Origin of the sequence: Amphibiibacter pelophylacis (genome assembly GCF_037688875.1) — a bacterium.
GTDB classification, from domain to species: Bacteria; Pseudomonadota; Gammaproteobacteria; order Burkholderiales; family Burkholderiaceae_C; genus Amphibiibacter; species Amphibiibacter pelophylacis.
On record NZ_JAWDIE010000005.1, the window covers coordinates 1 to 108,814 of the forward strand.

Annotated in this window: 111 protein-coding genes, 1 tRNA gene, 1 pseudogene and 2 riboswitches; of the genes and pseudogenes, 68 read left to right on the forward strand and 45 right to left on the reverse strand. The window is 67.9% G+C overall.

Annotated features, from left to right (window positions below; genetic code table 11):
- The coding region (gene lepB / locus RV045_RS04045; RefSeq protein ID WP_423234491.1) for a signal peptidase I at positions 1–703 on the reverse strand (703 nt) is incomplete at its 3' end.
- Positions 700–2,517 carry a translation elongation factor 4 gene (lepA, locus tag RV045_RS04050; RefSeq protein WP_423234636.1) on the reverse strand — a complete coding sequence of 606 codons (1,818 nt, stop codon included), beginning with the start codon at positions 2,515–2,517 and terminating at the stop codon, positions 700–702. The genes lepB and lepA, both read right to left, overlap by 4 nt.
- Before the next feature lie 117 nt (positions 2,518–2,634).
- On the opposite strand from lepA, the gene RV045_RS04055 reads away from it, so the two are divergent.
- From RV045_RS04055 to hemW, 4 genes are read left to right on the forward strand one after another with little or no spacing between them, the layout of a single operon-like run.
- Positions 2,635–4,071: an FAD-binding oxidoreductase gene (locus RV045_RS04055; RefSeq protein ID WP_423234492.1), complete on the forward strand. Its 1,437-nt coding sequence runs from the start codon at positions 2,635–2,637 to the stop codon at positions 4,069–4,071.
- Positions 4,072–4,129: 58 nt separating this feature from the next.
- Positions 4,130–4,885 carry a ribonuclease PH gene (gene rph / locus RV045_RS04060; RefSeq protein ID WP_423234493.1) on the forward strand — a complete coding sequence of 252 codons (756 nt, stop codon included), beginning with the start codon at positions 4,130–4,132 and terminating at the stop codon, positions 4,883–4,885.
- 1 nt (position 4,886) lies between these two features.
- A complete protein-coding gene (locus RV045_RS04065; protein ID WP_423234494.1) occupies positions 4,887–5,564 on the forward strand; it encodes a non-canonical purine NTP pyrophosphatase in 678 nt (225 codons plus the stop codon).
- On the forward strand, positions 5,561–6,931 hold the full coding sequence (gene hemW / locus RV045_RS04070; protein ID WP_423234495.1) for a radical SAM family heme chaperone HemW: 1,371 nt from the start codon (positions 5,561–5,563) through the stop codon (positions 6,929–6,931). The genes RV045_RS04065 and hemW overlap by 4 nt, the downstream gene beginning before the upstream one ends.
- Before the next feature lie 8 nt (positions 6,932–6,939).
- On the opposite strand, the gene ppa is transcribed toward hemW, so the two are convergent.
- Positions 6,940–7,467, reverse strand: a complete 528-nt coding sequence (gene ppa, locus RV045_RS04075) for an inorganic diphosphatase (RefSeq protein WP_423234496.1) — start codon at positions 7,465–7,467, stop codon at positions 6,940–6,942.
- Positions 7,468–7,607: 140 nt separating this feature from the next.
- On the opposite strand from ppa, the gene serB reads away from it, so the two are divergent.
- The 6 genes from serB (at position 7,608) to RV045_RS04105 (ending at position 15,401) form a co-directional block, all read left to right on the forward strand.
- Complete coding sequence (gene serB, locus RV045_RS04080; RefSeq protein WP_423234637.1) at positions 7,608–8,345, forward strand: phosphoserine phosphatase SerB; 738 nt, start codon at positions 7,608–7,610, stop codon at positions 8,343–8,345.
- Positions 8,346–8,408: 63 nt separating this feature from the next.
- A riboswitch (glycine riboswitch) is annotated at positions 8,409–8,515 on the forward strand.
- Between the two features lie 15 nt (positions 8,516–8,530).
- Positions 8,531–8,657: riboswitch (glycine riboswitch) on the forward strand.
- 83 nt (positions 8,658–8,740) lie between these two features.
- The gene (gene gcvT / locus RV045_RS04085) at positions 8,741–9,859 is read left to right on the forward strand and encodes a glycine cleavage system aminomethyltransferase GcvT (RefSeq protein ID WP_423234497.1); all 1,119 of its coding nucleotides are present in this window, start codon (positions 8,741–8,743) and stop codon (positions 9,857–9,859) included.
- Between the two features lie 57 nt (positions 9,860–9,916).
- The gene (gene gcvH / locus RV045_RS04090; RefSeq protein ID WP_423234498.1) at positions 9,917–10,291 is read left to right on the forward strand and encodes a glycine cleavage system protein GcvH; all 375 of its coding nucleotides are present in this window, start codon (positions 9,917–9,919) and stop codon (positions 10,289–10,291) included.
- A 5-nt stretch (positions 10,292–10,296) separates the two neighbouring features.
- Positions 10,297–13,197: an aminomethyl-transferring glycine dehydrogenase gene (gene gcvP, locus RV045_RS04095; protein ID WP_423234499.1), complete on the forward strand. Its 2,901-nt coding sequence runs from the start codon at positions 10,297–10,299 to the stop codon at positions 13,195–13,197.
- A gap of 7 nt (positions 13,198–13,204) precedes the next feature.
- Positions 13,205–13,939, forward strand: a complete 735-nt coding sequence (locus RV045_RS04100) for a response regulator transcription factor (protein WP_423234500.1) — start codon at positions 13,205–13,207, stop codon at positions 13,937–13,939.
- A gap of 1 nt (position 13,940) precedes the next feature.
- The gene (locus RV045_RS04105) at positions 13,941–15,401 is read left to right on the forward strand and encodes a sensor histidine kinase (RefSeq protein WP_423234501.1); all 1,461 of its coding nucleotides are present in this window, start codon (positions 13,941–13,943) and stop codon (positions 15,399–15,401) included.
- Positions 15,402–15,411: 10 nt separating this feature from the next.
- On the opposite strand, the gene RV045_RS04110 is transcribed toward RV045_RS04105, so the two are convergent.
- Positions 15,412–15,954 (reverse strand): outer membrane beta-barrel protein, encoded by a 543-nt coding sequence (locus tag RV045_RS04110; protein WP_423234502.1) that lies wholly within the window; start codon positions 15,952–15,954, stop codon positions 15,412–15,414.
- A gap of 178 nt (positions 15,955–16,132) precedes the next feature.
- Here RV045_RS04110 and RV045_RS04115 point away from each other — a divergent pair, with 178 nt between their 5' ends.
- From RV045_RS04115 to RV045_RS04160, 10 genes are all read left to right on the forward strand, one after another.
- A complete protein-coding gene (locus RV045_RS04115; RefSeq protein WP_423234503.1) occupies positions 16,133–17,812 on the forward strand; it encodes a hypothetical protein in 1,680 nt (559 codons plus the stop codon).
- Positions 17,813–17,865: 53 nt separating this feature from the next.
- Positions 17,866–19,428: a Ppx/GppA phosphatase family protein gene (locus RV045_RS04120; protein ID WP_423234504.1), complete on the forward strand. Its 1,563-nt coding sequence runs from the start codon at positions 17,866–17,868 to the stop codon at positions 19,426–19,428.
- A 10-nt stretch (positions 19,429–19,438) separates the two neighbouring features.
- A complete protein-coding gene (locus tag RV045_RS04125; RefSeq protein ID WP_423234505.1) occupies positions 19,439–20,965 on the forward strand; it encodes a DNA recombination protein RmuC in 1,527 nt (508 codons plus the stop codon).
- A gap of 97 nt (positions 20,966–21,062) precedes the next feature.
- On the forward strand, positions 21,063–21,845 hold the full coding sequence (locus RV045_RS04130; protein WP_423234506.1) for an ABC transporter substrate-binding protein: 783 nt from the start codon (positions 21,063–21,065) through the stop codon (positions 21,843–21,845).
- 24 nt (positions 21,846–21,869) lie between these two features.
- Positions 21,870–22,580: an ABC transporter permease gene (locus tag RV045_RS04135; RefSeq protein ID WP_423234507.1), complete on the forward strand. Its 711-nt coding sequence runs from the start codon at positions 21,870–21,872 to the stop codon at positions 22,578–22,580.
- Positions 22,570–23,283, forward strand: coding sequence for an ABC transporter permease (locus tag RV045_RS04140; protein WP_423234508.1), 714 nt, complete (start codon positions 22,570–22,572; stop codon positions 23,281–23,283). The genes RV045_RS04135 and RV045_RS04140 overlap by 11 nt, the downstream gene beginning before the upstream one ends.
- Positions 23,284–23,297: 14 nt before the next feature.
- Positions 23,298–24,452, forward strand: coding sequence for a succinylglutamate desuccinylase/aspartoacylase family protein (locus RV045_RS04145; protein WP_423234509.1), 1,155 nt, complete (start codon positions 23,298–23,300; stop codon positions 24,450–24,452).
- Between the two features lie 32 nt (positions 24,453–24,484).
- Positions 24,485–25,252, forward strand: a complete 768-nt coding sequence (locus tag RV045_RS04150) for an ABC transporter ATP-binding protein (protein WP_423234510.1) — start codon at positions 24,485–24,487, stop codon at positions 25,250–25,252.
- Positions 25,253–25,258: 6 nt separating this feature from the next.
- Positions 25,259–26,050, forward strand: a complete 792-nt coding sequence (locus RV045_RS04155; protein ID WP_423234511.1) for an enoyl-CoA hydratase-related protein — start codon at positions 25,259–25,261, stop codon at positions 26,048–26,050.
- Between the two features lie 132 nt (positions 26,051–26,182).
- The gene (locus RV045_RS04160; protein WP_423234512.1) at positions 26,183–27,133 is read left to right on the forward strand and encodes a ferritin-like domain-containing protein; all 951 of its coding nucleotides are present in this window, start codon (positions 26,183–26,185) and stop codon (positions 27,131–27,133) included.
- Between the two features lie 29 nt (positions 27,134–27,162).
- Here the strand turns inward: RV045_RS04160 and RV045_RS04165 are convergent, their stop codons facing one another.
- The 5 genes from RV045_RS04165 to RV045_RS04185 all read right to left on the reverse strand — a co-directional run bounded on the left by RV045_RS04165 (position 27,163) and on the right by RV045_RS04185 (position 30,688).
- Positions 27,163–28,155 carry a quinone oxidoreductase family protein gene (locus tag RV045_RS04165; protein ID WP_423234513.1) on the reverse strand — a complete coding sequence of 331 codons (993 nt, stop codon included), beginning with the start codon at positions 28,153–28,155 and terminating at the stop codon, positions 27,163–27,165.
- Positions 28,156–28,197: 42 nt separating this feature from the next.
- A complete protein-coding gene (locus RV045_RS04170; protein ID WP_423234514.1) occupies positions 28,198–28,515 on the reverse strand; it encodes a CcdB family protein in 318 nt (105 codons plus the stop codon).
- A complete protein-coding gene (locus tag RV045_RS04175; protein ID WP_423234515.1) occupies positions 28,515–28,778 on the reverse strand; it encodes a type II toxin-antitoxin system CcdA family antitoxin in 264 nt (87 codons plus the stop codon). Before RV045_RS04175 ends, RV045_RS04170 begins: the two co-directional genes overlap by 1 nt.
- Before the next feature lie 99 nt (positions 28,779–28,877).
- Positions 28,878–29,786, reverse strand: a complete 909-nt coding sequence (locus RV045_RS04180) for a pirin family protein (protein WP_423234516.1) — start codon at positions 29,784–29,786, stop codon at positions 28,878–28,880.
- Entirely contained in the window at positions 29,783–30,688 is a 906-nt protein-coding gene (locus RV045_RS04185) for a pirin family protein (RefSeq protein ID WP_423234517.1), read from the reverse strand. Before RV045_RS04185 ends, RV045_RS04180 begins: the two co-directional genes overlap by 4 nt.
- A gap of 168 nt (positions 30,689–30,856) precedes the next feature.
- Between RV045_RS04185 and maiA the strand changes: the two genes are divergently transcribed.
- A complete protein-coding gene (gene maiA / locus RV045_RS04190; protein ID WP_423234518.1) occupies positions 30,857–31,507 on the forward strand; it encodes a maleylacetoacetate isomerase in 651 nt (216 codons plus the stop codon).
- Here the strand turns inward: maiA and RV045_RS04195 are convergent.
- Positions 31,483–34,476, reverse strand: a complete 2,994-nt coding sequence (locus RV045_RS04195; protein WP_423234519.1) for a fibronectin type III domain-containing protein — start codon at positions 34,474–34,476, stop codon at positions 31,483–31,485. The genes maiA and RV045_RS04195 overlap by 25 nt on opposite strands.
- Before the next feature lie 237 nt (positions 34,477–34,713).
- Here RV045_RS04195 and RV045_RS04200 point away from each other — a divergent pair, with 237 nt between their 5' ends.
- From RV045_RS04200 to metH, 4 genes are all read left to right on the forward strand, one after another.
- Positions 34,714–35,739 carry a LacI family DNA-binding transcriptional regulator gene (locus RV045_RS04200; protein WP_423234520.1) on the forward strand — a complete coding sequence of 342 codons (1,026 nt, stop codon included), beginning with the start codon at positions 34,714–34,716 and terminating at the stop codon, positions 35,737–35,739.
- 78 nt (positions 35,740–35,817) lie between these two features.
- Positions 35,818–37,023: a YbiU family protein gene (locus tag RV045_RS04205; protein WP_423234638.1), complete on the forward strand. Its 1,206-nt coding sequence runs from the start codon at positions 35,818–35,820 to the stop codon at positions 37,021–37,023.
- A 92-nt stretch (positions 37,024–37,115) separates the two neighbouring features.
- Positions 37,116–38,210, forward strand: a complete 1,095-nt coding sequence (locus tag RV045_RS04210; RefSeq protein ID WP_423234521.1) for a homocysteine S-methyltransferase family protein — start codon at positions 37,116–37,118, stop codon at positions 38,208–38,210.
- Positions 38,207–41,011 (forward strand): methionine synthase, encoded by a 2,805-nt coding sequence (gene metH / locus RV045_RS04215; protein WP_423234522.1) that lies wholly within the window; start codon positions 38,207–38,209, stop codon positions 41,009–41,011. The genes RV045_RS04210 and metH overlap by 4 nt, the downstream gene beginning before the upstream one ends.
- Before the next feature lie 30 nt (positions 41,012–41,041).
- Here the strand turns inward: metH and RV045_RS04220 are convergent, their stop codons facing one another.
- Positions 41,042–41,746 (reverse strand): helix-turn-helix transcriptional regulator, encoded by a 705-nt coding sequence (locus RV045_RS04220; protein WP_423234523.1) that lies wholly within the window; start codon positions 41,744–41,746, stop codon positions 41,042–41,044.
- 322 nt (positions 41,747–42,068) lie between these two features.
- Between RV045_RS04220 and eno the strand changes: the two genes are divergently transcribed.
- The 4 genes from eno (at position 42,069) to RV045_RS04240 (ending at position 45,088) form a co-directional block, all read left to right on the forward strand.
- Positions 42,069–43,355: a phosphopyruvate hydratase gene (eno, locus tag RV045_RS04225; protein WP_423234524.1), complete on the forward strand. Its 1,287-nt coding sequence runs from the start codon at positions 42,069–42,071 to the stop codon at positions 43,353–43,355.
- A gap of 30 nt (positions 43,356–43,385) precedes the next feature.
- Positions 43,386–43,679: an FtsB family cell division protein gene (locus RV045_RS04230; RefSeq protein ID WP_423234525.1), complete on the forward strand. Its 294-nt coding sequence runs from the start codon at positions 43,386–43,388 to the stop codon at positions 43,677–43,679.
- A gap of 11 nt (positions 43,680–43,690) precedes the next feature.
- Entirely contained in the window at positions 43,691–44,257 is a 567-nt protein-coding gene (locus RV045_RS04235) for an AAA family ATPase (protein ID WP_423234526.1), read from the forward strand.
- Between the two features lie 141 nt (positions 44,258–44,398).
- The gene (locus RV045_RS04240; protein WP_423234527.1) at positions 44,399–45,088 is read left to right on the forward strand and encodes a Bax inhibitor-1 family protein; all 690 of its coding nucleotides are present in this window, start codon (positions 44,399–44,401) and stop codon (positions 45,086–45,088) included.
- Between the two features lie 143 nt (positions 45,089–45,231).
- On the opposite strand, the gene RV045_RS04245 is transcribed toward RV045_RS04240, so the two are convergent.
- The 5 genes from RV045_RS04245 to RV045_RS04265 form a co-directional block, all read right to left on the reverse strand.
- Positions 45,232–45,307 (reverse strand) — tRNA-His (locus RV045_RS04245).
- A gap of 42 nt (positions 45,308–45,349) precedes the next feature.
- Positions 45,350–46,072, reverse strand: coding sequence for a glycerol-3-phosphate 1-O-acyltransferase PlsY (plsY, locus tag RV045_RS04250; RefSeq protein ID WP_423234528.1), 723 nt, complete (start codon positions 46,070–46,072; stop codon positions 45,350–45,352).
- A 32-nt stretch (positions 46,073–46,104) separates the two neighbouring features.
- Positions 46,105–47,586 (reverse strand): hydroxysqualene dehydroxylase, encoded by a 1,482-nt coding sequence (locus tag RV045_RS04255; protein ID WP_423234529.1) that lies wholly within the window; start codon positions 47,584–47,586, stop codon positions 46,105–46,107.
- A 2-nt stretch (positions 47,587–47,588) separates the two neighbouring features.
- Positions 47,589–48,446, reverse strand: coding sequence for a presqualene diphosphate synthase HpnD (gene hpnD, locus RV045_RS04260; RefSeq protein ID WP_423234639.1), 858 nt, complete (start codon positions 48,444–48,446; stop codon positions 47,589–47,591).
- A 19-nt stretch (positions 48,447–48,465) separates the two neighbouring features.
- Complete coding sequence (locus RV045_RS04265) at positions 48,466–49,410, reverse strand: squalene/phytoene synthase family protein (protein WP_423234530.1); 945 nt, start codon at positions 49,408–49,410, stop codon at positions 48,466–48,468.
- Here RV045_RS04265 and RV045_RS04270 point away from each other — a divergent pair.
- The 3 genes from RV045_RS04270 to RV045_RS04280 are packed head-to-tail and all read left to right on the forward strand — an operon-like array spanning position 49,409 to position 51,451.
- The gene (locus tag RV045_RS04270) at positions 49,409–50,419 is read left to right on the forward strand and encodes a homoserine kinase (protein ID WP_423234531.1); all 1,011 of its coding nucleotides are present in this window, start codon (positions 49,409–49,411) and stop codon (positions 50,417–50,419) included. The two genes, RV045_RS04265 and RV045_RS04270, sit on opposite strands and share 2 nt — an antisense overlap.
- A gap of 1 nt (position 50,420) precedes the next feature.
- Complete coding sequence (locus tag RV045_RS04275; RefSeq protein WP_423234532.1) at positions 50,421–51,251, forward strand: BPSS1780 family membrane protein; 831 nt, start codon at positions 50,421–50,423, stop codon at positions 51,249–51,251.
- Positions 51,248–51,451 (forward strand): hypothetical protein, encoded by a 204-nt coding sequence (locus RV045_RS04280; RefSeq protein WP_423234533.1) that lies wholly within the window; start codon positions 51,248–51,250, stop codon positions 51,449–51,451. The genes RV045_RS04275 and RV045_RS04280 overlap by 4 nt, the downstream gene beginning before the upstream one ends.
- Before the next feature lie 33 nt (positions 51,452–51,484).
- On the opposite strand, the gene RV045_RS04285 is transcribed toward RV045_RS04280, so the two are convergent.
- The gene (locus tag RV045_RS04285; RefSeq protein WP_423234534.1) at positions 51,485–52,312 is read right to left on the reverse strand and encodes a ComF family protein; all 828 of its coding nucleotides are present in this window, start codon (positions 52,310–52,312) and stop codon (positions 51,485–51,487) included.
- A 57-nt stretch (positions 52,313–52,369) separates the two neighbouring features.
- Between RV045_RS04285 and RV045_RS04290 the strand changes: the two genes are divergently transcribed.
- Positions 52,370–53,293: a methyltransferase domain-containing protein gene (locus RV045_RS04290; protein ID WP_423234535.1), complete on the forward strand. Its 924-nt coding sequence runs from the start codon at positions 52,370–52,372 to the stop codon at positions 53,291–53,293.
- A gap of 6 nt (positions 53,294–53,299) precedes the next feature.
- On the opposite strand, the gene RV045_RS04295 is transcribed toward RV045_RS04290, so the two are convergent.
- The 6 genes from RV045_RS04295 to ileS all read right to left on the reverse strand — a co-directional run bounded on the left by RV045_RS04295 (position 53,300) and on the right by ileS (position 60,412).
- Complete coding sequence (locus RV045_RS04295) at positions 53,300–53,791, reverse strand: Lrp/AsnC family transcriptional regulator (RefSeq protein WP_423234536.1); 492 nt, start codon at positions 53,789–53,791, stop codon at positions 53,300–53,302.
- Positions 53,792–53,909: 118 nt separating this feature from the next.
- Positions 53,910–55,055, reverse strand: coding sequence for an aminotransferase class V-fold PLP-dependent enzyme (locus RV045_RS04300; protein ID WP_423234537.1), 1,146 nt, complete (start codon positions 55,053–55,055; stop codon positions 53,910–53,912).
- Between the two features lie 3 nt (positions 55,056–55,058).
- Positions 55,059–56,219, reverse strand: coding sequence for an enoyl-CoA hydratase/isomerase family protein (locus tag RV045_RS04305; RefSeq protein WP_423234538.1), 1,161 nt, complete (start codon positions 56,217–56,219; stop codon positions 55,059–55,061).
- Positions 56,220–56,247: 28 nt separating this feature from the next.
- Complete coding sequence (locus RV045_RS04310) at positions 56,248–56,853, reverse strand: UbiX family flavin prenyltransferase (protein WP_423234539.1); 606 nt, start codon at positions 56,851–56,853, stop codon at positions 56,248–56,250.
- On the reverse strand, positions 56,850–57,368 hold the full coding sequence (gene lspA / locus RV045_RS04315) for a signal peptidase II (RefSeq protein ID WP_423234540.1): 519 nt from the start codon (positions 57,366–57,368) through the stop codon (positions 56,850–56,852). The genes RV045_RS04310 and lspA overlap by 4 nt, the downstream gene beginning before the upstream one ends.
- On the reverse strand, positions 57,365–60,412 hold the full coding sequence (ileS, locus tag RV045_RS04320) for an isoleucine--tRNA ligase (RefSeq protein WP_423234541.1): 3,048 nt from the start codon (positions 60,410–60,412) through the stop codon (positions 57,365–57,367). The genes lspA and ileS overlap by 4 nt, the downstream gene beginning before the upstream one ends.
- An 80-nt stretch (positions 60,413–60,492) precedes the next feature.
- Here ileS and RV045_RS04325 point away from each other — a divergent pair, with 80 nt between their 5' ends.
- The gene (locus RV045_RS04325) at positions 60,493–61,092 is read left to right on the forward strand and encodes a YitT family protein (protein ID WP_423234542.1); all 600 of its coding nucleotides are present in this window, start codon (positions 60,493–60,495) and stop codon (positions 61,090–61,092) included.
- Here the strand turns inward: RV045_RS04325 and RV045_RS04330 are convergent.
- Together RV045_RS04330 and rpoH are read right to left on the reverse strand one after the other, a co-directional pair.
- Positions 61,074–62,177, reverse strand: a complete 1,104-nt coding sequence (locus tag RV045_RS04330; RefSeq protein WP_423234543.1) for a Gfo/Idh/MocA family protein — start codon at positions 62,175–62,177, stop codon at positions 61,074–61,076. The two genes, RV045_RS04325 and RV045_RS04330, sit on opposite strands and share 19 nt — an antisense overlap.
- A 14-nt stretch (positions 62,178–62,191) precedes the next feature.
- Complete coding sequence (rpoH, locus tag RV045_RS04335) at positions 62,192–63,163, reverse strand: RNA polymerase sigma factor RpoH (RefSeq protein WP_423234544.1); 972 nt, start codon at positions 63,161–63,163, stop codon at positions 62,192–62,194.
- 232 nt (positions 63,164–63,395) lie between these two features.
- Here rpoH and RV045_RS04340 point away from each other — a divergent pair, with 232 nt between their 5' ends.
- Positions 63,396–64,247, forward strand: coding sequence for an HDOD domain-containing protein (locus RV045_RS04340; protein WP_423234545.1), 852 nt, complete (start codon positions 63,396–63,398; stop codon positions 64,245–64,247).
- A 103-nt stretch (positions 64,248–64,350) separates the two neighbouring features.
- A complete protein-coding gene (locus RV045_RS04345) occupies positions 64,351–65,022 on the forward strand; it encodes a response regulator (RefSeq protein ID WP_423234546.1) in 672 nt (223 codons plus the stop codon).
- On the opposite strand, the gene RV045_RS04350 is transcribed toward RV045_RS04345, so the two are convergent.
- Positions 64,958–66,175: a sensor histidine kinase gene (locus RV045_RS04350; RefSeq protein WP_423234547.1), complete on the reverse strand. Its 1,218-nt coding sequence runs from the start codon at positions 66,173–66,175 to the stop codon at positions 64,958–64,960. The two genes, RV045_RS04345 and RV045_RS04350, sit on opposite strands and share 65 nt — an antisense overlap.
- A gap of 30 nt (positions 66,176–66,205) precedes the next feature.
- Positions 66,206–66,679, reverse strand: a pseudogene (gene smpB, locus RV045_RS04355) (SsrA-binding protein SmpB); the annotation flags it as partial.
- 82 nt (positions 66,680–66,761) lie between these two features.
- Between smpB and RV045_RS04360 the strand changes: the two are divergent.
- The 4 genes from RV045_RS04360 to RV045_RS04375 all read left to right on the forward strand — a co-directional run bounded on the left by RV045_RS04360 (position 66,762) and on the right by RV045_RS04375 (position 69,550).
- Complete coding sequence (locus RV045_RS04360; RefSeq protein WP_423234548.1) at positions 66,762–67,220, forward strand: type II toxin-antitoxin system RatA family toxin; 459 nt, start codon at positions 66,762–66,764, stop codon at positions 67,218–67,220.
- A complete protein-coding gene (locus RV045_RS04365) occupies positions 67,220–67,624 on the forward strand; it encodes an RnfH family protein (protein ID WP_423234549.1) in 405 nt (134 codons plus the stop codon). Before RV045_RS04360 ends, RV045_RS04365 begins: the two co-directional genes overlap by 1 nt.
- A gap of 109 nt (positions 67,625–67,733) precedes the next feature.
- Positions 67,734–69,233 carry a hypothetical protein gene (locus tag RV045_RS04370; protein ID WP_423234550.1) on the forward strand — a complete coding sequence of 500 codons (1,500 nt, stop codon included), beginning with the start codon at positions 67,734–67,736 and terminating at the stop codon, positions 69,231–69,233.
- A 23-nt stretch (positions 69,234–69,256) separates the two neighbouring features.
- Positions 69,257–69,550: a hypothetical protein gene (locus tag RV045_RS04375; RefSeq protein WP_423234551.1), complete on the forward strand. Its 294-nt coding sequence runs from the start codon at positions 69,257–69,259 to the stop codon at positions 69,548–69,550.
- Positions 69,551–69,581: 31 nt separating this feature from the next.
- Here the strand turns inward: RV045_RS04375 and RV045_RS04380 are convergent, their stop codons facing one another.
- Genes RV045_RS04380 through gpmA form a run of 3 tightly spaced genes read right to left on the reverse strand, consistent with a single transcriptional unit; the run spans position 69,582 to position 71,370 of the window.
- A complete protein-coding gene (locus tag RV045_RS04380) occupies positions 69,582–70,280 on the reverse strand; it encodes a histidine phosphatase family protein (RefSeq protein WP_423234552.1) in 699 nt (232 codons plus the stop codon).
- Positions 70,277–70,672 (reverse strand): gamma-butyrobetaine hydroxylase family protein, encoded by a 396-nt coding sequence (locus tag RV045_RS04385; protein WP_423234553.1) that lies wholly within the window; start codon positions 70,670–70,672, stop codon positions 70,277–70,279. Before RV045_RS04385 ends, RV045_RS04380 begins: the two co-directional genes overlap by 4 nt.
- Positions 70,669–71,370 (reverse strand): 2,3-diphosphoglycerate-dependent phosphoglycerate mutase, encoded by a 702-nt coding sequence (gene gpmA, locus RV045_RS04390; protein ID WP_423234554.1) that lies wholly within the window; start codon positions 71,368–71,370, stop codon positions 70,669–70,671. Before gpmA ends, RV045_RS04385 begins: the two co-directional genes overlap by 4 nt.
- 128 nt (positions 71,371–71,498) lie before the next feature.
- Here gpmA and RV045_RS04395 point away from each other — a divergent pair, with 128 nt between their 5' ends.
- From RV045_RS04395 to RV045_RS04410, 4 genes are all read left to right on the forward strand, one after another.
- Positions 71,499–71,951, forward strand: a complete 453-nt coding sequence (locus RV045_RS04395) for a rhodanese-like domain-containing protein (protein ID WP_423234555.1) — start codon at positions 71,499–71,501, stop codon at positions 71,949–71,951.
- Positions 71,952–72,093: 142 nt separating this feature from the next.
- Entirely contained in the window at positions 72,094–72,351 is a 258-nt protein-coding gene (grxC, locus tag RV045_RS04400; protein ID WP_423234556.1) for a glutaredoxin 3, read from the forward strand.
- Between the two features lie 58 nt (positions 72,352–72,409).
- Positions 72,410–72,865: a protein-export chaperone SecB gene (gene secB, locus RV045_RS04405; RefSeq protein WP_423234557.1), complete on the forward strand. Its 456-nt coding sequence runs from the start codon at positions 72,410–72,412 to the stop codon at positions 72,863–72,865.
- Between the two features lie 83 nt (positions 72,866–72,948).
- Positions 72,949–74,007 (forward strand): NAD(P)H-dependent glycerol-3-phosphate dehydrogenase, encoded by a 1,059-nt coding sequence (locus tag RV045_RS04410; protein WP_423234640.1) that lies wholly within the window; start codon positions 72,949–72,951, stop codon positions 74,005–74,007.
- A gap of 10 nt (positions 74,008–74,017) precedes the next feature.
- On the opposite strand, the gene cyaY is transcribed toward RV045_RS04410, so the two are convergent.
- Positions 74,018–74,407, reverse strand: a complete 390-nt coding sequence (cyaY, locus tag RV045_RS04415) for an iron donor protein CyaY (RefSeq protein WP_423234558.1) — start codon at positions 74,405–74,407, stop codon at positions 74,018–74,020.
- Positions 74,408–74,446: 39 nt separating this feature from the next.
- Between cyaY and lptM the strand changes: the two genes are divergently transcribed.
- Genes lptM through RV045_RS04430 form a run of 3 tightly spaced genes read left to right on the forward strand, consistent with a single transcriptional unit; the run spans position 74,447 to position 76,937 of the window.
- Positions 74,447–74,653 (forward strand): LPS translocon maturation chaperone LptM, encoded by a 207-nt coding sequence (lptM, locus tag RV045_RS04420; RefSeq protein WP_423234559.1) that lies wholly within the window; start codon positions 74,447–74,449, stop codon positions 74,651–74,653.
- A 5-nt stretch (positions 74,654–74,658) separates the two neighbouring features.
- Positions 74,659–75,954 (forward strand): diaminopimelate decarboxylase, encoded by a 1,296-nt coding sequence (gene lysA, locus RV045_RS04425; protein WP_423234641.1) that lies wholly within the window; start codon positions 74,659–74,661, stop codon positions 75,952–75,954.
- A gap of 8 nt (positions 75,955–75,962) precedes the next feature.
- Positions 75,963–76,937 (forward strand): alpha/beta hydrolase, encoded by a 975-nt coding sequence (locus RV045_RS04430; protein WP_423234560.1) that lies wholly within the window; start codon positions 75,963–75,965, stop codon positions 76,935–76,937.
- Between the two features lie 21 nt (positions 76,938–76,958).
- Here the strand turns inward: RV045_RS04430 and RV045_RS04435 are convergent, their stop codons facing one another.
- The 3 genes from RV045_RS04435 to mltB all read right to left on the reverse strand — a co-directional run bounded on the left by RV045_RS04435 (position 76,959) and on the right by mltB (position 81,614).
- Positions 76,959–78,131 (reverse strand): GGDEF domain-containing protein, encoded by a 1,173-nt coding sequence (locus tag RV045_RS04435; protein WP_423234561.1) that lies wholly within the window; start codon positions 78,129–78,131, stop codon positions 76,959–76,961.
- A gap of 93 nt (positions 78,132–78,224) precedes the next feature.
- Positions 78,225–80,153, reverse strand: coding sequence for a propionate--CoA ligase (locus tag RV045_RS04440; protein ID WP_423234562.1), 1,929 nt, complete (start codon positions 80,151–80,153; stop codon positions 78,225–78,227).
- Positions 80,154–80,285: 132 nt separating this feature from the next.
- A complete protein-coding gene (mltB, locus tag RV045_RS04445; protein ID WP_423234563.1) occupies positions 80,286–81,614 on the reverse strand; it encodes a lytic murein transglycosylase B in 1,329 nt (442 codons plus the stop codon).
- Between the two features lie 145 nt (positions 81,615–81,759).
- On the opposite strand from mltB, the gene RV045_RS04450 reads away from it, so the two are divergent.
- From RV045_RS04450 to RV045_RS04480, 7 genes are all read left to right on the forward strand, one after another.
- The gene (locus tag RV045_RS04450; RefSeq protein WP_423234564.1) at positions 81,760–84,621 is read left to right on the forward strand and encodes a monovalent cation/H+ antiporter subunit A; all 2,862 of its coding nucleotides are present in this window, start codon (positions 81,760–81,762) and stop codon (positions 84,619–84,621) included.
- A gap of 5 nt (positions 84,622–84,626) precedes the next feature.
- Entirely contained in the window at positions 84,627–85,004 is a 378-nt protein-coding gene (locus tag RV045_RS04455) for a Na+/H+ antiporter subunit C (protein WP_423234642.1), read from the forward strand.
- Entirely contained in the window at positions 85,001–86,599 is a 1,599-nt protein-coding gene (locus RV045_RS04460) for a monovalent cation/H+ antiporter subunit D (RefSeq protein WP_423234565.1), read from the forward strand. Before RV045_RS04455 ends, RV045_RS04460 begins: the two co-directional genes overlap by 4 nt.
- Entirely contained in the window at positions 86,596–87,108 is a 513-nt protein-coding gene (locus RV045_RS04465) for a Na+/H+ antiporter subunit E (protein WP_423234566.1), read from the forward strand. Before RV045_RS04460 ends, RV045_RS04465 begins: the two co-directional genes overlap by 4 nt.
- Positions 87,105–87,392, forward strand: coding sequence for a K+/H+ antiporter subunit F (locus RV045_RS04470; RefSeq protein ID WP_423234567.1), 288 nt, complete (start codon positions 87,105–87,107; stop codon positions 87,390–87,392). Before RV045_RS04465 ends, RV045_RS04470 begins: the two co-directional genes overlap by 4 nt.
- 15 nt (positions 87,393–87,407) lie before the next feature.
- The gene (gene mnhG / locus RV045_RS04475; protein ID WP_423234568.1) at positions 87,408–87,749 is read left to right on the forward strand and encodes a monovalent cation/H(+) antiporter subunit G; all 342 of its coding nucleotides are present in this window, start codon (positions 87,408–87,410) and stop codon (positions 87,747–87,749) included.
- A gap of 186 nt (positions 87,750–87,935) precedes the next feature.
- Positions 87,936–88,868, forward strand: a complete 933-nt coding sequence (locus RV045_RS04480) for a DUF4394 domain-containing protein (RefSeq protein ID WP_423234569.1) — start codon at positions 87,936–87,938, stop codon at positions 88,866–88,868.
- A 102-nt stretch (positions 88,869–88,970) separates the two neighbouring features.
- Here RV045_RS04480 and RV045_RS04485 read toward each other — a convergent pair whose 3' ends face one another.
- The 3 genes from RV045_RS04485 to RV045_RS04495 are packed head-to-tail and all read right to left on the reverse strand — an operon-like array spanning position 88,971 to position 90,374.
- Positions 88,971–89,645 carry a hypothetical protein gene (locus tag RV045_RS04485; RefSeq protein ID WP_423234570.1) on the reverse strand — a complete coding sequence of 225 codons (675 nt, stop codon included), beginning with the start codon at positions 89,643–89,645 and terminating at the stop codon, positions 88,971–88,973.
- Positions 89,642–89,896, reverse strand: a complete 255-nt coding sequence (locus tag RV045_RS04490; protein WP_423234571.1) for a DUF1272 domain-containing protein — start codon at positions 89,894–89,896, stop codon at positions 89,642–89,644. The genes RV045_RS04485 and RV045_RS04490 overlap by 4 nt, the downstream gene beginning before the upstream one ends.
- A complete protein-coding gene (locus tag RV045_RS04495; protein ID WP_479722903.1) occupies positions 89,889–90,374 on the reverse strand; it encodes a GFA family protein in 486 nt (161 codons plus the stop codon). The genes RV045_RS04490 and RV045_RS04495 overlap by 8 nt, the downstream gene beginning before the upstream one ends.
- A 111-nt stretch (positions 90,375–90,485) precedes the next feature.
- Between RV045_RS04495 and RV045_RS04500 the strand changes: the two genes are divergently transcribed.
- On the forward strand, positions 90,486–90,995 hold the full coding sequence (locus tag RV045_RS04500) for a hypothetical protein (RefSeq protein ID WP_423234573.1): 510 nt from the start codon (positions 90,486–90,488) through the stop codon (positions 90,993–90,995).
- Positions 90,979–91,386, forward strand: coding sequence for an SRPBCC family protein (locus tag RV045_RS04505; RefSeq protein ID WP_423234574.1), 408 nt, complete (start codon positions 90,979–90,981; stop codon positions 91,384–91,386). The genes RV045_RS04500 and RV045_RS04505 overlap by 17 nt, the downstream gene beginning before the upstream one ends.
- A 5-nt stretch (positions 91,387–91,391) precedes the next feature.
- Here the strand turns inward: RV045_RS04505 and RV045_RS04510 are convergent, their stop codons facing one another.
- Genes RV045_RS04510 through RV045_RS04530 form a run of 5 tightly spaced genes read right to left on the reverse strand, consistent with a single transcriptional unit; the run spans position 91,392 to position 95,103 of the window.
- Positions 91,392–91,706: a BrnA antitoxin family protein gene (locus RV045_RS04510; protein ID WP_423234575.1), complete on the reverse strand. Its 315-nt coding sequence runs from the start codon at positions 91,704–91,706 to the stop codon at positions 91,392–91,394.
- Positions 91,703–92,947, reverse strand: coding sequence for a DNA (cytosine-5-)-methyltransferase (dcm, locus tag RV045_RS04515; protein WP_423234576.1), 1,245 nt, complete (start codon positions 92,945–92,947; stop codon positions 91,703–91,705). The genes RV045_RS04510 and dcm overlap by 4 nt, the downstream gene beginning before the upstream one ends.
- A 54-nt stretch (positions 92,948–93,001) precedes the next feature.
- Positions 93,002–93,964 carry a bile acid:sodium symporter family protein gene (locus RV045_RS04520; RefSeq protein WP_423234577.1) on the reverse strand — a complete coding sequence of 321 codons (963 nt, stop codon included), beginning with the start codon at positions 93,962–93,964 and terminating at the stop codon, positions 93,002–93,004.
- Positions 93,965–93,994: 30 nt separating this feature from the next.
- Positions 93,995–94,729, reverse strand: coding sequence for an LrgB family protein (locus RV045_RS04525; RefSeq protein WP_423234578.1), 735 nt, complete (start codon positions 94,727–94,729; stop codon positions 93,995–93,997).
- Positions 94,726–95,103 carry a CidA/LrgA family protein gene (locus RV045_RS04530; protein WP_423234579.1) on the reverse strand — a complete coding sequence of 126 codons (378 nt, stop codon included), beginning with the start codon at positions 95,101–95,103 and terminating at the stop codon, positions 94,726–94,728. The genes RV045_RS04525 and RV045_RS04530 overlap by 4 nt, the downstream gene beginning before the upstream one ends.
- Before the next feature lie 163 nt (positions 95,104–95,266).
- Here RV045_RS04530 and RV045_RS04535 point away from each other — a divergent pair, with 163 nt between their 5' ends.
- The 10 genes from RV045_RS04535 to RV045_RS04580 all read left to right on the forward strand — a co-directional run bounded on the left by RV045_RS04535 (position 95,267) and on the right by RV045_RS04580 (position 105,330).
- Positions 95,267–96,964 (forward strand): electron transfer flavoprotein-ubiquinone oxidoreductase, encoded by a 1,698-nt coding sequence (locus RV045_RS04535; RefSeq protein WP_423234580.1) that lies wholly within the window; start codon positions 95,267–95,269, stop codon positions 96,962–96,964.
- 147 nt (positions 96,965–97,111) lie between these two features.
- Complete coding sequence (gene rplS / locus RV045_RS04540) at positions 97,112–97,465, forward strand: 50S ribosomal protein L19 (RefSeq protein WP_423234581.1); 354 nt, start codon at positions 97,112–97,114, stop codon at positions 97,463–97,465.
- 122 nt (positions 97,466–97,587) lie between these two features.
- Positions 97,588–98,409, forward strand: coding sequence for an NUDIX hydrolase (locus tag RV045_RS04545; protein ID WP_423234582.1), 822 nt, complete (start codon positions 97,588–97,590; stop codon positions 98,407–98,409).
- Positions 98,410–98,546: 137 nt separating this feature from the next.
- Positions 98,547–99,587, forward strand: coding sequence for a phosphate ABC transporter substrate-binding protein PstS (gene pstS, locus RV045_RS04550; RefSeq protein ID WP_423234583.1), 1,041 nt, complete (start codon positions 98,547–98,549; stop codon positions 99,585–99,587).
- Positions 99,588–99,606: 19 nt separating this feature from the next.
- Positions 99,607–100,593: a phosphate ABC transporter permease subunit PstC gene (gene pstC, locus RV045_RS04555; RefSeq protein ID WP_423234584.1), complete on the forward strand. Its 987-nt coding sequence runs from the start codon at positions 99,607–99,609 to the stop codon at positions 100,591–100,593.
- A gap of 133 nt (positions 100,594–100,726) precedes the next feature.
- Positions 100,727–101,581: a phosphate ABC transporter permease PstA gene (gene pstA, locus RV045_RS04560; protein WP_423234643.1), complete on the forward strand. Its 855-nt coding sequence runs from the start codon at positions 100,727–100,729 to the stop codon at positions 101,579–101,581.
- A complete protein-coding gene (pstB, locus tag RV045_RS04565; protein WP_423234585.1) occupies positions 101,578–102,375 on the forward strand; it encodes a phosphate ABC transporter ATP-binding protein PstB in 798 nt (265 codons plus the stop codon). Before pstA ends, pstB begins: the two co-directional genes overlap by 4 nt.
- A 38-nt stretch (positions 102,376–102,413) precedes the next feature.
- A complete protein-coding gene (gene phoU / locus RV045_RS04570; protein WP_423234586.1) occupies positions 102,414–103,133 on the forward strand; it encodes a phosphate signaling complex protein PhoU in 720 nt (239 codons plus the stop codon).
- A 24-nt stretch (positions 103,134–103,157) separates the two neighbouring features.
- Positions 103,158–103,955, forward strand: a complete 798-nt coding sequence (locus tag RV045_RS04575; RefSeq protein WP_423234587.1) for a response regulator — start codon at positions 103,158–103,160, stop codon at positions 103,953–103,955.
- Entirely contained in the window at positions 103,945–105,330 is a 1,386-nt protein-coding gene (locus tag RV045_RS04580; RefSeq protein WP_423234588.1) for an ATP-binding protein, read from the forward strand. The genes RV045_RS04575 and RV045_RS04580 overlap by 11 nt, the downstream gene beginning before the upstream one ends.
- On the opposite strand, the gene RV045_RS04585 is transcribed toward RV045_RS04580, so the two are convergent.
- On the reverse strand, positions 105,331–106,311 hold the full coding sequence (locus RV045_RS04585) for a virulence RhuM family protein/type II toxin-antitoxin system death-on-curing family toxin (RefSeq protein WP_423234589.1): 981 nt from the start codon (positions 106,309–106,311) through the stop codon (positions 105,331–105,333).
- 107 nt (positions 106,312–106,418) lie between these two features.
- On the opposite strand from RV045_RS04585, the gene guaD reads away from it, so the two are divergent.
- Positions 106,419–107,732 carry a guanine deaminase gene (guaD, locus tag RV045_RS04590; RefSeq protein WP_423234590.1) on the forward strand — a complete coding sequence of 438 codons (1,314 nt, stop codon included), beginning with the start codon at positions 106,419–106,421 and terminating at the stop codon, positions 107,730–107,732.
- A 74-nt stretch (positions 107,733–107,806) separates the two neighbouring features.
- Positions 107,807–108,205, forward strand: coding sequence for a 6-pyruvoyl trahydropterin synthase family protein (locus RV045_RS04595; protein ID WP_423234591.1), 399 nt, complete (start codon positions 107,807–107,809; stop codon positions 108,203–108,205).
- Positions 108,206–108,300: 95 nt separating this feature from the next.
- On the opposite strand, the gene rpmG is transcribed toward RV045_RS04595, so the two are convergent.
- Together rpmG and rpmB are read right to left on the reverse strand one after the other, a co-directional pair.
- Positions 108,301–108,468 carry a 50S ribosomal protein L33 gene (gene rpmG, locus RV045_RS04600; RefSeq protein ID WP_423234592.1) on the reverse strand — a complete coding sequence of 56 codons (168 nt, stop codon included), beginning with the start codon at positions 108,466–108,468 and terminating at the stop codon, positions 108,301–108,303.
- A 68-nt stretch (positions 108,469–108,536) separates the two neighbouring features.
- Entirely contained in the window at positions 108,537–108,770 is a 234-nt protein-coding gene (rpmB, locus tag RV045_RS04605; protein WP_423234593.1) for a 50S ribosomal protein L28, read from the reverse strand.
- Positions 108,771–108,814: the final 44 nt, after the last annotated feature.

Below are 108,814 nucleotides of genomic sequence, written 5' to 3' on the forward strand. Positions count from 1 at the left end.
CGCCGGGCAGGTCTTCCTCGAAAACCGGCATGTCGCTGAGCGTTTCGGGGTTGAGGTACTGACCCAGCGAAGTCACTGGCACGAGCTGGCCGTTCAGGGTCAGGCGCTGGCTGGTGTAATCGACCGTGTCGCCCGGCAGGCCGATGACGCGCTTGATGTAATCGACGCTGGGGTCTTCCGGGTAGCGGAACACGATGACGTCGCCGCGCGCGGGCTCTTTGTTGGCCCACAGCTTGGTGTTGAACACCGGCAGGCGCAGGCCGTACTCGTATTTGTTGACCAGGATCAGATCGCCAATGGCCAGCGTGGGAATCATCGAGCCCGACGGAATCTTGAAGGGCTCGAACAGGAAAGAGCGCAGGATGAAGACCGCCAGAATCACCGGGAACAGCCCCGCCGTCCAGTCCAGCCACCAGGGTTGCATGAGCAGTTTCTGGCGCGCCGCGCCGTGGCTGTCGGCGGCGTCGTGAACAATGCCGCGTGCTTCCAGCGACTGCTGACGCTCCTGCATTTCGCGGTCCAGCTGGGCGACGGCGGCCACGCGCTGCGGGCGAAAGCGCAGCTTTTCCAGGCCCCAGAACACGCCGGTGACGACAGTCAGCAGCATGAGCAGGGCGGCGAAATTGCCCAGCCAGAGCCCGGCGTACCAGCCGCCGAGGTAAAGGGCCAGCGCGCCCATCAGCGCTGCGGTCAGGATGCTCATGCGTCTTCCACCTGCAAGATGGCGAGGAAAGCCTCCTGGGGCACCTCGACCGAACCAATCTGTTTCATGCGCTTTTTGCCGGCTTTCTGCTTTTCCAGCAGCTTGCGCTTGCGCGAAATGTCACCGCCATAACACTTGGCCAGCACGTTTTTGCGCAGGGCCTTGATGTTCTCGCGGGCGATGATGTTGCCTCCAATGGCCGCCTGAATGGCCACATCGTACTGCTGGCGCGGGATGATCTCGCGCATTTTGGACGCCACCTGGCGGGCGCGGTACTGGCTTTGCGTGCGGTGAACGATCAGGCTGAGCGCGTCGATGCGGTCGCCGTTGATCAGCATGTCCACCTTGACCACGTCCGAGCCGCGGTATTCCAGGAACTCGTAATCCATGCTGGCGTAGCCGCGCGACACGCTCTTGAGCTTGTCGAAGAAATCCAGCACGATCTCGGCCAGCGGCATTTCGTAGGTCAGCATGACCTGGCGGCCGTGGTAGGCCATGTTCATCTGCACGCCGCGCTTCTGGTTGGCCAGCGTCATGACCGAGCCGACGTAATCCTGCGGCATATACAGGTGCACGGTGACGATGGGCTCGCGGATTTCCTGGATGCGGCTGGCCTCGGGCATCTTGCTGGGGTTTTCGACCTCCAGCACCGTGCCGTCGCCCATTTCCACCTCGTAGACCACGCTGGGCGCGGTGGTGATCAGGTCCTGGTCGAACTCGCGCTCCAGGCGCTCCTGGACGATTTCCATGTGCAGCAGGCCCAGGAAACCGCAGCGGAAGCCAAAACCCAGCGCCTGGCTGACTTCGGGCTCGAAGCGCAGCGCCGCGTCGTTGAGTTTGAGCTTTTCCAGCGCGTCGCGCAGCTGGTCGTACTCGCTGGCCTCGGTCGGGTACAGCCCCGCGAACACCTGCGGCTGGATTTCCTTGAAGCCCGGCAGCGCCTCGGTGGCGGGGCCCGCGTTGTTGGGCAGCTTCTTGTCCAGCGTGATGGTGTCGCCCACCTTGGCCGCGTGCAGCTCCTTGATGCCGGCGATGATGAAGCCGACCTCGCCGGCCTTCAGCTCCGGCCGGTCCACCGATTTGGGCGTGAACACGCCCAGGTGCTCGGCGACGTGCACCGAGGCGCTGGCCATCATGCGGATGCGGTCGCCCTTGCGCAGCACGCCATCGACCACGCGCACCAGCATGACCACGCCGACGTAGGTGTCGAACCACGAATCGATGATCATGGCGCGCGGCGGCGTGTCGGGGCTGGGATCGCCCTTGGGAGGCGGCATGCGCGTGACGACCAGCTCCAGGATCTCGTCGATGCCCATGCCGGTCTTGGCCGAGCAGGGGATGGCGTCGCTGGCGTCGATGCCGATCACGTCCTCGATTTCCAGCTTGGCGTTGTCCGGATCGGCCTGAGGCAGATCCATTTTGTTCAGCACGGGCAGCACTTCCACGCCCAGTTCGAGCGCGGTGTAGCAGTTGGCCACGGTCTGCGCCTCAACGCCTTGGCTGGCGTCCACCACCAGCAGCGCGCCTTCGCAGGCCGACAGGCTGCGGCTGACTTCGTAGCTGAAGTCGACGTGTCCAGGCGTGTCGATCAGGTTGAGGTTGTAGACCTGGCCGTCGCGCGCGGTGTAGGACAGCGCGGCCGTCTGGGCCTTGATGGTGATGCCGCGCTCGCGCTCGATGTCCATGGAATCGAGCACCTGCGCTTCCATTTCGCGGTCGGACAGGCCGCCGCAGCGCTGAATGAGGCGGTCGGCCAGCGTCGACTTGCCGTGGTCGATGTGGGCGATGATGGAAAAGTTGCGGATGTTTTTCATGGGCGCCAGTAAAAGCGCGATTGTACTGGTGCGCTGGCGCCTGTTGGCACGGCTTTGCGGGGGCTTGACGCCGTTGTCGGCAATCTCCACCATCGGGTTTTCGCTGCCTAGTCCCAGATGACCATGCGCCCTCACGAAACGCTTCTTTCTGTCCCGCCTTGCAGCCCCTCCACTTTGCCCGAAACCTGGCCCGAAGGCGCCGCGCAGGAACTGGCCCGGCGTCTGGGTGAGCGCTGTGTCTGGTCGCAGGCGGTGCGCGAGCAGCACGGCCGCGACGAATCGCCGTTTGTCGATGTCCCGCCGCCCGACGCGGTGGTGATGGCGCAGTCGGTCGAAGATGTCAGCGCCGTGCTGGCCTGGGCGCAGGAGTTCGGCGTGCCGGTGATTCCCTTCGCGGCCGGTTCGTCGCTGGAAGGCCACGTGCTGGCGGTGCAGGGCGGTGTCAGCCTGGATGTGAACGCGCTCAACGCCGTCCACGCCATCCACACCGAGGACATGACCGCCACCGTGGGCCCGGGCCTGACGCGCAAGCAGCTTAACGCTGCGCTGGGCGGCACGGGGCTGTTCTTCCCGATTGATCCGGGTGCGGACGCGTCCATCGGCGGCATGGCGGCGACCCGCGCCAGCGGCACCAACGCCGTGCGCTACGGCACCCTGCGCGAGAACGTGCTGGCGCTGCAGGTGGTGCTGCCCGGCGGCGAGGTCATCCGCACCGGCACGCGGGCGCGCAAAAGCAGTGCGGGCTACGACCTGACGCGGCTGATGGTGGGCAGCGAAGGCACACTGGGCGTCATCACCGAAGTGACCGTGCGCCTGCACCCGCTGCCCGAGGCGGTCAGTGCGGCAGTCTGCGCCTTCCCCAGCGTGCTGCAGGCCGTGCAGTGCACCACGGCCATCATCCAGGCCGGGATTCCGATTGCGCGCGTTGAACTGCTGGACGCGGCCACCGTTGGGCGGGTCAACCGCCACGCCGGGCTGACGCTGCCGCAGAAAGACCTGCTGCTGATGGAATTCCACGGCTCGCCCGCCAGCGTGGCCGAGCAGGCGCAGGCGGTGCAGGGCATCGCCGAAGACCTGGGCGGGCTGGGATTTGACTGGGCCACGCGCCCCGAAGAGCGCTCCCGTTTGTGGGCGGCGCGGCACAACGCCTACTTTGCGGGCGTGCAGTCACGCCCGGGCTGCCGTGTCATCACCACCGATGTCTGCGTGCCCATCAGCCGCCTGGCCGAAGCGGTGCAGGCGGCGGTGGACGAAGCCGACGCGGCGGGTCAGCCCTATTTCCTGGTGGGACACGTGGGCGACGGCAACTTCCACATGGGCTACCTGGTCGATCCGCACGACGCGGATGAAATCGCCCGCGCCGAAGCGCTTAACCGGGGCGTGGTCGAGCGCGCCATCGCGGCTTCAGGCACCTGCACCGGCGAGCACGGCATCGGGCTGCACAAGCGCGATTTCCTGCGCCAGGAAGCCGGTGAGGCGGGCGTGGCGCTGATGCGCGCCATCAAAGCCGCCATCGACCCGAAGAACATCATGAATCCGGGGAAGGTGGTTTGAGGGATGGCCGGTGCAAGCGGTGTAAGCTCAGCGCCCTGAACTTTTCAAGGACTCCGCCATGACCCGACTGCACCAGCGCCCCGCCGACCAGCTTCGCCCCATCCGCATCCAGCGCGGGGTCACGCGCCACGCCGAAGGCTCGGTGCTGTGCGCTTTTGGCGACACCCAGGTGCTGTGTACGGCGTCGGTGCTCGATAAGGTGCCGCCGCACCAGAAAGGCAAGGGCGAGGGCTGGGTCACCGCCGAATACGGCATGCTGCCGCGCTCGACGCACACGCGCTCGGACCGCGAGGCCGCGCGCGGCAAACAGAGTGGCCGCACCCAGGAGATCCAGCGCCTGATCGGCCGCTCGCTGCGCGCGGTGGTTGATTTGACGGCCCTGGGCGAGCGCACGATACACATCGACTGCGACGTCCTGCAGGCCGACGGTGGCACGCGCACCGCCAGCATCACCGGCGCCTGGGTGGCGCTGGCCGACGCGGTGCGTGGCCTGAAAGAGCGCGGCCTGATCGCGGGCGAACCGCTCCGCGCGCAGGTCGCAGCGGTGTCGGTCGGCGTCTTTCAGGGCGAGCCGCTGCTCGATCTGGACTATCCCGAAGATTCGGGCTGCGACTGCGACCTGAACGTGGTCATGACCAGCGCAGGCGGCTTTGTCGAGGTGCAGGGCACGGCCGAAGGCGCGCCCTTCAGCCGCGCCGAGCTGGACCGCCTGCTGCAGCTGGCCAGCGACGGCATCGCCCGCCTGCACGCCGAGCAGCGCCAGGCCCTGGAGCAGCCCGCGCAGCGCCTGCTCGATCTCGGCGCCGGGGCCTGACATGGCCATGGACAACGCCTTGCGCGATCTGGTCCTGGCGTCCAACAACGCCAAAAAGCTGGCGGAGCTGGGCGATCTCTTCGCGCCGCTGGGCCTGCGCCTGCTGCCCCAGGGCGCGCTGGCCGTGCCCGAGCCCGACGAGCCCTACGCCACCTTCATCGAAAACGCCCTGCACAAGGCGCGCCACGCCAGCCGCCTGGCTGGGCTGCCCGCGCTGGCTGACGATTCCGGCCTGTGCGTGGACGCTCTGGGCGGCGCGCCCGGCGTGTGGTCGGCGCGGTATGCGCCGCTGGCCGACACCGATGCGGACGGCGCCCGCGAATCACGCCGCGCCCGCCAGGACGCCGCCAACAACGCCCATCTGCTGGCTGCGCTGGCCGGGCAGACGGCGCCGCAACAGCGCCGCGCCCGCTTCGTCTGCACCCTGGTCGCCGTTCGCCACCCGGACGACCCTGAACCGCTGGTCGCGACCGGCGACTGGCCGGGCCGCATCGCGCTGCAGCCTGCGGGGGACGGCGGTTTCGGCTACGACCCGCTGATGTGGCTGGACGAGCCCGGCTGCAGCGTCGCGCAGCTGTCGGCGGTAGACAAGCAGCGCCTGGGCCACCGGGGCGTGGCTGGCCGCGCCCTGCTGGCGCTGATGCGCGCGCGCTGGGCCCTGGGTGACGCAGGCGCATGAGACCCAGCGACGCCGACGGCCTGCCCGATCCGGCTGCCCGGCGCCGGGTGATTCCGCTGGTGCCCGAGGTGGGCCGCTTTTCTGGTTCTCCGGGCGCTCCTGGCACTGCACCAGCCAGCCGCTACGCCGCCACGGCCGTGCCGCCCGATCATCCTCTGGCCGACTTTCTGGGTGACGGCCCCCTGAGCCTGCCCGGGCCGCCCCCGCTGTCCCTTTATATTCACCTGCCGTGGTGCCTGCGCAAGTGCCCCTACTGCGATTTCAACTCGCACGAGCGCGCTGGCTTGGGCGACGACGGCCACCTGCCGCCTGGGCTGGAGGCCGATTACGTCCGCGCCCTGATCGCCGATCTGGACGCCGCACTGCCGCTGGTCTGGGGTCGCCCGGTGATCAGCGTGTTTCTGGGCGGCGGCACACCCAGCCTGTTCCAGCCGCAGACGCTGGCCGACCTGCTCTCCGCCGTGCGCGCCCGCCTGCCGCTGGCGCCCGAGGCCGAGATCACGCTGGAGGCCAATCCCGGCACCTTCGAATCCGGACGCTACGCCGCCTACGCGCAGGCGGGCATCAACCGGCTCTCCATCGGCGTGCAGTCGCTCAATGACACGCACCTGCGCGCCCTGGGCCGCGTGCACGACGCCGCGCAGGCCCGCGCCGCAGTGGCCGAGGCGCAGCGCCACTTCGAGCGCTTCAATATTGATCTGATGTACGCCCTGCCCGGTCAGGAGCTGGCGGACCTGGCCCGCGATGTGGACGCCGTGCTGGCGCTGCAGCCGCCGCACCTGTCGCTCTACCACCTGACGCTCGAGCGCAACACCCGCTTTTTCAGCCAGCCGCCCGAAGGCCTGCCAGACGCGGACCTCGCCAGCGACATGCTCGACCTGATCCTGGCGCGCACCGCCCGCGCCGGGCTGGGCCGCTACGAGGTTTCGGCCTTCGCCCGCAGCGAGGCCCTGCGCTGCACGCACAACCTGAACTACTGGGCCTTTGGTGACTATCTGGGCTTGGGCGCAGGCGCGCACAGCAAGCTCAGTTTTGCCCACCGCATCTGGCGCCAGACGCGCTGGCGCGAGCCCCAGCAGTACATGACGCAGGCGCTGGCCGGGCGCGCGGTGTCCAGCCAGGACGAGGTCGCGCCGCAGCATCTGCCTTTCGAGTTCATGCTCAACGCCCTGCGCCTGAAAGACGGCGTGCCGCATGCGCTCTGGGCCGAGCGCACGGGCCTGCCGCCCGCCCACCTGGCCACCGCCTGGCGCAAGGCCGCCGCGCGCGGCTGGGTGCCCGACAGCCCCTTCCCGCCGCGCCAGTGGGTGACCACGCCGCGCGGCTTTGATTTCCTGAGCGACGCGCAGGAGCTGTTTCTGCCCTGAGGGCTGGCTTACTTCTTCGCGTTCGCCAGGCCGCTGACGACTTCCTGCTTGGCCTCGTCCACGCCGCCCCAGCCCTTGACCTTGACCCACTTGCCTTTTTCCAGATCCTTGTAGTGCTCAAAGAAGTGAACGATCTGGTTCTTGATCACGTCGCTGACATCGTCCAGCGTTTCGAGATCGGCGTAGAGCGGCAGGATTTTTTTCGTGGGCACGGCCAGCAGTTTGGCGTCGCCACCGGCTTCGTCGTCCATGTGCAGGATGCCCAGCGGACGGCAGGTCACGGCCACGCCCGGCGGCAGGGGGATGGGCGTCATCACCAGAACATCGACCGGATCGCCGTCGTCGGACAGGGTGTTCGGGATGTAGCCGTAGTTGACCGGGTAGTGCATGGGCGTGGCCATGAAGCGGTCCACGAACAGCGCGCCGCTGTCCTTGTCCACTTCGAACTTGATGGGCGCGCCGTTCATCGAAATTTCGATGACCACGTTGAATTCGTCGGGGGTTTTGCTGCCGGGGGTGACCTGGTTGAGGCTCATGGACGGTCCTTGTGTCGGTAAAGAAAGTGCGGAATCGCAATAATTCTAAGCGCTGCCACTGTGACACCCCGGCCTGACGGCAGCCTGTAACATCGCGCCCTGATCCTTGACCCATGATTCCTCCCGATTGCGAGTCCACCATGAGCCAGCACGCCCCCGATCCCAGCGCCTACGACGACTTCACCCCCGGCCTGCGCGTGCGGCGCGGCCTGGCGCGCTGGCCGCTGTCGCGCGTGCGCCTGGCGGCGTTCGACATGGATTCGACGCTGATCAACATCGAGTGCATCGACGAGATCGCCGACGCCGCCGGGCGCAAGGCCGAGGTCGCGGCCATCACCGAGGCCTCGATGCGCGGCGAGATCACCGATTTCCGCGAGAGCCTGCGCCGCCGGGTGGCGCTTTTGCGCGGCGTGCCCGAAAGCGCACTGGCCGATGTGCTGGCGCAGCGCCTGCAGATCAACCCGGGGGTGGAGATGTTCCTGGCCGCACTGCACGCGCACGGCGTGGCGACACTGCTGGTGTCGGGCGGCTTCACCTTTTTCAGCCGGGCGGTGCGCGAGCGCCTGGGCATGGGCTACGCCCGCGCCAACCAGCTGGAAGTGTCGGACGGCGTGCTCACCGGCGGCCTGGTGCCGCAGGCCTGGGGCGACATCTGCGACGGGGCCGAAAAGCGCCGCACCCTGCTGGAGCTGTGCAGCCTGCTGGACATTGATCCCGCCGACACCCTGGCCGTGGGCGATGGCGCGAACGATCTGCCCATGATGGGGGCGGCGGGGCTGTCGCTGGCCTTTCACGCCAAACCGCTGGTCGCCGCGCAGGCCGATCTCAGCCTGGTCGTTGGTCCCATGGACGACGTGCTGGACTGGTTCCAGCTGTGAGGCCTGGGGCGCACGGCCCTCAAACTCGGGCCTGAAAATTCTTCCCACCCCTGCGCTACACTGGCGCTTCGGCCAGGAGAGCACGGACGCGCACGCCGCATCCGTCACCGAAGGCGCAGGGGGCTTGCGGGCCACCGCAACGCTCAGGTATCCGGGACTGGCCAAGTCCTGCTTCGCAAGGGGTGGGGCTCCTCACTGGAGAGTGGCGCGCTGCGCGGACCTGTCCGTCGCAGCACGCCCACCGAAGGGGCAAACCGGCTGGCCGTGGGGCTGGCGGGCCAATCTCTCAGGTCCAGGGACGGTGGGGACAGGATGGAGCCGATCGGCCGCGCGCACCGCAGTGCGGGGCCGATGTTTCGTTTCTACACTGTCCCGTCTGCTGCCGGAGCCTGTCCATGAGTCCTGATCTTCTTCATACGCCCCTTTACGCCCTGCACCAGGAGCTGGGGGCCCGCCTTGTGCCTTTCGCCGGTTACGCCATGCCGGTGCAGTACCCGGCCGGGCTGATGGCCGAACACCAGCACACGCGCAGCGCGGCCAGCCTGTTTGATGTCTCGCACATGGGCCAGCTGCGCCTGGTGGGCGAAGGCGCTGACCGCGCTCTCGAAACCCTGATCCCCATGGACGTGCTGGGGCTGGGCGTTGATAAACAGCGCTACGGCCTGCTGCTGAACGACGCGGGCGGCATCCGGGATGACCTGATGTTTGTGCGCCGTGCGGACGACCTGTTCATCATCGTCAACGGCGCCTGCAAGGTGGCGGACATCGCCCACATCCAGGCGGGCATTGGCGATCAGTGCACCGTCGAGCCCTTGCCCGATCGCGGCCTGCTGGCGCTGCAGGGTCCGCAAGCGGTGACGGCGCTGGCGCGCGTGCTGCCCGGCGTCGAAAAGCTGGTGTTCATGAGCGGCCTGGCCTGCACCTGGCAGGGCGCTGATCTGTATGTGACGCGCAGCGGCTACACCGGCGAGGACGGCTTCGAGATTTCCGTGCCCGCCGCGCAGACCGAAGCGCTGGCCCGCGCGCTGCTGGCCCAGCCCGAAGTCAAACCGGCGGGCCTGGGCGCACGCAACTCGCTGCGCCTGGAGGCGGGTCTGTGCCTGTATGGCAACGATCTGGACGAATCCACCACGCCCATCGAGGCCGCGCTGAACTGGTCGATCCAGAAAGTGCGCCGCAGCGGCGGAGAGCGTGCAGGCGGATTCCCCGGCGCCGACGTTGTGCTGGGCCAGCTGGATGGCCGCCGCCCGCTCACGCGCAAACGCGTCGGCCTGATCGCGCAGGAGCGCATCCCTGTGCGCGAGCACACCGCGCTGCAGGCGCCGGATGGCACGCCGCTGGGCGAAGTCTGCAGCGGCCTGCTCTCGCCGGATCTGGATCGTCCCATCGCCATGGCCTATCTGCCGCCCGAACACGCCGCCATCGGCAGCACCGTCCACGCGCTGGTGCGCGGCAAGGCCGTACCCATGCAGGTTGTGGCCATGCCCTTCGTGCCGCAGCGTTACGTGCGCTGAGCGCCGCTGTCATCCTTTCACACTCATTCTTTCCTGCTGACCACCCGGAGCCCCACCATGAGCAAAATTCTCTACACCGAAGACCACGAATGGGTCCAGATCAACGATGACGGCAGCGTCACCGTGGGCATCACCGAACACGCGCAGGACACGCTGGGCGACGTGGTGTTTGTCGAGCTGCCCGAAGTCGGCCGCCACTACGCGCAGAAAGACGCCGCAGGCGTGGTCGAATCGGTCAAGGCCGCAGCCGATGTCTACATGCCGCTGGACGGCACCGTCACTGCCGTCAACGACACGCTGACCGCCGAACCCTCGACCGTCAACAGCTCGCCGCTGGGCGAGGGCTGGTTCTTTCGCGTGCAGCCCTCCGACGCCAGCCAGCTCGATGGCCTGATGACGGCCGAAGCCTACGCCGCGCTGATCGAGGGGTGATGTCCATGAGCCCTGCCGCCAACAGCCTGCTGGCCGAACTGGAAGACGCGGGCGCGTTTGCGCACCGCCACCTCGGGCCGGACGCCGCCGAAGAAGCCCGCCTGCTGGACGCCGTCGGCGTGCCCAGCCGCGCCGACCTGGTCGCGCGCATCGTCCCGGGCGCCATCCGTCGCAGCCAGCCCATGCAGCTGCCCGCCGCCTGCAGCGAAACCGCCGCGCTGGACGAGCTGCGCCACATCGCCAGCCACAACCAGGTGATGGACAGCCACATCGGCATGGGCTACTACGGCGCGCACATGCCGGGTGTGATCCAGCGCAATGTGCTGGAAAACCCCGCCTGGTACACGGCCTACACGCCGTATCAGGCCGAGATTTCGCAGGGGCGGCTGGAAGCGCTGCTCAATTTCCAGACCATGGTCTGCGACCTGACCGGCATGGCCATCGCCAACGCCTCGATGCTGGACGAAGCCACCGCCGCTGCCGAAGCCATGACGCTGGCGCTGCGCGTGGGCAAATCCAAATCCACCGTCTTCCAGGTGGCCGACGACGTGCTGCCCCAGACGCTGGCCGTGCTGCACACACGCGCCGCGCCGCTGGGCATCACCGTCAGCACCTTTGACGCCGATGGCGCGCCGCCTGCCGAGGGCTTTGGCCTGCTGCTGCAATACCCGGGCGTGAACGGCGCGGTGCGCGACCTGGCCCCGGCCATCGCCGCCTTCCGCGCCCAGGGCGGGCTGGTGGTGGTGGCCGCCGACCTGCTGGCGCTGGCGCTGCTGAAATCGCCTGGCGAGATGGGCGCCGACATTGCCGTGGGCAGCACCCAGCGCTTTGGCCTGCCCATGGCCAATGGCGGCCCGCACGCCGCCTATCTGGCCTGCCAGGATGCGCACAAGCGCTCCATGCCCGGGCGCCTGGTGGGCGTCAGCGTGGATGCCAGCGGCCAGCCCGCGCTGCGCCTGGCGCTGCAGACGCGCGAACAGCACATCCGCCGCGAAAAAGCCACGTCCAACATCTGCACCGCGCAGGTGCTGCCCGCCGTGCTGGCCAGCCTGTACGCCTGCTACCACGGCCCGGTCGGCCTGACCCGCATCGCGCGCCGGGTGGCGGCCTACACTGCGGCGCTGGCCGACGCCCTGGCGGCGGCCGGGCTGGCACTGCGCCACACCGACTTTTTCGACACGCTGACCCTCACGGTGCCGGATGCCGACGCCGTGCACGCTGCCGCACGCGCCGCACGCATCAACCTGCGCGCCATTGACGCCACGACCGTGGGCCTGTCGCTGGACGAGACCTGCACGCGCGAGCGCGTGGACGCGCTGCTGGCTGTGTTCCGCGCGGCGGGGGCCATCTCCAGCGACGCGCTGGGCATCCACTGGGGCACGCTCACGCCGCAGACGCGCTGGCCGCAGGCGCTGTCGCGCACCACGGCGCCGCTGCAGCATCCGGTCTTCAGCCAGTACCACAGCGAAACCGCCATGCTGCGCTACCTGCGCCGTCTGTCCGACAAGGATCTGGCGCTGGACCGCAGCATGATCCCGCTGGGCAGCTGCACCATGAAGCTCAACGCCACCAGCGAAATGGTGCCCATCACCTGGCCGGAGTTCGCACAGATCCACCCCTACGCGCCTGCCGACCAGCGCCAGGGCTACGCCGTGCTGGCCGAGCAGCTGGGCGAATGGCTGTGCCAGGCCACGGGCTACGCGGGCGTCAGCCTGCAGCCCAATGCAGGTTCGCAGGGCGAGTACGCGGGTCTGCTGGTGATTGCCGCCTGGCACGCTTCGCGCGGCGACAGCCAGCGCACCATCTGCCTGATCCCGGCTTCGGCGCACGGCACCAATCCGGCTTCGGCGCAGATGGCCGGGATGACGGTGGTGGTGACGCGCTGCGACGAGCAGGGCAACGTCGATCTGGCCGACCTGGAGGCCAAATGCCAGCAGTACGCCGACCGCCTGGCCTGCGTGATGGTGACGTATCCGTCCACCCACGGCGTGTTCGAGCATGGCATCACCGGCCTGTGCGACATGGTCCACCGCTACGGCGGCCGCGTTTACGTGGACGGCGCCAACATGAACGCGCTGGTCGGCCTGGCCGCGCCGGGCGCTTTTGGCGGCGATGTCAGCCACCTCAACCTGCACAAGACCTTCTGCATCCCGCACGGTGGCGGCGGTCCGGGCGTGGGGCCGGTGGCGGTGGTTGAGGACCTGGTCCCCTTCCTGCCGCGCGACATCACCGACACGCCCGCAGACAGCCCCCGCGTGGGCGCAGTCAGCGCGGCGCCGCTGGGCAATGCGGGCGTGCTGCCGATTTCGTGGATGTATATGCGCATGATGGGCGCCGACGGCCTGCAGGCCGCGACCGAAACGGCCATCCTGAACGCCAACTACGTCGCGGCGCGGCTGGCACCGCACTACCCGGTGCTTTACAACGGCCAACTGCCGGGCGTGAACGGCGGCGGCGTGGCGCACGAGTGCATCATCGACGTGCGTCCGCTCAAGGAGCGCAGCGGCATTTCGGCCGAGGACATCGCCAAGCGCCTGATCGATTACGGTTTCCACGCGCCCACGCTCAGCTTTCCGGTGCCCGGCACCCTGATGATCGAGCCCACAGAAAGCGAGGATCTGGCCGAACTGGACCGCTTCTGCGCCGCCATGATCGCCATCCGGGCCGAGATCGAACAGGTGCTGGCCGGCGCCTGGCCGCGCGACGACAACCCGCTGGTTCACGCGCCGCACACGGCGCAGGTGCTGCTGGGCGAGTGGTCGCGCGCCTACCCGCGTGAGGTCGCGGCCTATCCGCTGGACAGCCTGCGACAGACGCGCTACTGGCCGCCGGTCGGTCGCGTGGACAATGTTTACGGCGACCGCAATCTGCAGTGCAGCTGTCCGCCGCTCTCCGACTACGTCTGAGGCGGCGGTGACCCCGGCCGTCCTGCTGGTCGAAGACGACGCCCTGCTGGCCGACGCGCTGTCGGCCCAGCTGGAGCGGGCGGGCTACCGCGTGCGCGCCTGCGGCGATGGCGCCCAGGCGCTGGAGCTGTTGCTGGCCGACGGACGCGGCGGCGGGGCGCTGTCGCTGGTGGTACTCGACCAGGGCCTGCCGGGCCTTGGGGGCCTGGACGTTCTGCGCCAGGCCCGAGCCCAGGGCGTGACGCTGCCCATCCTGATCCTGACCGCGCGCGACGGGCTGGACGACCGTGTCGCCGGGCTCAACGCCGGGGCCGACGATTACCTGTGCAAGCCCTTTGACTTCCCCGAACTGCACGCCCGCCTGCAGGCGCTGCTGCGCCGCCAGGCGCCGCGTCTGGAGCGCCTGCAGCTGGCCGATCTGCTCATCGACGTGCCCGGGCGGCGCGCCACGCTGGCGGGGATCATGCTGGATCTCAGCCCGCGCGAGTGGACGCTGCTGCTGCTGCTGATGCGCCACGCGCAGCAGGTGGTGCGCAAGGACAGCATCCACGAGGCCTGGGAGGGCGATGAACGCCCCGACGATCGCTCTGACGAGCGCGAAGACACCGCCGCCGCCAGCGGGGTGCAGACCAACGTGATCGAGGTCTACATCCACCGCCTGCGGCGCAAGCTGGAGGGCTCGCGGCTCAGCATCCGCACCGTGCGCGGTCTGGGCTACCTGCTGGATCAGGCGGGCGCCTGACATGCGCCACCTGCTGCAGCGGCTGTGGCCGGGTCGCGGCTCGCTGCGCCTGCAGCTGCTGCTGTGGCTGGTTCTGCCGCAGCTGGTGCTGTGGTCGGTCGCGGCGGTCTTCACCTACCAGCTCGCCACGCGCTACGCCAACGCCGCCACCGACGCCGGGCTGATCCAGTCGGCGCGGGCGCTGGCGCGCCAGGTCAAGCCCAGCGGATCGGGTTTCCTGGTCGATTTTCCCCGTGCGGCGCAGGACATCCTGGAGGCCGATCCCGGCGATCGGCTGTACTACATGGTCAGCTCGCCGCCCGGCAGCTTCCTGCTGGGCAACGACCGCCTGCCGCCGCCCCCGGCGGTGCTGCCGCTGGCGCCCGGACACCCGCTGCTGTACAGCGGCAGTCTGGCGGTGCGCGAAGGGCGTCAGGCTCACCCGGTGCGCGTGGTGGCGCTGCTGCTGCGCTCGCAGGACGGGGGCAGTGCGCCGCAGTCGCTGCTGGTGCAGGTGGCGCGGCGCAGCGCGGGCCGCCAGGCCATGGCCAGCCAGATCCTGCTGGACACAGCACTGCCGCTGTCGGGCGTGATGCTGCTCATGACGCTGGGCGTGGGCTGGGGCATCCGGCGCGGTCTGCGTCCGCTGGACCGCCTGCAGGCTGCGCTGGCGCGGCGCCACCCGGGCGACATGCGCCCGCTGGATATCCGCGAGGCGCCGCACGAGGTCCAGGGCCTGGTCCAGGCGGTGAACGATCTGCTGGACCAGGTCCAGCGCCAGGTGCAACACCAGAAGCGCTTCATCAGCGACGCCGCGCACCAGCTGCGCACGCCGCTGGCTGGGCTGAAAAGCCAGACCGAGCTGGCTTGGGCGCACGCCAGCGATCCACCGCTCAAGGCGCGGCTGGAGCGCGTCATGCAGAGCGCCCGGCGCAGCGCCCACCTGGTCACCCAGCTGCTCAGCCTGGCGCGCGCCGACCCCACGCAGCCGCTGGAGCTGACCGAGCGCGTGACCGCATCGGCACTCATGGCCGACATCACCGCGCAGTGGGTGCCGCGCGCCATGGCGCTGGGCGTAGATTTGGGTTTTGACGAGGCCGCCTCACCGCCAGACGCCGAAGTCTGGAGCCAGCGCTGGCTGCTGGGCGAGGCCGTGGCCAACCTGATCGACAACGCCCTGCAGTACGCGGGCCCGGGCAGCACGGTGACGACGCGGGTCAGCCCGGGCGAAGACCCCGGCTGGCTGCTGCTACAGGTGGAAGACGACGGACCCGGCATCCCGCCGGATCAGCACGGTGCGGTGCTGCAGCGCTTCACGCGGCTGCAGGATGGCGGCGAGGGCTGCGGCCTGGGCCTGCCCATCGCCAGCGAGATCGCCGGACAGCATGGCGGCGGTTTGCATCTGCGCAGTCTGGTGCCGCGCGGCCTGTCGGTGGCGCTGCGCCTGCCCCGCATCGGGGCAGGGCAGACGCCGCCGGTTTAAAGCCGCAGGTTCAGAACTTCATGCCCAGGCCGCCGGAGAAGCCCTGCAGGTCTTTGGCGTAGCGCATGTAGTCGGCGTTGACGTAAAGCTGCGGGTTGATGCTGTAGCCCAGCCCCAGGCCGTAGGAGAAGCTGCCGCTGGTGCCGCGCGCCTGCGTGCCGTCGCTCGCCTTGGCGGTGATGTCCACCTTGGTGTAGCCCAGGCGGGCGTAGCCTTCCAGGCCCTCGGTCAGCAGGATGCGGGGCTTGAGGTAAATCCCGTACATCTTGTTGACCTTGGCATCGACCGAGGTGGTGCCTGTGGTGTCGGTGTAGCTGACCGAGCCGTTTTTCACGCCAAAGCCCAGCATGCCTTCAGCGGCCCAGGTGGGATCGAATTCGTAGCCCAGCGTGGCGCGCAGCAGCGTCGCCGAGCCGGTGCCCGAGAAGCCGGCGCCTTCGGGCTTGAGGCGGGCGATGGTGGTGTTGATTTCGGCGTAGGGCTGCGGCTGGGCCTGCGCGTGGGCGGCTGCGGCAGTGACGGTCAGAGCGGCGGTGAGGATGAATTTTTTCATGGCGTTTCCTGGGTGGACTCGGTGAAGGGCAAAGGCAAACAGGTCAGATTGTGGGCTGACCGTTTTTTGGGTGGGGCGATTTTCTGCACACAGACTCCGGCTAACGCTCTGGCTGTTGCCGCGCTGCAACGTCGCTGCCCGCCGGTCGCCCGCTGCGGCACGGGCATAATCACCCGCCATGTCTTCGAACAACAGTCCTGCCCTTGCGCTGCAGCGCGATGTCCTGCCCCTGCCGCGCTGGGCGCTGTGGCTGCTGTGCGCGCTTTACGTGGTCAGCGGCTTCTGGGGACGCGACCCCTGGCGCGCCGCCGACATCGACGCTTACGCCGCGATGCTCGACATGGTCCGCAGTGGCCACTGGCAGCCGCAGTTGCTGGGCGCGCCCATCGAGGGCGGCTGGCTGCCCTATGCGCTGGGTGCCGCTTTCATCCATGTCGGCGAGTGGCTGGCGCCTGCGCTATCGCCCTGGATCTGGGTGCGCCTGCCCTTTATCGCGGTGATGGGCGCCATGATGGCGCTGCTGTGGTACTCCGCCTACCATCTGGCGCGCGAGGACGCGGCCCAGCCCCAGCGCTTTGCCTTGGGCGGCGAGGCGGGGCGCATTGACTACGCCCGCGCCATGGCCGACAGCGCGCTGCTGGCGCTGGTCGCTACACTGGGCCTGCTGCAGCTCGGCCACGAGGTGACACCGCAGCTGCTGCAGCTGCTGGCCGTCACGCTGTGGATGTACGGCCTGGCGCGGGCACCCACGCAGCGCGGCCTGGCGCTGGGGGCACTGGGGGGATCTGGCCTGATCCTGGCCGCCAGCGGCGCGCCGGTCAGTGCGGTGGCGCTGATGCTGGGCGCGCTGGCCATCGCGGCGCGCTCCAGCCATGCGGCGGTGCGCCGTCTGCTGCTTCCTGTTGCACTGCTGCTGGTGCCGGTGCTGGCGGTGGCGGGGCTCACCGGGGCCTGGGCCTGGCGCGTGCGCTGGTCGTCCAGCGGGACGGATCTGCTCAAGCTGCTGATCTGGTTCACCTGGCCGACGCTGCCGATGGCGCTGGTCACGCTGTGGCGCTGGCGCGCTTTTGTGCTGCACCGCCACGTCAGCGTGCCGCTGGTGCTGTCGGCCTGGGCGCTGGCGCAGTGCCTGGCCATGGCGGGCGACCAGCATGCGCTGCTGCTGGCCCTGCCGGGTCTGGCGCTGCTGGCCGCCTGGTCGCTGCCTGCCGTGCCGCGCGGCCTGACGGCGCTGGTGGACTGGTTCTCGGTCTGCTTTTTCAGCGTGGCGGCGCTGGCCATCTGGGTGATTTACAGCGCCATGCACCTGGGCTGGCCCGCGCCCATCGCGGCCAACATCGACCGCCTCTCCAGCGATTACGACGTGCCGTTTCAGGCCTGGGCGCTGGTTCTGGGCGGGGCGGTGACGCTGGTCTGGGGCGCGCTGGTCGTCTGGCGCACGGGGCGTCACCGCCCGGCACTGTGGAAAAGCATGGTTCTGCCGGCGGGTGGCGTGGGCGCCTGCTGGCTGATGCTGATGAGCTTGTGGCTGCCCGTGCTCGATTACGGCCGCAGCCCGCGCCCCTGGGCCGAGCTGGTCCGCGCGCAGATCACCGGGCCAGCGTGCCTGGAAGTGGGGCTGCTGTCCAGCGACGCACAGGCGGCATTGCAGGTCTATGGCCGCCCGGGCTGGCAGTTGCGGCGCAACCCGCTGCACACCTGTGATTCGGGCGTCAGTGGCCAGCCGGTCTGGCGCCTGGTGCCCAACCCCAGCCGGGGCGCCGCGCCTGCTTTGCCCGGCTGGGCCGCGACGGGCCAGATCACCCGCCCGACCAGCCGCGCTGACACCATGATCCTGTACCGGCGGCTGAGTTTTTGAGACGCCGCCCTACAATCCTGCCCACTGCCTCATCCACCCATTGCGAGCCCGATATGGTCCAGCTGCTCCCCCCCCACCAGATGCCGCTTGTGGCGGTGGACATGGGCTCCAACAGTTTCCGCTACGAAATCGGCCGCATCCAGGACGGGCAGTACGAGCGCATCGCCTACGAAAAAGAGAGCGTCCGCTTGGGCGCCGGGCTGGACGAGCGCGGCCTGCTGACGGGTGAAGCGGCCCAGCGCGGGCTGGATTGCCTGGCGCGCTTTGGCGCCAAAATCCGCAAGTTTCGTCCCGAGCGCGTGCGCGCTGTGGCCACGCAGACGCTGCGCGAGGCGCGCAACCGAGACGACTTCCTGCGCGAAGGGCAGAAGGCGCTGGGCTTTCCCATCGAGGTCATTCCGGGGCGCGAAGAAGCGCGGCTGATCTACTGCGGCGTGTCCTTCCTGCAGCCGTCCGAGAGCGCACGGCTGGTGATCGACATTGGCGGACGTTCCACCGAAATGGTGCTGGGTCAGGGCCGCGAGCAGCTCGCCGCCGAATCCTTCCAGCTGGGCAGCGTCAGCCTGTCCATGGCTTATTTTGGGCGTGGCGAGCTGACCGAATCGGCGTTTGAAAAGGCCGGGGTCGCCGCAGGGGCCGCGCTGCAGGAGGCGCTGGTGCCTTTTGATCCCAGCCGCTGGACCGAGGTGCTGGGCTCGTCGGGCACGGCGGGCGCGGTGGCGCAGTTCCTGGCCACGCGCGGCGTCAGCGACGGGGTCATCACCGCCGAAGGCCTGCGCTGGTGCATCCGCCAGTGCGTCAAGGCTGGGCACGTCGATGCGCTGCCCGCGCTGGGCATCAAGCCCGACCGTGCGCCGGTGATCGCCGGGGGCCTGTCGATTCTTCAGACCCTGATGACGCTGTTCCGCATCGAGCGCATCGTGCCCGCGCGCGGCGCGCTGCGCCAGGGCGTGATTGTTGATCTGCACGACCGTCTGCAAAGCCAGGCGCTGTACGCCGCCCGCCAGAAAACCCGCGAAGGCGCCACCGACGCCGCACCGCTGCCGGTGCTGGACGTGCGCGACCAGACGGTGACCGCGCTGCAGGCGCGCTACCACGTCGATCTGGCGCAGGCCCGGCGCGTGGGCGAGCAGGCGCTGGCGCTGCAGCTTCAGGTGGCGCGTCTGCCGCACGAAGAGCACCGCGAACTGGGCTGGGCCGCCGCGCTGCACGAGGTGGGGATGACGGTGTCGCACCACGATCATCACCGCCACACCGCTTACGTTCTGGCGCACAGCGACGCGCCGGGTTTTTCGCAAAGCCAGCAGCGGCGCCTGGCGCAGCTCACGCTGGGGCAGCGCGGGCGCTTGCGCAAGATCAGCGACGATCTGGCTCACCCGGGCTTTCGCATCCAGTGCCTGTGCCTGCGCCTGGCGGTCATCCTGTGCAACGCCCGCCTGGACGCGCCCGACGGCAGCCGCCCCGGCGTCAAGCTGGCGCAGGATGGCCAGAATTTCTCCCTGAAAGTCGCGAAGAAATGGGCGCTGCACCACCCGCAGACCCTGCACCTGCTGCGCCAGGAAAGCCAGGAGTGGGACAGGCTGGCGGGCGGCTGGAAGCTGCAGATCGTCGATTGATGAGGGCGCTGTGAACGCCATCTGGAGCGGCCCGCTGGGGGTGTTGCTGCTGGGCGGCATCGGGCTTGTACTGCTGGGCGCGGTGCTGGGGGCGGTTTTGGTTGCGCTGCTGCTGGCGCCGCGCTGGCGCGCCCAGGAGGCCGCGCGCCTGGCGCAGGCCGTGGCGCCGCTGCAGGCCGAACTGGCGCAGTGGCGCGAGCGGGCTTCCGGGCTGCAACAGGCGCAGGACGCGCTGCAGCGGCGCTGGGACGAACTGGCCGCGCAGGCCGACGCCTGGCGTGACGGCCTGGATACCGCCCGCGACGAGCTGGCCGCCGCCCGCGAGCGCGCCGCCCGGGTTGCACCGCTGGAAACCACGCTGGACGACACCGAAGCCGCGCTGGCCGCCACCAACAGCGAGGTCGCCGTGCTGCGCCGCACGCTGGAGCTGGAGCGCAGCGGCCACGCCGAAAAACTGGCCCAGCTGCAGCAGGCGCGCCAGGAGCTGGGGGACCAGTTCCGCGTGCTGGCCAACCAGATCCTCGAAGAAAAATCGCAGCGCTTTTCCGAGCAGAACCGCGAAGGTCTGGGCCAGCTGCTGGACCCGCTGCGCCAGCAGCTCGCCGACTTCAAAGGCAAGGTCGAAGAGGTCTACGAGAAAGAAGGGCGCGACCGCTTTGCCCTGACCGAGCAGGTGAAGCAGCTCGCGGCGCTCAACCAGACGCTGAGCAGCGACGCGCAAAACCTGACCCGCGCGCTGAAGGGTTCGAGCAAAACCCAGGGCAACTGGGGCGAGCTGCTGCTGGAGCGCGTGCTGGAATCGGCCGGTCTGCGCAAAGGCTTCGAGTACACCGTGCAGGAGAGCCACACCCGCGAAGACGGCAGCCGTGTCCAGCCCGACGTGGTCATCCACCTGCCGGGCGACCGTCACTTGGTCGTGGATGCCAAAGTGTCGCTGCTGGGCTACGAGGCCTGCACCAGCGCCGAAACCGACACCGCCCGCGCCAACGCCCTGCGTGCTCACCTGGATTCGGTGCGCAGCCACATCCGGGGGCTGTCGGACAAGAAGTATCAGACGCTGTACGGCCTGGCTTCGCTGGATTGCGTGCTGATGTTCGTGCCCATCGAGCCCGCTTTCATGATGGCGGTAACGCAGGATGAGGCCCTGTTCATGGACGCCTGGGAGCGCAATGTGCTGCTGGTCAGCCCCTCCACGCTGCTGTTTGTCGTGCGCACCGTGGCCCACCTGTGGCGCCAGGAGGCGCAGAGCCGCAACGCGCAGGAGGTCGCCCGGCGCGGCGCCGAGTTCTACGACAAGCTGGCCGGTTTCGTGGACGACCTGGCCCGCGTGGGCGAGCGTCTGGATCAGGCGCAAGTGGCCTGGACGGCGGCGCGCAGCAAGCTGGAGCAGGGGCGCGGCAACGTGCTGCGTCAGGCCGAACTTTTGAAAAACCTGGGGGTGCGCCCGAGCAAAACCCTGGCCTGGACGGGCGATACCGAGCCGGGCGAGGGCTTGCCAGAGCTGCCTTTGGACTCGCCCGCGCCGCCACCCGCATGAGGGGTTTTCGGGTTTTCCCTGATCGCTGCTGCGGGCGACGCCGGATCGGACGCCTTACACTGGCCGACTTGTGATTGACTCCCCCTTGGAGAGAACCATGCTGAACATCAAATCCTGGATGCTGGCTTCGGCCCTGGTCGCCGTTTCGGGCGCCGCCATGGCGCAGGACGCGGGCACGCTGCGCGTCGCCATCGACCCGACCTACAAGCCCTTCACCTTCAAGACGCCCGACGGCAAGCCGACCGGCTTTGACGTGGACATCGCCAGCGCCCTGTGCGAACAGATCAAGCGCAAGTGCGTCTTCGTCGAACAGGCCTGGGACAGCATGATCCCTGGCCTGCAGGCGCGCAAGTACGACGCCATCATCTCCTCGATGAGCATCACGCCCGAGCGCGAAAAAGTCGTCGCCTTCACCAGCAAGTACTACAACACGCCGTCCAGCATCGTCGTCAAGCTGGACAGCGGCATCAAGAACATCCCGGCGGATCTGAAAGGCAAGCGCCTTGGCGTGCTCAAGGGCTCGACCCAGGAAAAATACGCCATGGGCGAGCTCAAGCCCGCCGGCGTGGTCGTGGTGCCCTACGAGGCGCAGGACCAGGTCTATCTGGACATCAAATCGGGCCGTCTGGACGGCACCGTGGCGGACAAGGTGGAAGTCACGGGCGGTTTCCTGTCCACGCCGGACGGCAAGGGCTGGGGCTTTGTCGGCCCCGATCTGGATGCGGGCAAGTACTTTGGCAAGGGCGTGGGTGTGGCACTGCGCAAGCAGGACACCGCGCTGCGCGACCAGCTGAACAAAGCCATCACCACCATCCGCGCCAACGGCACCTGGAAGAAGATTGCTGACAAGTACGTCAACATCGACATCTGGGGCGCCTGAGCGTTCATGTCGTGAGCTGATCCGGTGGGCGCCTATCTGATCTCCATCCTGCACGGCGCCTGGCTGACGCTGGAGCTGGCTGTGGCTTCGACGGTGGTTGCCGTGCTGCTGGGGCTGGTCGCGGCGACGGCCAAGCTCTCCAGCCGGGCGCTGCCGCGCACGCTGGCGGGCGTGTATTCCACGGTGATCCGGGGCATCCCGGATCTCGTGCTGATGCTGCTGATTTTTTACGGCGGCCAGATCGGCCTGAACGCGGCTTTGACTGCCGTCGGCTACACCGATTACGTCGAAATCGACCCCTTCTGGGCCGGCGTACTGACGCTGGGCTTCATCTACGGCGCCTACATGTGCGAGACCTTCCGGGGCGGCATCCTGGCGATTCCGCGCGGGCAGATCGAGGCCGGGATGGCCTACGGCCTGAGCGCCTGGCAGGTGTTTGTGCGCATCACCTTCCCGCAGCTGGTTCGGCTGGCGCTGGCCAGCTTCACCAACAACTGGCTGGTGCTGCTGAAATCGACGGCGCTGGTCTCGCTGCTGGGCCTGCAGGACATGACGCTGCTGGCCAAGCAGGCCGCTGCGGCGGCGCGCGACCAGATTCCGGCCGCGCCCATGCTGTTCTTCCTGTTCACCGCCCTGATTTACCTGGTCATCACCAGCGTGTCGCTGCTGGGTCTGCGCGTGCTGGAGCGTCGCTACGATCTGGGCGTCAAACGGAGCCACTTCGATGGAGTTTGACGTCATCCTCCAGCCCGACGTGCGCGCCCTCTTCCTGGAAGGGCTGGGGAACACGCTTTTCCTGCTGTTTCTGTCGCTGCTGTTTGGCGGCGTTCTGGCGGTGCCGCTGGCGGTGCTGCGTGTGTCGCGCAAGCGCTGGGTGTCGGGGCCGATCTGGCTCTACACCTACGTGTTCCGTGGCACGCCCATGCTGATCCAGCTCTACCTGATCTACTACGGCATCGCCCAGCTCCAGTTTGTGCAGGACCACTGGGACACCGTGGCAGTGCTGGCGCCTTTCAAAAACGCCGTGTTCTGCACGGTGCTGGCATTTGCGCTCAACACCTGCGCCTACACCATCGAGATGCTGGCCAGCGCCATCCGCGAAACGCCCTCGGGCGAGGTCGAGGCCGCGCGCGCCATGGGCATGAGCCGGGGCCAGATCATGCGCCGCATCGTGCTGCCGTCCGCCATGCGGCGCTGCCTGCCCGCCTATTCCAACGAAGTCATCATGATGCTGCAGGGCACATCGGTGGCCAGCACCGTCCCGGCGGTGATGGATCTGACCGGCGCGGCGCGCAGTGTGTACTCCGATTTCTACCTGCCCTTTGAGGCCTTCATCACGGCCGGGCTGTTTTATCTGCTGCTGACCTTTGCTTTTGTGGGCGTGTTCAAATGGCTGGAGAACCGCTTTCTGGCCCATCTGCGGGCCCGAACCCACTGAAGACGACCGCGCCCATGCATATTCAGCAGCACCCCCTGATCCCCGCCACGCCCGGCCAGAGCAGCACGCTGACCAGCCTGCACTATGGCCCGGATGACGCAGCCACCACCGTCTACATCCAGGCCAGTCTGCACGCCGACGAGCTGCCCGGCATGCTGGTCGCGCACCACCTGCGTGGTCTGCTGGACGCCGCCGAAGCCGCCGGGCGACTGCGCGGCCGTGTGGTGCTGGTGCCCATGGCCAACCCGTTGGGCCTGGCGCAGACATTGCTGCACAGCCAGCTGGGCCGCTTTGATCTGGCCAGCGGTGAGAACTTCAACCGCCGCTACCCGCAGTTCGCGCCCGATCTGGCGCAGGACGAGGCTCTGCTGGCCGCGCTGGGCGCCGATGCAGCCGCCAACCGCACGGCCGTGCGCGCCGCTGTGGCGCGCTGGCTGGACGCGCACCCGCCCGTGACCCAGCTGCAAAGCCTGCGCCACACGCTGATGCGCCTGTCTCACGCGGCCGATGTGGTGCTGGATCTGCACTGCGATTTCCAGGCGGCCATGCACCTGTACACCGAACCCGCCTGCACGGACACGTTGCTGCCGCTGGCTGCGCTGCTGGGTGCGCGCGCCGTGCTGGTCGCCGAAGGCTCGGGCGGGCTGTGTTTTGACGAAGTCCTCAGCGGCCTGTGGTGGCAGCTGGCGCGCGAACTGTCCGGGCGCTACGGCGCTGACTGGCTGGCGCAGCGACCGATCCCCCAGGGCTGCGCCAGCACCACTGTCGAGCTGCGCGGCCAGTGCGATGTCAGCCACGCGCTGGCGCAGCCGGACGCCGCCGCCATTTTCCGCTACCTGGTCCACCTGGGCGTGGTGCAGGCTGTGGGCGATGAAGCGCCGCTGCCCGAACTGCCCTGCACGCCCACGCCGCTGACGGGCAGCGAAGACCTGAGCGCCCCCCATGGCGGCGTCGTGGCCTACCTGAAAGAGCCCGGCGACGAGATCTTCCCCGGCGACGTTGTGGCCGAAGTCATCGACCCGGTCAGCGGCCGGACCAGCCCGGTCGTCAGCCAGAACCGGGGTGTGCTCTACGCCCGCCACGGCCTGCGCTGGGCCACCACCGGCATGGACCTGGGCAAGGTCTCGGGCGCCATTCCCCGCCGCAGCGGCTACCTGCTCACGGCCTGACCGGGCCGCGCGCACCACCCCATCAGCATCCCATGAGCATCAAACTAGAGGCCCTGGACATCCACAAAAGCTACGGCGACAAGCCGGTGCTGCGTGGCGTCAGCCTGACGGCCCAGGCCGGAGACGTCATCAGCCTGATCGGCTCCAGCGGCTCGGGCAAATCGACCCTGCTGCGCTGCATCAACCTGCTGGAGCGTCCGCAGAAAGGCCAGATCCGCGTCGCGGGCGAGGCGCTGCGCCTGGCCCCGGCCCGTGACGGCATGCTGCAGGCGCAGGACAGCGCCCAGCTGCAGCGCCTGCGCACGCGCCTGGCCATGGTGTTCCAGCACTTCAACCTGTGGTCGCACATGACGGTGCTGGAGAACATCATCGAAGCGCCGGTGCAGGTGCTGCGCCAGCCCAAGGCGCAGGCCGTGGAGCGCGCGCGGCATTACCTCAACAAGGTCGGCCTGTCGGGCGTCGAGAAAAGTTTTCCCGCCCACATGTCGGGCGGCCAGCAGCAGCGCGTGGCCATCGCCCGCGCGCTGGCCATGGAGCCTGAGGTCATGCTCTTTGACGAGCCCACTTCGGCGCTCGACCCCGAGCTGGTCGGCGAGGTGCTGCGCGTCATGCAGACGCTGGCGCAGGAGGGCCGCACCATGATCGTCGTCACCCACGAGATGGCCTTCGCGCGCGAAGTCTCCAACCACGTGGTGTTCCTGCACCAGGGCCTGATCGAAGAGCAGGGCGATCCGCGTCAGGTGCTCAACCAGCCCAGCAGCGAGCGGCTGCAGCAGTTCCTGTCGGGCAAGCTCAAGTAGGCCAGCATGAAGCACCTTCACCTCAGCACCGATGCCCGGGGCGTGGCCACCGTCACGATCCAGCGGCCCGAGGTCCACAACGCTTTCAGCGAGGACACCATCCGCGAACTGCACGAGGCCTTTGCGCATCTTGACGCCGATGCGGGCGTGCGCGTGGTGGTGCTGGCGTCGCAGGGGAAAAGCTTCTGCGCAGGCGCCGACATCGGCTGGATGCAGCGAGCCGCAGCCAACAGCCAGGACGCCAATCTGGAGGATGCGCGCCGTTTCGCCGCAATGATGCAGTCGCTGGCCACCTGCCGCAAGCCGGTGGTGGCGCGGGTGCAGGGCGCGGCCATGGGCGGCGGATTTGGCCTGGTCTGCGCCGCCGACATCGCCATTGCCAGCACGCGCGCGCGCTTTGCGGTCAGCGAGGCGCGCTTTGGCATCCTGCCCGCCGTGATCGGGCCTTATGTGGTCAACGCCATTGGCCGCCGCCAGGCGCAGCGCCTGGCGCTGACCTGTGACAGCCTGGACGCCGCTGGCGCCCTGGGTCTGGGCCTGCTGCACGAGGTGGTGGACGAGGCCGATCTGGACGCCGCCGTGGCCCGCACGGTCGAGCGTCTGCTGGCCCAAAGCCCCAACGCCCAGGCCGAAATCAAGCGCTATCTGGCCCAGCTGCCCGATGGCCCGGTGGCTCCGGACATTCTGGACCTGGCCGCGCAGACTATTGCCCGCGTACGCACCACAGACGAGGCCCGCGAGGGCTTTGCAGCCTTTGTTGAAAAGCGGCCTGCGGCCTGGCAGCGTGTGGTGTCCTGAGGGCGGTTTCACCGATTTAACCCAGGATTAACCCTGGGTTTGACTGAAATCTGGTGCCGGGCTGCATCCAGCCGCCACCGAGCTCCGTATAGGGAGATGTCTGACCAGACATCACCCTAACCGGAGACCCCCATGAAAGACCTTTTTGACCTCTCGGCCCGTCGCGACATGAGCCGCGAAGACCGCCGCAACTTTTTCCGCCGCAGCGCGGGCGTGACGGCGGGTCTTGTCGGAGGCGCTGTGCTCAGCGCCTGTGGCGGCAGCGTCAGCGAAGCCATCGCCCAGGCCAATGCGCCCAGCGAAAGCGATGTGCTGAACTTCGCGCTCAACCTCGAATACCTGGAAGCCCAGTTCTACTTGCGCGCCGTGGGCCGCGATCTGGAAGCCGATCTGAAGGCCTCTGGCGACACCATGGGCCTGGACGGCGTGGGCACGCGCGGCGCCGTGACGGGGGGCCGTGCGGTGAACTTCACCAGCAAGCGCCTGCGCGAATACGCCCAGGAAATCGCCGAAGACGAGTTCAACCACGTCCGCTTCCTGCGCAAGGCGCTGGGCGCTGCAGCGGTGTCACAGCCCGCGATTGATCTGCAGAACTCGTTCAATGCCGCGGCCAAAGCGGCCGGTGTGGGCGACAGTTTTGACCCCTATGCCGACGAAACCAGCTTCATGATTGGCGCCTTCGTGTTCGAAGACGTGGGCGTCACCGCCTACAAGGGCGCGGCCGGTTTCCTGGCCAAGAATGCCGCTGTACTGGACGCCGCTGCGGGCATCATGGCCGTCGAGGCCTACCACGCAGGGCTGGTGCGCGGCTTCCTGGTGAATCAGGCCGATGGCGTCATTGATGCGGCCAACAAGATCTCGGCCATCCGGGGCGCGGTCAGCAGCGATGCCATCGCTGCTGGCATGAGCAACGGCGCCGACCAAGGGATCACCGTGGCCGGTGTGGCCAATGTGGTCCCGACCGACGCCAACGGCATTGCCTACAGCCGCACGCCCAATGACGTGCTGCGCATCGTCTACCTCAACGCCGACAAGACCGCCGGGGGCTTTTTCCCGGCGGGCGTTAACGGCGCTGTGGCCTGACCGCTGCAGAGGCCTGACTCCGTCTGACCTCAGGGCAGCAGCACTGTGCTGCCCGTGGTCGCGCGGGCTTCCAGGTGGCGGTGGGCTTCCTGCACCTGCTCCAGCGGGTAACGCTGGTCGATGCGGATGTTCACCGCGCCGCTGCTCACCACCTCAAACAGTGCATCGGCCATGGCCTGGCAGCGCTCCCGCGTGCGGATGTGGCTGAACAGGGTCTGGCGCGTGACGTAGATCGAACCCTTCGCCGCCAGGATGGCGGGCGAAAAAGGCGGCACCGGTCCGGATGCATTGCCAAAACTGACCATCAGCCCCAGCGGCTGCAGGCAATCAAGCGAGCCTTCCCAGGTGTCTTTGCCAACCGAGTCATAAACCACTTTCACGCCCGCACCGCCCGTGATTTCGCGCACGCGCTGGGCGAAGTTCTCCGTGCGGTAATTGATGGCGTGCACCGCGCCGTGCTCCAGAGCCAGCGCGCATTTCTCGTCGCTGCCCGCCGTGGCGATCAGCTTCAGGCCCAGATGCCGCGCCCACTGGCAGGCGATCAGGCCGACACCGCCCGCAGCCGCGTGAAAGAGCACGTGATCGCCCGAATTCAGCCCCTCGACCGGGCGGCAGCCCAGCAGCAGGTACTGTGCCGTCAGGCCCTTGAGCATCATGGCCGCCGCCGTGTCAAAAGCGATGTTGTCCGGCAGACGGCAGACCGTCATGGCGGGCAGCACGCGAACGTCGCAGTAGCTGCCTGCCCCCGCGCCCGCGTACGCCGCGCGGTCGCCCACCTTCAGGTGCGTGACGCCGTCGCCCACGGCTTCGATCACCCCGGCGCCTTCGCCGCCCAGCGTGGCGGGCAGCGCCAGCGGGTACAGGCCCGTGCGGTGGTACACATCGATGAAGTTCAGCCCGATGGCGTGGTGGCGGATGCGCACCTCGCCCGGGCCGGGTTCGCCGGCTGTGATGTGATCCAGCTGCAGCTGCTCGGGGCCGCCGGTCTGGTGGATGCGGATGGCGCGGGTCGGGTGGGTCATGGGGGGCTCCGTGGTGGTTTGGGGGGATTGTGGCGCAGGCCGTCAATACCCCTGGAAGAGGAAATCCAGCGCCGCAATGATGGTTTCCTGCTGACTGCTTATTGACGCCACAGGCGCGGCCAGAATCCGTCTTGGGACAGCGCCCATTTTGGGTGTTTCAAGCAGAAGATCCTGCCCACCAATATGCAGCACAGGCATCAGACGGTCGGGCACCCTGACTTTGGGGAAGACCGCCAGACGGCGCAGCGGAATCACCATGCAGCTGTCCAGCCCGTCGAGCAGATCGCTTTGCACATCAAGCAGGTAAGGCGTGGTATCGGCATGCCGTCCGGAGTTGGCGTAAACGTCAAAGCGGGCCATCAGAAGCTTTTCCACTCGTCTAGCGGCAGACCTTCGGCGTCCAGCGTGGCGTTGTAGGCGGCGACAAAATCGGCATGCTCATCGCGCCAGCGGCGCTCCCGCTCCTGGCGCACAACCTGTCGCAAGTGGCTGTCGCACACCTGGGAGACATTGATGCCAAAAGAGCGGGCCGCATCCAGGATATCGGCACTCAGGCTCAGGTTGGTGGCTCGTTTGCCCGAATGTGACGGGCGGGCCTCGATGGCCGCGTGAGGGCTGTTCATGAGGATGATCTTTGCGCATTAAACATGCGCATAGCTTAGGTGGAAAAAGTCAGGCTGTCCAGCGGATGACGGGGCAGGGCCTGAGCGCCTTCCCAGCCATCATCGCCCCGCCTTCAGAGCCCCTTCCAGCCTCGGGGCGAGCAGCGGGGCTGCGCGGCTGCCCGTGGGCAGGGGACCGAAACGGGCGCTGCGCGTGGAGTCATCCGCCTGCCAGTCGGCCAGCGCGGCTTCAATGTCAGCTTGCGTGCGGCCGACAAAATTCCACCACAGCAGGATGTCCTCGCCCAGCGGCTCGCCGCCCAGCAGCAGAATCTGGGCCTCGCTGTCGCAGGACACGTCAAGGCGGGTGCGGCCTGTCGCAAAGTACAGCCAGTCGCCGGGGGCTAGCGCTTCGCCTGCCAGCGTGGCGGCGCCGCGCAGCACGATGGCGGCGTGCTCGAAGCGCGTGTCCAGCTCGATGGACGTGTGCGCCGCGCCCGTGCTGGTCAGATCGAGGCCCAGCAGCGGGCTGAAAACTTGTGCGGGCGCCGTCTGGCCGCCCAGCGTGCCGACCAGCAGCGTGGCGTCAAACCCGCCTTGGCTCCATCTGGGCAGATTGGCGTGGTGGGCGAACGCGGGTTCGCAGTTCGCGTGCGCTTGCGGCAGCGCGATCCACAGCTGCGCGGCGTGCAGGGCGTCGCCATCGCGCACCGAATCTTCGCTGTGCGCGATGCCGCGTCCGGCCGTCATCAGGTTGACCTGGCCGGGGCGGATGACCTGTTCGTAACCCAGCGAATCGCGGTGCATGACCTCGCCTTCGATCATCCAGGTGAAGGTCTGCAGGCCGATGTGCGGGTGCGCGCCCACGTGCAGGCCTTTGCCGCTGGCGAACACGGTGGGCCCGGCGTGGTCCAGAAAACACCACGCGCCGACAAGACGGCGGTCGCGGTGGGGCAGGGCACGGCGGATCAGCGTGTCCTCGCCGATGCGCGATTCGCGCGAGGGGTAGCGCTGTATGGTCGCGCTCATGCGGGCGTTCCGGCTGTCACGGTTTCGACGATTTCGCCAAAGTGGCCGCTGTTGAAATCCTGGATGGCCTGGACGATCTCGTCCTGCGTGTTCATCACGAAGGGGCCATAGCCGACGACGGGCTCGGCGATGGGCTCGCCCGCCATCAGCAGCAGGCGTGCGTCGGACTGCGCGGTCAGCGCCAGCGTGCGGCCTTCGCGGCTGAACTGCAGCAGCGAGGCCGGCCCGGCGTGTCTGGCCTGTGCGCCGTCGCCCGCCGTCACTTCGCCCGACTGCACCAGCACCAGCGCGGTCCAGCCGTCGGGCTGATCCAGATGCACGGTGGCGCCCGCAGCGATCTGCACATCCCAGACGTTCATGGGGGTGAAGGTCTGCGCCGGGCCGCGCTGGCCCGCCAGCTCGCCTGCGATCAGGCGCGCCGTGCCTGCGCCGCCGGGCAGCGTCACGCGCGGAATGGTCGCGTCGGTGATGGCCTGGTAGCGCGGCGTGGTCATCTTGTCTTTCTGCGGCAGGTTGACCCACAGCTGCACCATGTGGAAGGGGCCGCCGCGTGCGCTGTAATCGTCGGAGTGGAATTCGTCGTGGACCAGGCCGCGCCCGGCGGTCATCCACTGCACGTCGCCCGGGCCGATGACGCCGCCACCGCCCGCCGAATCGCGGTGCTGCACTTCGCCGTCGTAGACGATGGTGACGGTCTCGAAGCCCCGGTGCGGGTGCGAGCCCACGCCGCGCCGCTGGGCGCCGGGGTTGGGCGGGAAATCCATGGGTGCGGCGTAATCCAGCATCAGGAAGGGGCTGCGGGCGAGCGCGCCCTGCTGGTAGCCGAACATGCCGTGGACGGGAAAACCGTCGCCCACCCAGTGGCGGCCGGGGGCGGGAATCTGTGCAATCACCTGTTTCATGGGGCATCCTTCTGAATCTGAACGGGTTCGGGCCATTCTAGGGGGCACCCCGGGATCGCGTCAGGGGCCATCGGCGAACAGACTGTTGCCTGGACTGCACCAGGCGCGGCAGGGGAATGATGTGCGGGCATGATGTGGGGTATTGGCCGGAACCCTGAGGAGATCACCATGCAGCTTTACACCTTCTTTCGCAGCTCGGCCGCGTTTCGCGTGCGCATCGCGCTGAACCTGAAGGGCCTGGACTGGCAGGCCGTTCCCGTGCATCTGCGGCGTGGCGGTGGCGAGCAGCATCAGGCCGCGTTTCTGGCCGTCAACCCGGCGGGCAAGGTGCCCGCGCTGGTCGATGAGGACGAGGTGCTGACGCAGTCGCTGGCCATCATCGAGTATCTGGACGAAACCCGGCCCGAGCCACCGCTGCTGCCCGCCGCGCCGCTGGAGCGCGCCCGTGTGCGCGCCATCGCGCAGACCATCGCCTGCGACATCCACCCGCTGGGCAACCTGGGCGTGCTGCGCTACCTCAAGCGCGAGCTGGGCGCGGGCGACGACGCGCGCGACGCCTGGTCGCGTCACTGGGTGGAGCAGGGCCTGGCGGCCGTCGAGCAGATGCTGGTCCGCAGCCCGCACACCGGCCTGTTCTGCCACGGCGATACGCCCACGCTGGCCGACTGCTGCCTGGTGCCGCAGGTCTTCAACGCCCGTCGCGTGGATTGCGATCTGGACGCGATGCCGACGCTGCGCCGCATCGCTGAGCATTGCCTGACGCTTGCGGCCTTTTGCCAGGCGGCGCCGCAGTGTCAGGGGGATGCCGACGTGGCCTGAGCCCCCGCCGCTGCCACGCCCCCCGCGCTGGGCGGCTGGAGGGGCAGTGTCCGGCCTGCCGCGACGATCTCCAGGCGCACGATGTCGGTCAGACGGGGCGTTTTCACCCCGAACACCTGCGCCACCAGCGGATCGGCGCTGACCGCATCGGCGCTGAAGTGCTGCTCGTGCACGCTGCCATTGCGCATCACCACGCGCAGGGTGTAGCTGCCGCTGCTGGCAGAGACCCGGCTCGACGCGAACAGCTGCAAGGGGTTGAAATGAACTTCGCCCTGCGCACTGATCGTGCCTGAGATGTACAGCACCGGCTCGCCCGCTTCGATCAGTTCCGGGCTGGTGGCGTCGGTGTAGCGCAGGCCGCTGTCTTCCTCCATGTGCTTCGCGGCCCGCAGGAAGCCGTACTCCGAGAACCAGTTGCCAAAGCACTGGCCCATGATGTCGGTCTGGCTCCCGGTGTTCTGGCTCTGCAGGGGGTTGATGAGCGTGCCCGCCAGACTGTCAAAAATGGGGGTGCTGCTCAGCAGACCCCGGCTGGCGCCCGGCCAGGCGGCCTCGGTGTACGCGCTGTCGGTCTGGCCGACCCGGCCGCACGGCGCGTGCTCCAGGTTCAGGTTGTGGCCCAGGGCGTGCAGAAAAGTGCGCTCGTCCGCCACGCCCACCGAGGCGCCTGTGCGGCCCCCGATTTCGCTCAGGCTGGACAGCAGCTCTCCGCCCGCCAGCGTGGCGGGCTGGGGCATCACGCCAAACCAGTGTCGGCGCGCGCCTTCGGCTTCGCTCAGGCTGCGCAGCTTGAGCAGTGTCTGGCGAAACAGGACGCTGTCGCTGCCCGACGCGGGCACGACCAGCGGCTTTGACCGCGTGATCTGTACCTTTGCGACGGGCAGCGTGCGGATCACGGCCCGGGCCAGCGCGTCGCTGTCCGGGAGTTCTGCGCGCTGGGTACCGATCTGGATCGGCACCAGATGGATGTTGATCTGCCCCTTGTGGTTCACCCGGGGCCACCCGCGCTGCACCAGGCTGCCGTCGGCGGAGGCCACAGTGAGCTGCAGGCCCTCCTGGACCAGTTCTGTGTCCGTGATGACGCCGGTGCAGGCGGCTTCGAGGCTGTACAGGGCATGGGGGTCTGCCGGCTGCCCGGCGCCGGGCACCTGCACGGGGCAGGCCATGAGGACCTGCTGCTCGCGGCCGTCGGGCACCCGGGCGCGCAGCAGCATCTGCGGGGGCGCAACGGCCTGCGGCGTCAGCGCGCGCAGAAAAGCCCGCACCATCAGTTCCCGGCCCGGGATGACAAGCTGGCCGGGGCTGCTGATGTTCTGCGCGAAAACCTGCGTCAGATCCAGCCGCTCCAGGGCGACAGTCTGTGCAGCGTTGCGTTCTTCGGGCGGCAGATGGGTGGCCGGCAGGACGCTCACCCCATAGACCGCCGCCGTGCCCCGGGAGCTGAAACGGTCCGACTCCAGCACCGCACTGATCTGCGCCCGGCCCAGGCCCACGGCGCTCAGACCGCCCTGGGCGTCGACAGTCACAACAGCCGGGTCACTGCTGCTGTAGGTCCAGCCCGCCAGAGGCTGCGGCGACAGCAGGTCGCTGCCCACCCAGACCTGCGGCCGCTGGGGCGCCATGTGGGTGACGCCTCGCACCAGCGGCAGCGTCACGCTGGCCTGCGGATACGACAGGGCCACCGGCGTGCTGCAGCGGATGAGGATCACGTTGACGCCTGCGGCAACGGGCTGTGGACCCGCCGGCCTGACCGAACAGACCTGGCCGTTGGTCGGCTGATGGCGCACCCGAACGGTCACGGGGGCGGACACGGGCAGGACGCCCAGCTGCACGGTGTCTGCGCCCAGCGCCAGCACCTGGGTGTCGGCCCCCAGCGTGGCGCTGATCTGCAGTTCTGCGCCACTGCGGCGCGTGTCCAGCCCGGTGACCTGAACTTCGACCGGGTACAGCGGCACCGTACTGGCGTCCAGCGCAGCGCTGGGCGCCGAGCAGCCCAGCGGATTGCAGGCCTGCAGGGTGTAGCGGTAGCTGACGGCGGTCTGCAGGCCGGTGTCGGTGTAGGCCGTATCAGTCCCTTTCAGATCGGCGGCCAGTGGCTGGCCGTCGCGGCTCAGCCTGTAGGTCTGCGCGCCAGATGCGGCGGGCCAGGTCAGGCTCAGTCGGGTGGCCTGTGCGCGGGCCAGCAGCAGGCGGGGCGTTTCGGGCTGCGTCAGGGCTTCGCCCTGTCCGGTCAGGGTCTGGCTGGTGGGCTGCGAGCACAGGTCGCGCCGGTTGCACGAGCGGATGCTGTAGGTGTAAACCCCCTGCGGGTCCAGCCCCTGGTCGATGAGGCTGATGCCTTTGACCCGGGTGTCCTGCGCCAGCCGTCCCCCTGAAACCCTGTAGTGGCTGGCCCCGCGCACGGCGCCCCAGCGCAGCCTGAGCTGGCTGTCGCCGGTGGCCAGCACCAGGCCCTGGGGCGCGCCCTGGCTGCTGGCAGTGTCCCCCACGGTCCCCAGACGGGCGATGACCTTGCCGTCGCTTTTCTGGGCTTCGACCTCGAAGCGGGTGCTGCTGCCGTCCTCGGCCGACGAGCCGCTCTCGTCCACACAGCGGATGTCCGTGGTGCCGCACACCAGGGTGCGGGCGAGAGGCAGCGCCTCGCCTGCGGTCTCCTCCGCTGGCGCTGTGGCTGCGCGGCCCTCCAGGCGGTAGACGTAGTACTGCTGGGCGCCCGGCACTGCGGGCCAGCTGAGCGTCAGTGTGGTGGTCGCTGCCGCCACGCGCACGCCGCTGATCGAGTCTGTCGCGGGGGGCGCCGGGATCGGATCACTCTCGACCGGAACAGGGCCCGATGGCCCCACAGCGCTTGCTGGAGCAGCAGCATCGCCCCCGCAGGCGGCCAGCACCAACACCAGGCTGCCTATCACGCCCCACACCAGATTGGGCTTGAGCCGACCGCCTGGATAAAGCCTGCGCATTTTCGACATAGGGCGTCCTCTCACACAGTCTTTTTTATTTCGTGTTGATTGAATCCCTTTGGGCCAACGGCGGCTGGGCACTAGTTCACGCCGGTGAACCCAGGCGGTGGAGCCTGGCTGGAAACCGGAAAAATGTCTCAATAAAACAAAGGTTTACTGTTCAGTAAAACCCCTATTGACAAAAATGTAAACGTTTACATAATTGAGCCTCAATTGATCTGCGGCTCAACCCGCGCCACACCCGTCATGCCCCTGGAAAAAGCCACCCTCCACACCCTGGTGCAGACCACCGGCCTGTCGCTGGCCACGGTGTCGCGGGCGCTGTCGGGGTCCAGCCGGGTGCTTCCCGCCACGCGCGAGCGCGTGCTGCGCGCCGCGCAGGAGCTGGGCTATGTGCGTGACCGAGCGGCGCTGCACCTCAAAACCGGGCGCACGCAGGTGCTGGCCTTCATCATGGACCGGCCGGACGCCAGCCAGCCCGGCTTTCAGGCGCTGCTGCTGGGTCTGGGCGAATCGGTGCAGGGCAGCGATTACCAGCTCATCGTGCTGCCGGACGATCCGCAGGATCCGCTGGCCAGCGTGCGCTACGTCGTCGAGCGCGGCATGGCCGATGGTCTGGTGCTGGCGCACACCACGCCGCAGGACGCCCGCGTGAACTGGCTGCAGCAGCGCGGTTTCCCCTTCGTCACGCACGGGCGCACGCAGCCGCTGGCCACGCACGGACACGTCGATTTCGACAATGGCCGATTCGCCGCACGGGCTGTGGAGGCGCTGGCGTCGCGCCAGCGCCGTCGCCTTGGGCTGCTACTGCCCATGCCGGGCAGCGCTTTTCGCGGTCACCTGGATCAGGGCTTTCGCGCGACCTGCGAGCGGCCGGTGCTGGCGGGTCGCGGGCTGACCGGGCAGGTCATCGAGGCGATTTCGCTGGACGACAGCCCCGAAGCGCTCTACCAGTGGGCCCGCGCCCATGCCGCTGATTTTGACGGCCTGGTCGTGTCGCGCGAGGCACCGGTGCTGCCGCTGCTGGGCGCGCTGGCCGACGCCCGGCTGCAGGTCGGCCGCGACATTGATCTGGCACTGAAGTACAGCAGCCCGCTGCCGCGCTACCTGCGCCAGCCGCTGCTGACCTGTTTTGAAGACCTGCACCTGGCCGGGCTGACGCTGGGCCGCAGCCTGATCGCCCACCTGATCCAGCCCGATCAGGCGGTGGCGCAGGTGCTGTTCGAGCCGCCCGCCATCCAGTTTCCACCCACCCTGCTCAACCCCCACTGAAGAGACGCCGCCATGAACCTCCAGAACCCCGCCCAGGACCGCGCCCGTCAGGCCAACGAGCCGCACCGCGAGCGCATCATGGCCACCAAGCGCGAACTGAAAAGCCGCATCACCGATCTGCCGCAGCGCTTTGCCGCCATGACGGCGCGCATCGAAGCCCAGCTCGAGCAGATCGAGCGCGAGCGCGCGGCCGGCCAGGAGCCCGTGCCGCAGATCGAGTTCGCCGATCTGGACCGCATCACCGAGGCGCAAAAGGCGCACATCCGCCAGCGCGGCTGCCTGGTCGTGCGCAATGTTTTTGACGACGCGCGCGTGCAGCGCTGGAACGAAAGCCTGTCCGAGTATCTGGCGCGCAACGACTATCTGGCCAAGCTCGCCAAAGACGGCGCCGTGGACAACTACTTCAGCACCCTGGCCAGCGCCAAACCGCAGATTTACGGCGTGTTCTGGTCGCAGGCGCAAATGGAGGCGCGCACCGACCCGGCCATGGCGCAGGTTCACCGTTTCATGAACCGGCTGTGGCAGTTTGAATCGGAGCGCGGCCGCGAGTTCGACCCCGACCAGAGCCTGGTTTACGCTGACCGCGTGCGTTTCCGCCAGCCGGGCGATGCCTCGCTGGGCCTGTCGGCGCACGTGGACAGCGGCTCGATCGAGCGCTGGGTGGATCCGGCCTACCAGCAGGTCTACCGCCACGTCTTTGGCGGCGATCTGGCCCAGTACGATCCGTTCGACGCCTGGCAGCGCACGCAGGTGCGCGAGATTCCGTCCCCGGCGGTGTGCCGCATGTTCCGCAGCTTCCAGGCCTGGACGGCGCTCACGCCCCAGGGCCCCGGCGACGGCACGCTGCAGCTGCTGCCGGTGGCCGACGCCATGGCCTGGATGCTGCTGCGCGCGCTGCAGGACGACGTGCCCGAGGACGAGCTGTGCTTCGCCGCTGCCGGGCGCGCCATGACCATCGTGCCGCAGTACCACGAGCTGCTGCTGCGCGGCTATGGCTCGATTCCGCACATGCAGGCGGGCGACACAGTGTGGTGGCACCCCGACGTGCTGCACGGCGTCGAGGACGTGCACCGCGGCACGGGCTATTCCAGCGTGATGTACATCGCGCCCGCGCCCGACTGCGCCAAAAACCGCGAATACGCCGCGATGCAGCGCCCCGCCTTCGAATCCGGCCGCTCCGCCCCCGACTTCGCCCCGGACGATTTCGAAACCACGTTTGAGGGCCGCTGCACCCCGGCCGACCTCAGCGATCTGGGCCGCAAGGTGATGGGCTACGCGGGCTGAGAGGGCAGGACACCGGGCAGATTTTGACCCATCCCCGTACAATTGCGGGTTTGCCCTGAGGCTGTTTCCCAGCCGGGATTCGAGGATCTGCCATGTCGCCCCCATCCGCTTCCCAACCCGTCTCCCGCCCTGCGGCCAGCGCCTACACGCGCGGCCAGGGGCTGGTGGATCTGCTGCAAAAGCGCATCGCCATCATCGACGGCGGCATGGGCACGACGCTGCAGAACGACAGGCTGACCGAAGACGACTACCGGGGCACGCGCTTCGCCGACCACCCCGGCCAGCTTAAGGGCAACAACGAGCTGCTGTCGCTCACCCACCCGGACGCCATCCGCCGTGTGCACGAGGCTTTTCTGGAGGCCGGCGCCAACATCATCGAGACGAACACCTTCGGCGCGACCTCGATCGCGCAGGAAGATTACAGCCTGGGCGAACTGGCCTACGAGCTGAACGTGGCCTCGGCGCGCATCGCCCGCGAGGCGGTGGAGAAGTTCGAATCGCCCGACGCCCCGCGCTTTGTCGCAGGCGCCATCGGGCCCACGCCGCGCACGGCCAGCATCAGCCCGGATGTGAACGATCCGGCGGCGCGCAACATCACTTTCGAGCAGCTGCGAGCGGCCTATTTCGAGCAGGCGCGCGGCCTGCTGGATGGAGGCGTGGACCTCTTTCTGGTCGAGACGATTTTCGACACGCTCAACGCCAAGGCTGCGATTTTCGCGCTGGACGAGCTGATGGAGCAGACCGGCGAGCGCCTGCCCGTCATCATCTCCGGCACGGTCACTGACGCGTCGGGGCGCATCCTGTCGGGGCAGACGGTGGCGGCCTTCTGGTACTCGGTGCGCCATGCGCGCCCACTGGCCATCGGCCTGAACTGTGCGCTGGGCGCCGCGCTGATGCGGCCTTACATCGAAGAGCTGGCCCGCGTCGCGCCCGACACCTACGTCAGCTGCTACCCCAACGCAGGCCTGCCCAATCCCATGAGCGCGACGGGTTTTGACGAGACGCCCGAAGTCACCGGCGGCCTGCTGGAGGATTTTGCCCGCGCCGGATTCCTCAACCTGGCGGGCGGCTGCTGCGGCACCACGCCCGAGCACATCCGCGCCATCGCCCAGCGCCTGACGCCTTACGCGCCGCGCTGCGTGCAGCACGCAGGCCTCTTCACCGCCCTGACCGGAGACGCTGCATGAGCGCGCCTGCCCCCAACGCCTCTCACGCCGCCGCGACGGCGGCCGTGCCTCCGATGCGCCTCTCGGGCCTGGAGCCCATGGTGCTGGACGGCGCCTCGCTCTTCCTGAACATCGGCGAGCGCACCAACGTCACCGGATCGAAGGCCTTTGCGCGCATGATCCTGGCCGGGCAGTTCGAGGAGGCGCTGTCGGTGGCGCGCCAGCAGGTCGAGAACGGCGCGCAGGTCATCGACATCAACATGGACGAGGCCATGCTGGACAGCAAGGCGGCCATGGTGCGCTTTCTGAACCTGATCGCCGTCGAGCCCGACATCGCTCGCGTGCCCATCATGATCGATTCCAGCAAATGGGAGGTCATCGAAGCCGGGCTGCAGTGTGTGCAGGGCAAGGGCATCGTCAACTCGATTTCGCTGAAAGAAGGCGTCGCGCCGTTTGTGGCGCAGGCGAAAAAAATCCGCCGCTACGGCGCCGCCACCGTGGTCATGGCCTTTGACGAGCAGGGCCAGGCCGACACCGCCGCGCGCAAGCGGGACATCTGCGAGCGCGCCTACCGCATCCTGGTGGACGAGGTCGGTTTCCCGGCTGAAGACATCATTTTTGATCCGAACATTTTCGCCATCGCCACCGGCATCGAAGAGCACGACAACTACGCCGTCGATTTCATCGAGGCCACGCGCTGGATCAAGCAGAACCTGCCCGGCGCGCGCGTGTCGGGCGGCGTGTCCAACGTGTCCTTCAGCTTCCGGGGCAACGAGCCCGTGCGCGAGGCCATCCACACCGTGTTCCTCTACCACGCCATCCAGGCCGGGATGGACATGGGCATCGTCAACGCCGGGATGATCGGCGTCTACGACGACCTGGACCCGGTGCTGCGCGAGCGCGTCGAGGACGTGGTGCTCAACCGGTCGCCACAGTTCCGCGAGGGCGACGACACCACGCTGACGCCGACCGAGCGCCTGCTGGAGATCGCCGAAAGCGTCAAAGGCGCCGCCAAAGACCCCGGCCAGCGCCTGGCCTGGCGCGGCACGCCCGAGGCGCCCGCCACCGTGGCGCAGCGCCTGTCGCACGCGCTGGTCCACGGCATCACCGAGTTCATCACCGAGGACACTGAAGAGTGCTGGCAGGCCCTGTCGGCGCAGGGGCTGCGGCCGCTGCACGTCATCGAAGGCCCTTTGATGGACGGCATGAACGTGGTGGGCGATCTGTTCGGGCAGGGCAAGATGTTCCTGCCGCAGGTGGTCAAAAGCGCCCGCGTGATGAAGCAGGCGGTGGCCCACCTGATCCCCTACATCGAGGAAGAAAAGCGCCAGATGCAGGCCGCCGGGCAGGACGTGCGCGCCAAGGGCAAAATTGTCATCGCCACCGTGAAGGGCGACGTGCACGACATCGGCAAGAACATCGTCACCGTGGTTTTGCAGTGCAACAACTTCGAGGTGATCAATATGGGCGTGATGGTGCCCGCGCAGGACATTCTGGCGCGCGCCCGCGAAGAAAACGCCGACATCATCGGCCTGTCCGGCCTGATCACACCCAGCCTGGAAGAGATGCAGCACGTGGCGCGCGAAATGCAGCGCGACCCCTGGTTTTCCGGGCGGCGCACGCCGCTGCTGATCGGCGGCGCCACGACCAGCCGCGTGCACACGGCGGTCAAGATCGCGCCGCATTACCAAGGCCCGATTGTTTACGTGCCCGACGCCAGCCGCAGCGTGGGTGTGTGCTCTGACCTGCTCAGTCCCGAGCGTCAGGATGCGTTCGTGACCGAGCTGCTGCGCGATTACGACCAGGTCCGCGCCCTGCATGCTGGCAAAAAGCAGACGCCGCTGGTGACGCTGCAGCAGGCGCGCGCCAACGCCTTCCCCTGCGATCTGGCCCGCCTGGCGCCCGCACCGCGCGTGCTGGGGCGGCGCGAGTTCAAGGCCTACGATCTGGGCGAGCTGGTGCCCTTCATCGACTGGACGCCCTTCTTCCAGACCTGGGACCTGGCCGGGCGCTACCCGGCCATCCTGGACGACGAGGTGGTGGGTGACGCAGCGCGCAAGGTCTACGCCGACGCAAAAGCGATGCTGGTGAAAATCGTCCAGGGCCGCTGGCTGCAGGCCCACGGCGTGATGGCGCTCTACCCCGCCAACAGCGTGGGCGACGACATCGAAATTTACGCCGACGCCCAGCGCAGCCGCACCCTGATGACCTGGCGCGGGCTGCGCCTGCAGACCGAGCGACCGGTGATCGACGGCGCGGCGCGGCCCAACCGCTGCCTGTCGGATTTCATCGCGCCCCGGGACAGCGGACGCATCGACCACATCGGCCTTTTCGCCGTGACGGCTGGTCTGGGTGCCGAGAAAAAAGCCGCCGAATTCGAGGCCGCGCACGACGACTACAACGCCATCATGATCAAGGCGCTGGCCGACCGTCTGGCCGAGGCCTTTGCCGAGCGCCTGCACCAGCGCGTGCGCACCGACTTCTGGGGCTACGCGCCGGACGAGGCGCTGGACAGCGCCGCACTGATCGCCGAGAAATACCAGGGCATACGCCCCGCGCCAGGCTATCCGGCCTGCCCGGATCACCTGGTCAAGCGCGACCTCTTCGCCGTGCTGGACGCCCGCGCCATCGGCATGGATCTGACCGACAGCATGGCCATGACCCCGGCCGCCAGCGTCAGCGGCTTTTACCTGGCGCACCCCGACGCGGCCTATTTCAACGTGGGGCGCATCGGCGAAGACCAGATGCACGACTGGGCCGCCCGCTGCGGTCTGGACGAGGCCACGGCACGCAGCGCGCTGGCACCGTCGCTGGGCTTCTGAGGCTGCTGTTTGTCCCCTTTTGAGGCGGCGTCAGCTACCGGGTTGGGCCCGGTTCTGCTGGCGCAGCCACTCGGCCCAGCGCGAGACCAGCTCCACCCGGTCGCGGCAGTCACAGGCCTCCAGGATGCCGCGCGCGTGATCTTTGACGGTTTCGGCGCTGATGCCCAGCCGACGCGCGATCTCCTTGTAATAGAAAAGATCCACCATCAGCTCGAACACCTCGCGGCGGCGCTGGCTCAGCAGGCCAGGATGCCACTGACCGGGCGTGGGCTGACTCCTGAGCCCAACGGCCTTCGAAGAGACTGATGCGGCCAGCGGCGATCGCCCCGTCTGTCCGGCGCTGACCCAGTGCAGCGCGGGCACGTTCTCCATCACCCGCTGAAGCTCAGGCGGTGGTTTGGCCGCCTGGCCGGGCAGGCGCGCCCGCCCGCCCGAGTAGCTGCGTGCCGTCATGGGAAGCACGCTGGCCGGGGCTGAACCGTCGCTGTCCTGCAGGGGCTGCAGGACTTCGTCCAGCACATGCCACTGCCAGGGCTGCGCGCGGCGTGTCTGCAGGACCACCCAGGCGGGTCCGGCGCTGCGCTGGCGCAGATCATGCAGCGTGCGTCGCGCCTGATGCCAGCCGCAGGCCAGAACCTGCGGCGAGCTGGGGCTGTCCCGGTTGAAGCGGGTCAGCAGGTCATTCCATTCGGGGGTTTGGTCCAGGTCTTCGCAGACCAGCAGCAGGGTGGGCATGGCAGGGCTCCGGGGTAAAGGGCGTGGCAGGAACGCATCGAAAGGCAGGGCCAGCGTAAGCCGTGCATCCCTGTGCTGTCTCCCGGGAAAATGATCTTGACGCGGTGATCCGTGACTATTTGTGGCATACCGCAGAGGGACTGTGGCCCGCAGACACAGGGCCGTCGCTGTGGTGCATCCCCCTGCAGGGGGGTGGCGCCTATAATCAGCGCCATGGTGGACCAGAGCGGTCCTCCGGCTGGGACGTGGCGTCCGTTAGCGCTATCATCCCGGGCAGCATCCCCCAACCCGGCGCCGCTGGCGTCGCCACCAAGGACCCCGCATGAGTGCCATCGTAGACATCATTGGACGTGAAATTCTGGACAGCCGCGGCAACCCCACCGTCGAGTGCGACGTGCTGCTGGAGTCGGGCACCATGGGCCGTGCGGCCGTGCCGTCGGGGGCGTCCACCGGTTCGCGCGAGGCCATCGAGCTGCGCGACGGTGACAAAAGCCGCTACCTGGGCAAGGGCGTGCTCAAGGCGGTCGAGCACATCAATGGGGAAATCTCCGAGGCCGTTCTGGGCCTGGACGCCTCCGAGCAGGCTTTCCTGGACAAAACCCTGATTGATCTGGACGGCACCGAGAACAAATCCCGCCTGGGCGCCAATGCCATGCTGGCCGTGTCCATGGCCGTGGCCCGTGCCGCCGCCGAAGAATCCGGCCTGCCGCTGTACCGCTACTTTGGCGGCATGGGCGGCGTGCAGCTGCCTGTCCCGATGATGAACGTGGTCAACGGCGGCGCGCACGCCAACAACAGCCTGGATCTGCAGGAGCTGATGATCATCCCCGTGGGCGCCAGCAGCTTCCGCGAAGCGCTGCGCTGGGGCGCGGAAACCTTCCACGCGCTCAAGAAAATCCTGCACGACAAGCACATCAGCACGGCCGTCGGCGATGAAGGCGGTTTCGCGCCCAGCGTCGAAAGCCACGAAGCCGCCATCCAGCTCATCCTGGACGCCATCGCCGCCGCCGGTTACACCGCCGGCGAGCAGATCGCCATCGGCCTGGACTGCGCCGCTTCCGAGTTCTACAAGGACGGCAAATACGTTCTCGAAGGCGAGGGCGGCATTGCTCTGACGGCCCAGGAATGGACCGATATGCTGGCCACCTGGGTGGACAAATACCCCATCATCTCCATCGAAGACGGCATGGCCGAAGGCGACTGGGATGGCTGGAAGCTGCTCACCGACCGCCTGGGCAAGAACGTGCAGATCGTCGGCGACGACCTGTTCGTCACCAACACGAAAATCCTGAAAGAAGGCATCGACAAGGGCATCGCCAACTCGATCCTGATCAAAATCAACCAGATCGGCACGCTGACCGAGACCTTCGCCGCCATCGAGATGGCCAAGCGCGCGGGCTACACCGCCGTCATCAGCCACCGCTCGGGCGAGACCGAAGATTCCACCATCGCCGACATTGCCGTGGGCCTGAACGCCGGCCAGATCAAGACGGGTTCGCTGTCCCGCAGCGACCGCATGGCCAAGTACAACCAGCTGCTGCGCATCGAGGAAGACCTGGGCGACGTGGCCGTGTACCCCGGCCGCAGCGCGTTTTACAACCTGCGCTGATCGCGCACAGGCCGCAGGCCGGAGACGGGCATGGGACAGTGGATGATGAACCGGGGCTGGCCGCTGCTGCTGCTGGTCCTGCTCGTTCTGGTGGGCAAAAGCCTGTTCTGGGGTGACAGCAGCTACGCGCGCATCCAGCAGATGAGTACCGAGCTGGCCACCCAGGTGGCCATCAACGACCAGGCGCAGCAGCGCAATGCCCAGTTGCAGGCCGAGATTTCTGATCTGGGCGACGGCCTGGAAATGGCCGAAGAAAAAGCCCGCTCCGAACTGGGCATGGTCAAACCCAACGAGATCCGCGTCATCGTCAGCCGCCAGCCCTGATGGGATCCTGTGTGCGCGTCCGCATTCTGGGCGCCGAAAGCACGGGCAAATCCACCCTCTGTCAGGCGCTGGCGCAGCGCGCCGCCAGCCAGGGGCTGCGTTGTGCCCAGGTCAGCGAATACCTGCGCGATTGGTGCGAGGCCGCTCCGCACGGCGTCCGGCTGCCCGGGCGCGAGGACCAGTTTCACATCGCGCGGCGTCAGCAGCGCCGGATCGCGGTGGCGGCGCGTGGCGCCGATCTGGTCATCGCCGACACCTGCGCCCTGATGACGCAGGTCTACAGCAGGCACTTCTTTGATCACGCGCTGCCCGCGCAGGGCCCTGCGCTGCACTTTGACCTGACGCTGGTCAGCGACACCGATCTGCCCTGGCAGGCCGACCCGCTGCGCGACGGCCCTCAGGTGCGCGATGCGGTCCAGCAGCGCCTGCTGCAGACTCTGGCTGATCACGGCCTGCCCTGGGTGCGGGTGAATGGCCCGCTGGCACAGCGCCTGGATCAGGCGTGGACCGCCATTCTGCGGGTGCTGGATGATCGTAAAGACAGGCGATCTGGCGCCGATAATTCAGGAAAAACCTGAATATTCGTCCTGTCCCGCCAGAGTGAATACGGCCCTGATCCACAACATCGGCTGTTATGATGTTTTCGCCTGTGGTTCCCTGCAGGCCCAGCCGACGGCCCGTCCGGCGGGTGGTTCGCAAGACGATTTCTGGAGGCCCTGATGAACCTGAATACTCCCCTACCCGCTGGCACGACCGGCACCCTGGCGCAGGCCCAGCACCGTGTCCTGCGCAACACCTATCTGCTGCTGGCCGTGTCGCTGCTGCCGACCGTGCTGGGCGCCTTCATCGGCGTGCAGAGCGGCATTTTCCAGGCCATGTCGCCCATGGTCAGCATGGTGATTTTCTTCGCTGGGGCGTTTGGCTTCATGTACGCGATCGAGAAGAACAAGGACAGTGCCGCAGGCGTTTACCTGCTGCTGGCCTTCACCTTCTTCATGGGTCTGATGCTGTCACGCCTGATCGCCATGGTGCTGGGCTACAGCAACGGCGCCGCGCTGATCATGACGGCGTTCGGCGGCACGGCCGGCATCTTCTTCGTGATGGCGTCGCTGGCCACGGTGATCAAGCGCGACCTGAGCGGCATGGGCAAGTTCCTGACCGTTGGCGCCTTCGTGCTGATGTTCGGCTTCATCATCAACATGTTCGTGCAGTCCAGCGCGGCCATGCTGGCCATGATGACCCTAGGCATTGGCCTCTTCAGCGCCTTCATGCTGTACGACGTCAAGCGCATCATCGATGGCGGCGAGACCAACTACATCACCGCCACCCTGGCGCTGTACATGAACCTGTACAACGTCTTCCAGATGCTGCTGTCTCTGCTGGGCATTTTCGGCGGCGACCGCGAATAAGCGGCTCTGGCCTGACCTTCGAAAGCGCACCTCGGTGCGCTTTTTTTTGTGGGCGCGCTCTGGGAGATCCGTGTGCGCCGCACTGTGAAGACGTTGCGCCCAACAAAAAACCCCGATGATCTCTCACCGGGGTTTCGAATTTCTGGGGTGGCTGATGGGGCTCGAACCCACGACAACCGGAATCACAATCCGGGGCTCTACCAGCTGAGCTACAGCCACCACATGAAGCGCGGATTATAGCCAAAAATGGCGCGGACGTTTTCAGTCGGCGGAATTTTTTGGGGGGCTTGCCGCCGCGTCGGCAGGGGTATCAGGGTGTGGGGCTGTCTCGGAGTTCTGATCGCTTTCAGCCGCCTGGGCGCGTTTCTCGGCGGGCGTCAGCCAGCGCGATTCAGTGCCCGCGCGCAGGCGCTCGATGTTGGCGCGGTGGCGCCAGACCAGCAGCGCCGCCATGACCAGCAGGAGCGCCGTGGTGTTGCCCAGCGCGTCACCGGCCGTGGCGATGAAAAGCGCATAAAGCACCGGCGCTGCCGCCGCCGCGCACATGGCGGCCAGCGAGACATGCCGCCAGCGGTAAAGCACGCCCGCAAAAATCACCAGCAGCATCAGCGCCAGACCCGCGTGCAGGCCCAGCACGGCGCCGATCGCGGTCGCGACACCTTTGCCGCCCTGAAAGCGGAAAAACACCGGGTACAGGTGGCCCAGGAAGGCCGCCAGACCCGCTGCAGCGGGGGCAGCGGCGCCCAAGCTCTGGCTGGGGTCCAGCACCATCACGGCCCAGACGGGGATGGCGCCTTTGAGCGCATCCAGCACCAGCACGGCGATGGCGATTTTCCTGTTGCCTGCGCGCAGCACATTGGTGGCGCCGGGGTTGCCCGAGCCGTAGGTGCGCGGGTCGGGGCCGCCGGTCAGGCGCGGCAGCAGGATGGCAAATGACAGCGAGCCCAGCGCATACGACAGCGCCAGCGTGATCAGCAGGAGCATGACGCTCTCCAATCCAGACAAAAAGGACGATTTTACCGCCCGGCACGAACCGGCCTGAGCCTTGCCAGATCGTCCAGCGTCGCCCGCGCCGCGGCCTGGCCCGAGCGCACGGCGCCCTCCAGCGTGCCGGGCCAGGGGCTGTCCAGCGCGTCACCGGCCAGATGCAGCACGCCGTGCGCGGTCGCCACCTGCGCGGGCGGGCGGCGCAGGCCCACGCGGCATTCGGGCGTGGCGCGGCGCTCGCACAGCAGGGCGGCGACGGGCAGATGCTGCTGCGGTGCGCGCTGCACGTCGGGTGCGAACGTGTGCCCGGCCTGTGCCATCAGCTGGTGGCGCAGCAGTGCGGCCAGGGCATCGCGGCCCTTTGACCGCATCCACATCAGCCAGGGCGCAGCGGCGCTGACGACCAGGGCGATCAGCGGCTGACCGTGCAGCGCCTGCAGATCGAGCGCGAACTGGGCCGGACGCCCGTCTGCCAGATTCGCACTGTCGCGCAAAGCCAGCAGCGGCGCGGGCCACGGCAGCGGTGCCCGGGCCGATGCGTCCGTGCGGCGCAGATAGAGGGTGATGATGGGCTGGTGCGGCACGGCCTGCGCGGCGTTGGCCCAGTCTGGCGCCAGCTCGCGCAACAGCGTTGCGCTGGCGCGCAGCGGGGTCGCCAGAAGGACGTGGTCAAAAACTTCTTCAGCGCTCTGCAGGGTCTTCGAGGTCTGCAGCCGCCAGCCAACGTGTGGCGATGCGGTTGGCAGCAGCGCGGTCACGCGCTCGCCCAGGCGCAGCGTGGCGCCGTGGCGCGACAGGTGCTGCAGCGCTGGCGCGGGCAGAAGATCGTCCAGCGGCTGGCGCGGCAGCAGCAGATCGCTGCCGCGCCAGCCGCAGGGCACGGCGGCATCGGGCCGCAGCGTGGTGGCCAGCACGTGCAGGAAGATGCGGCCGCTGGCCGACGCCAGCGGCGTGTTCAGCGCCGACAGCGCCAGGGGCGCGATGAAATCGCGCACCACGGCAGGCGGCAGACCGGCGCACAGCCGGGCCACGGGCACATCCGCTTCCAGCGCAAAGCCGCCGCGCTGCCAGGTGGCCAGGCGGCGCAGCAGCGCCAGGCGCTCGGCCAGCGTCCAGCCGCGCCAGAGCGCCAGGGCCAGCGCCATATCGCTGCCCGGCGGCAGGGCGCGCAGCAGGGTGCGGGCCAGCGGGCCGTCCGGGGCGCTGCCGCCCTGGCCACTGGCGTGGCGCAGTGTCAGCGGGATGCGCAGCAGGGCCTCGTCCAGCCGCACGCCCACGCGCTGCATCAGCGCCAGGGTTTGCGTGCAGGCCCCGGTCAGGATGTGCTGGCCGCAGTCCAGGCGCAGGTCGCCCTGCAGGTCGTCCGTTGTCGCGGCCAGGCTGCGCGCCCGCCCACCCGCCGTGCGGCTGGTGTCGAAGAGGGTGACGTGCGCGCCGCCGTCCTGCAGCTGAGCGGCGGCAGCCAGGCCAGACCAGCCCGCCCCCATCACGGCCACACGGGGCCCGGCCACAGCTAGCGGCCCAGCCAGTAGACCCGGGTGGCGATCCACAGTTTGCGCAGCGGCGTCAGCCCGATGCGCTGGTGCAGCACGGCGAACTGCTCGTGCTCGATCTCGCGCAGCAGGGTGCGGTAAATGCCCGCCATGATCAGGCCGACGCGCTGGTTTTTGCGGTCGGCGGCTGGCAGCAGGGCCAGCGCCTCGTCGTAGAGGGCGTGGGCGCGCTGCGCCTGGAACTGCATCAGCGCGGTGAAGCGCTCGCTGTAGCCCCAGGGGTTGCTGCGCCGCAGAATCTCGGCGGCCTTCACATCAAACTGCTGCAGGTCGCTGATGGGCAGGTAGATGCGCCCGCGCCGCGCGTCTTCGCCAACATCGCGCAGGATGTTGGTGAGCTGCAGCGCCAGTCCCAGCTTGTGGGCGTAGGCGGTGGTAGCGGCGTTGGTCTGGCCGAAAATCAGCGCCGACACCTCGCCGACCACGCCCGCGACCAGGTGGCAGTAGCGCGCCAGGCCGGGGAAATCCAGGTAGCGGTTCTGCTGGATGTCCATCTCGCAGCCCTCGATCAGGGCCAGCAGATGCTCGGCCGTGATCCCGTAGCGCGGGCACAGCGGCTGCAGCGCGCGCATCACCGGGTGCTGGACGGGTTCGCCGCCCGGGGTGAAGGCGCGCTGCACCTCCTGGCGCCACCAGGCCAGCTTGCGCGAAGCCACGCCCGGGTCGCTGACCTCGTCCACCACATCGTCGATGACGCGGCAGTAGGCGTAGAACGCCGTCAGCGCTTCGCGCTGGGCGGCCGGCAGGAAGCGGAAGGCGTAGTAGAACGACGATCCACTGCGCGCCAGGTGCTGCTCGGCGGTGTCCTGCGGGGTCATGGGCATGAGCGCGTGGCAGTCATCCTGCGTGGGGGTGAGAAGATTTCGCCTTCGTTGGCGACAAAAGCGGCGATATCAGCGGAGAAGGAAGCGGCTTCAGCATGGGCCAGCGCCGTGCCAGCAGGAGCGTCTGCGCCGCAAAGCCGCGCGACCGGGGCAGCGCCTGCTGCCACAGCGGCCAACCTGACAGCAGCGCCTGACGCAATTGTCGCAGACGCAGCGCGCCGCCCTGGACGATGGCGCGCAATTCCCAGCCCCAGCGACGTGTACCGGGGGTGTGGCTCAGCGTCCAGGCCAGGGGGGCTCCCTGGGCCAGCAGGGTTTCGGCGCGGGCCAGTTCGTGCAGCAGCGCCAGGCGCAGGGCGCTGGCCGTTCCGGCAGGGCCTGCCGCGACCCGCGTGGTCTGCGGCAGATAGCGTCGGCCGCGGGCCAGGTCTTCGGCCAGGTCCTGCCAGAAGTTGACGAGCTGCAAGGCGGTGCACAGGGCGTCTGACTGCTCTTCAGCCCCGTGGGTCAGCTTGGCGCCGCTGGTTCGCATCAGGTGCAGCAGCAGACGGCCGACGGGGTTGGCCGAGCGTTGGCAGTAGGCCAGCAGCGCGGCGTCGTTGTGCATGGGCTGGTGGCGCACGTCCGCCTCGAAGGCGTCCAGCAGGTGGTGCAGCGGTTCGGCGGGCCAGTGCCAGTGTGCGTGGCTGGCGGCCAGCGGGCCAAACACCTGCGGCCAGCGGCAGTGCTCAGCGGCGCTGCCGTGCGGGTCGGCCAGCACGGCGTCCAGGGTCTGGCGGTAATCGGCCAGATCGGCCAGGCGATCTGCGGGGGCTGCGTCGCCTTCGTCGGCGATGTCGTCGGCGGTGCGCGCATAACGGTACAGCGCCATCACCGCAGGCCGGTGCTGCGGCGGACACAGCCAGGACGCGACGGGGAAGTTCTCGTTGCCCGCGCCAAACACGCGGGCCACGGCCATGGCGGTATTTACGACGGTGACGGTCCCGGACGCGCAGACCCTGTCCACCCGGCTGGGGCTGGGCGAGGTGACGGCGCTGCAGGGCATTGCGGGCGGCATCGAGAACACCAACTACTTTCTCTCGACCACGCAGGGCGACTGGGTGCTGACGCTGTTCGAGCGCCTGAACCACGCGCAGCTGCCTTTCTATCTGGAGCTGATGCGCCACCTGGCCCACCACGGCGTGGTCGTGCCCGACCCGCAGCCGGACGCGGACGGCGCGCTGGTGCACAGCCTGTGCGGCAAACCGGCAGCGGTGGTGACGCGGCTGCAGGGTCGCAGCGAACTGGCGCCGCAGGTGGCGCACTGTCAGCAGCTGGGCCTGCAGCTGGCGCACATGCACCTGGCCAGCCGCGGTTTTGCGCTGCACCAGCCCAATCTGCGCGGCCTGTCCTGGTGGGCGCCGACGGTGGCCGAAGTCACGCCGCTGCTGCAGGCAGCGGGTGAGAACGACATGGCTGCGCTGCTGGCTGACGAGCTGGCCTGGCTCTCGCAGATGTACGCGAGCAGCGATGCCGCCGCGCTGCCCCAGGGCGCCGTGCACTGCGATCTGTTCCGCGACAACGCCATGTTTGTCCAGGCGTCCGATGGCCCGCGCCTGAGCGGATTCTTCGATTTTTACTTCGCGGGCGTTGATGCGCTGATGTTCGATCTGGCCGTGTGCATCAACGACTGGTGCATCGACCTGGCCACCGGTGAGCTGGACGGCGAGCGCCTGGACGCGCTGGTCAGCCACTACCAGATGGTGCGCCCGCTGGACGCGGTCGAGCTGCGGCTGCTGCCCGCGCTGCTGCGCGCGGCGGCCTTCCGCTTCTGGCTGTCGCGGCTGTGGGACTGGCACCTGCCGCGCGAGGCCAGCGTGCTCAAGCCGCACGATCCGCGTCACTTTGAGCGCATCGTGCGCCTGCGCCGCGCGCAGATGGACGCCGTGGCCGAACGCCTGGCCGCCGCCGTGGCGCAGGAGGCCTGAGATGGCGACCACGCTTGTCGTTCACCCCGCCCGGCGCGGCCTGCAGTGGCTGCGCGACGGACTGTGGCTGTTTGGTCGCCAGCCGCTGGCGCTGGTCGGGTTGCCGGCCTTTTTCATGATGGCGCTGCTGCTGGTGTCGGTGGTGCCGGTGTTCGGTCTGTGGATTGGCTATATGGCGCTGCCGCTGCTGGGGCAGGCCTTTGTGCAGGCGGCTTATCTGGTGCGTGAAGGCGTGCGCGTGCCACTGTCGGCGCTGTGGGCGCCGCTGCGCGATGCGGCCCGGCGCACCGAGCTGGTCCGCATGATGCTGATCTACGCCGCCGGGCAGATCCTGCTGACCTGGGTGGCGCAGTGGGTCGATAACGGCGCGGTGGACCAGGTCCGCGCCGTGATGCTGGACGACAACAGCACCGAGATCCAGCTGCAGCAGGCCATGTCCAATCCGGACCTGTTCTGGGGCATGGCCACGCAGATGTCGCTGTGGACGATCTGGGCCACCATCTTCTGGTTCGTTCCAGCCCTGATCCTGTGGCAGCGCCAGACGGTGGCGCAGGGTGTGTTCTCCAACCTGATCGGGCTGTGGCGTAACAAGGTCCCCCTGACGCTTTACCTGCTGGCTTACGGGCTGCTCGCGGTGGGCCTGGCACTGGCGGTCCAGCTGCTGGCGCTGCTGGCCGGTGGCGTGAATCTGCTGGTTTTTCTGGCCCTGATCCTGTCACTGCCGATGACGGCGGTGTTCTATCTTGGACTGGGCGCCATGTACCGCGATTGTTTTGTCGTGCGTGCAGCGCCCATCCCCCTGCCCGATACCGACCCGGAGAACACCCCATGAGCCCACCATCTGCCCCGGCGCCGCGCCGTCTGGTCCTGCTGCTGGCGGCCCTGACGCTGCCGCTGTTCACGGGCTGTACGGTGCTGGCGGTGGCCGACGCCGTCGCCAGCACGGCGGTGACGGTGACCAGCACCGTGGTCAAAACCGGCGTCAAGGCCGTCGGCGGCGCAGTGGACATGGTCACGCCGGGCGACGAATAAGCCCGCGCAGCCCAAGCCAGCCCGATTGGCCCCCTATTGCGGCGCGGGTGTGCGCGTTGCCACCCAGACCTGAACGCTGGCTGCCCCGGCCGCCAGCAGGTGCTGGCTTGCCGCAGCGGCGGTGGCGCCGGTCGTCATCACGTCGTCGATCAGGGCGATGTGGCGCCCCTGGATCAGCCGCTGCGCCTGCAGGCTGACGGCGGTAAAGCCCTGCTGCATGTTGTCCCAGCGCTCGCGCCGCGTCAGGCCGATCTGGTGCGCGGCAGAAGCGCCCGCAACGCTGCGGCGCAGCACCTCCTGCGTGAGCACTGGCCGCTGCAGACGCCGCCCCAGCATCCGCGCCAGCAGCAGCGACTGGCTGTGACCGCGCTCACGCCAGCGGGCCGGGCTTTGCGGCGCGGGCAGCAGGGCGTCGGGCCAGGTCGCGGCATCGTGGTGCGGGCTGCGCTGCACGGCCTGCTCCATCGCGTCGACCAAAGGCCCCAGGGCCCGCAGGCTGGCGCTGCTGTGGCTGAACTTGATCGCCCAGACCCACTGCGCCCACGGCGCTTCGTGGTCGGCCCCGGCGAGGGCCAGGTGCCAGGGGAACTCCCCAGGCTGGCAGCAGGCTCTGCCGCTGCCCGGCAGCGCACAGCGGCGGCAGCGCGGCGTACCGGGCAGCAGGGCGGTGCAGCAGTCGGGGCACAGGTGCTGGGGGACGGTCAGGTCATCGCCTGCAAGGCCCGGACGGGCCGGGCGGAAGAGGGCGGCGCAGTGCGCGCACTGGCGCGGCCAGCGCCCGAGTTCGGGCCAGGCGGCGATGTTCAGGGCGGGGCGCAGGGCATCGCCCAGGGCATGACACAGGCGGACGAGGGGCAACATGCGGCTCAATATAATGAGGCCCTTCTCAGCCGGTCACCCCCTTGCGGGGGGATTCCCATGTCCCCAGACTCCGCCGATGCCGCCCTGACTGCTGCACAGACCGCTGCACAGATTGCCGCTTTGTGTCGTCAGCATCAGCGGCTGGCCGGCAGTACTCAGGCGCCCTGGCTGGCGCAGGAGATCGCGACCCGCATGGCCGACCGCCTCTCCTGGCTGCGCCAGCCCCCCACCAGCGCCGCCGTCTGGCTGGCGGACGGAGCGCTCTGGCCGGACGAATCCCTGCCGCTGCTGGCGGCCCAGCCCCTGCCGCCGCTGTTGTGGCGCGCGGGGTCTCAGCCGGGGCTGGAGCCCTTCACGCCACCGCCCGCAGCGGGCTGGCGCGCCGTGCTGCCGCGCTGGCTGGGCGGTGATCTGGCTGTGGCGCCACCGCAGACCGTGGGCCTGCTCTGGTCCAACCTGAACCTGCATCACAGCGCCTCGGTGCGCGACACGCTGGCGCGCTGGTTTGGCCTGCTGGCCGACCACGGGGTTCTGATGTTCAGCACCCTGGGGCCTTTGACGGCGCGGGCGCTGCAGCGCATTTTCGACATGGAAGGCTGGGGTCAGGCCCTGCCCGAGTGGGTGGACATGCACGACTGGGGCGACCGCCTGGTCGATGCAGGCTTCAGCGACCCGGTGGTCGATCAGGAAACCCTGACGCTGACCTATGCCAGCGCCGCCGGTCTGCTGGACGAGCTGCGCCATTTCTGGGGCAACACCCACCCGCAGCGCTTTGTGGGCCTGCGCACGCCGCAGTGGCGCCAGCGCCTGCTGGCCGCTCTGGAGCGCGAGTTGCGCGCCAGCGACGGCCGCCTGCATCTGACGGTGGAAGTGGTTTACGGCCATGCGGTCAAACTGCCGCGCGCCCCCAAAGTGGAGGCCGAAACCCGGGTGGATCTGGCCGAAATGCGCCGCCAGCTGCGGCAGCGTCGGTCTGGCTGAACGCGCTCAGTCGCCGCTGGCAGACAGCGCGTCCAGCGGCAGTTCGGTGCTGTCTTTCCAGGTGCGCAGCACAAAGCTGGATCTGGCGCTGAGCACGGCAGGCTGCGCCAGCAGCTGCTCCTGCACGAAGCGGGCGTAGTGCGCCATGTCGCTGGCGCGGATGTCCAGCAGGCACTCGGTGTCGCCCGCCAGGCTGAAGCAACCGGTGACTTCCGGCCAGGACGCCACGGCATCCAGCAGGGCCTGAACGGCTTCGGGCCTGTGCCGGTCCACCTGCAGGCGCACGAAGGCGTGGATGTCCAGCCCCAGCGCCTGCGGGCTCAGCCGCGCCACATAGCCCTGGATGATGCCGTTGTCCTCCAGCAGCTTGAGGCGGCGCAGGCAGGGCGAGGGCGACAGGGCCACGGTTTCGGCCAGCTCGACATTGCTGAGCCGCCCGTTTTTCTGCAGCGCGGCCAGAATGCCAATATCGGTTTTGTCGAGATCTGCTTTGGGCATGATGTCGTGCGGTCGCACTCTGTTGATCGGTATTTTCGAATCCAGTCAGCAGATTTTACAGGGACAAAACGGAGGTCTGGTCCCGACCTTGCGACAAGCCCGCGCCACGCCGGACAAATCAGCCGCTGTGTGGTGCAGATGCCAGGGCTTCAAGCGCAGTGCGCACATGACCCACGCTGCGCGGCACGTCGCCCCACTTGTCCAGACCGAAGAGGCCCAGGCGGAAGGCGCGGTAATCCGGCCCCTCGTCGCACTGCAGCGGCACTCCGGCGGCGGCCTGAACGCCCAGGCGCACGAAGGCGCGGCCAGTCTGGATCTCAGGGTCGCTGGTGTAGCTGACGACGACCCCGGCGGCCTCGAAGCCCGGTGCGGCCACGCTGGGGTAACCGTGCTGGGCCAGCAGGGCGCGCACCTGGCGGCCCAGATCGCGCTGGGCGTCGCGCACGGCGGTGAGGCCGCGCGCCAGGGTTTCGTCCAGGGTGTCGCGCAACTGGCGCAGGCCGTCGGTGGGCAGCGTGGCGTGGTAGGCGTGGCCGTCGTTCTCGTAGGCGCGCATGATGGCCAGCCACTGCTTGAGGTCCAGCGCGAAGCTGCTGCTGCAGGTGCTGTCGATTTTGGCCAGCGCGCGCTCGCCCAGCAGGACCATGCCCGCGCAGGGCGTGCTGCTCCAGCCTTTTTGCGGTGCGGACACCAGCACATCGACGCCGCTGTCCTGCATGTCGATCCATTCGGCGCCGGAGGCGATGCAGTCCAGCACCAGCAGGCCGCCCACCGCGTGAACCGCATCGGCCAGGCCCCGGATGTAATCGGGCGGCAGCATCATGCCGCTGGACGTTTCCACGTGCGGCGCAAACACCACGGCGGGTTTTTCGGCGGCGATGGCGGCGCAGACGTCGTCCAGCGGCGCAGGCGCCCAAGGGGCTTGAGCACCCTCAGCCGTGCGGCGCGCCTTGGACACGCTGTGACTGCGGGCGATGCCGCCGGTTTCCAGAATCTGCGTCCAGCGGTAGCTGAACCAGCCGTTGCGCACGACCAGCACGTGTTCGCCGTTGGCGAACTGGCGTGCCACTGCCTCCATGCCCGAGGTGCCGCTGCCGGGCACGATGACAAGCGCCTGCGCGTTGTAGACCTGACGCACCTGGCGCGACAGATCGCGCATCACGCCCTGGAAGCGCTGCGACATGTGGTTGAGCGCGCGGTCGGTGTAGACCACCGAAAATTCCAGCAGGCCATCGGGATCAATGTGGGGCAGCAGGGCGGTCATGGCTTACTCCTTGGAGGCCGTTTCGGGATGGGGGAAGAAGGATTGCACCTGGCCGGCGCTGACCGCGCTGTGGCTGTCGGGCTGCCAGTGCGGGGTTTTGTCCTTGTCGATCAGCAGGGCGCGCACCCCTTCGAGCAGGTCGCCGCGCTCCAGCCACTGGGCGTCCAGATGCGTTTCCAGCGCGAAGCACTGCTCCAGGGTCAGGTTGCGCCCGCGCCGGATCTGCTCCAGCGTCACGGCCATGGCCAGCGGCGAATGGCGCTCGAACAGGGCCAGCGTGTCGCGCGCCCAGGCGGCCTGCGCTTCGTCGCTGTGGTCCGCCGCAGCCGCCTGCAGCGAAGCCTGGATGGCGGGGACGCTCTCCTGGCTGAAGTGCGCGTTGATCCACGGCCGGTGAGACAGCACCACCGCTTCGGGCCAGCTCTGGCCGGTCTGCTGGGTGGCTTCGGCGAGCGAGCCCAGCAGCCGCGCCAGCGTCGCCTGATCGCGCTGGCGCTGGCGCGGATCGCCCTCGCGCTGCGGCGGCCAGGCCAGGGTGTCCAGCGCGGCCAGCAGCTCGTCCAGCAGGCTGGAGGGCAGGGCCACGTCGGCCCAGCCCAGCGCGACGGCGTCGGCAGCCAGCAGCGGCACGCCGCACAGGCCCAGGTATTCGCCCAAAGCGCCGGGCATGCGCGACAGGAAAAAGCTGCCGCCCACATCGGGGAAGTAGCCGATGGCGGTTTCGGGCATGGCCAGGCGCGAGCGCTCGGTGACCACGCGCAGGCTGGCCCCTTGCGCCAGGCCCATGCCGCCGCCCATGACGATGCCGTCCAGCCAGGCCAGATAAGGCTTGCCGTACTGGTGCAGCAGCTGGTCCAGCGGGTATTCGATGTGGAAGAACGCCATCGGATCAGGCTCGGTGGGCGAGGCCTGGCGGGCGCGCACGGCGTGGTAGAGGGCGCGGATGTCGCCCCCGGCGCAGAAGGCCTTTCCGCCCGCGCCGCGCAGCACGACGGCGCGCACGCCGTCGTCGGCCTGCCAGGCGCGCAGCTGGGTGTCCAGCGCGGTGAGCAGTTCCAGATCCAGGGCGTTGAGGGCCTGTGGCCGGTTGAGCACAAGGTGGCCGATGCGGTTGCGCACTTCGGCGATCAGCACGGGCGGGTGGGGGGCAGCGTCAGCGGTCATGATGGGTCGCGGAAAAATCAGAAAAAACTCAGGCGGGTGGCGGCGCGGGCTCGCCCCATCGTGGCGCGCCGGGCATGTCCAGGCCAAAACAGTCCAGCACCCGGCCCAGGGTGTCGTCGACCAGCGCGGCGATCGTCTGCGGCTGGGTGTAAAACGCGGGCACCGGCGGGTGGATGATGCCGCCCATTTCGGTCACCGCCAGCATGTTGCGGATGTGTCCGGCGTGCAGCGGCGCTTCGCGCACCATCAGCACCACGGGGCGGCGCTCTTTGAGGCAGACATCGGCGGCACGCGTCAGCAGCGAGGTGGTGACACCGCTGGCGACTTCGGCCAGCGTGCGCACCGAGCACGGCGCGATCAGCATGCCCATGGTGCGGAACGAGCCGCTGGCGATCGGTGCGGCCACGTCCTGGATGGCGTGAACATGGTCGGCCAGCGCGTGCATCTGTTCGCGGCTCAGGGCGGTTTCGTACTCGCGGGTGAGTTCGCCCGCGCGCGACACGACCAGGTGGGTCTCTATCCCCAAGGCCCGCAGCACCTCGAGCGCGCGGATGCCGTAGACGATGCCGGTCGCGCCGGTGATGCCCACGACGATGCGGCGCGGGACGGCGCCAGCGCCTGCAGGAGCGCTCATCGGCGCGTTCCCCGGGCGCGGAAGACGCGCAGCAGCTCGTCCACGATCAGCAGCGCAGCGCCCAGCGTGATGGCGCTGTCGGCGGCGTTGAAGGCCGGGAAGTAACGGCCACCCCAGTGGAACTGAAGAAAATCAATCACATGGCTGTGGATGAAACGGTCGATGACGTTGCCCAGCGCGCCGCCCAGAATCATGCAGACGGCGAAGGCGAAGAGCTTCTGCTCGCGCTGGCGGTGAATCATCCAGACCATCAGCGCCGAGGCCAGTAGGCCAAAGCCGGTGAAAAACCAGCGCTGCCAGCCGTCGGCGCCCGCCAGGAAGCTGAAGGCCGCGCCGGTGTTGTGCGCCCGCACGATGTTGAAAAAGGAGGTGACAACAAAGCCCTGGCCCAGTTGCAGGTTCTGCACGATCCAGGTTTTGCTGAGCTGGTCGATGACGATGACCAGCAGCGCAATCACCAGCCAGGGCCAGGCGGCGGCTGATCCGCCCGGGCTGCGGCGGCGTGCGGCGCTCATGCGGAGGCTCCGGCACTGGCCTGCTGCACGTGCGTGGTGCAGCGGGCGCACAGGCCGGGCAGCGCGGGCGCAGCGGCGGCTTCGGGTGCGACGTCCAGCGTGTAGTGCCAGCAGCGCTCGCACTTGCCGAAGCCCGGCGCCTCCACCAGCGATTCCACGGTGATGCGCGCTTCGGCATCGTCGCCATCGCTGGCGGACAGCGGCTCGATGCGCGCCTCAGACGTGATCAGGATGAACTTCAGCGTGTCGCCCAAGGCTTGCAGCAGCGCAAAATCCGCCGGGTTCAGCGCCAGCGTGACCCGCGCCTGCAGGCCCGCGCCGATCTGGCCTGCAGCGCGCAGGTCTTCCAGCGCCTTGTTGACGCGCTCGCGGATCAGCACGATGCGCGCCCAGCCAGCCAGCCAGGCGTCGGCCGATTCGGCACTGTCGCCGCCGGTGAGGCTGGAGAGGCCTTCCAGCCCCGGCCAGTCCCACAGCGTCTGGCTGAACAGGCCTGCGTCTTTTTGCGCCTGCGGCGTGGCGTCGGGGCACTGCTTGAGCAGATCGCCCCAGGCCTCTTCGGCGGTGAAGCTGAGCACCGGCGCCATCCAGCGCAGCATGGCCTGCAGCACGTGCCACAGCGCGGTCTGCGCGCTGCGCCGCGCGGCGCTGTTCCGGGGCGTGGTGTAGAGGCGGTCCTTGATGACATCCAGCCAGAAGGCGCCCAGATCCTCGGAGCACCAGGTCTGCAGCCGCGCCACGATGGGGTGGAAATCGTAGTTGCGGTAATGGTCGGCGATCTCGGCCTGCACGCTCTGGGCGCGGCGCACGGCCCAGGCGTCCAGCGCCTGCCACTGCGCCACGGGCAGGGCATTGCGGGCCGGATCGAAATCGGCCAGGTTGGCCAGCATGAAGCGCAGCGTGTTGCGGATGCGGCGGTAGCCGTCCACCACGCGCGCCAGGATGTTGTCGTCGATGGCCAGATCGCCCGAGTAATTGGTCGAAGCCACCCACAGGCGGATGATTTCCGCGCCCATTTTGCTGCTGATGACCTGCGGCGCCACCGTGTTACCGATGGATTTGCTCATCTTGCGGCCCTGGCCGTCCACGGTGAAGCCGTGGGTCAGCAGCGCCTTGTAGGGCGCGCGGTCGTTCAGGGCGCAGCCCAGCAGCAGCGAGCTGTGAAACCAGCCCCGGTGCTGGTCGTGCCCTTCCAGGTAGAGGTCGGCCGCTGCGCCGCTGCCGTCCTCCAGGCCTTCGCCCGGGTGGCTGCCCTGGAAGACGTGGAAGAAGGACGAGCCCGAATCGAACCAGACCTCCAGGATGTCGGTCGATTTGGCGTAATCGCCCACCTCGTGCGTGGGCAGCAGATCAGCCACTTCGGTGCGGCTCCAGGCCTCGATGCCGCCTTCGGTGACGATGTCGGCGGCGCGGTCCAGCAGCGCCAGCGTGTCCGGGTGCGGTTCGCCCGTGACCTTGTGCAGCAGGAAGGGAATCGGCACGCCCCAGCTGCGCTGGCGCGAAATGCACCAGTCGGGCCGCCCGGCGATCATGTCGCGCAGGCGCGTTCGGCCGTTTTCGGGGTAGAACGCGACCTGGTCGATGGCGTCCAGCGCGAGCTGGCGCAGCGGCTGCTTCGCCTTGTCGGTGGTGAAAATGCCCTCGCCCTCGTCCATGCGGATGAACCACTGCGCGGCGGCGCGGTAGATCACCGGCGTTTTGTGGCGCCAGCAGTGCGGGTAGCTGTGCGTGATCGGCGTCGTGGCCATCAGGCGGTCGCTGCTGCCCAGCACCTCGATGATGCGCGGGCAGGCCTTCCAGATGTTCATGCCGCCAAACAGCGGCAGCGCGTCCTCGTAGATGCCGTTGCCCTGCACGGGGTTGAGGATGTCGTCCAGCGTGAAGCCGTGCGCCAGGCAGGAGTTGAAATCGTCCAGGCCGTAGGCGGGCGACGAGTGCACCAGGCCCGTGCCGTCCTGCGCGGTGACGTAATCGGCCAGGATGAGCGGCGAAGTGCGGCGGTAGCCGGGGTCGGTGTCCCACAGCGGGTGGCGAAAGACCAGGCCGCGCAGTGCTTCGCCCTTGATGGTCGCCAGAACGTGGCCCTGGCCGTCCAGACCGTAGCGCGCCAGGCAGTCGCTGACGCGGCTGGCGGCCAGCAGCAGCAGGCCGCGCGGGGTGTCGACCAGCGAATAATCCAGCTCGGGATTCGCGTTGAGCGCCTGGTTGGCGGGCAGCGTCCAGGCCGTCGTCGTCCAGATCACCGCGAAGGCTTTCTTGCCGGCGCCTTCACCGGGCAGCGCGGGCAGGCCAAAAGCGGCGGCCAGTGCGGCGCGGTCGTCGGCCTCGAAGGCGACATCCAGCGTGTCGGATTTCTTGTCGGCGTATTCGATCTCGAACTCGGCCAGCGAGCTGCCGCAGTCAAAGCACCAGTACACGGGCTTGAGGCCGCGGTAGACGAAACCGCGCTCGATCACGCGCTTGAAGGCGCGAATCTGCGTGCCCTCGTTGACGCGGTCCATGGTCTTGTAGGGGTGATCCCACTGGCCCAGCACGCCCAGGCGCTTGAAATCGGCGCGCTGCTGGTCGATCTGCTCGGAGGCGTAGGCGCGGCTTTTGGCCTGCATGTCGTCGCGCGACAGGCTTTTGCCGAACTGCTTCTCGATGGCGTTCTCGATGGGCAGGCCGTGGCAGTCCCAGCCGGGGATGTAATGCGCATCAAAACCAAGCATCTGCCGCGATTTGACGATGACGTCCTTGAGCACCTTGTTGACCGCGTGCCCCAGATGGAGCTGGCCGTTGGCGTAGGGCGGGCCGTCGTGCAGCACAAAGCGCGGGCGGTGGCTGCACAGGGCGCGCAGGGCCTGGTAGCGGCCCTGTTCGTCCCAGGCCTGGACCCAGCCGGGCTCGCGCTTGGGCAGATCGCCGCGCATGGGAAAAGCGGTGTCCAGCAGATTGAGCGTGTGGCCGTAGCGGGCGCTGGCCGCATCGCCTTTGGCGCTGCCGGATTTGGGGGAATTTTTGCGCGCGCCAGAAGCGGCGGCGCCGGTGTCGGGGGAAGTCATGCCGTGCTCGGTTGAGGGCGAAAAGGGGCGCCACATGCCCTGTCGGGCGGGGTGGCGCAAGGGGTATATTCTAGGGTGACATGAGCAAAAAACACCGCTGGCACGAAGACCTTCTGGCCCTGATCAATGGCACCGCGCTCGTCGCGCTGGGCGTGCTGATGTATCAGAGTGCCCACCTGCTCACGGGCGGCACCACGGGCATCGGCTTTCTGCTGCACTACCTGGGCGGCTGGAACATGGGCCTGCTGCTCACCCTGGTCAACCTGCCGTTTTACGTTCTGGCCTGGTACAAGCTGGGCCCGGCGATGACACTGCGCACCATCGCGGCGGTGGCGCTGCTGGGGGTGTGGATCAATGTCTTTCCGCGCTGGATCACGCTGGGGCCGGTCCAGCCGCTGTTTGCCGCGATCCTGGGCGGCCTGCTGATGGGCGTCGGGATGCTGATCCTGTTCCGCCACCGCACCTCGCTGGGCGGCATCAATGTGCTGGTGATCTATCTGCAGGAGCGCTACGGCTGGCGCGCGGGCCAGATCCAGATGGCCATCGACTGCTGCATCGTGCTGCTGGCGCTGGCCGAAGTGCCCTGGACGTCGGTGATGCTGTCGGTGGCGGGCGCGGTGATGCTGAATCTGACGCTGGCGCTCAACCATCGCCCGGGGCGCTATCTCGGGGTGTCCTGAACGCCCGCCGTACCCTGAACCCGGCCGGATTCTGAACTGGCCGCGCCCGCATCCAGCAGCCGCATCACGGCCAGCACCTCTTCCCGCAAAACCGGTGCAGGGCCTGCGCCGCGCAGGTGCGCCACCAGCCCGCGCCAGTAGGCGCCGTAATCGCCGCAGGGCAGGGCCTGCGTGCGGGTGCTGATCTGGCCGGACGCGTCCGCCAGCGCCAGGTTCAAAGTGCGCCCGCTGGCGCCCCAGGGGCGGCCTTCGACGGGCTGGCCCGGCGTGTGACCGGCCTTGAGTGCATCCTCCTGCCCGTCCAGACCCAGTGTGTGCGCGCTGCCGTGAGTACCGTGCAGCGCAAAGCGTGGGCGCGGCTGGGCGGTCAGCATTGAGGCCTGCAGCGTCACGCGCAGGCCGCTGGCGTAAAACAGGTGGGCGACGGCGTCGTCCACGCCCTGGCCGCCGGGGCGCAGCGTGTCCAGCCGCGCCCAAATCTGCTGCGGCGCACCAAAAAGGCGCAGCGCCTGATCGATCAGGTGCGGTCCGAGGTCCATCCACAGGCCGCCGCCGGGGGCCGGGCTTTCGCGCCAGCGCTCGCGCGGCTGCGGGCGGAAGCGGTCAAAAGACAGCGCGGCGTGGCGCACCTCGCCCAGCAGGCCGGAGTGCAGCAGGGCCTGAACGGCCAGAAAATCGTCGTCCCAGCGCCGGTTGTGGAACACCGACAGATGTCGCCCGCTGGCCGTGGCCGCATCGGCCAGCGTCTGCGCCTGTGCGGCGTCCAGCGCCATGGGCTTGTCGATGACCACGTGCTTGCCCGCCGCCAGTGCGGCCAGCGCCTGCGGGGCGTGCGCGCTGTTGGGCGAAGCCAGTACGACCAGATCGACGCCCGGATCGGCCAGCGCAGGCGCCAGGTCAGGGGCGATGTGCACGCCCTGCGGCCCGCCACGCGCTGCCAGCACGGCACGCACGGTGTCCGGCTGCGAGCTGATCACATGCGTCAGGCGCAGGCCGGATTCGGCCAGAATCAGCGGGGCGTGGAAGGTCTGCCCGGCATAGCCCATGCCGACCAGTGCGACATTCAGGGCTGCCGGAGCGCTCATGCGTTTGAGAGGGCTCAGGCGGCCTGATCGGCGAGCGCGAGGCGCAGCTTTTTGAAGGCGGCGGCCTCGATCTGGCGCACGCGCTCGGCGCTGATGCCCAGCTCGGCAGCCAGCTCGTGCAGCGTGGCGCCGCCCGTTTCGCCGCTGTCGTGCTCCTGCAGCCAGCGTGCCTGGACGATGCGCTGGCTGCGCTCGTCCAGGCGGGACAGCGCGGCAGGCAGCAGATCGCTGCCCAGATGCTCGCGCTGGCGCGCTTCCAGCTGGCGCGTGGGCTCGCTGCGCGCATCGCCCAGGAAGTGCAGCGGCGCGCGGGCCGCGGTTTCTTCGCTGTCGTCGGCGCTGGCTTCCAGCGCCACGTCGGCGCCGCCCATGCGCATCTGCATTTCGCGCACCTCGTCGGGCTTCACGCCCAGGTCGCGGGCCACAAAATCCACCTGTTCGGACGTCAACGTGCTGGACGGCGCTTCTGCGTCCGCCGCCAGATCGTGTTTCATGCTGCGCAGGTTGAAGAAAAGCTTGCGCTGTGCCTTGGTCGTCGCCAGCTTGACGATGCGCCAGTTGCGCAGGATGAAATCGTGAATCTCGGCCTTGATCCAGTGGATGGCATAGGTCACGAGGCGCACCTGGCGCTCGGGGTCGAAGCGCTTGACCGCCTTCATCAGGCCGACATTGCCTTCCTGGATCAGATCGCCCTGCGGCAGACCGTAGCCCAGGTACTGGCGCGAGATCGACACCACCAGGCGCAGGTGCGACAGCACCAGCTTTCCGGCGGCCTGGACGTTGCCCGTGGCGCGCAGATCCTGCCCCAGCGAGCGCTCTTCCTCGGGGCTGAGCAGCGGCATGTGCTGCACCGCCTGGATGTAGGCCTGCAGATTGCCCAGCGAGGGCAGGGCGGCCCAGGGGTCGCGCGCGACGGCGCGCTGCATTCCGGGGACCAGAGCGCGGGTGGCATTCAGGGCAGAAGACTCAAGCGTCAGGGCGTTCATTCGGTGCGGGTTAACCTTTATGGGCAAGGACTGGAATTCAAACGGGAAACATGTTAGCACTCTTTGCGCGAGAGTGCTAAGCGAGGTCTGTGCCTGCCGGAATCCGTGCGACATCGGACCGGAATGAGGGCGAAACACGGCCGAAATGGCGGCGGCAAAGCCTCTATTCGCAGGATGGTTTTCCATAGCGAAAGCGGATGATCTGAATAACTCTTCCAGACAGAAAGCCCCCATGACCGCTTCGCCGCCCATTTTTGACCTGCTGAGGCCCGTGCTTCAGCACGCCAGCAGTCTGCCCGCCATGCCCGAAGTGGCGGCAAGGCTGCTGGATTCGCTGGAGCGCGACAGCATCACGCTGGATGAGATCACTGCGCTGATCGCTCGCGACCCGGCGCTGGCGGTCAAAGTGCTGCGGCTGGCCAATTCGGCGCGCTACGGCGGCAGCCACGGCGCGCGGACCCTGCGCGATGCGGCATCCTCGCTGGGGCTGCGCACGCTGCGCGACCTGACCCTGGCGGCCTGCCTGGTGGGCGCTTTCCCGGTGCATCCGGGGCTGGACCGGGTGGCTTTCTGGCAGGGTGCGATCGCCACGTCGGTGTGCGCCAGGCATCTGGCGGCGCCGCTGGGGCAGGACGCCGATGTGGCCTGGCTGTGTGGCCTGCTGCTGCGCTCGGGGCAGCTGCTGATGTTGCAGTTCGACGCCCAGCGCACACTGCAGGCCCAGCGCCTCGCCGGACTGGCAGTGGATGCGGTGATGGGTTACGAACGCTCGCTGATCGGCTGCAGTCATCCCGAGGTGACTGCCGAGCTGGCACGCCACTGGCGCTTCCCGCCCGCGCTGGTGCAGGCACTGGCGGCAGCGGCCGACCCGCTGGAGCTCCGCCCCTTCAACCGCCTGGGCGCCACGCTGCGCCTGGCCAGCGTAGCCGCCGATGTGCGCCGCGTGGGGGTCGCGATGGCGCAGGCGCTGCCCGAGGTCCAGGGCGATCTGCTGCAGCATGTGCAGCTGTCGGCCGCTGACATCGACGGCTGGCTGCCGCCCTGGTCCGGGATCACTTCCGGGGTGGACGAACTGATCCACTGATTCAGACGCAGCGTCAGAACTGTGCGGTTTTCCCGGTGCTGCCGCGCAGCTTGGGCGCAGCGCTTTACGGCACAATGCATCATCGCTTTCAGCACCGCCGCCCATGCCCGCCAAAGGAAAAATCCTCGCCGTTGACGATGACCGACTGGTCCTGCTGACCGTGGTCCATGGTCTGACGCAGGCGGGTTTCGAGGTGCTCAAGGCCGACAATGGCGACGAGGCCATCCTGCTGGCGCGCGAGCATCGGCCCGATCTGGCGCTGCTGGACATCCGCATGCAGGGCAAGAACGGCTTCGATGTGGCGCAGTACCTGCGCGACGCACTGGATATTCCCTTTGTGTTTCTGTCGGCCTTCGCCGATCCGGCCACGCTGGCCGAGGTCGAACGCCTCGGGGCGCTGGCCTATCTGACCAAGCCGCTCGACATCGCCCGCATCACGCCGATTGTCGAGCGCGCCTGCCTGGAAGCGCAGTCGCGGCCTCCGCGCGCGCTGCCCCCGCTCCCCGAGGCCGATGTCGATACCGGGTCAGTGCGCATCGCCCCGGCGCCTGTTGCTCCCGCTGTCGCGCCGGCAGAACCCGTGGCCGATCCTGCCGACGACACCCTGCCCACGCCCGTGGCGCTGGCGGCCGGCATTGTCATGCACCGGCACAGCCTGGATGCGGCGGGGGCGCTGGCCTGGCTGCGCGCAGCGGCGCAGCGTCAGGGGCTCAGTCTGGCGCAGATGGCGCAGCAGGTGATTGCGGCAGTGCAGACGCTGTCGCGGCCAGGGTGAAGTAGAACCGCGCCCCTTCTCCGGGCGTGGATTCAGCCCAGATGTCGCCGCCGTGGCGCCGCACGATGCGCCGCACCGAGGCCAGCCCCACGCCGGTGCCCTGGAAATCGCTGGCGCTGTGCAGGCGCTGGAAAACGCCGAAAAGCCGGTCAGCAAATCGCATGTCAAAGCCCGCGCCGTTGTCGCTGATGCGGTAAATCGGGTCGCCGCCGCGCCGCTCGCTCACGTCAAAAACGATGTGGGTGTGCGCTTGGCGGGCCGAATACTTCCAGGCGTTGCCCAGCAGGTTCTCCAGCAGCACGCGCAGCAGCGTCGGGTCGCCGTGGCACATCAGATCGGGGGCGATGTCGATCTGCGCCTGGCGCTGCGGGCTGGCGCGCTGCAGATCGTCGATCACGTAACGCGCCAGCTGCGACAGGTTGACCGGCTGCTGCTGCAGCGGCTGCGAGGACAGCCGCGCCAGGGTCAGCACCGCATCGATCATGCCGTTCATGCGTGCCGAAGCGCCCAGAATGCGGTCAATGTGGTCCAGCCCGATGCGGTCCAGCGCGTGGCCGTAATCCTCTTTCAGGATGCGGGCAAAGCCCTCGACCACGCGGATGGGCGCGCGCAGGTCGTGCGAGACCGAAAACGTCAGCTGCTCCTGTTCGGCGAGCTGGGCGTGGACCTGGCTCAGGCGCTCCAGCGCGGCGGTGTCGGCGCTGCCTTCCGGATCGCGCTGCAGGCCGGTCTGCGCGGATTCGTGCAGGTCGCGCACCAGGCGGTTCAGGCGCTCGTCCATGTGCTGCTGCAGGGCCTCGTCCAGCGCGTGGGTCAGCAGCGGCGTCAGCGCCACCTGCAGCGGCGTGACCAGCTGCTGCGCCATCCCAAGGCTCAGCTGCTGCGGCATGTCCGCCGGCGCGCTGGGGCTGGCAGGAGCGACCGCTTCGGGCAAGGTGGCCGTGGCAGGCAGCCCCGCGCTGACAAACACCGGCCCACTGGACGGCGCTGGCGTGCTGGCGGGCTGGATGTTGGAGTTGGAAACGTGAATGGACAGCGGCGTGCTGTTGCTGCGCTGCATCCACCACAGGGCGAGCAGGCAGCCCATCAGGGCGCACAACAGCATCAGCGCGCCCAGCAGCAGCCATTCCCAGCCCGGTGAAGTCCCTATCATGGGCCGATTATGGCAGTCGCCCCTGGCGCTTCAAGACGGGCCGGAGATTTTGTGCCGCATGAGGCGACCTTTTTCACGCTGCCAGTCGCGCTCTTTGATGGTGTCGCGCTTGTCGTGCTCGGCCTTGCCCTTGGCCAGCGCGACGTCCACCTTCACACGCCCGCCCTTGTAGTGCAGGTTGAGCGGCACCAGCGTGTAGCCGCGCTGCTCGACCTTGCCCATCAGCTTCTTGATTTCCGCCTTGTGCATCAGCAGTTTGCGCGTGCGCTCGGCGGTCGGGCTGACGTGGGTGGAGGCCGTGCGCAGCGCGTTGATGCGGCAGCCGATGAGGTACAGCTCGCCATCACGGACCAGCACATAGCCGTCGGTGAGCTGGACCTGTCCGGCGCGGATGGCCTTGACCTCCCAGCCCTCCAGCACGATGCCTGCCTCGAACTGTTCCTCAAGGTGGTATTCGAAGCGGGCGCGGCGGTTTTCTGCAATGGGGGCCATGGGGCGTTTTTCCGGTTTTTCCTGAGCGCAGGGAGCGCGCTATTATCGTGACCTTTGCCGCAAACACCAAACGAGGCCCCGTCGGCCCTCCGCCATGAAACACGTCCAGAGATCGGTGCTGCTGCCTTACACGGCGCACGAGATGTACACGATAGTCACCGATGTTCCTGCCTACCCGCAGTTCCTGCCCTGGTGCCCCAGGGCCGAGATTCTGCAGACTTTTGACGATGGCGTGCTGGCCCGCGTGCACCTGGCGTTTGCCGGGGTGAAGAACCATTTCACCACACGCAACGTCCACGAGGTGGATCGCGCCGTGCGCATGACGCTGCACGATGGCCCATTTTCGGCGCTGGAAGGCGGCTGGCAGTTCGTGCCCATCGGTCAGACCGGCCCCGAAGGCGCAGCAGCGGGCACCCGCGCCACCTTCGAGCTGAACTACCGCTTCTCCAGCCTGCCGCTGCAGCTGGTGCTGTCGCCCGTGTTCGACCGCATCGTCAGCACCTTTGTCGATGGATTCACCCGCCGCGCGCAGGCGCTGTACGGCAAGCGCTGATGGCGCAGGATGCTGCTCGGGCTGATCCTGCGGTCCTGGCCGTTTACGTCACGCCGCAGGGCGAGGTGCGCAGCGCCCGCCTGTCTCTGTCCGCAGAAGATACGGCCTTGAGCCTGGCCACCCGGGCGCAGCAGCAGGGCGTTTTCCCGCCTGAAGTGGATCTGGCCGCCGCGCTGGGTGATTCGGCCGTGCACGGCCCCTGGCAGGTGGGCGTCTGGGGCCGGGCGGCGCGTGCCGACACGCGGCTGGTGGCGGGCGATCGGCTGGAATGCTGGCGCGCCCTGCAGGTCGATCCCAAAACCGCGCGCCACCTGCGCCACGCCAGCCAGCAGGCGGCGGGGACAGGGGTATCGAGGCGGCGGGGGCGGGCGCCGATCAAGGCGGATTCTCCAGATCGCGCCTGAATCAAGGGTTTGCCCGGGTTCACTGATTTTCTGTGTATGGCAAGATCAAGTCGATTGTTCAACAAAGCCTGATGCAGGTTTTGATTTCATCGATGAAAGTGATTGCCGCATGAATTTCTCCCGCGTCCAGCCCGCCCGGAAAAAATCCCTTCTGCCACTGGCGGTGCCTCTGCTGGCGCTGAGCGCTGCGGTGCTGACCGCCTGCGGCGGATCGTCAGTGGATACTCTGCAGGCTCCGGTGGCTCAGGCGCCGGTGTCGTGCACCGTCGATACTGCGGTGCCCAATTCGTACGAGGAAGGGCGGCTGGTCAACAAACTGCTGGAGACCGATGAGCAGAGCTTTTCGCAGCGCATTTTGCAGGCCAGCGGGTTTGACCGCTTCGGGCCGGAGTTTGCCCAGCAGCTGTGCAAGGACGGTATCTCGGGTGCGGCCAATTACGACGCCGCCATGGCCCTCATGAAAACCGCCGGGACGGCTCTGTGGACGGCGGCACTGGACCGCGTTCAGGGCCGCAAGGTGGAAGGCACGCTGCCACAGGGCGACGACCGCATGCTGTACTGGGCGCGGCTGACCATGACGCAGGCGCTGCGCCAGTGGAAACCCGATTTCGACATGACAACCGAGCAGCGCGATGCCCTGCAAAACGAGCTGGAACGTGCGTCGCGCGGGCAGTTCGCGATTGATTTCCCCGCAGGCCAGAACTACAGGCGCATCCTGGTCAGTGGTTTTGATCCGTTCACCCTGGGCACGCCCGGCGTGAATAACAATCCGAACATCCGCATTGGCAATCCGTCGGGGGCTATTGCTCTGGCGTTGAATGGCAAAACGCTGACACTGGACGATGGCAGCACGGCTGTGATCCAGACCTATCTTCTGCCGGTCAACTACCCGCCTTTCCTGCAGGGGCAGCAGGAAGACACGCTGGGGCCTTGGTTCCAGCCCGGGCCCAAGCGTTTGGATGCTTCGGTGAGCATCAGCCAAGGCCGTTTTGACTTTGATCTGGAGCACTTTAACGGACGCTACCAGCTGGCGACGATACCGGGCAATGATAATATTTTCCCGGATTGCCGCGCCGCAGGGGGTTACCCCTCCGAGCTGGATTGCGATATCTATCCGCCAGCCCGCTGGTATGGTCAGGAAACCCGGCCCTGGGTGAAAGAAACCCCGCCGCAGTTCACGGAATCGACGCTGCCTTTCCAGGCCCTGATCGATGCCAATACCGGCGAGGGCATCATCAACCCGGATAACAAGCGCACCACGGGCTTCAAGGTCAAGCTCAACGATGATTACAGCCTTCAGTCCTGCAGCAAAGGGTCTGCCGGTCCTTACGAGAGAAACTGTGCCTTGTCAGGCGGCGGCGGTAATTACCTGTCCAATGCCAGCGCCTACCGCAATACGCTGATGCGTGATGCCTTTGGCCTGAATATTCCGGCGGGACATATTCACACCCCGATCATGACGCGCTTCAGCAGTGACAGCGATGATCTGATCACCGATGCAACTTTCGAGAGCTATCGGGACTCTATCGTGAGTCAAGGCAGCAACATCATTTTTGCGCTGGCCAAAACCCTGTCCAAAACCGCCGCAGCGCCGTCCAGCGCCCCCTGATTTTCTGATTACAGAGGCCTTTCATGAATATTCTGTCGAAAACCCTCGTGGCCGGACTGGGCTGTGTGCTGTGTGGTCTGGTGATGGCCCAGCCCAGCGGCGGCTTTTCCCTGCTGCGCAACAAGAACACGGGCCACGAGGCCTGCGGCCAGGTGCCTTTCAGCCCGGACTGGCTGATCAAGGCGGGCCCCTTTAAAGACCAGGATTGCAAAATCCCGGAAGAACCGCAGGTCAAGCAGAGCAATCTGCCAGCCAGCCCGCTGGATCTGCCGGGCGCCGCTGGCCCGGCAACGCCTGCGGCGCAGGTCAAGCGCTGAGGGGTCTGGCTGAAGGTTTAGGCCTGCGGCCTCACACCACCGGCCGCACCGGCTCGATGCGTGTGGCCAGCCCGTCCAGCCCCTGCTGGGCCTGCAGGCGGGCGATCAGCTCGTCATGCGCCTGCACGCGCCAGGTGCCGTCGTCCTGCACCTGCACCACGTAAACGGCGCAGTTGGGCGTGGGCAGATGGATCTGGAAGGCGCGGAAGTAACGCAGGCGCACCGGATCCAGGCTGTGGAAACCCAGCTGCTGCCACAGCAGCTGGCTGAGCCACATGCCGTGCGTGAAGGCCACCGTGCCATCCGGCAGGCTGGCCAGCTGCTCGCCAAAAGCGCGCACGCGGGCGGCGAACTCGGCAAACGTCTCGACATCCGGGCCGTGACGTTCGAAGGCGTCGGCACGATCCCAGTAGAGGCGGGCCTCTTCCCACAGCTCGGGGTGGGTTTTGACGCGGGTCGGCGAGATGTAGCTGAACTCGTGCAGCAGCGGGTGCTCCTGCAGCGGCAGGCCTGCCCGATCGGCCAGCGGCTGCGCCGTCTGGTGCGTGCGCAGGTAGCGCGAGACCAGAATCTGGTGGGGCTGCACCCATTCCGGGCACAGCCAGTCGGCGATCTGGCGCGCCTGCGCCTGGCCTTCGGGCGTCAGGGGGATGACCGCGTCGTCAGTCAGAGGCCCTTCGCCGATGTTGGCGGTGCTCTGCCCGTGGCGGACAAGATAGATGGTTTTCATGGTTGGGCGGAGCGGCCGTCGCGCTGCAGGCCTTCGCGCGCCAGCAGGGCGTCGTAGGCCTGCCAGTGCGTGCCTTGGCGCGTGGCCAGGTCGTAGAGATAGGGCCAGGTGTAGATGCCGCTGTCGTGCCCGTCGGTGAAAAGCGGCTTGATGCCGTAATTGCCCACCGGCTGGATGGCGCTGATGCCCACGTCGGCCTTGCCCGTCTGAACGGTTTCCTGACCCGGACCATGGCCCTGGACCTCGGCGGAGGGCGAGCGCACGCGCAGCAGCTCGAACGGAATGCGGTAGGGCGCTTCGGGCGGCTGGTCGCCTTGCTGGAACTGCACTTCAAGCTCGCGCGAGCGCTGGTGCACCGTCAGCGCCAGCACCGCCAAAGTGGGCGCGCTCATGCGCCCTGCTGGCCCAGATAGTAGTGGCGGATGGGTTTGAGATCGTCGTCCAGCTCGTAAACCAGCGGCTGTCCGTTGGGGATGTTCAGCCCGACGATGTCGGCGTCGCTGATGTTGTCCAGATACTTGACCAGGCCGCGGATGCTGTTGCCATGCGCCGCGATCACCACGCGCTTGCCCAGGCGGATGGCCGGGGCGATGCTGTCGTTCCACAGTGGCAGGACACGCTCAACGGTGTCTTTCAGGCACTCGGTCAGTGGAATGTCCTCGGGTTTGAGCCTGGCGTAGCGCACGTCCTGGCGCTGGCCGCGCGGATCGTTGGCGTCGAGCGCGGGCGGCGGCGTGTCGTAGCTGCGGCGCCAGACCAGCACCTGCTCGTCACCGAACTCTTTGGCCATGTCGGCCTTGTTCAGGCCCTGCAGCGCGCCGTAATGGCGCTCGTTCAGGCGCCAGCTGTGCACCACGGGCAGCCAGGTGCGCTCCATGCGGTCCAGGCAGTGCCACAGCGTCCAGATGGCGCGGCGCAGCACCGAGGTGTAGGCCACATCGAACTCGAAACCCGCTTCGCGCAGCAGGCGCCCGGCTTCCTGCGCTTGGGCCACGCCGGTGGGGGTCAGCTCGACGTCGGTCCAGCCAGTGAAGCGGTTTTCGAGGTTCCAGGTCGATTCGCCGTGGCGGATAAGGACAAGTTGGTGCATGGTGTGTGGCGGGCGTCCCGCGTGGATGGGTGGATCGATAGGTGGATCGTTCGACTGCAGCCGATTTTATAATGCCGGATTGTCCGCCCGCGAGGCGCGGGCTGTCTTCCTACTTTTTCTGGACACTCATGGACTTCATCCTGCAAAACTGGTACTGGATCGTGGCTGCGGCCGTCTCGGGCAGCATGCTGCTGTGGCCCACCCTCAGCGGCGCAGCGCGCGGGGTTTCCGCGTCCGAAGCGGTCCTGCTGATCAACCGCCAGAAGGCCGTGGTGCTGGACGTGCGCTCCGAGGAAGATTATCTGGCCGGGCACATCGTCGGTTCGCGCCGCCTCGACCCGTCTGCCGACCTGGAAGCCAGCGGCCTGCTGCCCAAGGACAAGGATCGCCCCGTGCTGCTGGTCTGCCAGACGGGAACGCGCTCGCGGCCCGTTGTGGGACGCATCAGCAAGCTGGGCTACACGCAGGTCAGCACGCTGTCGGGCGGGCTGAAGGCCTGGACCGAAGCCTCGATGCCGCTGGAGCAGGGCGCACCGGCCCCGGCGATCAAGGGCAATCGGCCCGGCAAAGCGGCGCGCTGAACCCCGGCCGGGCGCCTGATAGAGCACAAAGTCTTCCTCCTTGGGTCAAATGGGGCTTTTGCATCGACTTTAAGATGTCAATAACGTCAATGGGAGATACCCGACCCGCGACGCTCTGTCCAACCACCTGAGTCACCCCGCCATGAATGCCGTTCGCATGTACACCACCCTGGTCTGCCCCTATTGCATGCGGGCCAAGGCCCTGCTGAAAGATGTGGGCGTGAGCGACATCCAGGAAATCCGCGTCGATCTGGACCCCGCCCAGCGCGATGCCATGATCGCCAGCACCGGCCGTCGCACCGTGCCGCAGATTTTTATCGGCGAAGTTCATGTGGGCGGCTTTGACGACCTGCGCGCGCTGCGCGAACGTGGTGGTCTGGACGCCCTGCTGGGCCAATGAAAGAGCGCTGATCGGGCGCTGTCATAATGAATGGGATTTTTCCACTGGAGCCCATGACATGTCCGAGCAAGACAACGCCCCCACGTTCAACATCCAGCGCATGTACCTGAAGGATGCGTCGCTGGAGCAGCCCAATTCCCCGCAGATCCTGCTGGAGCAGCAGGCCCCCGAGGTCGATATCGCCTTGGCCGTTGCCGCTGCTGCGCTGGCCGAAGGCATCGTGGAAGTGACCGTCACCGGCACCGTCACCGCCAAGATCGGCGACAAGACGCTCTTCCTGTGCGAAGCCCGCCAGGCCGGGATTTTTGAAGTGCGCAACATCCCCGACGAGCAGATGAATGGCATCGTCAGCGTGGTCTGCCCGCAGATGATTTTCCCCTACCTGCGCGCCAACATCTCCGACCTGACCGTGCGCGCCGGCTTCCCGCCCGTGCTGCTGAACGAAGTCAACTTCCAGGCCATGTACGAAAGCCAGGCCCAGGCCCAGGGGGAAGCCCCGGCTGAAAACGCCTGATCCGGTTTGATTTTTCCTGATCCCGCCAGAGATGGCCTGATTCCATGACTGCGGCTGGTGCTCCGGCGGTTTCATCTGGCGCTCTGCCGCTGGTGGTTCTGGGCGCTGGCGCCTGGGGCACCGCCATGGCCATGGCGCTGGCCCGCGCCGGGCGCAGCGTCACGCTGTGTCCGCGCAGCCAGGCCCATTGCGACGAACTGACCGCGCAGCGCGCCAACCCGCGCTATCTGCCGGGGCTGGCGTTTCCGCCCAGCCTGGCCCTGCACGCCCTGCCGGACGCGCCCGGTGCCTCCAAAACCCACGAAGCGGACGAGACGCAGGAGGCTGCCGTCTGGCGGCCACTGCCTGAGCACGCCTGCTGGATTCTGGCCGCGCCCATGGCCGGTCTGCGCGCGCAGCTCGCGGCCCTGCAGCGCCAGCGCCCCGGGGCGCGGGGTCTGTGGCTGTGCAAGGGCTTCGAGGCGGGCAGCGGCCTGCTGGGCCACGAGGTGGCGCAGCAGGTGCTGGGCGATGGGCCGGGTGGCGCGACGCGCTTTGGCGTGCTCACCGGCCCCAGTTTTGCCCGCGAAGTGGCCCAGGGCCTGCCCGCCGCGCTGGTCTGTGCGGGCGAGGACGCCGCCTGGATGCAGACGGCCGCCCAGCTCATCCACCACGACAGCCTGCGCGTCTACGCCGGGGACGACATCGTCGGCGCTGAAGTGGGCGGCGCGGTCAAGAACGTCATGGCCATTGCCGCCGGTCTGTGCGACGGCCTGCACCTGGGCCACAACGCCCGCGCGGCGCTGATCACGCGGGGCCTGGCCGAAATCACCCGCCTGGGCGTGGCGCTGGGCGCTCAGCCCGCCACTTTCATGGGCCTGTCGGGCCTGGGCGATCTGACGCTGACGGCGTCGGGTGATCTGTCGCGCAACCGCCGTGTCGGGCTGGAGCTGGCCAGCGGACGCGCTCTGGACGACATCGTGCGCACGCTGGGCCACGTCGCCGAGGGGGTGTACTGCGCCCGCGCCGTGGCGCAGCGCGCCCGGCAGCTGGGCGTGGACATGCCCATCACCGGCGCGGTGGTCGAGGTGCTGGAGGGGCGCCTGTCGCCGCAGGATGCGGTGCGCCAGCTCATGCAGCGCGGCCCGCGCAGCGAGCACTGAGCGGGGATGTTTACTGCGGCAGATCCAGCGTCAGCGCCATCCCGGCCTGATCGCTGAGCGCCTGCGCCAGCACCTCGGTGAACAGCGCGCCGGTTTTGGTGTCGCGCCACTGGCCTTGCGGGTGGGCCGCGTCGGCCATGCAGGCGAAGTGGTAACCGCCCGCGCGGCAGGCCAGCCAGAGCTCCTGCAGCGGCGGCTGGGTGTTGAGGATGATCGCGCTGCCGCCGGGCAGTTTCAGCTCCAGCAGGCCGCCGTTGCGCTGGCTGTCGATGTCGACCACATCCTCTTCCAGCCAGCGGTCCAGATGCTTTTCGACGGCCGCCAGAATGGCGTGCGTGCGCTGGTGATAGTCCAGATCGTTCAGGGTCAGGCGCTGCGCCGGGCTGTCACTGTGGGCCATGGTTACAATTTCCGTTTTTGGGCTGCCGAGATCCGCCCCATGATCCTGTCTTCATTACCAGTGCGCAGTGTAGCGGGGGCCCGTCCGGCCCGGTCCCGCGGGTTTTTGAGCCGCTTTGTGCTGCGCCTGTGCGCCGTTCTGGCGCTGTCGGGTGCGACGCTGCTGGTCGCAGGCTGCGGGCAGAAGGGGCCGCTGTTCCGCCCGCAGGCCTTGATTGTTTCTCACCTTCCTGAAAGTCGCGCATGAGCGAGATGTCTTCCCCCAACGCCGCCCTGCCGGGCGCTCCGCATCTGGCCCGCGACGCCCAGGGGCGCCTGATGCTGGAGGGCTGCGATCTGGACGCGCTGGCGCGCCAGCACGGCACGCCGCTTTACGTTTATTCCAGCGCCAGCATCGCGGGTGCGCTGGCCGCTTACCAGCGCGGCCTGGCCGGTCAGCCCCATCTGCTGTGCTATGCCGTCAAGGCCAACAGCAATCTGGGCGTGCTGCGTCTGCTGGCTGGGCTGGGCGCGGGGTTTGACATTGTTTCGCGCGGCGAGCTGGAGCGCGTGCTGACCGTGACCGGTGGCGACGCCAGCCGCGTGGTGTTTTCCGGCGTGGGCAAGACGGCGCAGGATATGCAGCGCGCGCTGGAGGTGGGCGTGGCCTGCTTCAACGTCGAGAGCGAGGCTGAACTTGAACTTCTCGCCCAGGTCGCTGCAGGATGCGGGCATGTGGCGCCGGTCAGCCTGCGCATCAACCCGCACGTCGATCCCAAAACCCACCCCTACATTTCGACCGGGTTGAAAAGCAACAAATTCGGCATCGCGCACGACCGCGCCCTGGCCGTGTACCAGCGCGCCAGCCAGCTGCCCGGCCTGCGCGTGGTGGGCATCGACTGCCATATTGGCTCGCAGATCACCCAGAGCGACCCTTTCCTGGAAGCGCTGGACCGCCTGCTGGACCTGGTGGATGCGCTGGCTCAGGCGGGCATCGCCATCCACCACGTCGATATTGGCGGGGGCCTGGGCATCCAGTACGCGGACGAGACACCGCCTGCGGCCGATGCGCTGCTGCGCCAGGTCATCGAGCGCCTGCACGCGCGCGGCCACGGCAGCAAGTCGCTGTGGCTGGAGCCTGGCCGCTCGCTGGTCGGCAACGCGGGCGTGCTGCTGACGCAGGTGCAGTACGTCAAACCGGGCGAGACCAAAAACTTCTGCATCGTCGATGCCGCCATGAACGACTTGCTGCGCCCGGCGCTCTACGAGGCCTGGATGCAGATCACCGAATGCGTGGCGCCACCGGCCAGTGCGCCGCGCCAGCGCATGGATGTGGTCGGGCCGGTGTGCGAAAGCGGCGACTGGCTGGGCCGCGAGCGCGATCTCGCCGTCCAGGCCGGGGACACGCTGGCGGTGCTGTCGGCGGGCGCTTACGGCATGGTCATGGCCAGCAACTACAACACCCGTGCGCGTGCCGCCGAGGTGCTGGTGAAGGGCGACGGCCACCGTGTGGTGCGCCGCCGCGAGCAGCTCGCCGACCTGTGGGCGCACGAGCTGCCGCTGGAGTGAAGACGGTGATGGCGCACAGGCCAGTTCCCGCTGACCCGGCAGCTGTCCTCACGCCCGCCATGCAGCGCGTGCTGCAGGCCATGGCCCGCGCCCAGACGCAGCCGCTGCACCAGCTGGGCGTGGATGCCGCCCGCGCCTTTTACAACCGGGGCGCGGAGGTGCTGGATCTGCCGCGCGACCCGCGCGTGAGCGCAACCGACCTCACCGTGGCGCAGCGCCCGGCACGGCTGTACCGCCCGCCACAGGACACGGCACTGGCGGATGGCGCGGGCGCCGCGCCGGTATTGCTCTACCTGCACGGCGGCGGTTTTGTGCTGGGCGGGCTCGAAACCCACGACAGCCTGTGCCGCCAGCTGGCACTGCGCTCGGGCTGGGCGGTGCTGGCGCTGGATTACCGCCTGGCGCCCGAGCACCGCTTCCCGGCCGCCGTCGATGATGCCCGCGCGGCATTGGCGGCGCTGGTGGCGGGCGAGGTCGACCCTGGTCTGTCGCGCACCCGTCTGGCCGTGGGCGGCGACAGCGCGGGCGGCACGCTGGCGGCGGTGCTGGCGCTGATGGCCCGCGACGCGCGCTGGCCGCTGGCGCTGCAGCTGCTCATCACGCCGGGCACCACGGCGCACCAGGACACGGCTTCGCACCGGCGCTACGCCAGCGGTTTCCTGCTGGACGCCGACGCCATCACCTGGTTTTTCGACCAGTACCTGAGTCATGACGAGCAGACCGACTGGCGCTTTGCCCCCCTGCGCGCCGAGGACCACGAGGGCGTGGCGCCCGCCTGCCTGCTGCTGGCCGAATGCGATCCGCTCATCGACGAAGGTCTGGCCTATGGCGACACCCTGCGCGCCAGCGGCGTGGCCGTCGAGCTGGACCTTCAGGCGGGCGTGACCCACGATTTCATCAAGATGGGCCGCGCCCTGCCGCAGGCGCTTGTGGCGCTGGATGTGGCAGGTGCGGCCCTGCGCCGCGCTTTTGACGCGACCTGAGCGGGTTTTTGGGGCGCTGCCTCAGAAGCGGCTGGCGATGCGCATCACATCGCGCCCGTCGGCCTTGGCGGTGTAAAGCGCCTGATCGGCCCGGGTCAGCGTCTGTGCCAGGGTCTCGTCCTCCCGGTGCGTGGCCACGCCCGCCGAGAAAGTCACTTCCAGATCGGGATAACCGGTCAGCAGCGGGCGCTGCTTCAGGGCGACGCGCAGCACTTCCAGCGATTTGGACACCTGGTCGCGGTGCGACAGCGGGCTGAGCACCAGGAACTCTTCGCCACCCCAGCGCGACACCACATGCGGCGAGGGTAGCGCCTGCTGCATGTGCTGCGCCAGCGCGATCAGCACCGCGTCGCCCACGCTGTGGCCATGGCTGTCGTTGATGGTCTTGAAGTGATCGACATCGATCAGCGTGATGATCAGCGGCGGCGTGTGATGCTGCTGGGCGTAGCGCGCCAGCAGCTCCTGCATGTAGCCGCGGTTGTAGAGCTGCGTCAGCGCGTCGTGCTGCGCCAGGCGCAGGTTGTGCGCGGCGGCGGCGCGCAGTTCCAGCCGCTGGCGTTTGAGGCGCTCACGCAGGCTGGCGATCTGGCCGGTCAGCACGGCCATCATCGGTACTGCGGTGGCCATGATGGCGAAGTGCACGAACTCCTGATCGGGCGGATAGCGCAGCGGCTGGCCCAGCGCCATGGCCAGCATGGTGCAGCCCATGATCAGGATGCACACCAGGCTCAGCCCCCAGGCCTGACGGCCGCTGAGGTTGAAAATGCCAAACACCAGAATCAGCTGAAGCATGATCAGCACCGCACCCCGGCCGGGCCCGGCAATGGCGTACATCAGCGCAATCACCGAAAAGCCGAACAGGATCTGCGCCTGCGTCAGCGACGGATCGTGCCGCAGCCGCCGTGTGATGCCGCTGCGCTGCGCTATGAAAAAGCAGCCGCCACCCAGCAGTGACCACAGCCCGATGAGATCGGCGTGCAGGGGATTGAGACGATAGGAATCGGTGTGGACACCAAACTGCAGCAGCAGCGCACCCACGCAATAGCCCAGCAGCGCCAGCAGACTGCGGAAAGCGCGCACGCGCTGGCGGGGATCGCGCCCCAGTAGCCAGTCCGACCAGCGCGCTGCCGCCTGGACCGCGGCGGCAGGCGTTTCGGTCACCGGCAGTGGATCACTGGGAGGTAGGGCGGACATGGCAAAATCAGAGATCAGGCCTGACTCTAACCGAATCCGGGCCGGGTCAAACGGGCTAATCCGGCAGTAATCCCCTCCAGATCGCCCTGCGCTTCAGCGGGGGAGCATCTGCTCCTGCAGCTGCGTCAGCGGCGTGGCGTCTTCCAGCGTGGTCAGATCGCCGGTGGGCCGGCCTTCGAGCACCGCGCCGATGGCCCGGCGCAGCACCTTGCCGGAGCGCGTCTTGGGCAGCCCGCCCAGCACGTAGACGTTCTGGATGTGGGCGATGCTGCCCAGGCGCTCGCGCACATGCTGCTGCAGCCGCGACTGAAGCGCGGCGCGCTCCTCGGGCGAGCCCTGGAGCACATGCCCTTTGGGCACCACGGTGGCCACGGGCACCTGGCCCTTGAGCGCGTCGGTCAGGCCGACCACGGCGACTTCAGCGACGTCGGGGTGCGAGAGCAGGCATTCCTCGATTTCGCGCGTGCCCAGGCGGTGCCCGGCGACGTTGATGACGTCGTCGGTGCGGCCCAGGATGCGGTAGTAGCCGTCCGCGTCGCGGATGCCCCAGTCGAAGCTCGAGTACACCAGCCGGTCGCTGAACAGCGAGAAATAGGTGTCCACAAAGCGTTTGTCGTCGCGCCACAGCGTGCTCAGGCAGCCCGGCGGCAGCGGCGGCACCACGCCGACAATGGCTTTTTCGCCCGGACCGGCCTCGGTGCCGTCGTCGCGGAACAGGCGCACGTCAAAGCCGTAGACGGGCAGGCCGGGCGAACCCAGCTGCACCTTGGGCGGCTCAACCCCGGTCAGCAGCGAGAGCATGGGCCAGCCGGTTTCGGTCTGCCAGTAGTGGTCGATGACGGGAATGCCCAGCGCCTGCTGCAGCCAGTCGTGCGAGGTCTCGTCCATGGGTTCGCCCGCGCAGAAGACCTGGCGCAGCCGCGACAGATCGCAGGCCTTGATCGGATCGGTGCCCGTTTTACGCAGCACGCGGATGGCGGTGGGCGCGCTGAACATCGTGCTGATGCGTTCCTGCTCGCAGATGCGCCACCAGATGCCCGGATCAGGCTGCAGCGGCGTGCCCTCGTACATGACGGTGGTCATGCCGTTGATCAGCGGTCCGTAGATGATGTAACTGTGCCCGACCACCCAGCCGATGTCCGACGTGGTGAACATCCGCTCGCCGGGCTGGGTGTTGTAGACCAGGCGCATCGAGCTGGCCAGGGCCACGGCGTAGCCGCCGGTGTCGCGCTGCACGCCCTTGGGCTTGCCGGTCGTGCCGCTGGTGTAAAGGATGTAGCTGGGCTCGCCCGATTCCAGCCAGGTGACGGGAACCTGCGCCTGCAGGTGCTGCGCGCGCAACGCGGCGAAATCGTGGCGCGGCGAGGAGGCGGGCCAGCCGGTCAGACCGGTGTCGGCATCACTGGCCAGGCCGCGGTCCAGATCCAGCACCGCTTCGGGCACGTGGCGCGACAGCGACAGCGCCTGCGCCAGCAGCGGGCGGTAGGGGATGCTGCGCCCGCCGCGCATCCCGGCGTCGCAGCTGACGATGACGCGCGGTTCAGCGTCCTCGATGCGCGTGGCCAGCGCCTGCGCGGCAAAACCGCCAAACACCACCGAATGGATCGCCCCGATGCGCGCGCAGGCCAGCATGGCAAAAGCGGCTTCAGGCACCATGGGCATGTAGATCAGCACGCGGTCGCCGCGCTGAACGCCCATGCTCCGCAGCATGGCGGCGGTGGTCATCACCTCCTGCTGAAGCTGTGCGTAGCTGTAGCGGCGGGTCTCGTTCACTTCGGTGGAAATCCACACCAGCGCATCCTGATCGCCACGCGCCGCCACATGGCGGTCCACCGCGTTGTGGCACAGATTGGTCGTGCCGCCCTTGAACCAGTGCGCAAACGGCAGACGGCTGTCGTCGCAGACGGTCTGCGGCGGCGTCTCCCAGTCCACCAGCCGGGCCTGTTCGGCCCAGAAGGCGTCCCGGTCGTTGATGGAGCGGGCGTGACAGACGATGCTGTCGTGATTCACTGTGCTGGTCATGGCGGGCCCTGGCTGATCGGATGCAGGCCATAAGCGGCCCGGCGCCCAGTGTTGGCCGTGACGCTTGCAGGAGCCTTGCAGGTCAGGCGGCGCCCTCAGGCATCTGAGATGCTCTGCACTTGGGGAGTATCCTCACAAGCCCAGCTCATGCGCCAGATCGACCACCGACTGCGCGTAAAAGCTGGAGTTGTTGTAGCGCGTGATGGCGTAGAAATTGGGCGTGCCTGCGACATAGCTGGAGGGGCGGTCGGCGTTGGGCAGTTCGACCAGCGCCAGTTTGCCCGGCCAGGCCTGCGCGGCGGGCTCCAGTGTGGCGCCCAGGCGCTGCAGGTCGGCGGCGCTGAAGGTGGGCACGATGTCCGGCGCCAGCAGGGTCGCCAGGGCCTGCGGGTCGTCGGGCGGGGTCACGTCGAAGGTGGGCGGCTCGCCCGGGGTCCAGCCGCGGTTCTTGAAGTAATGCGCCACGCTGCCGATGGCGTCGGCGACGCTGCCGCGCAGGTCGATGTGGCCGTCGCCGTCAAAATCGACCGCGTCGCGCAGGATGCTGCTGGGCATGAACTGGCCCAGGCCAATCGCGCCCGCGTAAGAGCCCAGCACGCTGTCGGGCGGGGTGTTCTCGCGCAGTGTCCAGACGAAGAAGGCGACCAGCTCGTTGCGGAAGAAGGGGCGGCGGTCGCTGCGGCCATCCGGGAAATCAAAGGCCAGCGTGGTCAGCGCATCCAGCACGCGGAAATTGCCGGTGATGCGGCCGTACAGCGTCTCCACCCCGATGATGCTGGCGACGATGGCTGGCTCGACCCCGTACTGCTGCTGTGCCCGGCGCAGCCACTGCGCGTTCTCGGCCATGAAGCGCTGACCGCTGCGGATGCGCACCGGATCGACGATGCGCCGCTGGTAAGCCTGCCAGTCGCGCTGGCGGCTGCCTTTGGGCGCCGGAATCATCAGCCGCGCGGCGGTGGCCGAGTAATTGGCCTCGTCCAGCGCGGCCAGGATCGCGTCGCGCTGCGGCGCCAGGCCCGGGTTGCTGGCGATGGCGTCCTGCAGCCAGTCCAGAACGTCCTGACGGCTGCCGTAGTGGCCGGTGGGCTGGCTGCCGCGCTCGGGCAGGGCACGGTCGGGCAAGGGGTTGGCCTGGCTGCTGGCGCTGAGGTGCGCGCCAGAGGGTGCACGGCTCTGTGCCGGGGTCTCTCTGGTCGGGGCGGGCCGGATGCTGACGGCGGGCGCTGGGGCCTCGCCCAGAATACTGCCCAGTGGCCGTGGGCTGCTGCCTGCAGGAGCAAGCCCCGCCGCGGCCTGCACCACTGTCTGTTCCGGGTTCTGCGCCTGCGCGCAACCCTGCAGCATCATCAGGCTGAGCGACAGGGCGGCAACCGCCGCCCAGGCCGGTCGGGCGCTGTTCGGGGGGCGCAGGCGCCCGGTCGATGTCGAAGGCAGAGGGGAGTCGGGCGCAGTGGATCGCATGGTTCGGGGCAGGTCGGAACAGGCTCTCATCATAGTCACCCCCTGCAACTGGCCCCGTGCCAGTGTGCCATTTGGACGTCAACCGGCCTCAAGACTGGTTAAGATTGCCGCTATTGACCTGAAATGACACCGAGCTGCCTGCAACATGCTGATCTGGATCATCGTCCTTCCCCTGCTGGCTGGCACCGTGATGCCGCTGTGGCTGGGTGCGCGCTCGCGTCTGGCGGCGGCGGTGTCGGCAGGCGGCATCGCCGCGCTGGTGCTGGCGCTGCTGCTGAGTGCAGCGCCCCAGGTTCTGGCGGGCGGGCAGGTGCTGTACAGCCTGCCCTGGGTGCCGGATCTGGGCCTGTCGCTGTCGCTGCGCCTGGACGCGCTGTCGCTGCTGTTTGCGCTGCTGATCAGCGGCATTGGCGTGCTGATCGTCATTTACGCGCACGGCTACCTGGGGCGCGACGACCCGGCCGGCAAATTCTTCAGCACGATGATGCTGTTCATGGCCGCCATGCTGGGCGTGGTGCTGTCGGACAACGTGCTGCTGCTGGCGGTGTTCTGGGAGCTGACCAGCATCTCGTCCTTCCTGCTCGTGGGCTACTGGAGCCACCGGCCCGACGCCCGCGCAGGCGCCCGCCAGGCGCTGGCCGTGACGGGAGGCGGTGGCCTGGCGCTGCTGGGCGGCATGGTGCTTCTGGGCCAGATCGCGGGCACTTACGACATCAGCGCCATGCTGGGCCGCGCGGCCGAGATCCAGGCCCAGCCCGGCTTTGGCTGGGCGCTGGCGCTGATCCTGCTGGGCTGTTTCACCAAGAGCGCGCAGTTTCCCTTCCACTTCTGGCTGCCCGACGCCATGGCGGCGCCGACGCCGGTGTCGGCTTATCTGCACTCGGCGACCATGGTCAAGGCCGGGATTTTCCTGCTGATGCGGCTCAACCCCGTGCTGGCGGGCAGCGGCTGGTTTGAGGGCGCCTGCCTGCTGGCCGGGCTGGTGACCTGCCTGTTTGCGGCCTGGGTGGCGCTGTTCAAGCACGATCTCAAGGGGCTGCTGGCTTATTCCACGGTCAGCCACCTGGGCCTGGTGGTGGCGCTGATCGGGCTGGGATCGCCGCTGGCGCTGGCGGCGGCGGTGTTCCATGTGATCAACCACGCCAGCTTCAAGGCGGCGCTGTTCATGACGGCGGGCATCGTCGATCACGAAACCGGCACGCGCGATCTGCGCCGTCTGGGGGGCTTGGCCGCGCTCATGCCCTGGACCGCGACGCTGGCGCTGATCGCCGGGGCGGCCATGGCCGGGGTGCCTCTGACCAATGGATTCCTGTCCAAAGAGATGTTTTTCACCGAGGTAGTGGCCGTGCCGCAGGGCCTGCTGTCGCTGATCCTGCCGCTGGTCGTCACGCTGGCGGGCGCGGGCAGCGTGGCCTATTCGCTGCGCCTGGTGCACGACACCTTCTGGAACGGCCCGGCGCGCGATCTGCCCGTGGCGCATCCGCACGATCCGCCTTGGGCGATGCGCGGCCCCGTGCTGCTGCTGGCGGTGATCTGTCTGGCGGTGGGCCTGCTGCCTGCGCTGCTGGCGGGGCCCATGGTTTACGCGGCGGCACTGTCCGTGCTGGGCGGCCCGGCCGTGGGTGCGGCGGCGCGGCTGCCCGAGCTGCACCTCAGCCTGTGGCACGGCCTCAACCTGCCGCTGGCCATGAGCGCGCTGGCGCTGGGCGGCGGCGTGTGGGTGTACGCGCGGCTGATGCGCGGGCGGGTGCTGCACCGGCTGGAATCCGAGGCGCTGTTCGGCCGTTGGACGGGCCGTGCGATGTTCGAGCGCAGCATGGCCACCCTGTGGTCGGGCGCGGGCCAGTTCAGCCTGGCGCTGGACCCGGGTTCGCTGCAGCGCCATCTGGCCTGGATTCTGGGCGCGACGGCGCTGGTGCTGGTCGGGGCGCTGTGGGACATCACCGGCCAGGTGCCGTGGACCGGCGGACGCCCGCTGCTGCCCGCGCCGCTGATGGCCTGGGCCGTGTGGCTGCTGGCGCTGGGCGCCAGCTGGGCGCTGGTCCACCAGCACCGCGACCGTCTGGCCGCCGTGGTCTGGGTGGGCGTGGTCGGTCTGGCGACCTCGCTGGCGTTTCTGGCGCTGTCGGCGCCCGATCTGGCGCTGACGCAGATTTCGGTGGAGGTGGCTTCGACGGTCCTGATGCTGATGGCGCTGGCCTTCCTGCCGCAGCACGCGCCGCTGGAATCCTCGCCCGCCAGACGCTGGCGCGATGGCCTGATCGCCGTGCTGTGCGGCCTGGGCGTGGGCCTGCTGGCCTGGTTCATCATGACGCGCGATCACGAATCGATCTCGTGGTATTTTCTGCAGGCGGCGCAGCCGCTGGGCGGGGGCACCAACGTCGTCAACGTGATCCTGGTCGACTTCCGGGGCTACGACACGTTTGGCGAGATCAACGTGCTGGCCGTTGCCGCTCTGGGCGCCTGGGCGGTGCTGGAGGGCTTTTACAGCCGCCGCGCCGCGCAGGACACGAGCGGACGGCGCTGGAGCGCGGGCGGTACCTCGCCGCTGCTGCGCACGGCGGCGGCGGTGGTGCTGCCGCTGGCGCTGGCCTACACGCTGTACATCTTCCTGCGCGGCCACAACCTGCCGGGCGGTGGCTTTATCGCTGGCCTGATCACCAGCCTGGCGCTGCTGCTGCAGTACATGGTGCTGGGCCAGACGCAGGTCGATGCGCTGCTGCGCGCGGCGGGCGGCGAGCGCCTGGTGCGTCTGCTGGCCTGGGGCCTGGCGATTGCGGGGATGACGGGCCTGGGCGCGATGCTGCTGGGCCATCCCTTCCTGACCAGTGCGTTTGGCCACCCGATACTGCCGGTGCTGGGCGAGCTGCCGCTGGCCACGGCGGCGCTGTTTGATCTGGGCGTCTACCTGACGGTGGTGGGCGCGACGCTGCTGATGGTCAGCACGCTGGGCGCGGCCGGGCGGCCCAGCCAGCCAGCCCCTGCGGCGCGGAAGGGCGGAGCATGAATAGTCTGGAATTCCTGCTGGCCACGGGCCTGGGGGGCGTCACGGCGGCGGGCGTTTACCTGCTGCTGCGCGGCCGCGTTTTTTCGGTGGTGCTGGGCCTGGCGCTGCTGGGTTACGCGGTGAACATTTTCATCTTCGTCATGGGCCGTCTGTGGCTGGCGCAGCCGCCGGTGCTGGCCGGGTCCAGCCCGCTGGTGGCCGATCCGCTGCCGCAGGCGCTGGTGCTGACGGCCATCGTCATCGGCTTTGCCACCAGCGGCTTCCTGCTGGAACTGGCGCTGCGCAGCTATCACGAGAACGGCAGCGATCACGTGGACGGCCACGGGGAACAGGGCGCTGACGCAAGCCCCTCGACCGGCCCGGATGCAGGAGGCCGATCTTGAACGCGCTGCACGCCCTTTGGCTGGCGCAGGCGCCCGTCCTGCCGGTGCTGCTGCCCATGGCGACGGCGGTGCTGCTGCTCTTTTTGGGCACAGTGCCCACCGGCCATGGCGAGCCCGGCATGCGGCTGCGCCGCCGCCTGGCGCTGGGCTCGGTCGCGCTGGGCGGTCTGGTGGCGATCGGCCTGCTGCTGACGGTGTCCGACGGCACCCTTCTGGTCTACCGCGTCGGCGGCTGGGCGCCGCCTTTTGGCATCGTGCTGGTCATCGACCGCCTCTCGGCGCTGATGCTGGTGCTGACCAGCACGGTGGCGCTGCCCGCGCTGATGTACGCCTGCAGCGGCTGGGATGCGCGCGGGCGGCAGTTTCATGCGCTCTTCCAGTTCCAGCTGATGGGTCTGGCGGGCGCGTTCGTGACCGGCGATCTGTTCAACCTGTTCGTTTTCTTCGAGATTCTGCTGATCGCCTCCTATGTGCTGCTGACCCACGGGCTGGGCCGGGCGCGCACGCGCCAGGGCGTGCATTACGTGGTCATCAACCTGGTGGCGTCCAGCCTCTTCCTGATCGCGCTGGCGCTGATCTACGGCACCACGGGCACGCTGAACATGGCTGATGTGGCTGCGCGCGTGGCGGTGGCGCCGGCCGATCAGGTGGCGGTGCTGCGCGTGGTGGCCCTGCTGCTGCTGCTGGTGTTTGGCATCAAGGCGGCGCTGCTGCCGCTGAACTTCTGGCTGCCGCCCACCTACGCCGCGGCCAGTGCGCCGGTGGCGGCGCTCTTTGCCATCATGACCAAGGTCGGCGTGTACAGCATCATCCGTGTGCACTGGGTGGTGTTTGGCGCGGGCGCGGGCGGACTGGCCGGAGCAGCGGCGCCCTGGCTGCTGCCGCTGGCGCTGCTGACCTCCGTGGTGGGCGTGCTGTCGGCGCTGGCCGCGCACAGCATGGGGCGGCTGGTGGCGACGCTGGCGGTGGTTTCTGTGGGCACCATCCTGATCGGCGTGGGGCTGTTCACGCCGCAGGCGCTGTCGGCAGCGCTCTACTACCTGCTGCACAGCACGCTGGTGGTGGCGGCGCTGTTTCTGCTGGTCGAGCTGATCGCGGCGCAGCGCGGCACGGCGGGCGACCGCCTGGCCCCGGCGCACGCGGTGCGCGAGCCCGTGCTGCTGGGCCTTTTGCTGCTGCTGGGATCGGCCTCGCTGGCCGGGCTGCCACCGCTGCCGGGCTTTCTGGGCAAGGTCATGGTGCTGCAGGCCAGCAGCGGGCTGCCTGCGCAGGCGCTGGTCTGGACGGTGGTGTTGGGCGTGGGCTTTCTGACGCTGATCGGGCTGACGCGCGCGGGCGTCATCGTGTTCTGGCACGTGGAGGACGATCACCCCGGCGCCGCCGTGTCCGCCGGGCGCAGCCCCATGATGCTGGGCGCAACCGTGATCTATCTGCTGCTGGGCGCCGTGATGGCGGTGCTGGCTGCGCCGGTCAAGCACTACACCGACGCCACGGCGGCGCAGCTGATGGACCGCGCGGCCTACCAGCGCGCCGTGCTGCCCGAAAGCCTGGACGGCGCCCTCTACCAGCGGCCTTACACCGGAGAGCGCCCATGAAGCCCCTGCGTCGCCCCCTGTGGCCGCACCCGCTGTGGAGCCTGATCCTGGCCGCAAGCTGGCTGCTGCTCAACCAGACGCTGGCGCCCGGCCACCTGCTGTGGGCGCTGCTGCTGGCCTTTGTGCTGCCCCGCTGGCTGCATCCGTTTCTGCTGCCGGTGGGGCACATCCACTGGCGCTGGCTGCCAGGCCTGGTCGGCGTGGTGCTGTTTGACATCGTCAAATCGGCGCTGATTCTGGGCCGCCAGGTGCTGGGCCGCACCGACACGCTGCAGCCGGCCTGGGTCTGCGTACCGCTGGCCAGCGAGCATGTGCTGGCCAATGCGCTGCTGGCCAGCATCGTCACCACCACACCGGGCACGATGTCGGTGGACATCGATCCGCGCCGCCGCTGCCTGTGGGTCCATGCCGTGCACGCGCCCGACGCGCAGGGCGTGGCCGACGACATCCGCACGCGCTACGAGCGCCCGCTGCTGCGCCTGTTTGGTCTGCCGGAGATGCCGACATGATGCTCATGCACCCCCTGCTGTCGCTGGCGCTGCAGGTCTGCGGCGCCGCGCTGGTGCTGTCGCTGCTGCTGTGCGGCTGGCGCCTGTGGCGCGGCCCGACGCTGATCGACCGCCTGCTGGCGCTGGATACGCTCTACCTCTACACCGTCGCGCTGGTCGTCTGGCTGGGCATGGTGGACAGCACGCCGCTGCTCTTCGAGGCCGCCGTGCTGATCGCGCTGCTGGGTTTTGCCTCGACCGTGGCCGTGGCGCGCTACATCACGCGCGGCGAGGTGATCGAATGACGAAGGAGCGCAGCCATGGCTGAACTGATCCAGATCCTGATGGCGGCGCTGATCCTGGTGGCCAGCGTCTTTCTGGTGCTGGGCGCCATCGGGCTGGTGCGTCTGCCCACGCTTTACATGCGCCTGCACGCGCCCACGCTCACGGCCACGCTGGGCCTGGGCGGCCTGCTGCTGGCCGCGCTGCTGCTGGCGTGGCTTCAGGGGCGGCTGGGTCTGGCGGAAGTCATCATCACGCTGCTGGTTTTTCTGGGTGCGCCGCTGGTCTCCAGTGTGCTGGCCCAGGCGGCGCTGCACCAGGATGTGCCGACCAGCCCGCCGCCGCCGGACGAGCTGCTGCGCGGCCTGCGCGAGCGCTGAAGCGCGGCGCAGGAGCCTTCTCCTGCGGCAGGTCGTCATCAGGGCCTGCGATTTTCTGTGGCAAGGCCCCAAAAAATGTGCGGGATTGCATCCAGCGCCGAATCCGGCCCGTATCAGAAGCAGCCGGGCGCGCTGGACAGCCAGCCGCTGCGGCTCCAAGACCCACACTTCTGACAGGAGCTCCGCATGAACAAGACCCTCAACACGTCCGCCCGCCGTCCCCTGCTCGTGGCTGCCGCCGTGCTGTCCACCCTGACGCTGGGCGCCTGCGCCAGCGGCGACATGAAGGCCGCTGCCAGCCAGATGGGCCAGATGGCCGGTCAGATGGCCAGCACGATGATGAACGGCAGCACCGGCGACACCGTGGCCGTGACGGCGCAGGGCGAGGTCATCAGCGTCAACCGCCAGAATCCCTCGGTCATCGTGACCCGTGCACCGATCACGCTGAACGGCGCGCAGGCCGGTGAAACCGTCGTCGGCATCGACCAGCGCCCCGAAAACGGCTTGATCTACGCTGTGGGCAGCAAGGGCACGATCTTCACCCTGAACGCCGCCAGCGGCAAAGCCGACCGCGTCAGCACCCTGATGACTGGCGAGCCCGGCATGATGAAGCCGCTGGCTCTGGAAGGCAGCGCCTTTGGCGTCGATTTCAACCCCGTCGCCGACCGCCTGCGCGTGGTGGGCAACACCGGCCAGAACCTGCGCATCAACGTCGATACCGGCGCGACCATCGTCGACGGCCGCATCAACCCGGACAGCCTGGGCGCCAGAATCAGCAGCGTGGCCTACACCAACTCGGTGAAGGACGCCAAGGGCAACGCCAACGGCAAGGGCACGAAGATGTACGACATCGACGCCGTCAAGGGCCTGCTGCACAACCAGAGCGACCCCAACGGCGGCAAGCTGGAGGCCGGTGTGGCCATGGGCTGGAAAGCCACCGAGTGGAACGGCTTCGACATCAGCGGCAAAACCGGCCAGGGCTTCGCCGTGCTGGCCAACCCGTCGGGCGAAGTGGCGCTGTACACCGTCAACGTCGACGCCAAATCCATGCCGCTGGGCAAAGTCGGCGCCTTTGGCGACGGCAAAACCGCTCTCGTCGGCCTGACCCTGAAAGATTAATCTCCCTGCCAGAAGCGCAGCCGCCGGCCCGCCCGGCGCTGCCTTTGGTTTGACCGCCCCAAGGCTGAAAGGCTGGGGGAGGTTTTTTTGTGGGTGTCGAATTTAATTTCCGAAAATCCCAAAGACAAAGCAACTGCGTTTCCTTAAATTTTCCGCCCTTGTTCCAAGGTCTCTTGCTGGAGCGTCAGAAACTCTCTCTAGCGCCCGAATCCCTTCATGCATTAAGAATTGAATTTGAATTGCAAGGTCACTGACGCTGGACAAAATAATTTCTGGGATTGATTCCTGAGTGCGTCGAAATGAAGAATCAGGATTCAGTAGGTGTGATAGCGATTCTGGACTGAATGAAATATGCGATGCATGATCATTTAGATGCTCACGCAGGCCCTTGTACTCTCCATTGATTTCTTTTGCACGCTGACCAGCGGAAGGTAGCTTGTTATTGACTGCATCATTCGCCTTTTCAGGAAAAATCCGCATGTACGCCAAAAGCTCAATGCACTCGATTAAGGGACGAAGTAGGGCGCCGGCCTCCTGTGCGTGTCCATCTAGAATCAAGCTGAAGCAGCCATGACCAAGATTTTTTCCTTTCAGCAGGAATAAACCGCAGGCAAGTCCGTAACTCGACGATTTTGATGCGGCCTCATAATAATCGAGGCATCTGTCGATGATTTTCAATGACTCATTGATGATTGCGATGCTGGATGGATTGTTTTTTTGTAGGTGTGCCCACGATTTTTCTCGTGTGCTCCAGATATTCTCAGATGATTCTGTCATGGCATTGCAGTACTTTCGCACCCCGCAGGCCTATGAATCCGCTGTGTGGTCGCCGGATTTTTGATGAGTTTGCTCAATGACCTCCTTGGGCGCACAAGCAGTTCGCCGCCGCAGTTTGGGCACAAGCCATTGAGGATATTGTTGGTGCATGTTGCGCAAAACGTGCATTCAAACGAACAGATACGCGCATCAGTCGAATCTGGTGGCAGATCGGTGTTGCAGCATTCGCAGCTGGGTCGCAACTCAAGCATTTCTATCTCCCTGCAATAGCATTTTAGAATTAGTCAAACGCTCAGCTTGTCGCACAGCAGCCGGTGGCTTCGGCGCCGCCGGCTGCTGCTCCACGCGTTTCAGCGCCGGATCGAGGCAGGCCCAGGCTGGGGCGCTGGCGGAGCAGATGATGGCGGTGGGCTGAATGGAGGCGGGGTTGTCGAGGTTGCCGGTGCGCACCACCCGAAACTGGGGGCGGGCAGATGATCTGGCGAAGAGGTGTGTGCCGCCAGTGGGACAGAACTGGCGGGTGATGTCGTTGCCGCTGTCGGCTTTTTGCGTGTAATCCGACAGGGGGCCGGAAACACTGAGCGCTTCAGCAGCCACCATGACATTCACCGTGCCATTGGCGGCCAGGTGCTGGCAGTCCCGGCACCAGCAGATGCGCGTGGCGAGGGGCTCTGCGCCGAGTTTGAAGTTCACTGGGCCGCACAGGCATCGTCCTGTTCTTTCTGTCATCTGAAAGCTCCGGGATGTTGATTCAAGCCATTGGCACAGCCAATATACGCGATGGGCTGTGCTGACCAGCGTTTGCTCCGCTTGGCTGACCCAGCAGCCAAGGCGGATTTTTTGTACGCTACCATCCCCGCTTTCCTGTCTGCGTCGCGCCTGCGGCGTCTGGCGGATGTGTTCGGGATCACTGCGGGAGCGACGATGCGTCTGATGGGTCTGCTGTATGCCGTGCTGGGACTACTGGCTTTCTTTTGCTCGCTGCTGCCGTTTGCGCGCTTCGAGAATTACGCGCTCACAGTGACCGTGCTTCAGATGGGGGGCGTGTTCAGCCTGCTGTACTTCCTGCCGCTGGCGCTGCTGGTGCTGGGGATGCTGATGTTCACTGGGCGGCCCGGCGCGTGGCGCCTTTGGATGCTGGCGGGTGCGCTGGCCGGTCTTGCCCTGTCGGGCTGGGGCGCCCGGACTGCGCTGGCGCAGCTTGGGCAGGCTGCGACGTCCTTCCAGCTGGGGGCTGACGCTTTGCCCGTGATGGCCAAGGGGGCGTGGCTGTCGCTGATATCGTATGGCCTGCTGGCCGTACTTCTCCTGCTGCCCCGGAAAGGCCGTCGCCATGAAAATCACCGTTGAAACCGTGGCCGCAGCGCCCATCGCCACCGTCTGGGCGGCCTACACCACGCCCGCCGACATCGTGCAGTGGAACAGCGCCTCGCCCGACTGGCACACCACCACCGCGACGGTCGATCTGCGCGAAGGCGGCCGCTTCAGCTCGCGCATGGAGGCCAGGGACGGCAGCATGGGCTTTGATTTTGAAGGCGTCTACACGCGCATCGTGCCGCACGAGCGCATCGAGTATGCTTTTGGCGACCGCGCGGCGCAGGTGGTTTTCACCCCGGAAGCGGGTGGCGTGCGGGTCAGCGTCACCTTCGACGCCGAAACCACCCACCCGGTGGAGATGCAGCAGCAAGGCTGGCAGGCCATCCTGGACAACTTCACGCGGCATGTAGTGGGGCGGGGGTAAGCCTCTCAGCCCTTGGATTGCAGTGCGCGCAGCATGGCGTCGCGCAGGATGGCATTGATGCGGGTCTGGTAGCCCTTGCCTTGGCTTTTTAGCCAGAGCAGCACATCGGAATCCACGCGCACCGTGGTGGCCTGTTTGACTGGGCGGTACAGTGGGTTGCGCACCGCATTTTTCCAGAAGTCTTCAGACAGTGGCGGGATGTCGCTGGTGTCGGTCTCGCTATCGGGTCTTCTGGCCAACGCGTCCAGCTCGTCGCGCTGGACGGCCGTCAGGGCGGGAAGCTGGGTCAGATCAAGCTCGTAGGCCACGGTCTTGCTCATCGCGTTTCCTGCCCCACCACATACGGCCGCATCGCCCGCGCCACCGCGCGCATCACCGGCATGACCACGCTGTTGCCGAACTGGCGGTAAGCCTGGGTGTCGCTGACGGGGATGCGGAAGCTGTCGGGGAAGCCCATCAGGCGGGCGCATTCGCGGGGGGTCAGGCGGCGCGGGCGCTGGTCCGGGCCCTGATCGACCAGGATCTCCGAGCCGTCCTTGTGATAGCGCGCCGACAGCGTGCGCGTGACGCTGTCGCCGTTCACCAGGCCAAAGCCAAAGCCGTTGCCGGCGGCGCGGTGCTTGTCGGCGTAATCCTGCAGATAGCGCCACAGCGTGGGCGTGAGGGTGTAGCGCTCGGGCACGCGCTGCGACTCAAAATCGAAGTAGCGCTGGCCGTCCCAGGGCAGCCAGGGCTCGCTGCCGTCGGTGCGGTGCAGGATGCTGGCGAGGCGCGGGCCGGTTGCGGGCAGCTCGACGGCATCCCACGAGAAATCGGTGGCGCGGTCAAACCCGGCGATCAGGATGCGTTCGCGGTGCTGCGGCGTGAAGTGGCGCCCGTCGATGACGCGGTGGTGGACCTCGTAGCCCAGCTCGTCGCGCAGCGTCTGCAGGATCACGCGCAGGGTGTTGCCGCCGTCGTGCGAGACCAGATTCTTGACGTTTTCCAGCAGGAAGGCGCGCGGGCGCTTGGCGGCGATGATGCGCGCCACGTCAAAGAACAGCGTGCCCTGGGTCAGGTCGGCGAAGCCATGCGGGCGGCCCAGGGCGTTTTTCTTGCTGACGCCCGCGATGCTGAAAGGCTGGCAGGGAAAGCCGCCCAGCAGCACCTCGTGGTCGGGCACGTCCTGGGCCGCAAAGGGCACGATGTCGCCGACCAGCGCATGGCCTTCGCCGTGGTTGGCGCGGTAGGTCTGCTGCGAAAAAGTGTTCCATTCGCTGGTGAAGACGCAGGCGCCCCCCACGGCCTCGAAGCCCAGGCGGATGCCGCCGATGCCGGCAAACAGGTCGATGAAGCGGAACTGGGCGTCAGCCCTGTCTGGCGCGGTGGGCGGCGTGGTGGGCGGCCCCAGCCAGGCCTGAAGCGCTTCGCGCAGGCGCAGCGGTGCGGGCTCGCCCTGACCGGCTTCCCAGCGGCGCAGGGTCTGGGCGTCGTGCCCCAGAAAGCGGGCGATGGCCGCCGGGCCGTGGACGCGCCGCGCCTGGCGCAGCAGATCGGACATGTCGGGTGGGGCGATGCTCATGGCGGCATTATGCGGCCCTGCTACCGGTCGCTCGGGGCGGGCCAGCCGGGGGCCTCAGTCGGCCGGACGCTCGCCCCAGCGCGCTGCCAGCCAGGCGCAGACCATGAGCTGAATCTGGTGAAAGACCATCAGCGGCAGCATCACGCTGCCCAGCATGGGCCCGGCGAACAGCACATGGGCCATGGGCGCGCCGCTGGCCAGGCTTTTCTTGCTGCCGCACATGAAAAGCGTGATGCGGTCGGGCATGGAAAAGCCCAGCACGCGGCCCAGCGTCCAGGTCAGCGTCAGCATGAGCGCCAGCAGCACGCAGCTGGCCAGCACCACGCCCGCCAGCGCCAGCGGCGGCGTGTCGCGCCACAGGCCCTGAACCACGGCCTCCGAAAACGCCGTGTAGACCACCAGCAGGATGGAGCCCTGATCCACGTGCTTGACCAGCGCCGCGCGCTGCTCCAGCCGCTTTTGCAGCCAGGGCCGGGCGAGCTGGCCCAGCACGAAGGGCAGAAGAAGCTGCAGGACGATCTTGCCGATGGCGTCCAGCGACACGCGCGCTTCGCCGCTGCTGTCGATGATCAGGCTGACCAGCAGCGGCGTCAGGAAGACGCCCAGCAGGCTGGAGCCCGAGGCGCTGCACACTGCTGCCGCCACGTTGCCGCGCGCGATCGAGGTGAACGCAATCGCCGACTGCACCGTGGACGGCAGCGCGCATAAAAAGAGGAAACCTATGGTCAGGGACGGCGTCACCAGCGCATCCAGCGGCCGCTGCAGCGCCAGACCAATCAGCGGAAACATCGCAAAGGTGCACGCCGTGATCGCCAGATGCAGGCGCCAGTGCGTCAGCCCGGACATCAACGATTCGCGCGACAGCCGCGCGCCGTGCAGGAAAAACAGCAGCGCCACAGCGGCCGTGGTCAGCGTATTCATCCACTGCGCAGCAGGGCCGTGCACGGGCAGCACGCTGGCCAGCGCCACGCACAGCAGCAGCTTGACGATGAAAGGGTCCATGCCGGGAATGCGCATCGGGGAAATCCTGGAAAGCTCGGAAAAGAATCAAAGGAGCAGGTGGGCGACCAGCGGCAGCACCAGCGCTGAAAAAGCGCCGTTCATCCCCATGGCCAGAGCGGCAAAAGCGCCGGTGGTTTCGTGCAGCTGCAGCGCGCGCGCCGTGCCGATGCCGTGCGAGGTCAGCCCCAGCGCAAAGCCCTGCGCGGCCTGGCTGCCCGCGCCGTCCAGCCGCGCCAGGCGGTAGACGGCCGGGGCCAGCGTGGCGCCCAGAATGCCGGTCAGGATGACCAGAACGGCGGTCAGCGAGGGCAGGCCGCCGGTTTTTTCGGCGATGCTCATGGCGATCGGTGCGGTGACCGATTTAGGCAGCAGCGACGCCTGCACGGCCTCACTGGCGCCCAGGCCGCGCGCGATCAGCACGGCGGAAACCGCCGCCGTCAGCGCGCCGACCAGCAGCGCGCCGGAAATCGGCACAATCAGTGCCTTGATGCGCGGCAGTTGTGCATACAGCGGAATCGCCAGCGCCACCGTTGCCGGGCCCAGCAGGAAGTGCACGAACTGCGCGCCTTCAAAATAGACGGGGTAGGGCGTGCCCGTCAGCACCAGGCAGATCACCACGCCGGTGACGGCCATCAGCACCGGGTTGGCCAGCGGATGAAACTTCAGCCGCCGCGCCAGCGCCTGCGCGCCCACATACACCGCCAGCGTCAGCGTCAGGCCCAGCAGCGGGCTGCGCGACAGGTAAACCCAGACATCGCTGGCCGAAGCAACAGCGTTCATGGGGCGGGGTCTCCGGCCTGCGGGCGCCGGGCGGGTTTCCGGCGCCGCGACAGCCAGCCAAACACGCCCGCCGTCACCACCAGCGACAGCACCGTGCTGCCCAGCAGCGCTGCGGCGATGATTCCGGCGTCCTGGCCCAGCAGGTGGGCGTGGACCAGCACCCCGGCGCCCGCAGGCACAAAGAGCAGCGACAAGTGCTGCAAGAGCGTGCCGGACACCTGGCGCAGATCTTCCCCGGGGCCGCCGCGCCAGACCAGCACGGCCAGCAGCAGGAGCATGCCGATCACCGGGCCGGGCACGCTCCAGCCCAGCGCCACCACCAGCGCCTCGCCGACCAGCTGGAAGCCCAGGAGCAGGGCCAGGGCGGCGATCATGGTGGCCCCCGGCGGGTGGCGCAGCCGGGTCCGGTCGGGTGCGGTGCGTGAATCATGCGTTTATCTTGCCACAAAGCCTGCACGGCTCTGGCGGCGGCGCCCCTGCGGGAGCAGATGGCACCGCTAGAATCGCAACAGATCAAAACCGCTCCAGGAGACCCGCATGACGCCCCAGGAACTGCTCGAACAGTACGGCCCCCGTGAATCCATGCCCTACGACGTGGTCATCGTCGGCGCGGGCCCGGCCGGGCTGTCGGCCGCGATCCGGCTCAAACAGCAGGCGGCGAAGGCCGGACAGGAGATCAGCATCGTGGTGCTGGAAAAGGGCTCGGAGCCCGGTGCGCACACGCTGTCCGGCGCGGTGATGGACCCGCGGGCGCTCACCGAACTCATCCCCGACTGGAAAGAGCAGGGCGCGCCGCTGGTGCAGCCCGTCACCACCGACGAGGTGCTGGTGCTGCGCGATGGCGGTGGCGTCTGGACCACGCCCGCCGCGCTGCTGCCGCGCATTTTCCACAATGAAGGCAATTACATTGTCCGCCTGGGCGACGTGGTGCGCTGGCTGGCGCAGCAGGCCGAAAACCTGGGGGTGGAAATCTTCCCGGGCTTTGCCGCCGCCGAAGTGCTGTTTGACGACAACGGCGCCGTGCGCGGTGTAGCCACCGGCCACCAGGGCCTGGGCAAGGACGGCCAGCCTACCGCCCACTTCCAGCTCGGCATGGAGCTGACGGGCAAATACACCCTGTTCGCCGAGGGCGCGCGCGGCCATCTGGGCAAGCAGCTTATTGCGCGCTACCAGCTGGACGCGGGCAAAGACCCGCAGACCTACGCGCTGGGCGTGAAGGAAGTCTGGGAGATCGACGCGGCGCGCGCGCAGCCGGGTCTGGTCGTGCACACGGCGGGCTGGCCCATGGACACAGCCACCTACGGCGGCGGTTTCCTGTATCACCTGGACAACAACCAGGTCGCGCTGGGCTTTGTCACCGGGCTGGATTACAGCAACCCCTGGCTGAGCCCGTTTGAAGAGATGCAGCGCTGGAAAACCCACCCCGCCATCCGCAAACACATCGAGGGCGGACGCCGCCTGTCCTACGGCGCGCGCGCCATCACCGCCGGGGGGCTGCTCAGCCTGCCTGCCACGGTGTTCCCGGGCGGCGCGCTGATCGGCTGCGACGCGGGCTACCTGAACGCCGCGCGCATCAAGGGCAGCCACGCCGCCATCAAAACCGGCATGCTGGCCGCGGATGCCGTGGCGCAGGCGCTGGCCGCCGGGCGCGAGGCCGATGTGCTGGAGGCCTATCCCAAGGCCTTCGAAGCGAGCTGGCTGCACGAGGAGCTGCACCAGTCGCGCAACTTCAAGACCTGGTTCAAGAAGGGCATGTGGGTCGGGATGGCGATGACGGGTGTCGAGCACTGGCTGCTGCCCAAAATCGGCGTGCAGTCGCCGCCCTGGACGGTGCACCGCCACCAGGCCGACCACACCACACTGCGCCCGGCCGCGAGCTGCGCGCGCATCGATTACCCCAAGCCCGATGGCCAGCTGACCTTTGACCGCCTGAGTTCAGTCTTCATCAGCAACACCAACCACGAGGAAAACCAGCCGGCCCACCTGCGCCTGACCAATCCGCAGGTGCCCACGCGGCTCAATCTGCCGCAGTTTGCCGGGCCGGAATCGCGCTACTGCCCGGCGGGGGTCTACGAGTTCGTGCCCGACGAGGCCGCCGGGGGCAATGCCCAGCGCCTGCAGATCAACGCGCAGAACTGCGTGCACTGCAAGACCTGCGACATCAAGGATCCCAGCCAGAACATCACCTGGGTGACGCCCGAGGGCGGCGGCGGTCCCAATTACGCGGGGATGTGAGCGGCGCCCAACAGGGACCGGACACAGGCCCACTGCGCGCGGGGCTCACGCTATAATGCGCGCTGATCCTCTGACCGGCCTGCCGGCTGCTTCGTCCAGCCGGCTCTTCTTTTTATAACCCCCCGCGTCATGATCCGTGGAGTTCACATGAACCTGATCGAAACCCTGGAGCAGGAAGAAATTGCCCGCCTGGGCAAAACCATTCCCGCTTTCGCCCCCGGCGACACCGTGATTGTCAGCGTGCGCGTCAAGGAAGGCACCCGCAGCCGTCTGCAGGCCTACGAAGGCGTTGTCATCGCCCGTCGCAACCGTGGCCTGAACAGCAACTTCGTTGTGCGCAAGATCTCTAACGGCGAAGGCGTGGAGCGTACGTTCCAGCTGTACAGCCCGCTGCTGGAAAAAATCGAAGTCAAGCGCCGTGGCGATGTGCGCCGCGCCAAGCTGTACTACCTGCGCCAGCGCAGCGGCAAGTCGGCACGCATCAAGGAAAAGCTGTCCTGATGCGGCTTCCCCATCGCTCTCGCGGTGGGGCTTGCCCCCTCCAGCAGGCCGCCATGTGCGGCCTGTTGTCGTTTCTGCCCAGCGTTTTTTGATTTTCTGACTTTCTGGTTTCGCGCCCTGATATGGATCCCGCCCAGTGCCCTGAACTCGGCCGCGATGGCCATCTGCCGCTGCTGCCCGCTTCGCTGTGGCCTGCTTCAGCGCAGGTCGGCTGGGGTGCGGTCTTTGAGCAGATCCGGCCGCTGCTGGCCGACATCGCCCGCGCGGATGACGCCAGCCACGCCACGCAGGGCCTGAACGCGCTCGACCAGCGCCTGGGCCTGATCCGCGGCCGCCCCTGGCCCGACCGGCCCCGGCGCGAAGCAGCGGTGCTGGTCGGCGTCTTCCACGATGGCGGCGCGTGGCGCCTGCTGCTGACCCAGCGCACCGCCACCCTGCGCGAACACGCGGGCGAGATCAGCTTCCCGGGTGGACGGATCGATCCTCAGGACAGCGGCCCCATCGCCGCCGCGCTGCGCGAAAGCCAGGAGGAAGTCGGCCTGGCGCCCGGCGACATTCAGGTGCTGGGCCTGCTGCCGGGCTATGTCACCGTCACCAACTATCGCGTGGCGCCGGTGCTGGCGCAGGTGGATGCCGCTGCGGCCCGCACAGCCATCGCGGCCTCAGCCAACAGCGAGGTCGCTCACGCTTTTGCCGTGCCGCTGGCGCAGGTGCTGGACCCTTGCCAGCACGTCTGGCGCACCTACCGCCGCGAGGGCGTCGAGCGCCGCTTTGTCAGCATGCCCGCGCCCGAGTCGCTGTCCGGCCTTCAGGCGGGGCACGGCCCGATCTGGGGCGCCACCGCGGCCATGCTGCGCAACCTCTATCTGGTGCTGGCGTGGAGCCTGTGCGAAGCCCAGATGAACGCCGCCGCTGCGCTCCACCCCTGGCGCAACGAGTACTGAGCCGTCACGCCCGCCTGCTGCGTCGCGTCTACGCCACGGGTTTTCCCGGGAGACCGGGGTGTCACAAAGCTGTCACAGACGGTCCATAGAGTGGCGACGCGTTGATCTTTCTCTCTCAGATTCCTCCCGGAGCACACATGAAACGACTGACTACCCTGGCCCTGTCCACCGCCCTGCTGCTGGCCAGCCACGCCGCTGTGGCGCAGACCAACACCATCACGGGCGCCGGCGCGACCTTCCCGGCACCGGTGTACGCCAAGTGGGCCGATTCCTTCAGCAAGGCCACCGGGGTGCGCGTCAATTACCAGAGCGTCGGTTCGGGCGCCGGCGTGAAGCAGATCGAATCCAAAACGGTTGATTTCGGCGCCTCGGACGAGCCGACCAAGCCCGAAGACCTGCAGGCCAAGGGCATGGTGCAGTTCCCCACCGTCATGGGCGGTGTCGTGCCTGTGGTCAACCTGCCCGGCGTCACCGCCAACCAGATCAAGCTGACCGGCGACGTGCTGGCCAAAATCTACCTGGGCGAGATCAAGAAGTGGAACGATGCCGCCATCACTGGGCTGAACCCCGGCGTGAACCTGCCAGACCGCGCGATTGCGCCGGTGCGCCGTGCCGACGGTTCGGGCACCACCTTTATTTTCACCAACTACCTGAGCAAGGTCAGCCCCGAGTGGAAGAGCAAGGTCGGTGAAGGCAAGGCCGTGAACTGGCCGGTGGGCACGGGCGGCAAGGGCAACGAGGGCGTGGCGCAGTTTGTGCAGCGTCTGCCGGGCGCCATCGGCTACGTCGAGTACGCCTACGCCAAGCAGGGCAAGCTGGTGACGACGCAGCTGCAGAACGCGGCGGGCAAATTCGTCACGGCCGACGACGACGCCTTCAAGGCCGCCGCCGCCAAGGCCGACTGGAGCAACTCTTTCTTCGCCATCCTGACCAACCAGGCGGGCGAAAAATCGTGGCCGATCTCGGGCGCGACCTTCATCCTGATGCACAAGCAGCAGGCCGATGCGGGCAAGGCCACCGACGTGCTGAAGTTCTTCAACTGGGCGTATGGCAAGGACGGCGACAGCCAGGCTGCGCAGCTGGATTACGTGCCCATGCCTGACAATGTGAAGGCTCTGGCGCGCAAGACCTGGGGCGAGATCAAGGACGGCAGCGGCAAGGCCGTCGCCTGGCAGTAAACCGTCAAGGAACTGGCTCATGCAAGCAGCACACAGCGCAAATCCTGTCCGGCCCGCCGGGACAGCCCGCAGGGCCGGAGGCGGCGCGTTGGGGGACAGCGTCTTTGGCGTTCTCGTCCATGGCGCCACCTGGCTGACGCTGGCGCTGATGGCGGGCATCCTGCTGGTGCTGGTCATCGGCGCCTGGCCGGCCATGCGCGAGTTCGGGCTGTCCTTCGTCTGGACCAACCAGTGGGATCCCGTGCAGGACAAGTACGGCGCGCTGGCCATGGTCATGGGCACGCTGCTGACGGCGCTGCTGGCGCTGCTGATCGCGGTGCCGATCAGCTTTGGCATCGCCATGTTCCTGACCGAGCTGTGCCCGGGCTGGCTGCGCCGCCCGCTGGGCACGGCGATCGAGCTCCTGGCGGCAGTGCCTTCCATCGTCTACGGCATGTGGGGCCTGCTGGTGTTTGGGCCCATCCTGTCCGAATACGTCCAGGTGCCGCTGCAGGACGCACTGGGCAACGTCCCTGTGATCGGGGCGCTGCTGCAGGGCCCGCCCGTGGGACTGGGCCTGTTCGCGGCCGGCATCGTGCTGGCCATCATGGTGATTCCCTTCATCGCCTCGGTGATGCGCGACGTGTTCGAGGTGACGCCGCCCATGCTCAAGGAGTCGGCCTACGGCTTGGGCGCCACGACCTGGGAGGTCATCTCCCGCGTGGTCCTGCCCTACACCCGCACAGGCGTCATCGGCGGCATCATGCTGGGCCTGGGGCGCGCGCTGGGCGAGACCATGGCCGTCACCTTCCTGATTGGCAACGCCAGCCAGTTCAGCTCGCTGTCGCTGTTCGAGCCGGCCACCAGCATCACCGCGACGCTGGCCAACGAGTTCGCCGAAGCCCAGCCCGGTCTGCACCAGGCCTCGCTGATGTATCTGGGGCTGATCCTGTTTTTCATCACCTTTGTGGTGCTGGCGCTGTCCAAGTGGCTGCTGGCCAGCATGAAGCGCAAAGAGGGGAACTGAGATGCCGATGTCTTCCTCCGCAGCTGCGGGCGGTGCGGCCCCCGGCCACCGCCTGTCGGCCACGCTGATGCCCGCAGACAGCCCACTGGCGCGAGCACCGGGCGACCGCCACGGCGGCGCCCCGACCGAGCGCATGCTGCGCGAGCGCCTCTCGCGCCACCGCGCGCGCAAGCGCATCAACCAGCTGGCGCTGGTGCTGTCGCTGCTGGCCATGGCCTTTGGCATGGTCTGGCTGCTGTGGATCCTGTGGGACACAGTGCGCCTGGGCGTGACGGGCCTGAGTGGCGCGGTATTCACCGAATCCACCCCGCCGCCCATGGCGACGGACGGCGGTCTGGCCAACGCCATCGTCGGTTCGCTGCTGATGACCTTCACGGCGACGCTGCTGGGCACGCCCGTCGGCATCCTGTGCGGCATTTACCTGGCCGAATACGCGGGCAAGGGCTGGCTGGGCCGCACGGTGGGCTTTGTCAACGACATCCTGCTGTCGGCGCCCTCCATCGTCATTGGCCTCTTCATTTACTACGGCCTCGTGGCACCGCTGGGCGGTTTCTCGGGCTGGGCGGGGTCGGTGGCGCTGGCGCTGCTGGTCATCCCGGTGGTCATCCGCACCACCGAGAACATGCTCTCGCTGGTGCCCAGCGCGATGCGTGAGGCAGCCTACGCCCTGGGCACGCCGCGCTGGAAGGTCATCCTGAGCATCACCCTGCGCGCGGCCAGTTCCGGCGTGGTCACCGGCGTGCTGCTGGCCGTGGCGCGCATTTCGGGCGAAACCGCGCCGCTGCTCTTCACCGCGCTGAACAACCAGTTTTTCAGCGCCGACATGGGCCAGCCCATGGCCAACCTGCCGGTCACGATTTTCCAGTTCGCCATGAGCCCCTACGAGAACTGGCAGACGCTGGCCTGGGCGGGCGTTTTCATCATCACCATGAGCGTGCTGGCGCTGAACATCATCGCCCGCGTGTTTTTCAGGAACAAGCAGTCATGAGCCAAGCCTCCACCCAGGTCCTGCGCGAGGCGCTGAACGGCCCCGCCAAGATCAGCGCGAAGAACCTGAACTTCTATTACGGCAAGTTCCACGCGCTCAAGGACATCAACCTGAACATCCCGGAGCGCAAGGTCACCGCCTTCATCGGGCCGTCGGGCTGCGGCAAATCGACGCTCTTGCGCACCTTCAACCGCATGTTCGAGCTCTACCCCGAGCAGCGCGCCGACGGCCAGATCCTGGTCGACGACGAGGACATCCTGCACAGCCGCACCGATGTCTCGCTGATCCGCGCCAAGGTCGGCATGGTCTTCCAGAAGCCCACGCCCTTTCCGATGTCGATCTACGACAACATCGCCTTCGGCGTGAAGCTGTTCGAGAAGCTCAGTCGCCACGAAATGGACGAGCGCGTCGAGTGGGCGCTGCGCAAGGCCGCGCTGTGGACCGAGGTCAAGGACAAGCTGAACCAGAACGGTTCCGGCCTGTCGGGCGGCCAGCAGCAGCGCCTGTGCATCGCGCGCGGCATCGCCATCAAGCCCGAGGTGCTTCTGTTGGACGAGCCCTGCTCGGCGCTGGACCCGATCTCCACCGGCAAGATCGAAGAACTGATCACCGAGCTGAAGGACGATTACACCGTGGTCATCGTCACCCACAACATGCAGCAGGCGGCGCGGGTGTCCGACTACACCGCCTACATGTACCTGGGCAATCTGGTTGAATTCGGCGTAACGCGCGAGATTTTCATGAAGCCGAAAAAGCAGGAAACGGAAGACTACATCACCGGCCGTTTTGGCTGATTGTCCCGGCTGATTGAACGTCCTCCAGGAGCACATCCATGAGCGAAAAGCATCTATCCACGCAGTTCGACGCCGAACTCACCTCCATCTCCAGCCAGGTGCTGGAAATGGGCGGCATCGTCGAATCCCAGGTCATCCAGGCCGTTCAGGCCCTGATCGATATGGACAGCGAACTGGCCCAGCAGGTCCACGTCCGCGAAGAGCTGGTCAACCAGCTGGAAATGACCATCGACAGCGATCTGTCGGCGACCATCGCCCAGCGCCAGCCCACGGCGCGCGACCTGCGCCTGCTGGTGGCGGTGTCCAAGACCATCGGCAACCTGGAGCGCGCCGGCGACGAGGCCGCGCGCATCGCCCGCTTTGGCCTGCGCCTGTCCAGCCGCTCGGACGCGGCCATGCTGCAGCAGATGCTGCCGCTGCGCGATCTGACGCTGTCGGCGCGCATGGCGGCCGAATCGCTGCGCAAGGCGCTCGATGCTTTCGCCCGCCTGGACACGGCGCTGGCCATTGACGTGCTGCGCCAGGACGACAACATCGATCACGAGTTCAACGCCATGCTGCGCAAGCTGGTCACGGTGATGAGTGCCAAGCCCGATCTGGTCGAAGCCGGGATCGACCTCATCTTCGTGGCCAAGGCGCTGGAACGCGTGGGCGACCATGCCAAAAATCTGGCCGAACAGGTCATTTATGTGGTGAAAGGCGCTGATGTGCGCCACAATCGCCTCGAAACCATCGAAAAGCGTCTGGCGGCAGGCTAACGCAGGCCATACACGGGAGAGGGCATGGCGACGATTCTTGTGGTGGACGACGAGCTGGCGATTGCCCAGATGCTGTCCACCCAGCTGCGTCTGGCCGGGCACACGGTGCAGGTCAGCCACGATGCGCGCTCGGCCCAGGCGCAGATCGCCACGCAGATGCCGGATCTGGTCGTGCTGGACTGGATGATGCCGGGTGAATCGGGCCTGGACATGCTGCGCCGCTGGCGCCGCGACGCCGGACAGCCGCGCCTGCGCGAAATGCCGGTGATCCTGCTGACCGCACGCGCCGAAGAATCCGACATCGTCACCGCGCTCGAAGCGGGCGCCGACGATTACCTCACCAAGCCCTTCTCGAGCCGCGAGCTGCAGGCGCGCATCCGCAGCGTGCTGCGCCGCCACCAGCCGCGTGCGCTGGGCGATACGGTGGACGTGGGCGCGCTGTCGCTCGACCCCGAATCGCGCCTGCTGTGGATCGACCCGGCGGGCGAAGCCGTTCCCGGTCTGGACCCTGAGGGGCGCAGCCCCGTGCGCGCCCCGGTGCAGCTGGGCCCGACCGAGTTCAAGCTGCTGCACTTTCTGATGACGCACCCGGACCGCAGCTTCACGCGCGGCCAGCTGCTGGATCACGTCTGGGGTGACGAGGTTTATATCGAAGAGCGCACGGTCGATGTCCACATCAAGCGCCTGCGCGAGGCGCTGGCCGACTGGGCGGTGGCGCGGCTGCGCATCCAGACCGTGCGTGGCGTGGGTTACCGCTTCGCCTGGACGCTGCCCCAGGAGGTCAGCGAGCCGCGCGGCGATCCGGTCCGTCATGACGCCTGAAGCCCTGCTGCTGATCCTGATCGGCGCCGTCGCCGGCTACCTGCTGGCCGCGGCGCGAACCGACAAGCGCTGGCAGCAGCGCACCCGCGAACTGCTGCACTGGCTGCGCGACGGCCAGACCACCGAGCCGCCCGACAACCCCGATCCGCTGACCACGGTGCAGTGGGCGGTGTACAAGGACACGCTCAAGCAGGCGCAGGCCGTGCAGGTGGTGCGCGAGCAGATGGACGGCTTCGTCCAGGCCATGGCCGCGTCGCCGGTGGGTCTGGTGCTGCTGGACGCGCAGCAGACCATCCTGTGGTGCAGCGACATGGCCGGACTGCACCTGGGACTGGGCCCCGAGCGCGACCGCCTGGCCCGCATCACCCATCTGGTCCGCGATCCGGTTTTCGTGCCTTTCGTTCAGCAGCTCGCGGCCAGCACGGCGCTCGCCACGCCCGGCCCGCGCGCCGAGGTGCTGATGGACAGGCCCGATCGCGGCGGACGCATCCTGCTCTTCGGCCAGCGTTTCGCCGTGCCTGAAGCGGCCGGGCAGACGCGCATCCTGCTGGTCAGCCAGGACGTGACCGAGCGCCAGCGCAACGAGCTGCTGCAGAAGGAATTCGTCGCCAACGTCTCGCACGAGGTGCGCACGCCGCTGACCGTGCTGTCGGGCTATCTCGACTGCCTGCCCCAGCTTCAGGGCGACCCGAACGAGTTTGCCAGCGCCCTGCAGGCCATGCGCGACCAGTCGGTGCGCATGCAACGCCTGGTGGGCGATCTGCTGCTGCTGTCGCGTCTGGACGGCGCGCCCCGGCCCATGCCAGGCGGCCTGGTGCCGGTCCAGACCTGGGTGGACGAGGCCTGGGCCACGGCGACCGCGCTGCGCAAACCCGGCCAGACCATGACGCTGGGCTGGCAGTCGCCGCGGCTGGCGCAGCCCGATGTGGCTGTGCTGGGCCACGCCAGCGAGCTGCTCAGCGCGCTGGTCAATGTGCTGAACAACGCGGTGCGCTATAGCGGCCCCGAAGGCCATATCACGCTGTGGGTGGGCTGGCTGGGCGAACGCAGCCCGGCCGGGCCCGCCACCGATCCGCCGCCGCTGCCCGCCTGGCTGGGCCCCAACTGGCGCAGCCTGCAGGCCAGCGAAGGCCTGTGCCTGGCGGTGATCGACAGCGGCCCGGGCATCCCGGCCGACGCCCTGCCTCGCCTGGGCGAGCGCTTCTTCCGCGTGGACAAAGCGCGCAGCAGCGACACCGGCGGCACGGGCCTGGGGCTGTCCATTGTCCGCCAGGTGCTGCAGCGCCACGGCGGCCAGATGCGCGTCTTCAGCGAACTGGGGCAGGGCAGCTGCTTTGTGCTGCTGCTGCCGCCGTTGAGGATGGCGGGGGGGTGATCAACCCTGCGTCGGAGCCAGCATGTTCATGACAAGCCGGATCAGCGTTTCCTTGTGCGCCGGGTCTGATTCTGCGACCAGCAGGGCCAGAGCAGCCAGCCCGATGTCGTTGATGACTGGGGCGCCGTCGTCGTCCAGCAGACGGCCATTGCGGTTCAGGAAATCAACAAACAGAAACGCACCGCTGCGCTTGTTGCCGTCGGCGAAGGGGTGGTTTTTGATCACAAAGTACAGCAGGTGCGCAGCCTTGGATTCAACGCTGGGGTAAGCCGGTTCGCCAAATACGGTCTGGTCCAGGTTGCCCAGCAGGGCGGCTAGGCCATCGCCACGTTCGCGGGCAAACAGCTCGGTGGCTTCGCCTTTCTGCATCAGATCGCGCTTGAGCTCGCCCAGCATCTGGCGCACCTGCTCAAGGCGGGGCAGGTGCCCGCCGCTCTGCTGCAGCGGCTCGGTCAGCAAACCTTCGTCATAACGCTGCAGCAGCAAAAAGGTCTGCGCGTAGCGCGACACAAGGTCCACCAGGCCGCGCCCTGTGTCGGCCAGAAGTTCGGTGGATTGCGCCGCTTTCCGCACCAGAAGCAGCGCGGCTTCCAGCTCGCGGGCGTTGGCTTCAAAACGCTGGCGGTTCAGGGTGTAGCCCTGGGTCAGGTGCTGGCGCAAAACCTGCGTGGCCCATTGGCGAAAGCGCGTGCCCTCGATGGATTTGACGCGGTAGCCCACTGAGATGATGACGTCGAGGCTGTAGTGTTCAACCCGGTACCTTTTGCCGTCGGCAGCAGTGTGTGCAAAATTTGCACACACTGCCTCACGTTCAAGCTCCCCCTCGGCGAACACATTGCGCAGGTGCTTGGTAATGACCGACCGCTCGCGTCCAAAGAGCTGGCTGAGCTGCTCCTGCCGCAGCCAGACGGTTTCCTGGGTCCTGTCCAGCCGGACTTCGACGGTGCCGCTGTCGGACTGATAGATGGTGATGTTGGTCATGGTTTGCCTCGATTCAGGCCAATTTACCAGTTTGCTGGCGGCCTGCCGCAAAGGACACCGCGCTACACTCACAGCCCCCTGATGACTGCGGCCTGGCCGCGACTGCCATGACGTCTGCCCCTGCGCCTTCCAGCCGTGTCGCCATCCTGGCGGACCTGCTGGATTTCGAGCGTGCGCCCGGCGCGCTGGATATCTCGGACGCGGCCTGCCGCTGGCGTCCGGCGCACTGGCTGCTGATCGAGAACGGCCGCATCAGCGCCATCCATCCCGACGGCCCGGACGCGCGACCCGGCCCCGACTGGCACTGCATCGACGCCAGCGGCCAGTGGCTGATGCCGGGCTTTACGGATGCGCATGTGCACAGCGCGCAGATCGAGATCATCGGTGCCTTTGGCGAGCAGCTGCTGCAGTGGCTGGAGCGCTACACCTTTCCCGCCGAGCAGCGCATGGCGCAGGCCGACGACGCGCGCGCCTGTTCGCAGGATTTTGTGGACGGCCTGCTGCGCTGCGGGACGACCAGCGCCATGGTCTTTCCCACCGTCCACGCGACCAGCGTGGATGCGCTGTTCGAGGCGGCCCAGGCGGCGGGCATGCGCCTGATCGCCGGGCGGGTGATGATGGATCGCCACGCGCCCGCCGCCCTGTGCGACAGCGTGGAAAGCGCCGAGCGCGACTGCCGCGCGCTGATCGAGCGCTGGCACGGCCAGGGCCGTCTGGCCTACGCCATCACCCCGCGCTTTGCGCCCACCAGCAGCCCGGCCCAGCTGGCACTGGCGGGGCGTCTGCTGGCCGGGACGCCTGGCCTTTATATGCAGACGCATGTGGCCGAGAACCCGGCGGAGGTCGATTGGGTGCGCCAGCTTTTCCCCGACGCGCGCAGCTATCTGGACGTCTACGAGCGCCACGGCCTGCTGGGCGAGCGCAGCATGATGGCGCATGGCATCTGGCTGGACGACATCGACGTGGCGCTTCTGGCGCAGCGCGGCGCGGCGGTGGCGCACTGTCCGTCGTCCAACCTGTTTCTGGGCAGTGGCCTGTTTGACTGGCCCCGTGCGCGCGACGCCGGGCACGGCCTGTGCCTGGCCAGCGATGTGGGTGCCGGAACGACGCTTTTCATGCCGCAGGTGATGATGGATGCCTGCAAGGTGCAGGCTCTGCGCGGCCAGCGCGTCACCGCCTGGGAGCTGCTGCACGGCGCCACCCTGGGCGCGGCGCAGGCACTGCGGCTGCAGGGCGAAATCGGCCAGCTTGAGCCCGGCTGCGCAGCCGATGTGGTGCTGTGGCACCCCGCGCTGGACGATCTGCAGCGCCGCCGCCAGCGCGTGGCGCGCAGCCTGCACGAGCGCGTGCTGGCCTGGCTGTCGCTGGCGACCCCGCAGCACGTCGCCCAGGTCTGGGTGGCGGGGCAGCGCCGGGTCTGATTCCCGCCCCATTGGTCTGCCCGAAAACGGCCTGTGCGTTTTAGAATCGCGGCCTTTGCGTCTGCTGCTTCGCCATGTTTGAACTGAGCCAGGAATTCCACTTTGATGCGGCCCACACCCTGCACCGCCCGGGCGTGGACCCGCAGGAGATGCACGCCAGCCTGCGCATCCACGGTCACAGCTACACCGCCACCGTGACACTGCGCGGCGAGCGCGACAGCGGCGGCATGCTGCTGGATCTGGGTGTGCTGCGCCGTTGCATCGAGCGCGTACGCGCTCGCCTTGATCATCACCACCTGGACCACGTCGAGGGCTTGGGGCCCGCCACGCTGGAGAACCTGTGCGTCTTCATCCACCAGCACCTGCACCAGGAGTTGCAGGCTGCCGTGGGCGATGCGGGTGCGCAGGCGCTGTGCCGCGTGGCCGTGCGGCGGCCGACCACGGGCGACGCCTGCGTCTACACGCCAGGCTGATCCCCCTGACCGACGAAAAAACCCGCCGGGGCCATCGCAGGATGGCGCCGCAGCGGGTTTTTCATCGGGCAGCCTTCGTGCGAAGGCCTGCCGGGTTACTTCAGGCGCACTTCCTTGTACAGGACATGCTTGCGCGCTTTGGGGTCGAACTTCATGAACTCCAGCTTGCCCGGAGTGGTCTTCTTGTTCTTGTTGGTGGTGTAAAAATGGCCGGTTCCAGCAGTGGATTCCAGCTTGATTTTTTCGCGGGCGCCTTTGGCCATGATGCGACTCCAGAAAAAGGGTTAAGAGCGGCCGCCGCAGCGGCCCGGTTCAGCGGATCGCGCAGGGCTTACAGGGCGCCCTTGGCGCGCAGATCGGCGACGATCTGCTCGATGCCGACCTTGTCGATCAGGCGCAGCGCAGCATTGCTGATGCGCAGACGCACCCAGCGGTTTTCGGTTTCCAGCCAGAACCGGCGGTAGTGCAGGTTGGGCAGGAAGCGACGCTTGGTTTTGTTGTTGGCGTGGGAAACGTTGTTACCAACCATGGGGCCTTTGCCCGTGACTTGACATACGCGAGCCATAGGGCCCTCCAGTGATCAAAGATGCGATGCGAAAAAAGTGCAAC

What these genes read in the sequence shown, in the direction of transcription:
- lepA (WP_423234636.1), bottom strand. Translation starts at nt 2,517, where the DNA reads ATGAAAAACATCCGCAACTTTTCCATCATCGCCCACATCGACCACGGC.
- RV045_RS04055 (WP_423234492.1), top strand. Translation starts at nt 2,635, where the DNA reads ATGACCATGCGCCCTCACGAAACGCTTCTTTCTGTCCCGCCTTGCAGC.
- rph (WP_423234493.1), top strand. Translation starts at nt 4,130, where the DNA reads ATGACCCGACTGCACCAGCGCCCCGCCGACCAGCTTCGCCCCATCCGC.
- RV045_RS04065 (WP_423234494.1), top strand. Translation starts at nt 4,887, where the DNA reads ATGGCCATGGACAACGCCTTGCGCGATCTGGTCCTGGCGTCCAACAAC.
- hemW (WP_423234495.1), top strand. Translation starts at nt 5,561, where the DNA reads ATGAGACCCAGCGACGCCGACGGCCTGCCCGATCCGGCTGCCCGGCGC.
- ppa (WP_423234496.1), bottom strand. Translation starts at nt 7,467, where the DNA reads ATGAGCCTCAACCAGGTCACCCCCGGCAGCAAAACCCCCGACGAATTC.
- serB (WP_423234637.1), top strand. Translation starts at nt 7,608, where the DNA reads ATGAGCCAGCACGCCCCCGATCCCAGCGCCTACGACGACTTCACCCCC.
- gcvT (WP_423234497.1), top strand. Translation starts at nt 8,741, where the DNA reads ATGAGTCCTGATCTTCTTCATACGCCCCTTTACGCCCTGCACCAGGAG.
- gcvH (WP_423234498.1), top strand. Translation starts at nt 9,917, where the DNA reads ATGAGCAAAATTCTCTACACCGAAGACCACGAATGGGTCCAGATCAAC.
- gcvP (WP_423234499.1), top strand. Translation starts at nt 10,297, where the DNA reads ATGAGCCCTGCCGCCAACAGCCTGCTGGCCGAACTGGAAGACGCGGGC.
- RV045_RS04105 (WP_423234501.1), top strand. Translation starts at nt 13,941, where the DNA reads ATGCGCCACCTGCTGCAGCGGCTGTGGCCGGGTCGCGGCTCGCTGCGC.
- RV045_RS04110 (WP_423234502.1), bottom strand. Translation starts at nt 15,954, where the DNA reads ATGAAAAAATTCATCCTCACCGCCGCTCTGACCGTCACTGCCGCAGCC.
- RV045_RS04115 (WP_423234503.1), top strand. Translation starts at nt 16,133, where the DNA reads ATGTCTTCGAACAACAGTCCTGCCCTTGCGCTGCAGCGCGATGTCCTG.
- RV045_RS04120 (WP_423234504.1), top strand. Translation starts at nt 17,866, where the DNA reads ATGGTCCAGCTGCTCCCCCCCCACCAGATGCCGCTTGTGGCGGTGGAC.
- RV045_RS04130 (WP_423234506.1), top strand. Translation starts at nt 21,063, where the DNA reads ATGCTGAACATCAAATCCTGGATGCTGGCTTCGGCCCTGGTCGCCGTT.
- RV045_RS04140 (WP_423234508.1), top strand. Translation starts at nt 22,570, where the DNA reads ATGGAGTTTGACGTCATCCTCCAGCCCGACGTGCGCGCCCTCTTCCTG.
- RV045_RS04145 (WP_423234509.1), top strand. Translation starts at nt 23,298, where the DNA reads ATGCATATTCAGCAGCACCCCCTGATCCCCGCCACGCCCGGCCAGAGC.
- RV045_RS04150 (WP_423234510.1), top strand. Translation starts at nt 24,485, where the DNA reads ATGAGCATCAAACTAGAGGCCCTGGACATCCACAAAAGCTACGGCGAC.
- RV045_RS04155 (WP_423234511.1), top strand. Translation starts at nt 25,259, where the DNA reads ATGAAGCACCTTCACCTCAGCACCGATGCCCGGGGCGTGGCCACCGTC.
- RV045_RS04160 (WP_423234512.1), top strand. Translation starts at nt 26,183, where the DNA reads ATGAAAGACCTTTTTGACCTCTCGGCCCGTCGCGACATGAGCCGCGAA.
- RV045_RS04165 (WP_423234513.1), bottom strand. Translation starts at nt 28,155, where the DNA reads ATGACCCACCCGACCCGCGCCATCCGCATCCACCAGACCGGCGGCCCC.
- RV045_RS04170 (WP_423234514.1), bottom strand. Translation starts at nt 28,515, where the DNA reads ATGGCCCGCTTTGACGTTTACGCCAACTCCGGACGGCATGCCGATACC.
- RV045_RS04175 (WP_423234515.1), bottom strand. Translation starts at nt 28,778, where the DNA reads ATGAACAGCCCTCACGCGGCCATCGAGGCCCGCCCGTCACATTCGGGC.
- RV045_RS04180 (WP_423234516.1), bottom strand. Translation starts at nt 29,786, where the DNA reads ATGAGCGCGACCATACAGCGCTACCCCTCGCGCGAATCGCGCATCGGC.
- RV045_RS04185 (WP_423234517.1), bottom strand. Translation starts at nt 30,688, where the DNA reads ATGAAACAGGTGATTGCACAGATTCCCGCCCCCGGCCGCCACTGGGTG.
- maiA (WP_423234518.1), top strand. Translation starts at nt 30,857, where the DNA reads ATGCAGCTTTACACCTTCTTTCGCAGCTCGGCCGCGTTTCGCGTGCGC.
- RV045_RS04195 (WP_423234519.1), bottom strand. Translation starts at nt 34,476, where the DNA reads ATGTCGAAAATGCGCAGGCTTTATCCAGGCGGTCGGCTCAAGCCCAAT.
- RV045_RS04200 (WP_423234520.1), top strand. Translation starts at nt 34,714, where the DNA reads ATGCCCCTGGAAAAAGCCACCCTCCACACCCTGGTGCAGACCACCGGC.
- RV045_RS04205 (WP_423234638.1), top strand. Translation starts at nt 35,818, where the DNA reads ATGGCCACCAAGCGCGAACTGAAAAGCCGCATCACCGATCTGCCGCAG.
- RV045_RS04210 (WP_423234521.1), top strand. Translation starts at nt 37,116, where the DNA reads ATGTCGCCCCCATCCGCTTCCCAACCCGTCTCCCGCCCTGCGGCCAGC.
- metH (WP_423234522.1), top strand. Translation starts at nt 38,207, where the DNA reads ATGAGCGCGCCTGCCCCCAACGCCTCTCACGCCGCCGCGACGGCGGCC.
- RV045_RS04220 (WP_423234523.1), bottom strand. Translation starts at nt 41,746, where the DNA reads ATGCCCACCCTGCTGCTGGTCTGCGAAGACCTGGACCAAACCCCCGAA.
- eno (WP_423234524.1), top strand. Translation starts at nt 42,069, where the DNA reads ATGAGTGCCATCGTAGACATCATTGGACGTGAAATTCTGGACAGCCGC.
- RV045_RS04230 (WP_423234525.1), top strand. Translation starts at nt 43,386, where the DNA reads ATGGGACAGTGGATGATGAACCGGGGCTGGCCGCTGCTGCTGCTGGTC.
- RV045_RS04240 (WP_423234527.1), top strand. Translation starts at nt 44,399, where the DNA reads ATGAACCTGAATACTCCCCTACCCGCTGGCACGACCGGCACCCTGGCG.
- plsY (WP_423234528.1), bottom strand. Translation starts at nt 46,072, where the DNA reads ATGCTCCTGCTGATCACGCTGGCGCTGTCGTATGCGCTGGGCTCGCTG.
- hpnD (WP_423234639.1), bottom strand. Translation starts at nt 48,446, where the DNA reads ATGACCCCGCAGGACACCGCCGAGCAGCACCTGGCGCGCAGTGGATCG.
- RV045_RS04270 (WP_423234531.1), top strand. Translation starts at nt 49,409, where the DNA reads ATGGCGGTATTTACGACGGTGACGGTCCCGGACGCGCAGACCCTGTCC.
- RV045_RS04265 (WP_423234530.1), bottom strand. Translation starts at nt 49,410, where the DNA reads ATGGCCGTGGCCCGCGTGTTTGGCGCGGGCAACGAGAACTTCCCCGTC.
- RV045_RS04275 (WP_423234532.1), top strand. Translation starts at nt 50,421, where the DNA reads ATGGCGACCACGCTTGTCGTTCACCCCGCCCGGCGCGGCCTGCAGTGG.
- RV045_RS04280 (WP_423234533.1), top strand. Translation starts at nt 51,248, where the DNA reads ATGAGCCCACCATCTGCCCCGGCGCCGCGCCGTCTGGTCCTGCTGCTG.
- RV045_RS04285 (WP_423234534.1), bottom strand. Translation starts at nt 52,312, where the DNA reads ATGTTGCCCCTCGTCCGCCTGTGTCATGCCCTGGGCGATGCCCTGCGC.
- RV045_RS04290 (WP_423234535.1), top strand. Translation starts at nt 52,370, where the DNA reads ATGTCCCCAGACTCCGCCGATGCCGCCCTGACTGCTGCACAGACCGCT.
- RV045_RS04295 (WP_423234536.1), bottom strand. Translation starts at nt 53,791, where the DNA reads ATGCCCAAAGCAGATCTCGACAAAACCGATATTGGCATTCTGGCCGCG.
- RV045_RS04300 (WP_423234537.1), bottom strand. Translation starts at nt 55,055, where the DNA reads ATGACCGCCCTGCTGCCCCACATTGATCCCGATGGCCTGCTGGAATTT.
- RV045_RS04305 (WP_423234538.1), bottom strand. Translation starts at nt 56,219, where the DNA reads ATGACCGCTGACGCTGCCCCCCACCCGCCCGTGCTGATCGCCGAAGTG.
- RV045_RS04310 (WP_423234539.1), bottom strand. Translation starts at nt 56,853, where the DNA reads ATGAGCGCTCCTGCAGGCGCTGGCGCCGTCCCGCGCCGCATCGTCGTG.
- lspA (WP_423234540.1), bottom strand. Translation starts at nt 57,368, where the DNA reads ATGAGCGCCGCACGCCGCCGCAGCCCGGGCGGATCAGCCGCCGCCTGG.
- ileS (WP_423234541.1), bottom strand. Translation starts at nt 60,412, where the DNA reads ATGACTTCCCCCGACACCGGCGCCGCCGCTTCTGGCGCGCGCAAAAAT.
- RV045_RS04325 (WP_423234542.1), top strand. Translation starts at nt 60,493, where the DNA reads ATGAGCAAAAAACACCGCTGGCACGAAGACCTTCTGGCCCTGATCAAT.
- RV045_RS04330 (WP_423234543.1), bottom strand. Translation starts at nt 62,177, where the DNA reads ATGAGCGCTCCGGCAGCCCTGAATGTCGCACTGGTCGGCATGGGCTAT.
- rpoH (WP_423234544.1), bottom strand. Translation starts at nt 63,163, where the DNA reads ATGAACGCCCTGACGCTTGAGTCTTCTGCCCTGAATGCCACCCGCGCT.
- RV045_RS04340 (WP_423234545.1), top strand. Translation starts at nt 63,396, where the DNA reads ATGACCGCTTCGCCGCCCATTTTTGACCTGCTGAGGCCCGTGCTTCAG.
- RV045_RS04345 (WP_423234546.1), top strand. Translation starts at nt 64,351, where the DNA reads ATGCCCGCCAAAGGAAAAATCCTCGCCGTTGACGATGACCGACTGGTC.
- RV045_RS04350 (WP_423234547.1), bottom strand. Translation starts at nt 66,175, where the DNA reads ATGATAGGGACTTCACCGGGCTGGGAATGGCTGCTGCTGGGCGCGCTG.
- RV045_RS04360 (WP_423234548.1), top strand. Translation starts at nt 66,762, where the DNA reads ATGAAACACGTCCAGAGATCGGTGCTGCTGCCTTACACGGCGCACGAG.
- RV045_RS04365 (WP_423234549.1), top strand. Translation starts at nt 67,220, where the DNA reads ATGGCGCAGGATGCTGCTCGGGCTGATCCTGCGGTCCTGGCCGTTTAC.
- RV045_RS04370 (WP_423234550.1), top strand. Translation starts at nt 67,734, where the DNA reads ATGAATTTCTCCCGCGTCCAGCCCGCCCGGAAAAAATCCCTTCTGCCA.
- RV045_RS04375 (WP_423234551.1), top strand. Translation starts at nt 69,257, where the DNA reads ATGAATATTCTGTCGAAAACCCTCGTGGCCGGACTGGGCTGTGTGCTG.
- RV045_RS04380 (WP_423234552.1), bottom strand. Translation starts at nt 70,280, where the DNA reads ATGAAAACCATCTATCTTGTCCGCCACGGGCAGAGCACCGCCAACATC.
- RV045_RS04385 (WP_423234553.1), bottom strand. Translation starts at nt 70,672, where the DNA reads ATGAGCGCGCCCACTTTGGCGGTGCTGGCGCTGACGGTGCACCAGCGC.
- gpmA (WP_423234554.1), bottom strand. Translation starts at nt 71,370, where the DNA reads ATGCACCAACTTGTCCTTATCCGCCACGGCGAATCGACCTGGAACCTC.
- RV045_RS04395 (WP_423234555.1), top strand. Translation starts at nt 71,499, where the DNA reads ATGGACTTCATCCTGCAAAACTGGTACTGGATCGTGGCTGCGGCCGTC.
- grxC (WP_423234556.1), top strand. Translation starts at nt 72,094, where the DNA reads ATGAATGCCGTTCGCATGTACACCACCCTGGTCTGCCCCTATTGCATG.
- secB (WP_423234557.1), top strand. Translation starts at nt 72,410, where the DNA reads ATGTCCGAGCAAGACAACGCCCCCACGTTCAACATCCAGCGCATGTAC.
- cyaY (WP_423234558.1), bottom strand. Translation starts at nt 74,407, where the DNA reads ATGGCCCACAGTGACAGCCCGGCGCAGCGCCTGACCCTGAACGATCTG.
- lptM (WP_423234559.1), top strand. Translation starts at nt 74,447, where the DNA reads ATGATCCTGTCTTCATTACCAGTGCGCAGTGTAGCGGGGGCCCGTCCG.
- lysA (WP_423234641.1), top strand. Translation starts at nt 74,659, where the DNA reads ATGTCTTCCCCCAACGCCGCCCTGCCGGGCGCTCCGCATCTGGCCCGC.
- RV045_RS04430 (WP_423234560.1), top strand. Translation starts at nt 75,963, where the DNA reads ATGGCGCACAGGCCAGTTCCCGCTGACCCGGCAGCTGTCCTCACGCCC.
- RV045_RS04435 (WP_423234561.1), bottom strand. Translation starts at nt 78,131, where the DNA reads ATGTCCGCCCTACCTCCCAGTGATCCACTGCCGGTGACCGAAACGCCT.
- RV045_RS04440 (WP_423234562.1), bottom strand. Translation starts at nt 80,153, where the DNA reads ATGACCAGCACAGTGAATCACGACAGCATCGTCTGTCACGCCCGCTCC.
- mltB (WP_423234563.1), bottom strand. Translation starts at nt 81,614, where the DNA reads ATGCGATCCACTGCGCCCGACTCCCCTCTGCCTTCGACATCGACCGGG.
- RV045_RS04450 (WP_423234564.1), top strand. Translation starts at nt 81,760, where the DNA reads ATGCTGATCTGGATCATCGTCCTTCCCCTGCTGGCTGGCACCGTGATG.
- RV045_RS04465 (WP_423234566.1), top strand. Translation starts at nt 86,596, where the DNA reads ATGAAGCCCCTGCGTCGCCCCCTGTGGCCGCACCCGCTGTGGAGCCTG.
- RV045_RS04470 (WP_423234567.1), top strand. Translation starts at nt 87,105, where the DNA reads ATGATGCTCATGCACCCCCTGCTGTCGCTGGCGCTGCAGGTCTGCGGC.
- mnhG (WP_423234568.1), top strand. Translation starts at nt 87,408, where the DNA reads ATGGCTGAACTGATCCAGATCCTGATGGCGGCGCTGATCCTGGTGGCC.
- RV045_RS04480 (WP_423234569.1), top strand. Translation starts at nt 87,936, where the DNA reads ATGAACAAGACCCTCAACACGTCCGCCCGCCGTCCCCTGCTCGTGGCT.
- RV045_RS04485 (WP_423234570.1), bottom strand. Translation starts at nt 89,645, where the DNA reads ATGACAGAATCATCTGAGAATATCTGGAGCACACGAGAAAAATCGTGG.
- RV045_RS04490 (WP_423234571.1), bottom strand. Translation starts at nt 89,896, where the DNA reads ATGCTTGAGTTGCGACCCAGCTGCGAATGCTGCAACACCGATCTGCCA.
- RV045_RS04495 (WP_479722903.1), bottom strand. Translation starts at nt 90,374, where the DNA reads ATGACAGAAAGAACAGGACGATGCCTGTGCGGCCCAGTGAACTTCAAA.
- RV045_RS04505 (WP_423234574.1), top strand. Translation starts at nt 90,979, where the DNA reads ATGAAAATCACCGTTGAAACCGTGGCCGCAGCGCCCATCGCCACCGTC.
- RV045_RS04510 (WP_423234575.1), bottom strand. Translation starts at nt 91,706, where the DNA reads ATGAGCAAGACCGTGGCCTACGAGCTTGATCTGACCCAGCTTCCCGCC.
- dcm (WP_423234576.1), bottom strand. Translation starts at nt 92,947, where the DNA reads ATGAGCATCGCCCCACCCGACATGTCCGATCTGCTGCGCCAGGCGCGG.
- RV045_RS04520 (WP_423234577.1), bottom strand. Translation starts at nt 93,964, where the DNA reads ATGCGCATTCCCGGCATGGACCCTTTCATCGTCAAGCTGCTGCTGTGC.
- RV045_RS04525 (WP_423234578.1), bottom strand. Translation starts at nt 94,729, where the DNA reads ATGAACGCTGTTGCTTCGGCCAGCGATGTCTGGGTTTACCTGTCGCGC.
- RV045_RS04530 (WP_423234579.1), bottom strand. Translation starts at nt 95,103, where the DNA reads ATGATCGCCGCCCTGGCCCTGCTCCTGGGCTTCCAGCTGGTCGGCGAG.
- RV045_RS04535 (WP_423234580.1), top strand. Translation starts at nt 95,267, where the DNA reads ATGACGCCCCAGGAACTGCTCGAACAGTACGGCCCCCGTGAATCCATG.
- rplS (WP_423234581.1), top strand. Translation starts at nt 97,112, where the DNA reads ATGAACCTGATCGAAACCCTGGAGCAGGAAGAAATTGCCCGCCTGGGC.
- RV045_RS04545 (WP_423234582.1), top strand. Translation starts at nt 97,588, where the DNA reads ATGGATCCCGCCCAGTGCCCTGAACTCGGCCGCGATGGCCATCTGCCG.
- pstS (WP_423234583.1), top strand. Translation starts at nt 98,547, where the DNA reads ATGAAACGACTGACTACCCTGGCCCTGTCCACCGCCCTGCTGCTGGCC.
- pstC (WP_423234584.1), top strand. Translation starts at nt 99,607, where the DNA reads ATGCAAGCAGCACACAGCGCAAATCCTGTCCGGCCCGCCGGGACAGCC.
- pstA (WP_423234643.1), top strand. Translation starts at nt 100,727, where the DNA reads ATGCTGCGCGAGCGCCTCTCGCGCCACCGCGCGCGCAAGCGCATCAAC.
- pstB (WP_423234585.1), top strand. Translation starts at nt 101,578, where the DNA reads ATGAGCCAAGCCTCCACCCAGGTCCTGCGCGAGGCGCTGAACGGCCCC.
- phoU (WP_423234586.1), top strand. Translation starts at nt 102,414, where the DNA reads ATGAGCGAAAAGCATCTATCCACGCAGTTCGACGCCGAACTCACCTCC.
- RV045_RS04575 (WP_423234587.1), top strand. Translation starts at nt 103,158, where the DNA reads ATGGCGACGATTCTTGTGGTGGACGACGAGCTGGCGATTGCCCAGATG.
- RV045_RS04580 (WP_423234588.1), top strand. Translation starts at nt 103,945, where the DNA reads ATGACGCCTGAAGCCCTGCTGCTGATCCTGATCGGCGCCGTCGCCGGC.
- RV045_RS04585 (WP_423234589.1), bottom strand. Translation starts at nt 106,311, where the DNA reads ATGACCAACATCACCATCTATCAGTCCGACAGCGGCACCGTCGAAGTC.
- guaD (WP_423234590.1), top strand. Translation starts at nt 106,419, where the DNA reads ATGACGTCTGCCCCTGCGCCTTCCAGCCGTGTCGCCATCCTGGCGGAC.
- RV045_RS04595 (WP_423234591.1), top strand. Translation starts at nt 107,807, where the DNA reads ATGTTTGAACTGAGCCAGGAATTCCACTTTGATGCGGCCCACACCCTG.
- rpmG (WP_423234592.1), bottom strand. Translation starts at nt 108,468, where the DNA reads ATGGCCAAAGGCGCCCGCGAAAAAATCAAGCTGGAATCCACTGCTGGA.
- rpmB (WP_423234593.1), bottom strand. Translation starts at nt 108,770, where the DNA reads ATGGCTCGCGTATGTCAAGTCACGGGCAAAGGCCCCATGGTTGGTAAC.